The organism is Pararhizobium sp. DWP1-1-3 (genome assembly GCF_049896125.1).
Lineage (GTDB): Bacteria > Pseudomonadota > Alphaproteobacteria > Rhizobiales > Rhizobiaceae > Pararhizobium.
The window spans coordinates 166,522-274,989 of sequence record NZ_JAFCTR010000002.1 but is presented as its reverse complement, the minus strand read 5'-3'; the positions used below and the strand labels follow the sequence as shown (position 1 = coordinate 274,989).

General features: G+C 60.9%; 122 protein-coding genes and 2 tRNA genes (2 of these 124 cut by a window edge). 61 read left to right on the top strand and 63 right to left on the bottom strand.

From position 1 onward, the window contains the following. Positions 1–230, top strand: partial view of a hypothetical protein gene (locus ACP7BS_RS05935; protein ID WP_426236899.1) — the 3' portion only. Its footprint begins 121 nt before the window's first position; only the last 230 of its 351 coding nucleotides appear in the window; its start codon lies beyond the left edge, outside the window; its stop codon occupies positions 228–230. A 12-nt stretch (positions 231–242) separates the two neighbouring features. On the opposite strand, the gene ACP7BS_RS05930 is transcribed toward ACP7BS_RS05935, so the two are convergent. From ACP7BS_RS05930 to ACP7BS_RS05910, 5 genes are all read right to left on the bottom strand, one after another. Beyond that, entirely contained in the window at positions 243–509 is a 267-nt protein-coding gene (locus ACP7BS_RS05930; RefSeq protein ID WP_426236897.1) for an exodeoxyribonuclease VII small subunit, read from the bottom strand. A 2-nt stretch (positions 510–511) separates the two neighbouring features. After that, entirely contained in the window at positions 512–1,438 is a 927-nt protein-coding gene (locus ACP7BS_RS05925) for a histone deacetylase family protein (RefSeq protein ID WP_426236895.1), read from the bottom strand. A 131-nt stretch (positions 1,439–1,569) separates the two neighbouring features. Continuing rightward, positions 1,570–2,133: a biotin transporter BioY gene (locus tag ACP7BS_RS05920; RefSeq protein ID WP_426236893.1), complete on the bottom strand. Its 564-nt coding sequence runs from the start codon at positions 2,131–2,133 to the stop codon at positions 1,570–1,572. 78 nt (positions 2,134–2,211) lie between these two features. Continuing rightward, positions 2,212–2,832, bottom strand: coding sequence for an energy-coupling factor transporter transmembrane component T family protein (locus ACP7BS_RS05915; RefSeq protein WP_426236891.1), 621 nt, complete (start codon positions 2,830–2,832; stop codon positions 2,212–2,214). Further along, positions 2,826–3,512, bottom strand: a complete 687-nt coding sequence (locus tag ACP7BS_RS05910; protein ID WP_426236889.1) for an energy-coupling factor ABC transporter ATP-binding protein — start codon at positions 3,510–3,512, stop codon at positions 2,826–2,828. Before ACP7BS_RS05910 ends, ACP7BS_RS05915 begins: the two co-directional genes overlap by 7 nt. 113 nt (positions 3,513–3,625) lie before the next feature. Between ACP7BS_RS05910 and ACP7BS_RS05905 the strand changes: the two genes are divergently transcribed. Beyond that, entirely contained in the window at positions 3,626–4,819 is a 1,194-nt protein-coding gene (locus ACP7BS_RS05905) for a winged helix-turn-helix domain-containing protein (RefSeq protein WP_426236886.1), read from the top strand. Between the two features lie 152 nt (positions 4,820–4,971). Then, positions 4,972–6,927 (top strand): C1 family peptidase, encoded by a 1,956-nt coding sequence (locus ACP7BS_RS05900; protein WP_426236885.1) that lies wholly within the window; start codon positions 4,972–4,974, stop codon positions 6,925–6,927. 146 nt (positions 6,928–7,073) lie between these two features. On the opposite strand, the gene ribB is transcribed toward ACP7BS_RS05900, so the two are convergent. The 3 genes from ribB to ACP7BS_RS05885 all read right to left on the bottom strand — a co-directional run bounded on the left by ribB (position 7,074) and on the right by ACP7BS_RS05885 (position 12,627). Beyond that, positions 7,074–8,174 (bottom strand): 3,4-dihydroxy-2-butanone-4-phosphate synthase, encoded by a 1,101-nt coding sequence (ribB, locus tag ACP7BS_RS05895; RefSeq protein WP_113315243.1) that lies wholly within the window; start codon positions 8,172–8,174, stop codon positions 7,074–7,076. Positions 8,175–8,192: 18 nt separating this feature from the next. Further along, the gene (gene aroC, locus ACP7BS_RS05890; RefSeq protein WP_426236882.1) at positions 8,193–9,290 is read right to left on the bottom strand and encodes a chorismate synthase; all 1,098 of its coding nucleotides are present in this window, start codon (positions 9,288–9,290) and stop codon (positions 8,193–8,195) included. Positions 9,291–9,447: 157 nt separating this feature from the next. Then, on the bottom strand, positions 9,448–12,627 hold the full coding sequence (locus tag ACP7BS_RS05885; RefSeq protein ID WP_426236880.1) for a bifunctional diguanylate cyclase/phosphodiesterase: 3,180 nt from the start codon (positions 12,625–12,627) through the stop codon (positions 9,448–9,450). Positions 12,628–12,876: 249 nt separating this feature from the next. Between ACP7BS_RS05885 and ACP7BS_RS05880 the strand changes: the two genes are divergently transcribed. After that, positions 12,877–13,137: a DUF1344 domain-containing protein gene (locus ACP7BS_RS05880; RefSeq protein WP_426228852.1), complete on the top strand. Its 261-nt coding sequence runs from the start codon at positions 12,877–12,879 to the stop codon at positions 13,135–13,137. A 94-nt stretch (positions 13,138–13,231) separates the two neighbouring features. On the opposite strand, the gene ACP7BS_RS05875 is transcribed toward ACP7BS_RS05880, so the two are convergent. The 4 genes from ACP7BS_RS05875 to ACP7BS_RS05860 all read right to left on the bottom strand — a co-directional run bounded on the left by ACP7BS_RS05875 (position 13,232) and on the right by ACP7BS_RS05860 (position 16,772). Next, positions 13,232–13,816, bottom strand: coding sequence for a histidine phosphatase family protein (locus tag ACP7BS_RS05875; RefSeq protein ID WP_426236878.1), 585 nt, complete (start codon positions 13,814–13,816; stop codon positions 13,232–13,234). A 91-nt stretch (positions 13,817–13,907) separates the two neighbouring features. Further along, complete coding sequence (gene fabI / locus ACP7BS_RS05870) at positions 13,908–14,726, bottom strand: enoyl-ACP reductase FabI (protein WP_426228850.1); 819 nt, start codon at positions 14,724–14,726, stop codon at positions 13,908–13,910. A 251-nt stretch (positions 14,727–14,977) separates the two neighbouring features. Continuing rightward, complete coding sequence (locus ACP7BS_RS05865) at positions 14,978–16,093, bottom strand: DnaJ C-terminal domain-containing protein (protein ID WP_426236876.1); 1,116 nt, start codon at positions 16,091–16,093, stop codon at positions 14,978–14,980. 229 nt (positions 16,094–16,322) lie between these two features. Further along, on the bottom strand, positions 16,323–16,772 hold the full coding sequence (locus ACP7BS_RS05860; protein ID WP_426125070.1) for an RT0821/Lpp0805 family surface protein: 450 nt from the start codon (positions 16,770–16,772) through the stop codon (positions 16,323–16,325). A 125-nt stretch (positions 16,773–16,897) separates the two neighbouring features. Here ACP7BS_RS05860 and pdxH point away from each other — a divergent pair, with 125 nt between their 5' ends. Beyond that, a complete protein-coding gene (gene pdxH, locus ACP7BS_RS05855; RefSeq protein ID WP_426236874.1) occupies positions 16,898–17,518 on the top strand; it encodes a pyridoxamine 5'-phosphate oxidase in 621 nt (206 codons plus the stop codon). A gap of 13 nt (positions 17,519–17,531) precedes the next feature. Here pdxH and ACP7BS_RS05850 read toward each other — a convergent pair whose 3' ends face one another. Beyond that, on the bottom strand, positions 17,532–18,563 hold the full coding sequence (locus ACP7BS_RS05850; protein WP_426237456.1) for a polysaccharide deacetylase family protein: 1,032 nt from the start codon (positions 18,561–18,563) through the stop codon (positions 17,532–17,534). Between the two features lie 157 nt (positions 18,564–18,720). Then, positions 18,721–19,614, bottom strand: coding sequence for a hypothetical protein (locus ACP7BS_RS05845; protein ID WP_426236872.1), 894 nt, complete (start codon positions 19,612–19,614; stop codon positions 18,721–18,723). Between the two features lie 408 nt (positions 19,615–20,022). Between ACP7BS_RS05845 and ACP7BS_RS05840 the strand changes: the two genes are divergently transcribed. Continuing rightward, positions 20,023–21,285 carry a D-alanyl-D-alanine carboxypeptidase family protein gene (locus ACP7BS_RS05840; protein WP_426236870.1) on the top strand — a complete coding sequence of 421 codons (1,263 nt, stop codon included), beginning with the start codon at positions 20,023–20,025 and terminating at the stop codon, positions 21,283–21,285. A gap of 64 nt (positions 21,286–21,349) precedes the next feature. On the opposite strand, the gene tldD is transcribed toward ACP7BS_RS05840, so the two are convergent. After that, positions 21,350–22,765 (bottom strand): metalloprotease TldD, encoded by a 1,416-nt coding sequence (gene tldD, locus ACP7BS_RS05835; RefSeq protein ID WP_426236868.1) that lies wholly within the window; start codon positions 22,763–22,765, stop codon positions 21,350–21,352. 144 nt (positions 22,766–22,909) lie between these two features. Between tldD and ACP7BS_RS05830 the strand changes: the two genes are divergently transcribed. After that, entirely contained in the window at positions 22,910–23,131 is a 222-nt protein-coding gene (locus tag ACP7BS_RS05830) for an antitoxin MazE family protein (protein WP_426236866.1), read from the top strand. Then, positions 23,128–23,451, top strand: coding sequence for a type II toxin-antitoxin system PemK/MazF family toxin (locus ACP7BS_RS05825; protein ID WP_426228843.1), 324 nt, complete (start codon positions 23,128–23,130; stop codon positions 23,449–23,451). The genes ACP7BS_RS05830 and ACP7BS_RS05825 overlap by 4 nt, the downstream gene beginning before the upstream one ends. Positions 23,452–23,456: 5 nt before the next feature. Here the strand turns inward: ACP7BS_RS05825 and ACP7BS_RS05820 are convergent, their stop codons facing one another. Then, on the bottom strand, positions 23,457–23,996 hold the full coding sequence (locus ACP7BS_RS05820) for an invasion associated locus B family protein (RefSeq protein WP_060636419.1): 540 nt from the start codon (positions 23,994–23,996) through the stop codon (positions 23,457–23,459). Positions 23,997–24,432: 436 nt separating this feature from the next. Here ACP7BS_RS05820 and coxB point away from each other — a divergent pair, with 436 nt between their 5' ends. From coxB to rnhA, 13 genes are all read left to right on the top strand, one after another. Continuing rightward, positions 24,433–25,317: a cytochrome c oxidase subunit II gene (coxB, locus tag ACP7BS_RS05815; RefSeq protein WP_426228842.1), complete on the top strand. Its 885-nt coding sequence runs from the start codon at positions 24,433–24,435 to the stop codon at positions 25,315–25,317. Between the two features lie 35 nt (positions 25,318–25,352). Continuing rightward, complete coding sequence (gene ctaD / locus ACP7BS_RS05810) at positions 25,353–27,044, top strand: cytochrome c oxidase subunit I (RefSeq protein ID WP_426236864.1); 1,692 nt, start codon at positions 25,353–25,355, stop codon at positions 27,042–27,044. 109 nt (positions 27,045–27,153) lie between these two features. Further along, positions 27,154–28,110 (top strand): heme o synthase, encoded by a 957-nt coding sequence (locus ACP7BS_RS05805; RefSeq protein ID WP_426228840.1) that lies wholly within the window; start codon positions 27,154–27,156, stop codon positions 28,108–28,110. Beyond that, complete coding sequence (locus tag ACP7BS_RS05800; protein WP_113243049.1) at positions 28,110–28,250, top strand: hypothetical protein; 141 nt, start codon at positions 28,110–28,112, stop codon at positions 28,248–28,250. Before ACP7BS_RS05805 ends, ACP7BS_RS05800 begins: the two co-directional genes overlap by 1 nt. Positions 28,251–28,260: 10 nt before the next feature. Next, positions 28,261–28,869, top strand: a complete 609-nt coding sequence (locus tag ACP7BS_RS05795) for a cytochrome c oxidase assembly protein (RefSeq protein ID WP_426228839.1) — start codon at positions 28,261–28,263, stop codon at positions 28,867–28,869. A 65-nt stretch (positions 28,870–28,934) separates the two neighbouring features. Continuing rightward, the gene (locus ACP7BS_RS05790) at positions 28,935–29,813 is read left to right on the top strand and encodes a cytochrome c oxidase subunit 3 (protein WP_426236862.1); all 879 of its coding nucleotides are present in this window, start codon (positions 28,935–28,937) and stop codon (positions 29,811–29,813) included. A 351-nt stretch (positions 29,814–30,164) separates the two neighbouring features. Next, complete coding sequence (locus ACP7BS_RS05785; RefSeq protein WP_426236860.1) at positions 30,165–30,458, top strand: addiction module antidote protein; 294 nt, start codon at positions 30,165–30,167, stop codon at positions 30,456–30,458. A 131-nt stretch (positions 30,459–30,589) separates the two neighbouring features. Continuing rightward, the gene (locus ACP7BS_RS05780; protein WP_426236858.1) at positions 30,590–30,973 is read left to right on the top strand and encodes a DUF983 domain-containing protein; all 384 of its coding nucleotides are present in this window, start codon (positions 30,590–30,592) and stop codon (positions 30,971–30,973) included. Further along, positions 30,942–31,712, top strand: a complete 771-nt coding sequence (locus ACP7BS_RS05775; RefSeq protein ID WP_426236856.1) for an SURF1 family protein — start codon at positions 30,942–30,944, stop codon at positions 31,710–31,712. Before ACP7BS_RS05780 ends, ACP7BS_RS05775 begins: the two co-directional genes overlap by 32 nt. A gap of 32 nt (positions 31,713–31,744) precedes the next feature. After that, positions 31,745–32,110: a DUF1304 domain-containing protein gene (locus tag ACP7BS_RS05770; protein ID WP_426236854.1), complete on the top strand. Its 366-nt coding sequence runs from the start codon at positions 31,745–31,747 to the stop codon at positions 32,108–32,110. A 3-nt stretch (positions 32,111–32,113) separates the two neighbouring features. Next, positions 32,114–33,124 (top strand): 4-hydroxy-3-methylbut-2-enyl diphosphate reductase, encoded by a 1,011-nt coding sequence (gene ispH / locus ACP7BS_RS05765; RefSeq protein ID WP_426228832.1) that lies wholly within the window; start codon positions 32,114–32,116, stop codon positions 33,122–33,124. A gap of 229 nt (positions 33,125–33,353) precedes the next feature. Further along, positions 33,354–34,334, top strand: a complete 981-nt coding sequence (locus tag ACP7BS_RS05760; RefSeq protein WP_426236853.1) for a homoserine kinase — start codon at positions 33,354–33,356, stop codon at positions 34,332–34,334. After that, the gene (gene rnhA, locus ACP7BS_RS05755; protein ID WP_426125047.1) at positions 34,331–34,774 is read left to right on the top strand and encodes a ribonuclease HI; all 444 of its coding nucleotides are present in this window, start codon (positions 34,331–34,333) and stop codon (positions 34,772–34,774) included. Before ACP7BS_RS05760 ends, rnhA begins: the two co-directional genes overlap by 4 nt. A 3-nt stretch (positions 34,775–34,777) precedes the next feature. On the opposite strand, the gene ACP7BS_RS05750 is transcribed toward rnhA, so the two are convergent. Further along, a complete protein-coding gene (locus ACP7BS_RS05750; RefSeq protein ID WP_426236851.1) occupies positions 34,778–35,179 on the bottom strand; it encodes a VOC family protein in 402 nt (133 codons plus the stop codon). Between the two features lie 14 nt (positions 35,180–35,193). Continuing rightward, a complete protein-coding gene (locus ACP7BS_RS05745; RefSeq protein ID WP_426236849.1) occupies positions 35,194–35,490 on the bottom strand; it encodes a hypothetical protein in 297 nt (98 codons plus the stop codon). Positions 35,491–35,643: 153 nt separating this feature from the next. On the opposite strand from ACP7BS_RS05745, the gene ACP7BS_RS05740 reads away from it, so the two are divergent. Together ACP7BS_RS05740 and ACP7BS_RS05735 are read left to right on the top strand one after the other, a co-directional pair. After that, the gene (locus tag ACP7BS_RS05740) at positions 35,644–35,982 is read left to right on the top strand and encodes an ArsR/SmtB family transcription factor (RefSeq protein ID WP_426236847.1); all 339 of its coding nucleotides are present in this window, start codon (positions 35,644–35,646) and stop codon (positions 35,980–35,982) included. Between the two features lie 2 nt (positions 35,983–35,984). Then, positions 35,985–36,464 carry an SRPBCC family protein gene (locus ACP7BS_RS05735; RefSeq protein ID WP_426236845.1) on the top strand — a complete coding sequence of 160 codons (480 nt, stop codon included), beginning with the start codon at positions 35,985–35,987 and terminating at the stop codon, positions 36,462–36,464. Positions 36,465–36,768: 304 nt separating this feature from the next. Here ACP7BS_RS05735 and ACP7BS_RS05730 read toward each other — a convergent pair whose 3' ends face one another. Beyond that, positions 36,769–37,254 (bottom strand): peroxiredoxin, encoded by a 486-nt coding sequence (locus ACP7BS_RS05730; protein WP_113243033.1) that lies wholly within the window; start codon positions 37,252–37,254, stop codon positions 36,769–36,771. 78 nt (positions 37,255–37,332) lie between these two features. Next, positions 37,333–38,145 carry a protein-disulfide reductase DsbD domain-containing protein gene (locus tag ACP7BS_RS05725; RefSeq protein WP_426236843.1) on the bottom strand — a complete coding sequence of 271 codons (813 nt, stop codon included), beginning with the start codon at positions 38,143–38,145 and terminating at the stop codon, positions 37,333–37,335. Positions 38,146–38,338: 193 nt separating this feature from the next. Here ACP7BS_RS05725 and ACP7BS_RS05720 point away from each other — a divergent pair, with 193 nt between their 5' ends. The 4 genes from ACP7BS_RS05720 (at position 38,339) to ACP7BS_RS05705 (ending at position 41,130) form a co-directional block, all read left to right on the top strand. Beyond that, positions 38,339–38,941 carry a YqgE/AlgH family protein gene (locus ACP7BS_RS05720; RefSeq protein ID WP_426228825.1) on the top strand — a complete coding sequence of 201 codons (603 nt, stop codon included), beginning with the start codon at positions 38,339–38,341 and terminating at the stop codon, positions 38,939–38,941. A gap of 117 nt (positions 38,942–39,058) precedes the next feature. Further along, positions 39,059–39,250 carry a CsbD family protein gene (locus tag ACP7BS_RS05715; RefSeq protein WP_426228824.1) on the top strand — a complete coding sequence of 64 codons (192 nt, stop codon included), beginning with the start codon at positions 39,059–39,061 and terminating at the stop codon, positions 39,248–39,250. A 209-nt stretch (positions 39,251–39,459) separates the two neighbouring features. Further along, the gene (locus ACP7BS_RS05710; RefSeq protein WP_426237454.1) at positions 39,460–40,536 is read left to right on the top strand and encodes a zinc-binding metallopeptidase family protein; all 1,077 of its coding nucleotides are present in this window, start codon (positions 39,460–39,462) and stop codon (positions 40,534–40,536) included. 225 nt (positions 40,537–40,761) lie between these two features. Next, positions 40,762–41,130: a hypothetical protein gene (locus ACP7BS_RS05705; RefSeq protein ID WP_426228822.1), complete on the top strand. Its 369-nt coding sequence runs from the start codon at positions 40,762–40,764 to the stop codon at positions 41,128–41,130. Positions 41,131–41,242: 112 nt separating this feature from the next. Here ACP7BS_RS05705 and ACP7BS_RS05700 read toward each other — a convergent pair whose 3' ends face one another. The 4 genes from ACP7BS_RS05700 to thrC form a co-directional block, all read right to left on the bottom strand. Further along, positions 41,243–44,155, bottom strand: coding sequence for an EAL domain-containing protein (locus ACP7BS_RS05700; RefSeq protein ID WP_426228821.1), 2,913 nt, complete (start codon positions 44,153–44,155; stop codon positions 41,243–41,245). Next, entirely contained in the window at positions 44,155–44,766 is a 612-nt protein-coding gene (locus ACP7BS_RS05695; protein ID WP_426236841.1) for a GNAT family N-acetyltransferase, read from the bottom strand. Before ACP7BS_RS05695 ends, ACP7BS_RS05700 begins: the two co-directional genes overlap by 1 nt. 87 nt (positions 44,767–44,853) lie before the next feature. Next, a complete protein-coding gene (locus ACP7BS_RS05690) occupies positions 44,854–46,155 on the bottom strand; it encodes a M16 family metallopeptidase (protein WP_426236839.1) in 1,302 nt (433 codons plus the stop codon). Positions 46,156–46,171: 16 nt separating this feature from the next. After that, positions 46,172–47,578 carry a threonine synthase gene (thrC, locus tag ACP7BS_RS05685; RefSeq protein ID WP_426236837.1) on the bottom strand — a complete coding sequence of 469 codons (1,407 nt, stop codon included), beginning with the start codon at positions 47,576–47,578 and terminating at the stop codon, positions 46,172–46,174. A gap of 439 nt (positions 47,579–48,017) precedes the next feature. Between thrC and ACP7BS_RS05680 the strand changes: the two genes are divergently transcribed. Further along, positions 48,018–48,572, top strand: a complete 555-nt coding sequence (locus ACP7BS_RS05680; RefSeq protein ID WP_426228817.1) for a hypothetical protein — start codon at positions 48,018–48,020, stop codon at positions 48,570–48,572. A 105-nt stretch (positions 48,573–48,677) separates the two neighbouring features. Here ACP7BS_RS05680 and ACP7BS_RS05675 read toward each other — a convergent pair whose 3' ends face one another. From ACP7BS_RS05675 to ACP7BS_RS05660, 4 genes are all read right to left on the bottom strand, one after another. Next, complete coding sequence (locus ACP7BS_RS05675) at positions 48,678–48,938, bottom strand: hypothetical protein (protein ID WP_426236835.1); 261 nt, start codon at positions 48,936–48,938, stop codon at positions 48,678–48,680. Positions 48,939–48,940: 2 nt separating this feature from the next. Further along, positions 48,941–49,369, bottom strand: a complete 429-nt coding sequence (locus tag ACP7BS_RS05670; protein ID WP_426236833.1) for a putative toxin-antitoxin system toxin component, PIN family — start codon at positions 49,367–49,369, stop codon at positions 48,941–48,943. A gap of 106 nt (positions 49,370–49,475) precedes the next feature. Then, the gene (locus ACP7BS_RS05665; RefSeq protein ID WP_426228816.1) at positions 49,476–50,171 is read right to left on the bottom strand and encodes an HAD family hydrolase; all 696 of its coding nucleotides are present in this window, start codon (positions 50,169–50,171) and stop codon (positions 49,476–49,478) included. Between the two features lie 147 nt (positions 50,172–50,318). Further along, a complete protein-coding gene (locus ACP7BS_RS05660) occupies positions 50,319–51,230 on the bottom strand; it encodes a LysR family transcriptional regulator (protein ID WP_426236831.1) in 912 nt (303 codons plus the stop codon). 96 nt (positions 51,231–51,326) lie between these two features. Between ACP7BS_RS05660 and ACP7BS_RS05655 the strand changes: the two genes are divergently transcribed. Beyond that, the gene (locus ACP7BS_RS05655; protein ID WP_426236829.1) at positions 51,327–52,202 is read left to right on the top strand and encodes an aldo/keto reductase family oxidoreductase; all 876 of its coding nucleotides are present in this window, start codon (positions 51,327–51,329) and stop codon (positions 52,200–52,202) included. A gap of 154 nt (positions 52,203–52,356) precedes the next feature. Then, the gene (locus ACP7BS_RS05650) at positions 52,357–52,809 is read left to right on the top strand and encodes a DUF1284 domain-containing protein (protein ID WP_426236827.1); all 453 of its coding nucleotides are present in this window, start codon (positions 52,357–52,359) and stop codon (positions 52,807–52,809) included. 70 nt (positions 52,810–52,879) lie between these two features. Here the strand turns inward: ACP7BS_RS05650 and ACP7BS_RS05645 are convergent, their stop codons facing one another. Together ACP7BS_RS05645 and ACP7BS_RS05640 are read right to left on the bottom strand one after the other, a co-directional pair. After that, on the bottom strand, positions 52,880–54,094 hold the full coding sequence (locus ACP7BS_RS05645) for a multidrug effflux MFS transporter (RefSeq protein WP_426236825.1): 1,215 nt from the start codon (positions 54,092–54,094) through the stop codon (positions 52,880–52,882). A gap of 79 nt (positions 54,095–54,173) precedes the next feature. After that, positions 54,174–54,902: an ArsR/SmtB family transcription factor gene (locus ACP7BS_RS05640; protein ID WP_426236823.1), complete on the bottom strand. Its 729-nt coding sequence runs from the start codon at positions 54,900–54,902 to the stop codon at positions 54,174–54,176. A gap of 117 nt (positions 54,903–55,019) precedes the next feature. Here ACP7BS_RS05640 and ACP7BS_RS05635 point away from each other — a divergent pair, with 117 nt between their 5' ends. Beyond that, positions 55,020–55,349: an NIPSNAP family protein gene (locus ACP7BS_RS05635; RefSeq protein ID WP_426236821.1), complete on the top strand. Its 330-nt coding sequence runs from the start codon at positions 55,020–55,022 to the stop codon at positions 55,347–55,349. After that, positions 55,346–55,711 carry an antibiotic biosynthesis monooxygenase family protein gene (locus ACP7BS_RS05630; protein ID WP_426236819.1) on the top strand — a complete coding sequence of 122 codons (366 nt, stop codon included), beginning with the start codon at positions 55,346–55,348 and terminating at the stop codon, positions 55,709–55,711. Before ACP7BS_RS05635 ends, ACP7BS_RS05630 begins: the two co-directional genes overlap by 4 nt. Before the next feature lie 108 nt (positions 55,712–55,819). Here the strand turns inward: ACP7BS_RS05630 and ACP7BS_RS05625 are convergent, their stop codons facing one another. Together ACP7BS_RS05625 and ACP7BS_RS05620 are read right to left on the bottom strand one after the other, a co-directional pair. Next, the gene (locus ACP7BS_RS05625) at positions 55,820–55,960 is read right to left on the bottom strand and encodes a DUF86 domain-containing protein (RefSeq protein ID WP_426237452.1); all 141 of its coding nucleotides are present in this window, start codon (positions 55,958–55,960) and stop codon (positions 55,820–55,822) included. Positions 55,961–56,071: 111 nt separating this feature from the next. Further along, positions 56,072–56,368 carry a nucleotidyltransferase family protein gene (locus ACP7BS_RS05620; protein WP_426237450.1) on the bottom strand — a complete coding sequence of 99 codons (297 nt, stop codon included), beginning with the start codon at positions 56,366–56,368 and terminating at the stop codon, positions 56,072–56,074. A gap of 142 nt (positions 56,369–56,510) precedes the next feature. Here ACP7BS_RS05620 and ACP7BS_RS05615 point away from each other — a divergent pair, with 142 nt between their 5' ends. Continuing rightward, entirely contained in the window at positions 56,511–57,641 is a 1,131-nt protein-coding gene (locus ACP7BS_RS05615) for a site-specific DNA-methyltransferase (RefSeq protein ID WP_426236817.1), read from the top strand. 85 nt (positions 57,642–57,726) lie between these two features. Here the strand turns inward: ACP7BS_RS05615 and ACP7BS_RS05610 are convergent, their stop codons facing one another. From ACP7BS_RS05610 to mutY, 4 genes are all read right to left on the bottom strand, one after another. Further along, complete coding sequence (locus tag ACP7BS_RS05610; RefSeq protein ID WP_426228807.1) at positions 57,727–57,927, bottom strand: hypothetical protein; 201 nt, start codon at positions 57,925–57,927, stop codon at positions 57,727–57,729. A 581-nt stretch (positions 57,928–58,508) separates the two neighbouring features. Further along, entirely contained in the window at positions 58,509–58,865 is a 357-nt protein-coding gene (locus ACP7BS_RS05605; protein WP_426236815.1) for a nuclear transport factor 2 family protein, read from the bottom strand. 14 nt (positions 58,866–58,879) lie between these two features. Then, positions 58,880–59,497 carry an HAD family hydrolase gene (locus tag ACP7BS_RS05600; RefSeq protein WP_426228805.1) on the bottom strand — a complete coding sequence of 206 codons (618 nt, stop codon included), beginning with the start codon at positions 59,495–59,497 and terminating at the stop codon, positions 58,880–58,882. Between the two features lie 10 nt (positions 59,498–59,507). After that, positions 59,508–60,608 (bottom strand): A/G-specific adenine glycosylase, encoded by a 1,101-nt coding sequence (gene mutY, locus ACP7BS_RS05595; protein WP_426236813.1) that lies wholly within the window; start codon positions 60,606–60,608, stop codon positions 59,508–59,510. Between the two features lie 97 nt (positions 60,609–60,705). Here mutY and ACP7BS_RS05590 point away from each other — a divergent pair, with 97 nt between their 5' ends. The 4 genes from ACP7BS_RS05590 (at position 60,706) to smc (ending at position 66,510) form a co-directional block, all read left to right on the top strand. Further along, positions 60,706–61,212 carry a DUF721 domain-containing protein gene (locus ACP7BS_RS05590; protein WP_113318421.1) on the top strand — a complete coding sequence of 169 codons (507 nt, stop codon included), beginning with the start codon at positions 60,706–60,708 and terminating at the stop codon, positions 61,210–61,212. Positions 61,213–61,335: 123 nt separating this feature from the next. Further along, positions 61,336–62,262, top strand: a complete 927-nt coding sequence (locus tag ACP7BS_RS05585; RefSeq protein ID WP_426236811.1) for a DsbA family protein — start codon at positions 61,336–61,338, stop codon at positions 62,260–62,262. A 224-nt stretch (positions 62,263–62,486) separates the two neighbouring features. Continuing rightward, positions 62,487–62,858 (top strand): endonuclease domain-containing protein, encoded by a 372-nt coding sequence (locus ACP7BS_RS05580; protein WP_426236809.1) that lies wholly within the window; start codon positions 62,487–62,489, stop codon positions 62,856–62,858. Positions 62,859–63,045: 187 nt separating this feature from the next. Further along, entirely contained in the window at positions 63,046–66,510 is a 3,465-nt protein-coding gene (smc, locus tag ACP7BS_RS05575) for a chromosome segregation protein SMC (protein ID WP_426236807.1), read from the top strand. A 3-nt stretch (positions 66,511–66,513) separates the two neighbouring features. Here the strand turns inward: smc and ACP7BS_RS05570 are convergent, their stop codons facing one another. Then, a complete protein-coding gene (locus ACP7BS_RS05570; RefSeq protein ID WP_426236805.1) occupies positions 66,514–68,313 on the bottom strand; it encodes a caspase family protein in 1,800 nt (599 codons plus the stop codon). Positions 68,314–68,583: 270 nt separating this feature from the next. Here ACP7BS_RS05570 and ACP7BS_RS05565 point away from each other — a divergent pair, with 270 nt between their 5' ends. From ACP7BS_RS05565 to ACP7BS_RS05550, 4 genes are all read left to right on the top strand, one after another. Then, positions 68,584–70,206, top strand: coding sequence for a diguanylate cyclase domain-containing protein (locus ACP7BS_RS05565; RefSeq protein ID WP_426236802.1), 1,623 nt, complete (start codon positions 68,584–68,586; stop codon positions 70,204–70,206). A 134-nt stretch (positions 70,207–70,340) separates the two neighbouring features. Continuing rightward, positions 70,341–73,007 carry a pyruvate, phosphate dikinase gene (gene ppdK / locus ACP7BS_RS05560; RefSeq protein WP_426236800.1) on the top strand — a complete coding sequence of 889 codons (2,667 nt, stop codon included), beginning with the start codon at positions 70,341–70,343 and terminating at the stop codon, positions 73,005–73,007. Positions 73,008–73,089: 82 nt separating this feature from the next. Continuing rightward, on the top strand, positions 73,090–73,332 hold the full coding sequence (locus ACP7BS_RS05555; protein ID WP_426236798.1) for a DUF1902 domain-containing protein: 243 nt from the start codon (positions 73,090–73,092) through the stop codon (positions 73,330–73,332). 6 nt (positions 73,333–73,338) lie between these two features. Next, entirely contained in the window at positions 73,339–73,533 is a 195-nt protein-coding gene (locus ACP7BS_RS05550) for a type II toxin-antitoxin system HicA family toxin (protein ID WP_426236796.1), read from the top strand. 42 nt (positions 73,534–73,575) lie between these two features. Here ACP7BS_RS05550 and ACP7BS_RS05545 read toward each other — a convergent pair whose 3' ends face one another. The 3 genes from ACP7BS_RS05545 to ACP7BS_RS05535 form a co-directional block, all read right to left on the bottom strand. Then, entirely contained in the window at positions 73,576–74,418 is an 843-nt protein-coding gene (locus ACP7BS_RS05545) for an alpha/beta fold hydrolase (protein WP_426236794.1), read from the bottom strand. Between the two features lie 146 nt (positions 74,419–74,564). Further along, complete coding sequence (locus tag ACP7BS_RS05540) at positions 74,565–74,816, bottom strand: hypothetical protein (RefSeq protein ID WP_426228796.1); 252 nt, start codon at positions 74,814–74,816, stop codon at positions 74,565–74,567. A 39-nt stretch (positions 74,817–74,855) separates the two neighbouring features. Beyond that, positions 74,856–75,239 (bottom strand): hypothetical protein, encoded by a 384-nt coding sequence (locus ACP7BS_RS05535; protein WP_426236792.1) that lies wholly within the window; start codon positions 75,237–75,239, stop codon positions 74,856–74,858. Between the two features lie 125 nt (positions 75,240–75,364). Here ACP7BS_RS05535 and ACP7BS_RS05530 point away from each other — a divergent pair, with 125 nt between their 5' ends. Both ACP7BS_RS05530 and ACP7BS_RS05525 read left to right on the top strand, forming a co-directional pair. Next, positions 75,365–75,517, top strand: coding sequence for a hypothetical protein (locus ACP7BS_RS05530; RefSeq protein ID WP_426236791.1), 153 nt, complete (start codon positions 75,365–75,367; stop codon positions 75,515–75,517). 45 nt (positions 75,518–75,562) lie between these two features. Beyond that, a complete protein-coding gene (locus ACP7BS_RS05525; protein WP_426236789.1) occupies positions 75,563–76,471 on the top strand; it encodes a DUF1499 domain-containing protein in 909 nt (302 codons plus the stop codon). A 10-nt stretch (positions 76,472–76,481) separates the two neighbouring features. Here ACP7BS_RS05525 and ACP7BS_RS05520 read toward each other — a convergent pair whose 3' ends face one another. Beyond that, positions 76,482–77,378, bottom strand: coding sequence for a LysR substrate-binding domain-containing protein (locus ACP7BS_RS05520; protein WP_426236787.1), 897 nt, complete (start codon positions 77,376–77,378; stop codon positions 76,482–76,484). Between the two features lie 103 nt (positions 77,379–77,481). On the opposite strand from ACP7BS_RS05520, the gene ACP7BS_RS05515 reads away from it, so the two are divergent. After that, positions 77,482–77,646: a hypothetical protein gene (locus ACP7BS_RS05515; RefSeq protein WP_426236785.1), complete on the top strand. Its 165-nt coding sequence runs from the start codon at positions 77,482–77,484 to the stop codon at positions 77,644–77,646. A gap of 31 nt (positions 77,647–77,677) precedes the next feature. Here the strand turns inward: ACP7BS_RS05515 and ACP7BS_RS05510 are convergent, their stop codons facing one another. Genes ACP7BS_RS05510 through ACP7BS_RS05500 form a run of 3 tightly spaced genes read right to left on the bottom strand, consistent with a single transcriptional unit; the run spans position 77,678 to position 79,373 of the window. Then, complete coding sequence (locus tag ACP7BS_RS05510; protein ID WP_426236783.1) at positions 77,678–78,133, bottom strand: thiol-disulfide oxidoreductase DCC family protein; 456 nt, start codon at positions 78,131–78,133, stop codon at positions 77,678–77,680. Continuing rightward, a complete protein-coding gene (locus ACP7BS_RS05505; protein WP_426236781.1) occupies positions 78,133–79,065 on the bottom strand; it encodes an MBL fold metallo-hydrolase in 933 nt (310 codons plus the stop codon). Before ACP7BS_RS05505 ends, ACP7BS_RS05510 begins: the two co-directional genes overlap by 1 nt. Positions 79,066–79,076: 11 nt before the next feature. Next, on the bottom strand, positions 79,077–79,373 hold the full coding sequence (locus tag ACP7BS_RS05500) for a cupin domain-containing protein (RefSeq protein WP_426236779.1): 297 nt from the start codon (positions 79,371–79,373) through the stop codon (positions 79,077–79,079). Between the two features lie 370 nt (positions 79,374–79,743). Here ACP7BS_RS05500 and ACP7BS_RS05495 point away from each other — a divergent pair. After that, positions 79,744–79,817 (top strand) — tRNA-Gln (locus ACP7BS_RS05495). A 171-nt stretch (positions 79,818–79,988) separates the two neighbouring features. Beyond that, complete coding sequence (locus ACP7BS_RS05490; protein ID WP_426236777.1) at positions 79,989–80,462, top strand: hypothetical protein; 474 nt, start codon at positions 79,989–79,991, stop codon at positions 80,460–80,462. Between the two features lie 113 nt (positions 80,463–80,575). On the opposite strand, the gene ACP7BS_RS05485 is transcribed toward ACP7BS_RS05490, so the two are convergent. Further along, positions 80,576–81,397, bottom strand: coding sequence for a hypothetical protein (locus ACP7BS_RS05485; protein ID WP_426236775.1), 822 nt, complete (start codon positions 81,395–81,397; stop codon positions 80,576–80,578). Between the two features lie 238 nt (positions 81,398–81,635). After that, positions 81,636–81,821 (bottom strand): hypothetical protein, encoded by a 186-nt coding sequence (locus ACP7BS_RS05480; RefSeq protein ID WP_426236774.1) that lies wholly within the window; start codon positions 81,819–81,821, stop codon positions 81,636–81,638. Positions 81,822–82,080: 259 nt separating this feature from the next. On the opposite strand from ACP7BS_RS05480, the gene ACP7BS_RS05475 reads away from it, so the two are divergent. Continuing rightward, entirely contained in the window at positions 82,081–82,257 is a 177-nt protein-coding gene (locus tag ACP7BS_RS05475) for a YegP family protein (protein WP_113316089.1), read from the top strand. An 83-nt stretch (positions 82,258–82,340) separates the two neighbouring features. Here ACP7BS_RS05475 and ACP7BS_RS05470 read toward each other — a convergent pair whose 3' ends face one another. Continuing rightward, positions 82,341–82,751 (bottom strand): hypothetical protein, encoded by a 411-nt coding sequence (locus ACP7BS_RS05470; protein WP_426236772.1) that lies wholly within the window; start codon positions 82,749–82,751, stop codon positions 82,341–82,343. Positions 82,752–83,128: 377 nt separating this feature from the next. On the opposite strand from ACP7BS_RS05470, the gene ACP7BS_RS05465 reads away from it, so the two are divergent. After that, a tRNA-Pro gene (locus tag ACP7BS_RS05465) sits at positions 83,129–83,205 on the top strand. Positions 83,206–83,444: 239 nt separating this feature from the next. Next, positions 83,445–83,969, top strand: a complete 525-nt coding sequence (locus ACP7BS_RS05460; RefSeq protein ID WP_426236770.1) for a hypothetical protein — start codon at positions 83,445–83,447, stop codon at positions 83,967–83,969. 90 nt (positions 83,970–84,059) lie between these two features. On the opposite strand, the gene ACP7BS_RS05455 is transcribed toward ACP7BS_RS05460, so the two are convergent. After that, a complete protein-coding gene (locus ACP7BS_RS05455) occupies positions 84,060–84,269 on the bottom strand; it encodes a hypothetical protein (RefSeq protein ID WP_426236768.1) in 210 nt (69 codons plus the stop codon). A gap of 375 nt (positions 84,270–84,644) precedes the next feature. Between ACP7BS_RS05455 and ACP7BS_RS05450 the strand changes: the two genes are divergently transcribed. Then, a complete protein-coding gene (locus tag ACP7BS_RS05450) occupies positions 84,645–85,124 on the top strand; it encodes a DUF2938 domain-containing protein (protein WP_426236766.1) in 480 nt (159 codons plus the stop codon). A gap of 70 nt (positions 85,125–85,194) precedes the next feature. Further along, the gene (locus ACP7BS_RS05445; RefSeq protein WP_426236764.1) at positions 85,195–85,437 is read left to right on the top strand and encodes a hypothetical protein; all 243 of its coding nucleotides are present in this window, start codon (positions 85,195–85,197) and stop codon (positions 85,435–85,437) included. A 377-nt stretch (positions 85,438–85,814) separates the two neighbouring features. On the opposite strand, the gene cysN is transcribed toward ACP7BS_RS05445, so the two are convergent. The 8 genes from cysN to betI all read right to left on the bottom strand — a co-directional run bounded on the left by cysN (position 85,815) and on the right by betI (position 97,101). After that, positions 85,815–87,323 carry a sulfate adenylyltransferase subunit CysN gene (cysN, locus tag ACP7BS_RS05440; RefSeq protein WP_426236762.1) on the bottom strand — a complete coding sequence of 503 codons (1,509 nt, stop codon included), beginning with the start codon at positions 87,321–87,323 and terminating at the stop codon, positions 85,815–85,817. Next, positions 87,323–88,276 (bottom strand): sulfate adenylyltransferase subunit CysD, encoded by a 954-nt coding sequence (gene cysD, locus ACP7BS_RS05435; RefSeq protein ID WP_426236760.1) that lies wholly within the window; start codon positions 88,274–88,276, stop codon positions 87,323–87,325. The genes cysN and cysD overlap by 1 nt, the downstream gene beginning before the upstream one ends. Before the next feature lie 41 nt (positions 88,277–88,317). Then, positions 88,318–89,118: a phosphoadenylyl-sulfate reductase gene (locus ACP7BS_RS05430; RefSeq protein ID WP_426236758.1), complete on the bottom strand. Its 801-nt coding sequence runs from the start codon at positions 89,116–89,118 to the stop codon at positions 88,318–88,320. Positions 89,119–89,416: 298 nt separating this feature from the next. Then, the gene (locus ACP7BS_RS05425) at positions 89,417–91,315 is read right to left on the bottom strand and encodes a methyl-accepting chemotaxis protein (RefSeq protein WP_426236756.1); all 1,899 of its coding nucleotides are present in this window, start codon (positions 91,313–91,315) and stop codon (positions 89,417–89,419) included. A 367-nt stretch (positions 91,316–91,682) separates the two neighbouring features. Next, on the bottom strand, positions 91,683–93,335 hold the full coding sequence (gene betA, locus ACP7BS_RS05420) for a choline dehydrogenase (protein WP_426237448.1): 1,653 nt from the start codon (positions 93,333–93,335) through the stop codon (positions 91,683–91,685). 178 nt (positions 93,336–93,513) lie between these two features. Beyond that, complete coding sequence (betB, locus tag ACP7BS_RS05415; protein ID WP_426236754.1) at positions 93,514–94,977, bottom strand: betaine-aldehyde dehydrogenase; 1,464 nt, start codon at positions 94,975–94,977, stop codon at positions 93,514–93,516. 1 nt (position 94,978) lies between these two features. Beyond that, positions 94,979–96,502: a choline-sulfatase gene (gene betC, locus ACP7BS_RS05410; RefSeq protein WP_426236752.1), complete on the bottom strand. Its 1,524-nt coding sequence runs from the start codon at positions 96,500–96,502 to the stop codon at positions 94,979–94,981. Further along, positions 96,499–97,101 carry a transcriptional regulator BetI gene (gene betI, locus ACP7BS_RS05405; protein WP_426236750.1) on the bottom strand — a complete coding sequence of 201 codons (603 nt, stop codon included), beginning with the start codon at positions 97,099–97,101 and terminating at the stop codon, positions 96,499–96,501. Before betI ends, betC begins: the two co-directional genes overlap by 4 nt. A 152-nt stretch (positions 97,102–97,253) precedes the next feature. On the opposite strand from betI, the gene ACP7BS_RS05400 reads away from it, so the two are divergent. From ACP7BS_RS05400 to ACP7BS_RS05390, 3 genes are all read left to right on the top strand, one after another. Further along, positions 97,254–97,691, top strand: a complete 438-nt coding sequence (locus ACP7BS_RS05400) for an EamA family transporter (RefSeq protein WP_426228771.1) — start codon at positions 97,254–97,256, stop codon at positions 97,689–97,691. Positions 97,692–97,785: 94 nt separating this feature from the next. Continuing rightward, a complete protein-coding gene (locus ACP7BS_RS05395; RefSeq protein WP_426236748.1) occupies positions 97,786–98,334 on the top strand; it encodes an HdeD family acid-resistance protein in 549 nt (182 codons plus the stop codon). Between the two features lie 145 nt (positions 98,335–98,479). Further along, positions 98,480–100,285 (top strand): GGDEF domain-containing protein, encoded by a 1,806-nt coding sequence (locus ACP7BS_RS05390; RefSeq protein ID WP_426236746.1) that lies wholly within the window; start codon positions 98,480–98,482, stop codon positions 100,283–100,285. A gap of 119 nt (positions 100,286–100,404) precedes the next feature. Here ACP7BS_RS05390 and ACP7BS_RS05385 read toward each other — a convergent pair whose 3' ends face one another. Beyond that, entirely contained in the window at positions 100,405–100,665 is a 261-nt protein-coding gene (locus ACP7BS_RS05385) for a DUF1344 domain-containing protein (RefSeq protein WP_426236744.1), read from the bottom strand. A 310-nt stretch (positions 100,666–100,975) separates the two neighbouring features. On the opposite strand from ACP7BS_RS05385, the gene ACP7BS_RS05380 reads away from it, so the two are divergent. Next, positions 100,976–101,974: an NAD(P)H-quinone oxidoreductase gene (locus tag ACP7BS_RS05380; RefSeq protein WP_426236742.1), complete on the top strand. Its 999-nt coding sequence runs from the start codon at positions 100,976–100,978 to the stop codon at positions 101,972–101,974. A gap of 292 nt (positions 101,975–102,266) precedes the next feature. Here the strand turns inward: ACP7BS_RS05380 and ACP7BS_RS05375 are convergent, their stop codons facing one another. From ACP7BS_RS05375 to ACP7BS_RS05365, 3 genes are all read right to left on the bottom strand, one after another. Then, positions 102,267–102,533 (bottom strand): type II toxin-antitoxin system RelE family toxin, encoded by a 267-nt coding sequence (locus ACP7BS_RS05375; protein WP_426228762.1) that lies wholly within the window; start codon positions 102,531–102,533, stop codon positions 102,267–102,269. Next, the gene (gene relB, locus ACP7BS_RS05370) at positions 102,517–102,744 is read right to left on the bottom strand and encodes a type II toxin-antitoxin system RelB family antitoxin (protein ID WP_426228760.1); all 228 of its coding nucleotides are present in this window, start codon (positions 102,742–102,744) and stop codon (positions 102,517–102,519) included. Before relB ends, ACP7BS_RS05375 begins: the two co-directional genes overlap by 17 nt. Positions 102,745–102,838: 94 nt before the next feature. Then, entirely contained in the window at positions 102,839–103,576 is a 738-nt protein-coding gene (locus tag ACP7BS_RS05365) for a DUF3750 domain-containing protein (RefSeq protein WP_426228758.1), read from the bottom strand. 75 nt (positions 103,577–103,651) lie between these two features. Between ACP7BS_RS05365 and ACP7BS_RS05360 the strand changes: the two genes are divergently transcribed. From ACP7BS_RS05360 to ACP7BS_RS05350, 3 genes are read left to right on the top strand one after another with little or no spacing between them, the layout of a single operon-like run. Continuing rightward, complete coding sequence (locus ACP7BS_RS05360) at positions 103,652–104,659, top strand: asparaginase (RefSeq protein ID WP_426236740.1); 1,008 nt, start codon at positions 103,652–103,654, stop codon at positions 104,657–104,659. 42 nt (positions 104,660–104,701) lie between these two features. After that, positions 104,702–104,983 (top strand): type II toxin-antitoxin system RelE/ParE family toxin, encoded by a 282-nt coding sequence (locus ACP7BS_RS05355; protein ID WP_426236738.1) that lies wholly within the window; start codon positions 104,702–104,704, stop codon positions 104,981–104,983. Then, entirely contained in the window at positions 104,958–105,275 is a 318-nt protein-coding gene (locus ACP7BS_RS05350) for a HigA family addiction module antitoxin (protein ID WP_426236736.1), read from the top strand. The genes ACP7BS_RS05355 and ACP7BS_RS05350 overlap by 26 nt, the downstream gene beginning before the upstream one ends. Before the next feature lie 3 nt (positions 105,276–105,278). Here the strand turns inward: ACP7BS_RS05350 and ACP7BS_RS05345 are convergent, their stop codons facing one another. Continuing rightward, positions 105,279–106,031 carry a DeoR/GlpR family DNA-binding transcription regulator gene (locus ACP7BS_RS05345; protein WP_426236734.1) on the bottom strand — a complete coding sequence of 251 codons (753 nt, stop codon included), beginning with the start codon at positions 106,029–106,031 and terminating at the stop codon, positions 105,279–105,281. A gap of 102 nt (positions 106,032–106,133) precedes the next feature. On the opposite strand from ACP7BS_RS05345, the gene ACP7BS_RS05340 reads away from it, so the two are divergent. Then, positions 106,134–106,490 (top strand): DUF4406 domain-containing protein, encoded by a 357-nt coding sequence (locus tag ACP7BS_RS05340; protein WP_426228750.1) that lies wholly within the window; start codon positions 106,134–106,136, stop codon positions 106,488–106,490. A gap of 101 nt (positions 106,491–106,591) precedes the next feature. After that, positions 106,592–107,212 carry a glutathione S-transferase family protein gene (locus ACP7BS_RS05335; protein WP_426236732.1) on the top strand — a complete coding sequence of 207 codons (621 nt, stop codon included), beginning with the start codon at positions 106,592–106,594 and terminating at the stop codon, positions 107,210–107,212. A gap of 1 nt (position 107,213) precedes the next feature. Here the strand turns inward: ACP7BS_RS05335 and ACP7BS_RS05330 are convergent, their stop codons facing one another. Then, positions 107,214–107,576, bottom strand: coding sequence for an MmcQ/YjbR family DNA-binding protein (locus ACP7BS_RS05330; RefSeq protein WP_426236730.1), 363 nt, complete (start codon positions 107,574–107,576; stop codon positions 107,214–107,216). A 66-nt stretch (positions 107,577–107,642) separates the two neighbouring features. Next, positions 107,643–107,840: a hypothetical protein gene (locus ACP7BS_RS05325; RefSeq protein ID WP_426228745.1), complete on the bottom strand. Its 198-nt coding sequence runs from the start codon at positions 107,838–107,840 to the stop codon at positions 107,643–107,645. Positions 107,841–107,932: 92 nt separating this feature from the next. On the opposite strand from ACP7BS_RS05325, the gene ACP7BS_RS05320 reads away from it, so the two are divergent. Then, positions 107,933–108,468: the 5' portion of a LysR substrate-binding domain-containing protein gene (locus ACP7BS_RS05320; protein ID WP_426236729.1), read on the top strand. Its footprint extends 367 nt past the window's final position; the window shows 536 of its 903 coding nt (coding positions 1–536); it begins with the start codon at positions 107,933–107,935; its stop codon lies off the right edge, out of view.

Genomic DNA, 108,468 nt, shown 5'->3' with positions numbered 1-108,468 from the left:
TGAATTGGGATGCGCTGTCGCAGACGATGACGACAAAGCGGCTTGAATTGCTGCGCCATCTGCGCCGCCACCCGCAGGCCAGCATCGCCGCGTTGGCGCGCAGCTTGGGTCGCGACTACCGGCGTGTTCACGAGGACGTGGAAATCTTATCCAAGGCCGGATTAATCGAACACGATGCCTCCGGCCTGCATGCAGGCTATGATGAAATCAGAACGACCATAGCCCTGTAGATCGGGGGCCACTCACTCCCCGTCGAGCGGCTCAACGCCCTGCGGCTTTCCGGAGCGGTCGAGCCTGATCTTCTCAATGCGGTTTTCGGCGGCACCCAACAGCGCTTCGCAATGTTTCTTCAGCGCTTCGCCGCGTTCGTAGATCTCGATCGACTTGTCGAGCGCCACATCGCCACGCTCCAGCGCCGAAACGATGGCTTCGAGTTCCTCGACGGCTTTTTCGAAGGAGAGGGCGGATACGTCGATCGGGGCGGCGCCCGTTTGCGCGGTGGTGGTCATGGTCATCCTCTCATCAGGCGGTAGATGTGGGTTCCGGCCGATTCGGCCAGCCCTTGAAGATCGTAGCCGCCTTCGAGCAGGCTGACGATGCGGTTGTTGGCGGTTTTCCCTGCGACGTCGAGCAGTCGCCCGGTCGCCCAATCGAAATCCTCGGCAACCAGATTGATCTGCGCTAAGGGGTCGCGGTGATGGGCGTCGAAGCCGGCCGAGATCAGGATGAAATCCGGGCGAAAATCGTCGAGCGCCGTCAGGATGCGCGATTTGAAGGCTTCGCGAAAATGGTCGCTGCCGGTGTCGGGTGACAGTGGCGCGTTGACGATATTGCCGGCCCCCGTCTCGGTCTTGGCGCCGCTGCCGGGATAAAGCGGCATCTGGTGCGTCGAACAGAACAGCACCGACGGATCGTCCCAGAAGATATCCTGCGTGCCGTTGCCGTGGTGCACGTCCCAGTCGACGATGGCGACCCGTTCGACGCCGTATTTCTGCTGGGCATGGCGGGCGGCAATGGCGATATTGTTGAAGAAGCAGAAGCCCATCGCCTTGTTCTTCTCGGCGTGGTGGCCGGGCGGGCGCGAGGCGACGAAGGCATTGTCGGCCTTGCCGGAAAACACCGCATCGACGGCCGCAACAGCGCCGCCAATGCCGGTCAAGGCGGCCTGCAGACTGGCAGGGCTCGCATAGGTGTCGGCCTCGAGCGCCTCGATGCCCTCTTCGGGAATCGCCGACATCACCGTCCGCAAATGCTGTTCCGGGTGGGCAAGCAGCACCAGATCCTCGTTGCCCTGCGGCGCTTCAAGCCGCGACAGCGGTGAGAACCGCTCATGCTCCAGCGCAAGGTTGAGCGCCTTCAGCCGGTCGGGCCGTTCCGGATGGCCTTCGGGAACCTTGTGTTCCAGGAAGATCGGGTTTTCGAACAGGATCGTGGTCATGGCGGGAACCTATGGCTTCAGGGGTTCGAGGTCCATGCGTTAGGTAGGGCGTTTGCGGTGTTTTCAACAGCGGTGCGCCAATGCAAATAGCCCGGACGTAGCGCCCGGGCTATTTGACGATGATGAGGCGCTCAGGCGCGTGCGTGCAGAAGCGGATAGCCGGCGAGAACGGCACGCGCCGCCAGCGTTGCAATCACGGCCTTGACGAGATCGCCCGGGATGAAGGCGAGCGAGCCCATCGCAACGGCAGACAGCGGCGTACCCGTCACTGCGGCGACCCATGGCATGCCGATGGCATAGAGCACGCCGATGCCGCCGACGACGGAGGCGATGAAGAAACCGGCAAATTGCCTGATCTCACTCTGGCCTTCCTTGACCAGCCGCTCGGCGATCAGGCCGGTGACGAAGGTAGCAACGATCCAGCCGATTACGAAGCCGCCGGTCGGGCCCTGGATGACGGCCAGTCCGCCACGGCCGCCGGACAGAACCGGAAGCCCGATCGCCACCAAGAGCACCAGGAGCACATAGGCGAGCGCGCCGCGCTTGGCGCCGATGATGCAGCCGGCCAGCATCACGCCCATCGACTGGGCGGTGATCGGCACCGGAATGAAGCCGAGCGTTACCGGCGGAATGAGGCCGAGAACGACGATGATCGCGGTGAAGAGGGCAATGAGAACGAGGTCTCTGGTGGTCATGGCAGGTCCTTTGTCGATTGGTGTTTTTTTCACATGCGTCCGGCCAAGCCGGAAAAGAAGTTCAAGGCGCGGCAAACCTCAACTCTGTATCTCCCTCGGCCGCCGGAAGCCGCGTGCGTCGATTGCCATGGCGATGGTGTCGGCATCTTTCAGGGTCAGGATGATCAATGGCGCAAGGATCGTCAACGGCCGCACCTTCAGCCCGCGTGCCCGGTGCGCCTCGCGGATCGACTGGTAATGGTTGAAGATATCCGGCACGAAGCGCAGCACCAGCCCGAAGGCGAGCCCGACATCGGCGGCCCGCACCAGGCCGAGCCGGTCGAGTGGCTGCAGCAGACGGGTGATCTCGTCGATGAATGCGCCGGTCGCCGTCGTCGCGGTCACCGCACCGGCAAACAGCACGATCGCCATCAGCCGGAAAAAGCTTTCGGCCGCCTCGCGCATCGAGGTGAGATAGGCGGTGGCGATCAGAAGGATGAGGATGGTGAAAAGGATCGGTTTCAGCCGCGACACGCCCTCGCGAAAGGAAAGGCCCGTGGTGAAATAAATGCAGGCGGCAGTGACGAAGGCCGGGACGAGAATGAACAGCGAGGAAACGGCATAGAGCGCCAGCCCGCAGACCAGAAGAATGGCGAGTTTTGCCCGTACGGACATCCGGTGCAGCGGCGTCGTGCCCTCGACATTCAGCCCGTTCAGCATCCGGCCACCGCGTGATAGGTGCGAATGCTTTCAGACGCCGGACCATCGGCAATCAGCCGGCCATCATTGAACAGAAGCACCCGGTCGAAACGTTCGATCAGCGGCAGGTCGTGGCTGATGACGATGGTGTGCTCGGTAAGCCCGGCAATGGTATCTTCCACCAGACGCCGGTTTTTCAGGTCGAGCTGGTTGGTCGGCTCGTCGAGAATGAGAATGCCGGGGCCCGTGACCAGCACGCTGGCAATGGCGACCAGCTGCGTCTCGCCGCCGGAAAGCTCGTGGACGCGGCGCCTGGCCAGATGCGTGATGCCGAAGCGCTCAAGAACGGCGGCTGTGCGGCGTTCGATCTCGTCGGCCTTCAATCCCCGGTTCTTCAGCCCGAAGGCGATATCCTCGTGCACGATCGGCATGATGATCTGATGCTGCGGGTTTTGAAAGATGAAGCCGGCCGCAGCCAGCGTAGCACTGGCGTCCTGCACGGTATCGAGGCCGTTGACCGTCACGCTGCCGGTGGTTGGCTTGACCAGTCCGTTGATCAGCCGTGCGAACGTGGTCTTGCCCGAGCCGTTCAGCCCGATAATGCCGATGCGCCGCTCGGTCAGCGACAGCGTCAGCGTCAGCGGCTGAAGAACCGTCCGTCCGCCAAAACTGACGGACACGCCGGAAAAGCGTATGTCCAATCCGCGTCCCCCGCGTTCGAATGTCGAGGCTCTATAGGACGATTTCTGGGCGGATGGAAATAGGCTTCCGGTTTGGGCTTGAACAAAGTGTGAACATTTGCCTAGATTGTTTCATGGCGATTCTCGTTTCCAACCGCGATGCCCGGCGCATCTTCCTGAACAAGCAGGGTCTGGCCGCCTCGCCCAACCGGGCGCTCGGCAAGCAGGGGCTGCTCGATCTCATCCACGAGATCGGCTTCGTCCAGGTGGACAGTATCTCGACCGTCGAGCGCGCCCATCACCAGATCCTGTTTTCCCGCAACCAGACCTACAAGCGCGAGCACCTGACCGAGCTTCTGGAAAAGGACGGAGCCCTGTTCGAACACTGGACGCACGACGCCTCAATCATCCCGAGCCGCTTTTTCGTCTACTGGAAACACCGCTTCCGGCGCGAAGGCGAAACCATCATCGAGCGCTGGCGCAAATGGCGCGAGGAAGGTTTCGAAGAGGCTTTCGACGAAATCTACGCGAAAATTCATGCCGAGGGCGCCGTCATGGCGCGCGATTTCAAGTTCGAGGGCCGGGTGTCCGGCGGCTGGTGGAACTGGCATCCGTCCAAGACGGCGCTCGAATATCTCTGGCGCACCGGCAAAGTGGCGATCGCCCGGCGGGATAATTTCCAAAAAGTCTACGATCTGACCGAGCGGGTCATCCCCGGCCATCATCACGAACCGGATGTCAGTCACGAGGAGTTCGTCGACTGGTGCTGCCGCGCGGCACTGACCCGGCTCGGCTTTGCCACCCACGGCGAACTCTCGGCCTTTTTTGCACTGATCTCGCCGGAGGAAGCCAAGGCCTGGGTCAGCGATCATCGCGATGAACTGTGCGAGGTGATGATCGAACCGGCCGACGGCGACAAGCCGCGCCTCTCCTATGCCTTCACCGGCTTCCCCGACAATCTCGGCGACCTCGCCGATCCTCCGGCACGTCTTCGGGTTCTCAGCCCCTTCGATCCGCTGATCCGCGACCGCAACCGCACCGAACGCCTGTTCGGCTTCTACTACCGCATCGAAATTTTCGTGCCCGAGCCGAAACGGGAATACGGCTATTACGTCTTCCCGCTGCTCGAAGGCGACCGCATCGTCGGCCGCATCGATATGAAGGCGGAGCGCAAGACCGGCTCGCTGAACGTCAAGCGGCTCTGGTGGGAAAAGGGCATCCGCTCATCGTCCGGCCGGATGGAGCGGCTGGAGGCGGAGTTGGCCCGCGTGGCAAAGTTCGCCGGCGTCGAGAAGGTGGTGTTTCTGGAGGGGTGGGAGGGCAACTAGGTTCATCAACTGGTGATGCCCCAATCGCCATATCGAAAACGTGTGGATTGCATAAACTGTGAATACGCGATATACGTGTAGTTCTTGGGTGGCGGTTGAAGAGTTGAGGTAGAAGAACGCGACCCGTCGATTTGAGCTGGCAGGAGAGAGCCATGGTCAAGAAGCCGAGCAAGCCGCGCAATCCCCCTAAAAGAACATTCGATGCGCTCCCCGACACCGTGGATTTTCGGGATGCGACATTCGTGCCGACCCTTATCCGGGTTCCTGCTGTGTCCGATCTCGCCGGTTACCGCGCGCTCGAGATACCGGTCCTCAATCAAGGCAAAGAGGGCGCTTGCACCGGCTTCGGACTGGCGACGGTCGCGAATTATCTGTTGCGGATCCGCGGCCAGAATCCGACCGCCGACGAAGTCAGCGCCTGGATGCTCTATGCCATGGCCAAGCGCTACGATGAGTGGCCGGGCGAAGACTATGATGGATCAAGCGCCCGCGGTGCAATGAAGGGCTGGTTCAAGCATGGCCTGTGTGCACTGGATCTCTGGAAGGATCGCGACCCGGATCCGACGCTGGAGGAGAAACGGTCGGCCGACGCGCTGGGCAGGCCGCTCGGCGCCTATTTCCGGGTCAATCACAAGGACCTTGTGGCGATGCACGCCGCCATCAATGAGGTTGGCATGCTCTACGCCACGGCTGCCGTGCACGAAGGATGGCAACGCGTCGGCCAAGGCGACGAACTGATCGAGTACCGGCAGGATACCGTCATCGGCGGCCACGCTTTTGCGGTAGTCGGTTACGACCGGCGCGGCTTCTGGATTCAGAACAGCTGGGGGCCAAAATGGGGTTCCGGCGGCCTCGCCAACCTGTCCTATGTCGACTGGCTGGCAAACGGGTCGGATATCTGGGTTGCTGCGCTCGGAGCTCCCGTGGATTTGACATCCCCGATGGCTTCGGCGGCGATGCGTGCCGATGCGCCGCGCAGCTATGAAAGCCAGGTCTATGCCGATCTGCGGCCCTATATCATCACCTCGAAGAATGACGGCGTTCTCGATGAGAAGGGAACCTACGGACTGACACCGGCCGCTTTGAAGACCCTCGTCACTGAGCGGATGCCCGCATCGATGGCGAGCTGGGACAAGAAGCGGGTGTTACTCTACGCCCATGGCGGCCTCGTCTCGCAGGATGGCGCGGTGCAGACCGTGTCCAACAATCTTGCCCCACTTTTGAACTCGCAGGTTTATCCATTATCCTTCATCTGGCGCTCCGATGCCTGGAGCACCATCGGCAATATCCTGAAGGATGCCCTGTCACGGCGGCGCGACGAAGGTATCCTCGACAAGGCCAAGGATTTCATGCTGGACCGGCTCGACGATACGCTCGAGGTCGTGGCGCGCAATCTGGGCGGAAAGGCACTCTGGGACGAGATGAAGGAGAATGCCGAGCGGGCAACGAGCAACAGGGCGGGCGCGGCAAGGCTGACGGCGGATCATCTGATCGGTCTTTATACCTCTGGCAAGATCGATGAGATCCATCTCGTCGGCCACAGTGCCGGTTCGATTTTCCTCGCACCTCTGGTCGAACGCCTGGTTGCAGGCAAGGTCAAGATTGCCAGCCTCACCCTATGGGCTCCGGCCTGCACGATGGAGCTTTTCAACAAGGCCTATAAACCTCTAATCGAGAAGGGGACCATCGAGGCGTTCGATCTGTTCGTCATGGACGATGCCACAGAGCGGGACGACGATTGCGCCGGCATCTACCACAAGTCTCTGCCGTATCTGGTCAGCAATGCCTTTGAAAAATGGGCGCACATACCGGTCATCAAAGACGGTGTGCCGCTGCTTGGTCTTGACCGGGACCACAGCGAGGAAAATCTGCCCGCAGCCTTCTGGAAGCCTGCCAGCCGGAAGAAACATCTGTCTCCCGGTGACACCAGCAAGGCGCGGCACCACGGTGATTTCGACAACGACTATACGACGCTCATGTCCACGCTACATCGTATCCTCGGAAAAGCAGTGACCACCAAGACGGAGGACATTGCTTCCGCCGCGCCTGCCCATTCACGCGATGAAAAACGCCAGTTCCGGGAAAAGCTGGACCAAACCTTACGCTGACAGCGAAAAACGTTGCTGCCCCTTCGCCGTTGATGACTCCTATATTGGAAGGAATGCCATCGTCCCGGGTGAGCGGACTGGTAAAACGCAAAAGGCCACCGGTCGTGTGCTGACCGGTGGCCTTTCACATATTGTTCGTCCGCCTCTCAGATGATTTCCGTCGCCGCGATCTCGATGCCGAAACCTTCGAGGCCGACATAATGGCGTTCGCGTGAGGAGAGCAGGCGGATCGAGGTGATGCCGAGGTCTTTGAGGATCTGGGCGCCCAGCCCGATTTCCAGCCATTCGCTTTCGCGGGCCTGCGCCTCACTGTGATCTTCGCGCTCATGCTTGCCGGCGCGTGCCGTTGTCGAGACGCCGACGCCGACCGAGCCTTCGCGCAGGTAAACGATGACGCCGCGGCCCTGTTCGGACATGCGCTTCATGATCGGATCGAGCTGGCAATCGCGGCCGAAGACGTCGGCGGCGACATTTTCCAGATGCAGGCGGACGGGGATATCGACGCCGTCGCGGATATCACCGAAGGTGACGGCGAGATGCTGCATCGGATCCCAGGGCAGGGAATAGGCATGCGCCTTGGCCTTGCCATAGGGGGTGTCGACGTCGAAGGTCGCCTCAAGGTTGATCAGCGTTTCCTTGCGCTGGCGGTAGGCGATGAGATCGGCAACGGAGACCTGCTTCAGACCATGCTTTTCGGCGAAATCAGTCACCTGCGGGCCGCGTGTAACGGTGCCGTCGTCGTTGACCAGCTCGCAGATGACGCCGATCGGCGGCAGGCTGGCAAGGCGGCAGAGATCGACGGCCGCTTCCGTATGGCCGGACCGCATCAGGACGCCGCCTTCGCGGGCAACCAGCGGGAAGATGTGGCCGGGACGGGTGAAATCGGCGGCACCGACATTCGGGTTGGCAAGATTGCGCACCGTCAATGTCCGGTCTTCGGCCGAAATGCCGGTTGTGGTGCCGTGCTTGAAATCGACGGTCACGGTAAAGGCCGTCGTGTGGGCCGAATCGTTTTCCGCCACCATGGCGTTGAGGTTGAGGCGCTTGGCCTCTTCCTTCGGCATCGGCGTGCAGACGATGCCGGATGTGTGGCGCACGATGAAGGCCATCTTTTCCGGCGTGCAGTGGACGGCTGCGACGATCAGGTCGCCTTCGTTCTCGCGGCCGTCGTCATCGGTGACGACAACGATTTCGCCGGCCTCGAAGGCCCGGATGGCATCGGCAACGCGCTTCTGGTCAAAGGGCATGATGTTCTTCCTTGGATGTTACTTCAACCGGCCGGTCTGGCCACGGTCACGCAGGTAATGATCGGCAATGGTGCAGGCAAGCATCGCCTCGCCGATCGGCACGGCGCGGATGCCGACGCAGGGGTCATGGCGGCCCTTGGTACGGATATCGACATTGTTGCCGTCACTGTCGATCGACTGGCGCTCGGTCAGGATCGAGGAGGTCGGCTTGATGGCGAAGCGGGCGATCACCGGCTGGCCGGTCGAGATGCCGCCGAGAATACCGCCGGCATGGTTGGACAGAAAGATCGGCTGGCCGTCATTGCCCATCCGCATTTCGTCGGCATTTTCCTCGCCGGTGATTTCGGCGGCGCCAAAACCGTTGCCGATCTCGACGCCCTTGACGGCGTTGATCGACATCAGGTTGGAGGCGATGTCCTGGTCAAGCTTGGCATAGATCGGCGCGCCGATCCCGGCCGGAACACCTTCGGCAATGACTTCGACGACCGCGCCGACCGAGGAGCCGGATTTGCGGATGCTGTCGAGATATTCTTCCCAGACGGGGACGATGGCCGGGTCCGGCGCAAAGAACGGGTTGTTGCCGACCTCGTTCCAGTCCCAGTTGTTGCGGTTGATCCTGTGCTTGCCGATCTGCACCAGCGCGCCGCGCACCAGAAGTCCCGGAACCACCTTGCGGGCAAGGCCGCCGGCGGCAACACGGGCTGCGGTCTCGCGCGCCGACGAGCGGCCGCCGCCGCGATAGTCGCGGATGCCGTATTTGACGTCATAGGTATAGTCGGCATGGCCCGGCCGGTAGCTCTTGGAAATCTCGGAATAGTCCTTGGAGCGCTGGTCGGTGTTCTCGATCATCATCGAGACCGGCGTGCCAGTGGTGATCATCGTCTCGCCGTCTGCATCCAGCATGACGCCGGAGAGAATCTTGACCAGATCGTCCTCGCGGCGCTGGGTGACGAAACGCGACTGGCCGGGCTTGCGCTTGTCGAGCCAGGCCTGCAGTTCGGGCAGGGTGAAACGGATGCCGGGAGGGCAGCCGTCTATGACGCAGCCGAGCGCGGGCCCGTGGCTTTCGCCCCAGGTGGTGACGCGGAAAAGATGACCGAAAGTATTGTGCGACATGGATCAGGCAACCGGATATGAGGCCAAGCGCATCCGGGCGAGCCGCTGCGCCATTCAGTAGGCGCAGACTCATAGTGGAAAACGCCGGAAAGGGAAAACCTTTCTGGCGAAATATGACGATTGCCGCGTGAACAGTCTGTCTCGCCGCAAAGGCCAATCAGGACGCCAGCTGCAAGGCTTCCTTGCTGGCAAAAGCCACGAACTTGTCGAAGCTCAAAGGCTTGGCAAAGGCATAGCCCTGCAACAGGTCGCAGCCGAGCAGGCCCAGCATTTCCGCATGCGCCATGGTCTCCACGCCTTCGGCCACCGTCTCGATGCCGAGCGACCGGCCGATTTCGATGATCGAGCGGATCAGCGCCTGTTCGTTGCGGGAGTTGAGGATGGGGGCGACCAGCTGGCGGTCGATCTTCAACCGTTTCGGCTTGATCTTCAACAGGCTGACGATCGAGGTATGGCCGGTGCCGAAATCGTCGATCTCGATGTCGATACCGAGCTTCTTGATGCCGTCGATATTGGCGGTGACGATATCGTCGCTCTCGTCGAGGAAGATCGATTCCACCAGTTCGAACGACAGTTGGCCAGGCTTGAACGACAGGCCCTTCAGGGAGTTGAGCAGCGTCTCGTCGCTCAGGCGTTTGGCCGAAACGTTGACGGAAATCTTCGGCACGTCGATACCCATGGCAGCCCAGCGCATTGCATCCATCAATGACCGGTCGAGCACGATGCGGTCGATCGTTGCCACCACATCCAGCTCCTCGGCGATGTGCAGGAACTTGTCCGGTGTCAAAATGCCCTCGCGCGGATGATTCCAGCGTACCAAAGCCTCGACGCCGGACAAACGCAGCGTGCCCGCGTCGAATTGCGGTTGATACCAGGCGACGAACTGGTTCTTCTCGATGCCTTCGAGAATTTCGTCGGCGATGCGCTTCGTCGTGATGATTTCGGCCTGCAGCGCGTCGGTGAAGAATTCGTGGCGGTTGCGGCCGCTTTCCTTGGCCCGGTAGAGCGCGATATCGGCATTGACCAGCAACTGGCGCTCATCGATCGCCATGTCGCCGGCACAGGCGATGCCGATGCTGACGCCGAAACGGCAGGGAAAGCCGTTGTAATCGACAGGCTGGCGCATTTGGACGATGATGCGTTCGGAAAGACCGGACAGGAAGGCCTTGCTCGGCGGATTGGCGACCAGCACGACGAACTCGTCGCCGCCGATGCGCGCCACCATATCGCCGGGCCGGGCGCTGGAGCGCAGGATTTTCGATGCGTGCACCAGCATCGCGTCGCCGGCCGCATGGCCGAGCGTGTCGTTGATCTGCTTGAAGCGGTCGAGATCGATGTGCAGGATGGCGATGTTCTGCAGGCCGTCCTGGCGTTCGTTCGACAGCGTTTCAAGCGCCTTGTCGAGCATGCGCCGGTTGCCAAGGCCTGTCAGCGGATCGTGCAAGGCGTTGTGTTCGATGCGGTCCTTGGCGTCAGCCAGTTCGTCGTTCTTGGCCTCCGCCATCGCCTTTGCGCTGCGCAGCTCATCCGTCAACAGCACGTCTTCGCTGATATCGAAGGCGATGCCGATCAGTTTTCGGCCGCCGCCCGGTGTCTCGTGGATTTTGCCGACGGAGCGGACATGCCGGATCGTGCCGTCCGGCAGGACCACCCGGAAGGCCTGAACATGGGGAACATTTTGCGAAATGGTTCGGCTGACGCTTGAAAGCGCCTCTTCGCGGTCGTCCGTATGCAGTGCGTTGATCCAGGTTTCGTTCGTTGTGACGCCGTCGCTATAGGTCAGCCCATAGAGCTGGTGCATGCGCTCGTCCCAATAGGTGATGCCCGTGACGAGATCGGCTTCCCACATGCCGCACTGGTAGGAACCGAGCGCAAGATCGAGGCGTCTGGTCATGGCCTCCAGCTGCTGCTCCCGTTCCGACAGGCCGGTCAACGCCTCTTCCAGCTCGGCGTTCTTCTGGTCGGCAATGGCTTTGGCCGTTCGCAATTGCTCCGTCATCATCACGTCGTCGGTCACATCCCAGCTGATGCCGGTGATCTTGGCCTTGCCATCGGCGCCAACATGGGTGGATCCGGCATTGCGGACGTGGCGGACGCTGTCGTCCTGCATGACGATGCGATACTGCGAACGGTATTCCAGATCTTCGTCCAGCGCCCTGAACAGGGTCAGCGATGCCGCGCCGATATCGTCGTGATGCACGGTGCTGCGCCATTCCGCGTAGCTTGGCGCTCCGCCGCCCGGTGGCAGACCATGCAGATGGTACATGCGCTCATCCCAGGAGCGTTCCTGCGTGTCGAGGTCGATTTCCCAGATGCCGATCTTGGAGGATTCGAGCGCCAGGTTCAGCCGGTGCGAGACGGTCAGCAGTTCCCGCTCACGCGAGCGAAGCTTGGCGATATTGCGCTGACGTTCGTTGACGAACCCGCCGGTGAGGAAGATCGGAATGATGATGACTGCTGCGGCGACCACGATCGCCATCTCGAGCCATCTGCTGTTGGCGGGCTCCTGCGCCCAGCCGTCTGCCGGGATCGCCGCCAGTTCCCAGGTTCCGCCGGGCAGTTGCAAACGGCGGATGACGGGCGATTTCTCGAAAAGGTCGGTGTCGCCGTAAAAGGCATCCTGGACGCTGGTCTTGATCGAAACGTCGCGGATGGCCAGCTGGATATTGATGTGCCGGTGGCCGCCGTCGGCTTCGTCATTATGCTTGTCTCCGCCGAGCAGGCCGGCACTGGCATAAATGTCGCGCTCATCGACGACGGCTTCCATGAAGCCCCAAAAGGTCAGGCCGTCGTCACTTCGGGTGAAGACAGGAGAAAACAGGTTGAAGCCGGTCCGGCCGCTTGGCAGCCTGACCGGGCCGGCCAGGATAGGTTTGGCCTTCGATTCGGCACGGTCGATGGCGATCCTCGATGAGCGGAATTTCTTGAAGTCGGTACCGATCATCCGCTCGTTCCCCTTCAGCGGGAAGGTCGTGCGAATGACGGCGTCCGGCGCTGCGCTGACGCGCACCATCTGGGGATTCTGAATGAGCAGCTTGGTGGCCAACTGGTCAAATTGCGATTGCGCTATCGTCGGATCGACGGAGAAGTTGTTGGCAAATCCGCGCAGTGCCGTGATGTTGTTGTTGATCTCGCTCTGCAGACGAATGGAGACAAGATTGAGCTCGTTTTGGACGTTGCTCTTCAACTCGTTTCGAAAGTTTTGGCGGTTCTGTTCCTTGAACAGATAGCCGCCGGTAAAGACGACGGCGGCGGCGATGAACGCGGGAATAAGAGACGGTTTCGCCAGTCTGGCAAGCGTCCAGACGCGATGACGGATTGTAGCGCTTTTACTCAACTGCCATGCACCTCATATTCCCAGGCCTCACGCTAGTGAGGGAGTCTTAAGATTGGCTTTAGACGCTGTTCCTGCTATCAAATTCGCACTTCAGCGCGAGGGGCACCGTCGCTGAGAATTTGGTTAACCATACGTGACCGAAATTCGATAAAATTTTAAATGACACGGCAACGGGCGATTTTTGCCACAATCGGAGGTCAAACAGTGAGCACAACAAAATTGAATGAATTACTGAAGAGGGCACGACAGATGCGTTTCATCGTTGCTGCATTGATGGCCGCGGCCGGTTTCTTTTCGCCGCTCGCCGCGTTTGCCGAAAGTGCCGATGTCGAAGCCGTGATCACCGGCGTCGATACCGACAAATTGAGCCTGTCGCTGGACGACGGCAAGAATTATCAGGCGCCCGAGGAATTCAACTTCGACGGCCTGAAGGCCGGGGTCAAGGTCCTGGTCTTCTATACTGAAGTGGATGGCAAGCGCGTCATCAATGATCTGGAAGTCGTGCAATGAAACCGCATGCGCGGCACTGGCCAAGTGTCGGGTCTTTTGGGCGGTGGGGCTGATCTGAAAGTCGGCCGCTTCCCTTCTTGGGCGAAGGCGAAGCTTAGAGCCAGCCGATCGTTCCATTGTCGATCTTCAAAATCCTGTCCTGAGGAATAGCCCCAAGGGCTGCCTCTTCCGCGTCCATGGCGCCGCAGAGCTTGAACAGCGTGCGGATGACGCCGCCATGGCTGACGCAGACGGTTGGCGCCGAAACGCTGGACAGCCATGCGCCGACGCGCCAGGAGAGGATCTCGTAGCTTTCGGCATCCGGACCCGGCGGGATGAAATCCCATTTCGACAGTTCGCGTTCCGCCACCCGCTCGGGCATTTCCCGCTCGAGTTCGGCCATCGTGTAGCCTTCCCAATCGCCGAAAGAAACTTCCTTCAGCCGGTCGTCCATCCGGTAGCCGGCGCGGGCAAGCCCCATCGCCTCGCGCATGAGTTCCATCGTCTCGCGGGTGCGGTGAAGGGGACTTGCGACGAAATCGAATTTTTCCGCCTCATCGCCGAGAACAGCCAGAAGCGCGCGGCCGTTGCCGCTGGCTTGCCGCCGGCCGGTATCGTTGAGCGGAATATCCTTCTGACCCTGCATGCGGATTTGCGCATTCCAGTCGGTCTGGCCGTGGCGGATCATGTAGATGGTCACGGAGACACTCCGGGGCAGGGGGCTGAAAAGCCCGACGCGAGGAGCCGGGGCACCCGTCTGTTAGAGAGCCCCGGAGTTTTTTGCAGGCGGATCAGTCCTTGACGACGGCGATATCCGGCGCGTCGACGGCCTTCATGCCGACGACATGGTAGCCGCTGTCGGCATGATGGATTTCACCGGTGACCGAGCGCGACAGATCCGACAGCATGTAGAGGCCGACATCGCCGACTTCCTCGATGGTGACGGTGCGGCGCAGCGGCGCGTTGTACTCGTTCCACTTGAGGATATAGCGGAAGTCGCCGATGCCGGAGGCTGCCAGCGTTTTGATCGGGCCGGCCGAGATCGCGTTGACGCGGATGTTCTTCGGGCCGAGATCGACGGCCAGATACTTGACGCTGGCTTCGAGTGCAGCCTTTGCGACGCCCATGACGTTGTAGTTCGGCATCACCTTCTCGGCGCCGTAATAGGTCATGGTCAGCATCGAGCCGCCATCGGTCATCAGTTTTTCAGCCCGCCGAGCGACGGCGGTGAAGGAATAGACCGAGATGTTCATCGTCAGGGCGAAGTTTGCCGCCGAGGTATCGACGTAGCGGCCGGTCAGTTCGTCCTTGTCGGAAAAGCCGATGGCGTGCACGAGGAAGTCGATCTTGCCCCAGGTTTTCTCCAGGTGTTCGAACACCGCGTCGATGGTGGATTCATCGCTGACGTCGCAATGGCCGGCCATGATGGCACCCAGTTCCTCGGCCAGCGGTTCGACCCGCTTCTTCAGGGCGTCGCCCTGATAGGTGAATGCCAGTTCGCCGCCCTGCGCGTGAATTGCCTTGGCAATGCCCCATGCGATCGACCGGTTGTTTGCGACCCCCATGATGAGGCCGCGTTTGCCTGTCATCAGACCGGATGTTTGCGACATGATGTTATGCCCCCAATAAAGCCTATGCTTTCATCAGTCAGGCATTGGCCGACTGGAATTCGCATATGTTGAACCTGCCGGAACCTTCGCGCCCATTGCGGTCGCGTCGGCTCTGAATTTTTCGAGCATTGGCTATGACATAGCCGTCCCGGTGGTTCAAGCGCGGGGGAGATCAGGAACTGTTAGTCCCCGTAATATTGGGTCAGCGGTCAATGCGTCCGCAGCCGTCCACGCAGTTTGCCGCAAAACCCTTACAGGAACAAGCCGTTGCGCAGGCTGCGCATCAGGTCGGTAACCTTTTCATCCGGCTTTTCCCACAGCATCAGCCGCAGTTCCACCAGAAGGTCGCCGCGTTTGCCGTCTGCTGCCGGCAGGCCGTGGCCCGCAAGCCGGATCACATGGTCGGAACCGGACCAGGCCGGAATGGTCACGCTGACCGGGCCGGTCAGGGTCTCCACTGTCATGTCGCATCCAAGGATCGCGTCCTGGATATTGACGGGCAGGGTGGTGCGCAGGTCTGTCCCATCGGTGCGGAAGCGGCCGTCCTGGAGGACGCGCACCGCAACGACGACATCGCCGCGTTGCATGCCGTTCAACCGGTACCCCATCTCCTTGAGGCGCACGATGCTGCCGTCGGTGGTGCCGGCGGGCAGGGCGACCTTGAGTGTCTGTCCGTCGGGCAGCGTTGCCGTTGCCTTTTCGCGGCGGAAAATATCCTCGATCGAGACCGTGACGTCGCAGAAGATGTCCGGCACCTTGTCAGCCGCTGGTTTGCCGGCAGCGCCGCGGATCCGCCGGACGATGGCCGAGACCAGTTCTGCGGCTGGGGCTGCGGCGCGCGGAAAGCCGCCGAAGATGGGCATCTTGTCGGCCGGCTCGGACTTCGCTTCCGTGCTGGCTTCGGGCTCGGCCGCCGCCTCTGCCCTTGGCTCGGGTCTTGGCTCGGGTCTTGGTTCGGGCCTGGGTTCCGGCTTCGCTTCCGCCTGCGGTGCCGCCGCTGCCGGTTTCTTCTCTTGCGGGCGGGCGTTCTGTGCCTTTGCCCGGTCGTCTGCACCGAAAATGCGCGAGATCATGTCTTCGGCGGTTTCCGGATCGATGGTTTCTTCATCCGTGCCGCGCGCCTTGCGCTTCATCTCTTCCATGCGGCGCAGTTCGGCCTCGCGGCGGGCATAGTCGTAGCGGTTGCGCAGCTTCGGATCCTTCAGCACCTCGTAGGCGCGGCCGGCCTCGGCAAAACGCTGGGTGGCCAGCGGATCGTCCTGGTTCTGGTCGGGATGCACGGCTTTTGCCACGGACCGCCAGGCGGCCTTGATCTCGTCCGGACCGGCATTGCGTCTGACGCCGAGCACTGAATAGGGATCACGCATCTATCTCACCGCCCTTGAAAGCCGATGCCGCGTCCAGCGGTTCTTTCAGCCTGTTGAAACAATCGGAAAGCCGCGTTCTGACGGTCTTGTCCCTTTGCCGGTGATGATGAGAAGCTGCTGCTTAAATTCCGGTTAGCTGCGGGCCTGCGCCGGTTGTGTAAATGGCCCCGGGCCGCGTCTTTGTTGCAGCGTGGTTAATGCACGGTAGCGAAGGGCACCCACCCCGCCGTCAGCTGCGCGGGCCAAAACTGGTCAGATACCATTCGCCGTTGCCGAGCAGGCAGGTATTGCCGTCGAATTTGGCGATGCCCTGATAGGAATGGCGGGTGGTGGTGAACCGGCGGCAGGTGGTGCCGTTGACCTGCTCCTCGGAAATGCTGCTGATCACCCCCGCGCTGCCGGAGCTCGAATTCGCCCATGGAATGGGGTTTCCGGCAATCCTCGTCACATCGGCGGATGACACGGCGTTCCTGACGGTGAGCGCGTCGGAATTGTCTTCGCCGTTGCGGACGGAGGGCACGGAATTGGTCGCGACGGTTCTGTCGACATCGGGAGTTCCGGAAAAATCAAGACCGCCGAGGCATCCCGAAAGGGTTGTCGTGGCCAGGCACACTGCGGCAATCCCGCTCAATCGGGATAAAACCTTTGTGTCCTCTATCCACTTTGCTATGTCTTGCAATGGCATACCTGTCAGACTGGAAAGAGCGGCTTCAAGGTCCTAAGACGCAACGTGCAAGCTCTGACATTTATTGTTCGGCGGGCGGGACCGCGTCCCCGCCACACGTTACGGCATTGGATGGCAATATGAGTGAGACTGGGTTAACAACTGGTGACTTCACGCAAGAGAATGAGCCTTTTTCTCTTTTTGGCACGTGGCTGAAGGAAGCGCAGGCCGCAGAAATCAACGATCCCAATGCCTTGGCGCTCGCGACCGTGGACGCTGATGGCCTGCCGGATGTACGCATGGTGCTCTTGAAGGACTTCGACCAGCGTGGTTTCGTCTTCTACACCAATTTCGAAAGCCAGAAGGGACAGGAAATTCTCGGCAGCATGAAGGCAGCCATGTGTTTCCACTGGAAAACGCTGCGCCGGCAGGTGCGCGTGCGCGGGCCGGTGGAGATCGTCAGCAATGAAGAGGCCGACGAATATTACAAGACGCGGGCGCGCGGCAGCCGCATCGGTGCCTGGGCGTCAAAACAGTCGCGGCCGCTCGAAAGCCGGTTTGCGCTGGAGAAAGCCGTTGCCGAATACACGCTGAAATATGCCATCGGCGAGATTCCGCGTCCCGCCCACTGGTCGGGTTTCCGCATCAAGCCGACCTCGATCGAGTTCTGGAAGGACGGGGCTTTCCGTCTGCACGACCGGATCGAATTCCGCCGCGACGGAGCGGAAGGCGATTGGAACAAGGTGCGGATGTATCCCTGACCGCAGCGCCCCCTTAGCGCATTCCCATCAGCTTGAAGGCGATGCCCGATGCCAGTGCGCTGACATAGCCCGCCTTCTGAAAATGGCCGTTGAGCGAGATGCGCGGCAGGGCCGCGGTGTTGACTGTATCGGACAGCGTTCCCGGTTGCGTCGTCAGGGCGGTGGTGAAGCCAAGGTTGGCGGCCAGCCGGTGGTCGCGGGCCGAGACCGCGCTGGCAAAGCCATAGGGATAGGCAAGCGATTTTGGCCGGTATCCGGTGATCTGTTCCACCCTCCGGGCCGAAAGATCCATTTCCGCGCGCGCCGTTTCGTCGCTCAGGCGCGTCACCGAACGATGGCTGATCGTATGCGCGCCAAGGCTGGCAAGCGGATTTTCGATCAGCGCCTTGAGGCCGGCCTCGTCCAGCGTCAAGGTGGCGGTTATTTTGATGGCATCGATTCCGAGTGTCTGGGCCGTCTGGTTCAAGCGGGCGATCGCGGTGGCTTCGTCGATCGAATGAACGAAGGCGGCGAACCTGTCGAAGGCTGCCTGTTTCTCATGCAGGCTGCCGAGCGCGACAGTTTCTTTGCCTGCGCCGAAGTCGAAACTCAGCTGCGATTGCCCCTCCAGCAGATCGGCGAGTGTTTCCCACCAGAGCGTATGGGTGCGATCGATAAAGCCGCCGGCGACAAACACGGTAAAGGGCACACCGTGCTTGGAGAAAATCGGGGCGGCATGGTCGAGATTGTTGCGATAGCCGTCATCCAGCGTGAAAATCGCAACCGGCCGGCGGTCGCCGGAAGCGAGATGGTCCGGCAAGGCATCCAGGGCGATGAACCGGTATCCGTCGCGTTTCAACACCGCGATGGTCATATCCAGAAATTCCGGCGTGATCTCCAGATGGGCATTGGGATCAAAGGCACGGGCTTGTTTCGGTCGGACGTGATGGAGCGTGAAGATCGCGCCGCGCCCGCGCGCCTGCCGCATCAATCCAAGGGAATGCAACAGCCCGGCGATCGTCAGGCCGCCGGTAATGGCCGAACGTTTGGCAGCCTGTCGCAGCATGGTTTTCAAGAGTGTTCCCCGGCGTAAATGTCGAGAAGGAACCTTAGCGGCGGCGGCGTTAACACCGGCTGAATGGCAGAGTGGCGGGCCGTTGGAAAAGGAAGAAGGCGGACCGCTTTAACGATCCGCCTTCCATTATTGTTGGAACTGCGTGCTGTTAACGAGCCAGGACGCCATCAACTTCATCACGCTGGCGACCACCAAGGGCTGCGCCAACAGCGGCAACAAAACCGCCGATCAGCAGGGAGAGGGCGCCGAACAGGGCGATGGACGCGCTGGCCTTGCGTGCCGTCTCCGCAGCTTCGGTCGCCGCCGCCTTGGCATCATCGATGTTTTTCAAGACGCCATCGACACGGGCTTTGGCTTCCGCTTCCGGAAGACCGGTCTTGGCTGCGACAAGCTGATCGAGATAGGTCCGGTCACCAGCCGACATTTCACCGTTTGCGGCGCTGGTGAAAAGGATGCGCGAGATCTGGCCTGCCGTGTCGTCGGCAGCGGTACCGGCAGGTGCAGTGGCCGGGGTGACCGGTCGCAACAGGCTGTCGACAAAGTAGGACGTCGCATTGCTGCCCGCATCCGACGAAGCTGCCGCAGCACCTGCGGCCGTAGCACCGGCGGTCACGGTTGCAGTTGCCTGCACGCCGGCACCGACTGTCGCGGAGATGGCTGAACCCAGCGCACCGGCGACGATCAATGTCGCCAAGGCCCAGGCAAGGACGCCGTGCGCAGTGTCGCGAAAGAACACTTCATCGCGGTTGACACCCGTCCATTTCGTCCGCAGACGGCCGGCGATATAGCCACCGAAACCGGCAGACGCCCATTGCACGATGATCAGCCAGATCGCCGTGGTTATGGCAAAGGTCGTCAAGGACGCGCCTTGCGATGAGAAGGGTGAGACCATGCTGAGGCCGATGCCGGAGCCGAGTAGCGTCAGAACGATCGTGATCGCAGCCGCACCCACGGCGCCTGCGATAATTGCACCCCAGCTCACGGCGGAATCCGATGATTCGATGGTGGTGCCGGCTGGTACCGTTGAAACCGGGATTGTCATCGCGCCACCTATCGGAAGAACAGAGCGAGAAGAATGATAATAGGGATCGGAATCCCCAGCAGCCAGAGCAAAATTCCGCGTCCCATGATGTATCTCCACTTGCATTGAACAGGCCGCAATTTCAGACGGTTATGCGGCGTGCCCGGTTAACGCGGACAAGTGAGTTTGGTTCCGCGACCGATGAAAATCGCAAAATGGCGCGGTCGCGGGAGAAAAGGTCCTGTCCGGCAGTTCCTGATCGCTCAAGGCCTGCCGAACGGGCTCAACGTTAAATCTTCGTTTACCACTGCGGTAAAAGTCGTCGCGTAAAACCGCAATCCGCCGCAAAGTTGCAGCAAAGCCACGGCTCTGTCGCAAAACGATACAAGTGCGCGCCCGGGTGCGGGTGCCTTCGAAATGGGGGCCGACATGACGACTTTCCGATGCCTGCTTTTGGCGATCCTGGCGTTTGCATTCGGACCGGCCATGGCGTGGGCGGGCAGCGCCGCGATCATCATCGACGCCCGCACCGGCAAAGTGCTGTCTGCGGAAAATCCCGACACGCTCAACCATCCGGCCTCGCTGACCAAGATGATGTCGCTCTACCTCACCTTCGAGGCCCTGCGCAGTGGAAAGATCAGATGGGATACCCCGATCAAGGTGTCGAAGACGGCGGCGGCCAAGCCGCCGATGCGGCTGGGGCTCAAGGCCGGCACGTCGCTGACCGTTCGCGAGGCGGTGCTCGGCATGATCGTCCGCTCCGGCAACGACGCGGCGGCCGCCATGGCGGAGAAGCTCGGGGGCACGGAAGCCAATTTCGCCAAGGCGATGACGCGGAAGGCGCGCCAGCTGGGCATGAGCCGGACCGTCTTCATCAACGCTTCGGGCCTGCCGGCCGGCGCCCAGGTGACGACGGCACGCGACATGTCGACACTGGCGATCGCGCTAATGCGCGACTTTCCCAAGGAGTACAAGCTGTTTGCCACACAGAGCTTCGTCTTCCGTGGCCGCAAGGTGCGTGGCCACAACAACCTGATGTATCGCTATGACGGCATGGACGGAATCAAGACCGGCTATACCAATGCCTCGGGCTTCAACCTGGTCAGCGCCGTGCGCCACGGCAACCGGCGCGTGGTCGGCGTGGTGCTCGGCGGCCGTACCGCCAAAAGCCGAGACAACAGGATGGCAACCCTTCTGGACCGCCATCTACGCAAGGCTTCGAACACGGGCAATCGCGCGCTGGTGGCTGCGGCCAAGACCCGTGGCACCGTGGAGGTGGCAGCGCTTGGCGCATCCGATGTCCCATTGCCCTTTACCGCGCCCACGCGCCAGGGCGGCGATGCCGTTGCGGCGCTGATCGCCGCGTCGCACGCGACAATCCCGGCCGAGCGTCCAGCGGTCATCGACGAGCTTGAGAATACCGCAGACGTCTTGCCTGCAGGCACCTGGCAAATCCAGATTTCGGCCGCACCGACGCAAGAGGCAGCGCGTGCGCTGCTGGCGCAGGCAAGGTCGGTTGCGGGAAAGACGCTTAAATCAGCCTCGCCCTATACGGAGGCTGTCGGTAACGGCGCCAGCACCATCTACCGCGCCCGGTTCGTCGGGTTCGATAGCCGCGACGAGGCCGATGCTGCCTGCGACTGGTTGAAGCGGCACTCCTACGACTGCATGCTTTTGCCGGCGCGCGGCTGAGGGGAGGGTAATCTGAAGGTCGGCGCCCGGCGCTCATCGCCGCCGGGTTTCGCCAAAAAACCAATCAGGCCTGCGTGCCGCCAACGGTTGTGTCGTTCATGCGCAGATGCGGCTGGCCGACGCCGACCGGCACCCACTGGCCGCCTTTGCCGCAATTGCCCATGCCGGTATCGAGCTTCATGTCGTTGCCGATCATGGTGATCCGCTGCATCGCATCCGGCCCGTTGCCGATCAGCATGGCGCCCTTGACCGGCGCGCCGATCTTGCCATTGTCGATCAGGTAGGCTTCGGTGCAGCCGAAGACGAACTTGCCGGAGGTGATATCCACCTGGCCGCCGCCGAACGAGACGGCATAGATGCCCTTCTTGACCGAAGCGATGATCTCTTCCGGGCTCTTGTCGCCGCCGAGCATATAGGTGTTGGTCATGCGCGGCATCGGCACATGCGCGTAGGATTCGCGCCGTCCGTTGCCGGTCGCCTTCATGCCCATCAGCCGGGCGTTCTGGCGGTCCTGCATGTAGCCCACCAGCTTGCCGTCGTCGATCAGCACGTTATAGGCGGAAGGCGTTCCCTCGTCATCGATGGTCAGCGAGCCCCGGCGGCTCTCGATCGTGCCGTCATCGACGACGGTCACGCCCTTGGCCGCGACCTGTTGACCGAGCAGCCCGGCGAAGGCCGAGGTCTTCTTGCGATTGAAATCGCCTTCCAGCCCGTGCCCGACCGCCTCATGCAGCATGACACCCGGCCAGCCGGAGGACAGCACCACATCCATGGTGCCGGCCGGCGCATCGATGGCTTCAAGATTGACCAAGGCCTGGCGCAGGGCTTCGTCGGCGCCGCGCTGCCAGTTGTCGACAGCGACAAAATCGCCAAAGCCGCGACGGCCGCCGACGCCGTAGGAGCCGGCTTCCTGCCGGTCGCCTTCGCCAACCACGACGGAGATGTTGAGACGCGTCATCGGGCGGATATCGTGCATGCGCTCGCCGTCGGCGCGCAGGATATCGACCACCTGCCAGCTGGCGGCGATCGAGGCGGTGACCTGCCGGACCTTCGGATCCTTGGCGCGCAGATAGGCGTCGATCTCCTGCAACAGCGAAACCTTGGCCTCGAAGCTCGGTTCGCCGATCGGATTCTCGTCGCCATAGAGTTTCTTGTTGGTGCGCTGGGGGGCTGCGGCGTACGTGCCGGAATAACCGCGCGTGACGGCGCCGACCGCATCTGCCGCACGCTTGAGCGCCGAAAGCGACAGATCGCCCGCATGCGCATAGCCGACCGCTTCGCCGGCGACTGCGCGCAGACCAAACCCCTGGTCGGTGTTGAAGCTGCCGCCCTTCAGACGGCCATTGTCGAAGGACAGCGATTCCGACTGGCTATGCTCGATGAACAGTTCCCCATCATCGGCGCCCGCCAATGTCTGCGCCAATACCTCGCGAATGGCAGCCTCGTCGCTGTCGAACAGTTTGATCAGATCGGTGTTCATGGGCGAAGCTCCGCAACGTGTATGATTGTTCCCATGTAGAGACGCGTCACCATGGCCGCAAGTTTTGAGTGCGGGGTCAGCCGTTATTATTGACAGGCCGGTTCGGGAGATTATGTTACATGTAACGAATAGGAGCTGACGCAGATGGCAAAGGCTTTGAGCGAGCGTGTTCAGCAGAGAAGGGACGCCATGCGGGCGGCCGGTCTTCGGCCGCTGCAGATTTGGGTGCCGGATTCCCGAAAGGCGGGTTTTGCAGCCGAGTGCCGGCGCCAATCCATGATCATTGCCCAGGCCGAGGCCGCAGATGATGACCTTGCGGGATTTATGGATGCCGCTTTTGCCGATCTGAGCGAGATCGATGAATGAAGCGGGGCGATCTTGTGACCATCGCTTTGCCAGGGGATTTCGGCAAACCGCGTCCCGCGCTGATCATTCAATCCGATCTCTTCGACCAAGCGCCGACAGTGACCGTATTGCTTATTTCGGGAACACTGCAGGATACGCCGCTTCTGCGCCTTTCCGTCGAGCCCGACGACGAAAACGGTTTGCGCAAGCCGTCGCAGATTATGGTCGACAAGGTGATGACGATGCGCAGGGACAAAGTCGGCGCGCCGTTCGGCAAGCTCAACGCGGAGACGATGGTTTCGGTCAACCGCCTGCTGGCCGTATTCCTCGGATTTGCCTGAATGCCTTACGGCAGCGCGTCGTAGCCTTCGCCAAAACCCTTCAGATCGACGGGGATGCCGATGCCTTCTTCGGGGGACTGGAAGACGATGAAGGTCGCCTGTGCGCCGGACCGGAAGGTTTTCAACAGTTCGTCTTCCAGAACCACTTCGGCATAGCAGCCGTCGGAGAAGCAGCGGACGAAATAGGCGCGGCCGATATCCTTGCCATCGACATTGAGGCCAAGGCCGTTCGGCAGAAGCACGCCGAGCGGGGCCAAAACGCGAAGAATCTTCGCCTTGCGGTCCGCCGTCTTCAGGACGACGACCGAGAGGCCGACTTCGGGCCGGTCCTCGGCAATGACGTTCTGCATCAGCGCGCACTGCTCTGCGGTTGCCCCCGCCGGCTGGTCGCAGACGATCGACCACGCGCCGTGGTTGGATTTCACGGTGCCGGGTGTACCTGGCTGTTGTGCTCCGGGCTGTTGGGCTGCTGCCGTGTAGGAAAAGAGTGTGGCAGCAAGTCCGAACGCCGCGATCGGCAGCCGGGAAAGGAGGGACAGGCCCATGTAAACCTCAAACTTAAGAATCAGTCTGGCTATTCTTGAAGGGCGTAGCCGCAAATGAAAAGCCCTGCGCGGTACATTCCAGCCCGGTGTGGCGGAAATGGGGCTCCTGAACAGGCCTAAAACGGCAAGTCGGCTCCGATACAGGCTGTAAGACGCTGCCGTGAGAGTGCCTGTCGCTCCTTATATATGGTATAGGGACGGGGCGACTGGCGTAAATGCTCAAGCCCAACAGCGCCACTTCTCGCGCTGGCGGTATTCGTAAGGCCCGCAGGGCCTTAACAGTTTGTGTGAAAAGCGTCGTTTGCGCAAAATGCCGCATGGGCTTGAATGGACAGATGTTGCGGCGTTCATCAAACTGTGGTTTGAAGCGCTTCAGTATGGCTAAGGATTCTGCGTTACGGTTTGATCCTGATCAAGCGCCCAGGGAGACACTATAGTGAAAAACAAGGCTTTTGCAGTTTTGGCATCGATTGCCTGTCTGCTCTTTGCTTCGAATGCTTTGGCTGACAAGCCGGTCGCATGGCAGACCAACTTTCAGACCGCAGCAACCGGAATCATGGAAGAAATTACATGGTTCGAGCATTACACGCTCTGGTTCATCATTCCGATCACGCTTTTCGTCCTGGCGCTGCTGATCTGGATCGTGTTCCGGTTTCGCGAAAGCAAGAATCCGGTTCCGTCCAAGACCAGCCATAACACGGCAATCGAAATCGTCTGGACGCTTGGCCCGGTCGTCGTTCTCCTGTTCCTGGCGATCCCGTCCTTCCAGCTTCTGACCGCGCAGCTGACGCCGCCGGAAAATCCGGACATCACGCTGAAGGCGACAGGCAACCAGTGGTACTGGTCCTACGAATACGAGGTCGGCGAAACCCCGCTCTCCTTCGATAGCCTGATGATGAAGGAAGAAGACCGCGCGACGCTCGGCAAGGAAGACAAGCACGAATATCCGCGTCTTCTTGCCGTCGATAACGAAGTCGTCGTTCCCGTCGGCAAGACCGTCCGCGTTCTGGTGACTGCAGCCGACGTCATCCACGCCTTCGCCATGCCGGCCTTCGGCGTGAAGATCGACGCCGTTCCTGGCCGTCTCAACGAAACCTGGTTCAAGGCTGAGCGCGAAGGTCTCTACTACGGCCAGTGTTCCGAGCTCTGCGGCAAGGACCATGCCTATATGCCGATCGCCATCCGTGTGGTCAGCGAAGACAAGTACAACACTTGGCTCGCTGCCGCCGCCACCAATGTTGGTGAGGCGAACAAGGCACTCATGGCTTCCATCGACGGCGCGGCCAAGACCGTAGACGTCGCTGAAAACGCCGCACAGTAATTCGCCCGAAAAGTATTTCGAAGGGGGACAGGCCGATGGCCGGAACTACCACTACCCACGATCACCGTCATGATCACGCGCATGACCATGCGCATGATGACCACGCCCACAAGCCGCTGACCTTCTTTCAGCGCTGGTTCCTCTCGACCAACCACAAGGACATCGGCACGCTGTACCTGATCTTCGCGATTTTCGCGGGCATCATCGGCGGCACGCTGTCGGTCTTCATGCGCGCCGAGCTGCAGGAGCCGGGTATCCAGATCTTCCACGGTCTGGCTTCCATGGTCTACGGCTTCGAGGGCGATGCTGCCATCGACGGCGGCAAGCAGATGTTCAACGTCTTCACCACAGCGCATGCGCTGATCATGATCTTCTTCATGGTCATGCCGGCGCTGATCGGCGGCTTTGCCAACTGGATGGTTCCGATCATGATCGGCGCGCCGGACATGGCGTTCCCGCGCATGAACAACATTTCCTTCTGGCTGATCATCCCGGCCTTCCTGCTCGTGCTTCTGTCGATGTTCGTCGAAGGCCCGGCCGGCGGTTATGGCTCGGGAGGGGGCTGGACGGTCTATCCGCCTTTATCGACGGCGGGAACGCCAGGGCCTTCCATGGACCTCGTGATTCTTGGCCTGCACATTGCCGGTGCCTCGTCGATCCTTGGTGCGATTAACTTCATCACCACGATCCTCAACATGCGCGCTCCCGGCATGACGCTGCACAAGATGCCGCTGTTTGCCTGGTCGGTGCTGATCACCGCTTTCCTTCTGCTTCTCTCGCTGCCGGTTCTGGCAGGCGGCATCACCATGCTGCTCACCGACCGCAACTTCGGCACGTCGTTCTTCGCGCCTGAAGGCGGCGGCGACCCGATCCTGTTCCAGCACCTGTTCTGGTTCTTCGGTCACCCGGAAGTGTACATCCTGATCCTGCCCGGCTTCGGCATTGTCAGCCACATCGTCTCGACCTTCTCGAGGAAGCCGATCTTCGGTTACCTCGGCATGGCCTATGCCATGGTCGCCATCGGCGCCGTCGGCTTCATCGTCTGGGCGCACCACATGTACACCGTCGGCATGTCGCTCGACACGCAGCGCTATTTCGTCTTCGCGACGATGGTCATCGCGGTGCCGACCGGCGTGAAGATCTTCTCCTGGATTGCGACGATGTGGGGCGGTTCGATCCGCTTCACCACGCCGATGGTCTGGGCGATCGGCTTCATCTTCCTGTTCACCGTCGGCGGCGTCACCGGCGTTCAGCTCGCCAATGCCGGCCTCGACCGTTCGCTGCACGACACCTATTACGTGGTTGCCCACTTCCACTACGTTCTGTCGCTCGGCGCCGTGTTCGCGATCTTCGCCGGCTGGTACTACTGGTTCCCGAAGATGACCGGCTACATGTATTCGGAGTTCATCGGCAAGCTGCACTTCTGGGTGATGTTCGTCGGCGTGAACCTGGTGTTCTTCCCGCAGCATTTCCTCGGCCTTGCCGGCATGCCGCGCCGTTACATCGACTATCCGGATGCCTATGCCGGCTGGAACGCCGTGTCGTCCTACGGTTCGTACATCTCGGCCTTCGCCGTGCTGATCTTCCTGTTCGGCGTCTTCGAAGCCTTCTCCAAGAAGCGCGTTGCCGGCGACAACCCATGGGGCGAGGGTGCAAACACGCTCGAATGGCAGCTGACATCGCCGCCGCCGTTCCACCAGTGGGAACAGCTGCCGCGCATCAAGTAAGCGCCGCATGTGATCCGAAGCCGCCGGAAACGGCGGCTTCTCGCAACGCCGGGAATGCCCGGCAACACGGCGCCATGGACGCGCCGGACGATTCCAAGGACTGGACGACATGCAGGTTATCGACAATCACGAGGCGATCGGCACGGAAGGCGGCGTTCGTCTCTCCGAAGCCTCTGCGCGCGATTACTTCGAGCTGCTGAAGCCGCGCGTCATGTCGCTGGTGGTGTTTACGGGGCTGGCCGGCATGGTCATGGCTCCGGGCCACATCAATCCTTTCATCGGTTTCATTGCCATCCTCTGTATCGCCGTGGGTGCTGGAGCTTCCGGTGCCCTCAACATGTGGTACGACGCTGATATCGACGCGATCATGACCCGCACGGCAAAGCGGCCTATTCCGGCTGGTAAGATCACCGCGAATGAGGCGCTGTCCTTCGGCATGACGCTCTCGGCGTTTTCCGTCTGCATTCTCGGCATCGTCGTCAATTGGCTGTCGGCCGGTCTGCTTGCGTTTACGATCTTCTTCTACGTGGTGATCTACACGATGTGGCTGAAGCGCTCGACGCCGCAGAACATCGTCATCGGCGGCGCTGCCGGTGCCTTCCCGCCAATGATCGGCTGGGCCTGCGTTACCAATGGCATCGCCATCGAGAGCATCGTGCTCTTCCTCATCACGTTTCTCTGGACGCCGGCCCATTTCTGGGCGCTGGCTCTGTTCAAGATGCGCGATTACGGCGCCGTCGGCGTGCCGATGCTGCCGAATGTTTCTGGCGAGGCGACCACCAAGACGCAGATCGTCATCTACGCCGTCCTGACCGCAATCATCGGCGTCGTGCCGACCATACTCGGCTTTTCGAGCATTGGTTACGGCGCTTTCGCCGCAGCCCTCGGTCTCGGGTTCATCTGGTACTCGATCGGCGTGCACCGCATGCCGGAGGGCGACGAAAAGATGGTGCCTGCCAAGAAGCTGTTTGCATTTTCGATCGTCTATCTCTTCGCGATCTTCTCCGCGCTGATGGCCGATCATCTGATTGCCACGCTGTGGCTTACCGCCGGAAAGGTTGCCTGATGGAACTCGTGACACTCACGGACGCCCAGAAGAAATCGCGCCGCGGCCGCAATATCGCACTCGGTATCGTGCTCTTCGGCCTCGTTGCCATTTTCTATGTCGTGACGCTGATCAAGTTCAGCAACGGCATGGTTCAGTAGGGAAACGACCATGGCCCCGATCAAAACGCCAGAGCAGAAGAAGGAGCGGGCAAACGGCGTCATCGTCGCCTCCTGTCTCGCCTTCGTCGTCGGCATGACCGGCATGGCCTATGCAGCCGTGCCGCTCTACGACATGTTCTGCCGGGTGACCGGCTATAACGGCACGACCAAGCGCGTCGAGCAGGCCTCCGACGTCATTCTCGACAAGAAGATCAAGGTGACGTTCGATGCCAATATCGCCTCCGACCTGCCGTGGGTGTTCAAGCCGGTGCAGCGCGAGATCGAACTGAAGATCGGCGAAACCGTGCAGATCGAGTTCGAAGCAACCAACATGGCGAAGAAGGCGACGACCGGTCAGGCGGTCTTCAACGTCACGCCGATGGCGGCCGGGGCCTATTTCAACAAGGTGGAGTGCTTCTGCTTTACCGAGACGACGCTGCAGCCGGGTGAAGACATGAAGATGCCCGTGGTATTCTTCGTCGATCCGGAAATCGTCAAGGCGGTTGAGACCAAGGGGATCAACACGCTGACCCTGTCGTACACGTTCTACGCCCGCGAGCCGTCGAAGCCGGTTGCGGCGCTGACGGTAAAGCCGGGCGAAACTGACAACAAACTTTGACAGATCACAGTTTTCGGCTATGCCGGAAATGACGACATGAGAAAGACTTTTCGGGGATAGTCCACATGGCCGATGCGCACCAGAAAAACCACGACTACCACATCATCGATCCAAGCCCTTGGCCGCTGATCGCCTCGATCGGCGCCTTCGTCATGGCCTTCGGCGGCGTCGGCTACATGCGATACCTGTCGGGCGGCACGCTGCACCTGTTCGGCCTGAACTGGGCGCATCCGTGGTTCTTCTTCATCGGTCTCGCCGTCGTGCTCTACACGATGTACGGCTGGTGGGCTGATACGATCAAGGAAGCGCACGAGGGCCACCATACCCGCGTCGTGTCGCTGCACCTGCGTTACGGCATGATCATGTTCATCGCTTCGGAAGTGATGTTCTTCGTTGCCTGGTTCTGGGCCTATTTCGATGCCAGCCTGTTCCCGGGCGAGGCAATCCAGGCAACGCGCTCGGTCTTTACCGGCGGTGTATGGCCGCCGAAGGGCATCGAAGTTCTCGATCCCTGGCACCTGCCGCTCTACAACACCGTCATCCTTTTGCTCTCCGGCACGACGGTCACCTGGGCGCACCATGCGCTGCTGCACGGCGACCGCAAGGGTCTGATCAACGGCCTGACGCTGACGGTTCTGCTCGGCATCCTGTTCTCGGGCGTTCAGGCCTACGAATATGCTCACGCACCGTTCGCCTTCAAGGATTCGATCTACGGCGCGACCTTCTTCATGGCGACCGGTTTCCACGGCTTCCACGTTCTGGTCGGCACGATCTTCCTGGGCATCTGCCTGATCCGCGCGCTGAAGGGCGACTTTACTCCGAAGCAGCATTTCGGCTTCGAAGCCGCCGCCTGGTACTGGCACTTCGTCGACGTGGTCTGGCTGTTCCTGTTCTTCTCGATCTACGTCTGGGGCGGCTGGGGTGCCCCGATCGCTCATATGTGATCGACTGAACGCAAGACTTCCGAACGGCCGCAGCGATGCGGCCGTTTCTGTTTCAGCCCTCATGCTGAGATTGACGAGATGTATCTATTCGGATACAAATGGTCATGCTCGTATTTGAAACAACCGATGTTTTCAGGGATTGGCTGCTTTCACTGCGGGACCAGAGGGCGAAGGCTAGAATTCTTGCACGGGTCCGCTCCGCCGAGTTCGGTAATCTTGGGGACTGCGCACCGATCGGCGTCGGACCGGCGATGTCGTCTATCTGCTGTTGATCGGTGGCGACAAATCCGATCAGAAGCGGGATATCGCGGCGGCCTTGAAGATGGCGAAACATCTTCGGAAGGATCAATCATGACAACCATCGCAAGATTCGACGCATCCGAATTTCTGGACGACGACGAGCTTGTCGCAGAATATTTGACCGCTGCCATGGAGGATGAAAATCCTGATGTCTTCATCGCGGCACTTGGAGATGTCGCCAAAGCGCGGGGAATGGCAGAGATTGCCAAGGCTTCGGGGCTGGGGCGCGAAAGTCTCTACAAATCTCTTCGGGGCGGATCCAAGGCCCGGTTTGAAACGCTTCACAAGATCGTCAATACGCTGGGGTTGAAGATGACGATCGTAGCGGATCGCGCTGCTTCTTGAGGAGGCCGTCATTCCCCCTTCAAAAGGCGTCTTTGTCGCAGGCTTTGCCATTGGACGACGAGCAGAGCGGGCGTTACGTAGTCGGTTGAATATCCCGCGCCATGCCGTGGCGAACAGTTTGGAAGATCCGAATGAACCAAGACAGTGCACATTTCCCGCCGGTCGAGCCGGTCAGGGCCGGGATCAGGGGGCTTTGCCCGCGATGTGGTGAGGGCAAGCTGTTTGACGGCTTCCTGACGATGAAGCCTGCCTGTGCGAGTTGCGGCCTGGATTACTCATTTGCCGATGCCGGCGATGGTCCGGTCGTCTTCGTCATCCTGATCGTCGGCTTCATCGTCGTCGGGGCAGCGCTGTGGATGGAGGTCAATATCAATCCGCCGCTCTGGGTGCATTTCCTGTTGTGGATACCGCTCGCCATCGTCTTCAGCCTGGTTCTCATGCGCATGCTCAAGGGCGTGCTGATCACGCTGCAATTCCGCAACAATGCACACCAGGGCGAAATCGATCGTGGCTGATACCGTGTCGGGCAAGAAAAGCGGCGGGCTGATCGGTCGCGTCGCCGGCATCGTGCTGGTTCTGGTGGCGCTGGCCATCCTCCTGGCGCTCGGCACATGGCAGATGGAGCGGCTTGCCTGGAAAGAGGGGCTGCTGGCGTCGATTGCCGAGCGCCGCGCAGCTCCGCCCGTCGATCTGGCGGAAATCGAGGCTTTGGCCAAGGCCGGCGAGGATGTCGATTATCGCACCGTGCGCATTACCGGAAGCTATCTCAACGACAAGGAACGGCACTTCTTCGCCACCTACGGCGGCCGCACCGGCTATTATGTCTATACGCCGCTGCAGCTGGCCAACAGTCAGATCGTCCTCGTCAATCGCGGCTTCGTCACCTTCGAGGCCAAGGAGCCGGAGATGCGCAAGCAGGGCCAGCTGACCGGCGAGCAGACCGTCACCGGCCTGTCCCGCGCCAAGCTGTGGGAAAAACCGTCCTGGGCCGTGCCGGACAATGATATCGCCAAGAACATTTTTTACTGGAAGGATCTCGATGTCATGGCGTCGAGCGTCGGGCTTGACCCCGCCAAGGTCGTGCCGTTCTTCGTCGATGCAGACGCGACGCCGCATGAAGGCGGCATGCCGATCGGCGGCGTCACCCAGTTCGACCTGCCCAACAGCCATCTGCAATATGCAATGACCTGGTATGGGCTGGCCGGAGCGCTGGTCGTCATCAGCGGGATTTTCATCTTCCGGCGGAAGACATAAGGTCGAGGCAGTACCACTGCGGGGAAAATCGAATGGCCATGGTTGCAAACATCCTGATCGCCCTGACGGCTCTCCTGCATATCGGTTTTCTCGTGCTTGAAATGTTTCTCTGGACGGGACCGCAGGGCCGAAAAGTCTTCCGGATGACGGCTGAACAGGCGCAGGCGACCAAGGTTCTCGCGGCCAATCAGGGGCTCTATAACGGCTTTCTCGCCGCTGGCCTTGTCTGGTCGCTGATCGCGTCGCCGCCGGAATTTGCCGTCCAGCTGAAGCTGTTCTTCCTTGTGTGCGTGATCGTTGCCGCTATATATGGCGCATGGTCGGTCAAGCCGCGCATCCTGCTTGTGCAGGGCGGGCCGGCAATTCTCGGCCTTGTGTTCACCCTACTGGCATTCTGATCAATGACGACGTCCCTTCCAGCAAAGACACCGATCACCTTGCGCCTCTGCGGCCCGCGCGGCTTTTGCGCCGGGGTCGACCGGGCGATCCAGATCGTCGTTCTGGCGCTGAAGGAATATGGCGCGCCGGTCTATGTCCGCCACGAGATCGTCCACAATCGCTACGTCGTCGAAGGCCTTGAAGCCAAGGGTGCGATCTTCGTCGAGGAACTCGACGAAATCCCGCCGGAGCACCGCAAGCAGCCGGTGGTCTTTTCCGCGCATGGCGTGCCGAAGTCGGTGCCGGCCGATGCGACGGAGCGTAATCTCTTCTATCTCGACGCCACATGCCCGCTGGTTTCCAAGGTCCACAAGCAGGCCATGCGCCACCAGAAGCTCGGCCGCCACGTGGTGCTGATCGGCCATGCCGGACATCCGGAAGTCATCGGCACGATGGGGCAGCTGCCGGAGGGTGCCGTGTCGCTGGTCGAGACGGTCGAGGACGCCGAAATCTATATGCCGCCGGATACGGAAAACCTCGGTTTCGTCACCCAGACGACGCTGTCCGTCGATGACACCGCCGGCGTCATCAAGCGGCTGCACGAGCGCTTTCCCAATCTTACGGCACCTGCCGCCGATTCGATCTGCTACGCCACGACCAACCGCCAGGAAGCTGTGAAACAGGCTGCCCCCGGCTGCGATCATTTCATCATCGTCGGCGCACCCAATTCGTCGAACTCCAAGCGCCTGGTCGAAGTGGCGCTGCGGGCCGGTGCGAAAAAATCGGTGCTTGTCCAGCGCGCGTCGGAAATCGACTGGGATGATTTCGCCGATATCACTACAGTCGGCCTGTCGGCAGGCGCGTCGGCACCGGAAGTCATCGTCAACGAGATCATCGAGGCTTTTCGCCAACGCTATGATGCTGCGGTGGAGCTTGCCGATACGGTCGAGGAAACCGAAAACTTCCTCGTCAACCGCGAGCTTCGCCACGTGCCTTTGACGGCGCAGGACATGGCGTTTGTGAATGGGGAATAACGGTTTCGCTGTTGTCGCTCTGCCGAGGGTACCCCCCTCTGTCCCTCCGGGACATCTCCCCCTCAAGGGGGGAGATTGACCGCAAGCTTTTGCCCGCCTTACCGGAAAGCCTGTAAGGAAAAAGAATGATCTCCCCCCTTGTGGGGGAGATGTCACGATAGTGACAGAGGGGGTTAGGCCTCCTCGAACTCAGGACCATCCGCCTCCGCTCAAATCACGAGATCAGACCTTGGCAGTTTACACCGACATCACCGAAGACGATCTCAACGGCTTCCTGCAGCAATACGATGTCGGTACGCTGACATCCTACAAGGGCATCGCCGAAGGCGTCGAGAACACCAATTTCCTGCTGCACACCACCAAGGGCGCCTACATCCTGACGCTTTATGAAAAGCGGGTGGACCAGAACGACCTGCCGTTCTTTTTGGGCCTGATGCATCACCTCGCTGACAAGGGGCTGTCCTGCCCGCTGCCTCTGCCGCGCGCCGATGGCGCACTGCTGGGCCATCTGTCCGGCCGCCCGGCTGCCGTGATTTCGTTTCTCGAAGGCATGTGGCTGCGCAAGCCGGATGCCAGCCATTGCCGCGAAGTCGGCAAGGCGCTCGCCGCCATGCATGTGGCCGGCGAAGGCTTCGAAATCCGCCGCCCCAATGCGCTATCGGTCGGCGGCTGGCGGCCGCTCTGGAACAATGCGCGCGACCGCGCCGACGAGGTTCAACCGGGCCTTGCGGCCGAGATCGCCGCCGAGCTGGATTTCCTCGAAGCCCATTGGCCGAAGGACCTGCCGCATGGCGTCATCCATGCCGACCTCTTTCCAGACAACGTCTTCTTCCTCGGCGACGGCCTGTCCGGCCTGATCGACTTCTACTTCGCCTGCAACGACCTGCTCGCCTATGACGTCTCCGTCTGCCTGAACGCCTGGTGCTTCGAAAAGGACGGCGCCTTCAACATCACCAAGGGCATGGCGCTGCTCTCGGGCTATCAGGGCGTGCGGCCGCTGACGGCAGCCGAGATCGAAGCCCTGCCGTTGCTTGCGCGCGGCTCTGCCCTGCGGTTCTTCCTGACCCGGCTCTACGACTGGCTGATGACGCCGGCCGGTGCGCTGGTGGTCAAGAAAGATCCGCTCGAATATCTGAAGAAGCTGCAATTCCACCGCTCGATCGCAACTGCTGCCGAATACGGCCTGATTAACGAGACAATACCCGCATGAAACATGTCGATATTTTTACCGATGGCGCCTGCTCCGGAAATCCGGGTCCGGGCGGCTGGGGCGCCGTGCTGCGCTATGGCGAGACCGAGAAAGACCTGTGCGGCGGCGAGGCGGAAACCACCAACAACCGCATGGAACTCCTGGCGGCGATCACCGCGCTCACCAGCCTGAAGACCCAGTGCGAGGTCGATCTCTATACCGATTCGAAATACGTCATGGACGGCATCGGCAAGTGGATTCACGGCTGGAAGAAAAACGGCTGGAAGACCGCCGACAAGAAGCCGGTAAAGAACGGCGAACTCTGGCAGGCGCTCGACGTCGCCAACCAGAGCCACAAGGTCACCTGGCACTGGGTCAAGGGCCATGCCGGCCACCCGGAAAACGAACGCGCCGACGAACTGGCCCGCAAGGGCATGGAGCCGTTCAAGAAGAAGCGTTGAGCCCTATCGCCCGTCGGTGAACTGAACCAGATCCCAAAGGTTACCATAGAGGTCCTCGAATACGGCGACGATGCCGTAGGGGGCCTCTTTCGGCTCGCGGGTAAAGCGGATGCCGGTCTCGACCATTTTCGCATGGTCGCGCCAGAAATCATCGGTCTGCAGGAACAGGAAGACCCGGCCGCCAGCCTGGTTGCCGATGAATGTTTCCTGATGCTGCGAGGAAGCGCGGGCCAAAAGCAGCGATGTGCCTCCGTCGCCGGGTGGTTTAACGACGACCCAGCGTTTGTCCTGCTCCGGCTGGTAGCTGTCCTCGATGAGCACGAAACCCAATTTGTTGACGTAGAAATCGATCGCCTCGTCATAGTCGGCAACGACAAGGGCGATCAGGGCAATGCTCTGGTTCATGATACCTCTGTGGATTATTTTACGGTGCAAACGCCGTTTGCGCCGCCCTGGCCGGTATAGCTGACATCGGCCGATCCATCGGGGTTGATGCTGAGCGAAATGGTGACGCCGCTGCCCTTGGCTTCGTAATAGTTCTCGTTGAAGACCTTGAGCTTGCCCTCCTTGCCATTGATGTAGATCGGACCGCCCTGATCGGCGTGAACCTCGATCTTGCCGGGGCAGGTGGCATTGACCAGCGGAATTTTGGCCACTGCCTGCCCAGCAATTGTCATGGCGGCACAAGCGGCAACAATACCCAGAAACGTCTTCATCGTGATCTCCCGAATGCGCGCTCGAAGCAGAAAGGAACCGCAAAGCGCGGTAGTCTCAGCCTGACAGGCTGCCCGCTCAAGTCAAGAACGCCGAGGCGTTTGCGTCTAACACTTAGCTGTTGCGCTAACTGTCTGATGCTGATACTTAGCCTTATGGATCACCATTCAGTGCAGCTCAACGGCATTTTCCAGGCGCTCGCAGACCCCACCCGCCGCGCCGTTCTGGCGCGATTGGGCGAGGGGCCGGCCAGCATCAGCGACCTGGCGCAGCCATTCGACATGGCCCTGCCGTCGTTCATGAAGCACATTCATTTTCTCGAAGGCAGTGGGCTGATCCAGACCCGCAAGCAGGGCCGGGTCCGGACCTGCGTCCTCGAGAAGCAGCAGTTCGCCGCTGTCGAAGCCTGGTTGTCGGCGCAACGCGCGCTTTGGGACGGCCGCACCGGCAGGCTGGAAAAATTCGTTACCAAGGCACAGGCAAAAGGAGATTGAAAATGAGCGCATCACCCAATCCCGAACTCGACCTGACGATTTCCCGCATCATCAAGGCGCCGCGATCGCTGGTCTGGAGCGCCTGGACAGATCCATCGCGCTTCGAGCAATGGTGGGTACCCGAACCGGCCAGATGCAAGGTCGTCGCGATGGATCTGAGCCCCGGTGGCGCCTTCACCACGCAGATCAGCGAAAACGGCGGCGCGTTCCAGCCGCATCTCTCCGCCTGCTTCCTCGCCGTCGAGGATGGCGAAAAGATTGTCTTCACCAATGCCCTGACCGGCGGTTGGCGGCCGGCCGAGCAGCCGTTCATGACGGCCATCATCACCTTGCTAGACCATCCACAGGGCACCGATTATCACGCCCATGTCATGCACAAGAGCAATGCCGACCGGGACAGTCACGAAGAGGCGGGCTTCTACGACGGCTGGGGCACGGTCATCGGGCAGCTTGCAAGGCTGGTTGAGCAGAGGGGGCAATAGGCGGCCGTGGTGACAGACGCGAAAGCCTGCAGGCTCGAACTGCTGAAAACCTTGGATACGGCTTTTCTGGAGAAATCGGCACCCCACCCTCCGTCTTCCTCGCCCTTGTGGCGGGGATCCAGCGACCCGACGTCCGTCGGGTCAAATGACCTTCCAGCCCAAGGACTTGGGCTGGCTGGATCCCTGTGACGAGCACAGGGATGACGGAAGATTGGACAGTCGCAGAATTTCCCAAGTGATCCGACAAAATGCGGAGAAAATGACCTCCTCAGCGACAATCACCTAGTATTCGGACGGATAACCTTCAGATCTGCTCAAGCATTGCGGCCGCGGCCGAAACAGTCGCCTGGCCTGGGCTTTCCTCGACGTTCAGCGTCTTCACCACGCCGTCTTCCACCAGCATCGAATAGCGCTTCGAGCGCAGGCCGAGCGTGCCCGCGGACAGGTCGATATCCATGCCGAGTGCCTTGGTGAAGGCGGCGTTCCAGTCGGACAGGAAGTGGATCTTGCCGATGCCACCCGATGCTGTCGCCCAGGCGCCCATAACATGCAGGTCGTTGACCGCAACGACGGCGATATCGTCGATGCCGCGGGCAAGGATGGCGTCGCGGTTTTCGAGATAGCCCGGCAGGTGGTTGAGCGAACAGGTCGGGGTGAAGGCGCCGGGAACGGCGAACAGAACGACCTTCTTGCCGGCAAACAGTTGCTCGGTGGTGATTTCGACCGGGCCATCGGCGGTCTTTTCCTTGAAGGTGGCGGCGGGCAGCTTGTCTCCGACGGAAATGGTCACGGTCTCACTCCTAAAAGTCTCTGCGGGAAGGCTGGAGCGCGGCGGCTCCGTGGCGTCGGATGGGAATATAGATTTGGTTCAGTCAAAGGCAAGCAGGGTTTCGATGCTCTGATCGCCGGCGCGCGCGACCAGCCTCACCGAGCCGCTTTTCAATGCGCCGCTCTTTGCTGAAACACGCACCGGGATTTCAGCCGTGATCCTGCCGTCGTCCGTCGCGACAGTCTCCGGCGTGCCGAAACTGTAGCCGGGAGGGCCGGACAGGAACAGTTCGGCAGGCGTTGCCGTCGGCGGCGTGACGAGTGACAGGTGCAGGCGTTTTTCAACGGCATCGAAGGAGGCAGCCGTCACTTTGAACGTATCGGACGGCAGTGCCGGCAGCGCCGCGACCGCATCGTCGATCCGCGCCCGGTCGAGCGGGTTTTCCGCAAGCCCCTGCGGCAGGGAAAGATCAAGATCGGCCTGAACCGGGATGCAGATGTCCTTGCAGATGCCAAGGAACACGGAGATCTTCAGGCTGAGATCCCCAGTCTTCTCCCGCTTCAGGGACAGCGGGAACGCCACCGAATGGTCATAGCCGGTATAGCCGGCAATGCCGTCGTGAAAGGCTTTTGGCGCCGGAAAGCGCAGCCCGGAAAAGGAGATGCCGCCGCGCGGATCGATGGTGACCTGGGGCGGGATGCCGCTGGCACCGGGCTCGATCCAATAGGTTTTCCAGCCGGGCTTCAGCCGGATGTCGAGAATGGCCGGGATCGTGCCGTCCGGCTCGGGCCTGTCGGCGACGATCCGCACCTCGCCGCCCTCCGACTGTACCCATCGGCTCTGCGCGGCATCGGCGGCAGGGGTGATAAAAAAATACGCCGGGAGGGTTGCCAGCGCAGCCAAATGAGGCACATTCTCTAACAGGCGATGATGTTTCATGACGCTGAGGCTTATCGGTTTTGGGGCAGGGTTGAAAGATGCCGGCTTTCACCCCGCGATCATTTTCTCTTGATGGCACGCGGCCTCAAGGACCGGCAGGGGTCTTCAAAACAAAAGAGCAGGGTAGAAACGCTTTCATTTGAACCTGAGTTGATAGGCTAAGACCATGATGGCAACGTTTCAGAAAAAACGCGAACGCGGCGTATTGGACGGTCAGTTCCTGATCGCCATGCCCGGCATGTTTGACAGCAATTTTGCCCGTACCGTCATCTTCGTCTGCGCCCATTCGGAGGACGGTGCCATGGGGTTCGTTCTCAACCGGCCGCAGCAGCTGACATTTCCGGACGTTCTTCTGCATCTGCACATCATCGATCAGGATCAGGCAATCCGGCTGCCCGGCGTCACCCGTGACTTCCAGATCCAGACCGGTGGGCCGGTCGAAACCGGGCGCGGCTTCGTTCTGCATTCGGACGATTATCTCAGCGAATCCAGCATTCCCGTCAACGACGACATCTGCCTGACCGCGACGCTCGACATCGTCCGGGCCATTTCGCGCGGCGAGGGGCCCGAAAAGGCGATGATGATGCTCGGCTATGCCGGCTGGGGCGCAGGCCAGCTCGAAAACGAGATCGCCAACAATGGCTGGCTGAATTGCCCGGCGAGCGAGGAACTGATCTTCGACCGCGATCTCGGCGATAAATACGACCGGGCGCTGGCATCGATGGGCGTTGCGGCGGCAATGCTGTCGGTTGATGCAGGCCACGCTTAGCCAATCTATTTTCCGTCTTTTTGATCTAGCGCCGGAACAATTTAGGCCGCTCCCCGTTTTCCAGTCGCAAGGACAGGACGCTCCGTTGTTGTCCTCAACCTCTCAAGGAGACTGATCATGGGTAGCACTTCCGACAAGATTTCCGGCGCCGCCAATCAGGTTGCAGGCAAGGCCAAGCAGGCCGCCGGCAAGGCAACCGGTAGCGACAAGCTGCAGGCCGAAGGCAAGGGCCAGGAAGTCAAGGGCAAGGTCCAGACGGCGACAGGCAAGGCCAAGGATGCTGTCAAGGGCACTGTTGATCGCCTCTAATCCGGCTTGCCGCCGGTGACCTCGAAAAGAGGGCCCGGCGGCTCCAAAGTGCGCGAATCGACTGTCCTGACGGGTTCAACTGGATGGAAGATTTCAGCGCCGATGCCCGCTGTGCCTTGTGCCGGCGGGCATTTCTCTGTGAACGGGACCACATCACGGCCGGCATCAGCTGCGCCGAAATCCACTCCATCAAGCATATCGGGCGGGCCATGAGACTTTACGAATGCGGCAATTGCGGAAATCCCGTTCACTTCGACAATCGCGTCTGCATCAATTGCGGATCGCAGCTCGGTTTCCTGCCCGAGGCGATGGCGGTAGAGGCTCTGACGCCCGCCGGTGAAAACCTGTGGCAGGCGTCTTCGCGCACGCAAGCCGACGTCCGCTTCTGCGCCAATGCGGCGCACGACATCTGCAACTGGCTGATCTCGGCCAATGACGGCCACGTCTATTGCCAGGCCTGCCGCTACAACCGCATCGTACCGGTGACCGACAACGCCGAAGGCTTGTCTCGCTGGCAGAAGATCGGCCAGGCGCAACGTCACCTGTTCTATTCGCTGCTGCGCTGGAAGCTGCCCCGTCCCGGCCGCGACGCCGATCCGCAGGGCGGCCTCGTGTTTGATTTCCTCGCCGACGAAGTCGATGCCAATGGCAATATCGTGCCGGCCATGACCGGCCACGAGGACGGCCTGATCAGCCTGCGGGCGGCAGAGGCCAATGATGCGACGCGCGAAAGCGTGCGGGTATCGATGAACGAGCCTTACAGGACGCTGCTTGGCCATTTTCGCCATGAGATCGGCCATTTCTACTGGGCGCAGCTGGTGCGCGACGAGCAGACGCTCGCCGAGGCGCGGGCCCTGTTCGGCGATGAGCGGGAGGACTATGCCGAGGCGCTGAAGCGCAACTATGAACAGGGGCCGCCGGCGGACTGGCAGGTGAGGTTCATCAGCACCTATGCCAGCGCCCATCCGGCCGAGGATTTCGCCGAATGCTGGGCGCATTTCTTCCACATCGTCGATACGCTGGAAACCGCCCGCTCGTTCGGCCTGTCCACCGAACCGCGCCGCCACGAGGCCATGGCCGCCGAGGTCGATTTCGATCCCTACAGGGCGGTGGGTGCGCAGCCCCTGGTCGATGCCTGGGTTCCTCTCAGCGTCGCGCTGAACAGCATCCAGCGCAGCATGGGCCAGCCCGACAGCTACCCCTTCGTGCTCTCGCCACCGGTGGTGCAGAAACTCGATTTCATCAACAGGCTGATCCGGGAGGCCGGGGCTGTGTATGGGCAGTAGTGCGTGGTCATCGGCTTCGTTGAGCAACGGCCGAAAAAATTCTGATTTACCTTCGCGGATGCGGCCGGCCGCGCTTAAGATATTGCTGCCGGCTGCTTTGCGCCCGTAGCGGCGATTGACTCACACCGTTCCGGGCAACCGCATATGGTGAACGAAAACCAATGTTTAACGAAAGTGTGTCCTTATCCATCGCAGCTAAAATCCCCGTGTCAGGACATCCAAAGCATGCGAAATTATGCCTCTTTTGCACTTTTTGCCTTCGCGGTCAGCGCATTTCCTGTGCACTCGCAAACGAGACTTCCATATGACAAGGCTCCTTACGATGACACTGTAATTCAATGCGGAGCATTGTTTGCGATAATCGCCAAAGCATATGCAGATATGGCGCAGGCCGAAAAGTCCAAACCATACAAAGAAAAATTCGATAGGTTGTCTAAAAGATCTGAGGACGAATTTGTAAGTGTTGGTCGAAGCAAACAGGAGGCCCAAGAGGTTTACAAAGAACGTGTGAACCAGCTTCTCGCATTATTGGAGAGGGATGAAGATTTTACGCTGCGGCACATACGTTTCTGCGACCAAAAATATCCGGCCTGACAATCAGATTTTGCTGCCCGAAAATAACGTAATCGTTGGAAGCGGTCTGATGTCCGCAAAGTTCCCAAAACAGACGCCCGTCGAATTACCCACAAGATAAAAATCGACTCACTCACGCCCGCTTCATCAGCGGAAACCGTTCCTTCAGCAACCGCTGTATCGATTCCGAGCCGATCGGGGGGCCGAAGAGGAAGCTTTGGCCGAAGTCGCAGCCCATCTGGGCGAGCTGGATGGCGTCTTCCTCGGATTCGATGCCCTCGGCAACCACCTGCATTTCGAGTTCGCGGGCCATGGTGATGACCGAACGCAGGAGGATCGAGCGCTTGTCGCTGGGGTCCCTGACCAGCGACTTGTCGATCTTGATCGTGTCGAACGGAAAGCGGGTGAGGTAGGCGAGCGACGAATGGCCGGTGCCGAAATCGTCGAGCGCCAGTTTTAGGCCTGCATCCTTCAGCTTCTCCAGCACAAGCCGCGCCTGTTCCGGATTTTCCATCACGACGGATTCGGTCAGCTCCACCTTCACCTTGCGCGGATCGCAATGGTTCTTGTTCAGCACCGCACGGATGTCGTCATAGAGGTCGTTGTTGAGCAGCTGTGCGCTCGACAGGTTGACGGAAACGAAGATCGGCAGTTCGCCGGTCTGGATCTGCCATTCGATGAGGTCGCTGGTCGCCCTTTCAAAGGCGAACATGCCCAGTTCGTTGATCAGATCGGAGTTTTCCGCGATCGGGATGAATTCCGACGGCGAAATGCTGCCGCGCTTGGGATGCTCCCAGCGCATCAGCGCCTCGAAACCGGCGATCTCGGCATCGACCAGGCGGACGATCGGCTGGTAGACGAGGCTCAGTTCCTTGCGCTCGATGGCGCGGCGCAGGTCGGTTTCCAGCTGCAGGCGGTCGGTGCCCGAAGCGCGGAAGGCCGGGCGGAAAGGTTCGACACGATTGCCGCCGGCCTTCTTGGCGCGGAACATCGCCAGTTCGGCATCGTCGAGCAGGCCTGCGGCATTTTCCTGCTGATCGACCCAGGAGACGAGGCCGATCGAGGCCGTCAGGTTAATTTCGCGATTGCCGAAATTGAGCGGCACCATGATCGCCTTCGACACTGCATCGGCGAAATCGGCGACCTTGGCGGTATCGCGCTCCGACATCAGGATCAGCCCGAATTCGTCGCCGCCGAGACGCGCCAGCGTGTCCTGCGGCTTGACCAGACGCCGCAGACGGCGGGTCAACGCAATCAGGATATTGTCGCCGGCAGCGATGCCCAGCATGTCGTTGACCTGCTTATAGCGGTCGATGTCGATGGTGATGACGGTGGGGCGCACGGCGCTTGATCCGGGCGCCAGCGACAGAAGCGATTGCAGCCGGTCAAGGAAGATCTGCCGGTTCGGCAATCCGGTCAGATTGTCGTTGAGAGCATTGTGCAGCAACCGGTCGATGGAATTCTTCTGCTCGGTAATATCGACGATGGTGCCGACGCAGCGGATAATTTCCCCGTTGGCGCCGAGCACCGGCCGGGCGCGGATCGACAGCCAGTGATAATGGCCGTCTTCGGCGCGAACACGGAACTCGTGGTTCAGGCGGCCCTTGCGATGTTCCAGAAGCACGTCGAGCGTCGCGCGAAACCGGTCGCGGTCGTCGGGATGCAGGCGCGGCAGCCAGTTGCGGGCGGCGCCGTGCATGGTGCCGGGCGACAGGCCAAGCTGGGCGGAAATGTCGGGGATGGTCACGACGCGGTCGCGCGCCACGTCCCAGTCCCAGACGGTATCGCCGGAGCCGGTCAGCGCCAGCGACTGGCGCTCCAGATCGGAAAACAGCCCCTGGCTATAGGCACCGCCGGCAAAGGCGTGCTGCATCACCGTGAAGCCGATCAGAAGCACGATCAGCACGAGACCGCCGCCGAGCGCCGGCTGGACGATGTCATTGGCGAGCTGGCCGGTGACGGTCAGCCATGCCCCAAACAGCCAGACGAGGATCAGCAGCCAGGCCGGTACAAGCAGGATGGCGCGGTCGTAGCGGTTGAAACCGAGATAGGCGATCAGCACGATCCCGGCCGTGCCGGTCAGCGCGAAGGAGAGGCGGGCGATACCGGAGGCGATGGCAGGGTCATAGATCGCCACGCCGAACAAGAGGCCAAGGCCGAGGATCCAGGCGAGCGTCGCGTAGCTCAGGTGCTGGTGCCAGCGATTGAGGTTGAGATAGGTGAACAGAAAGATCACAAGGCCTGCGGCGAGAAACACCTCGCTGCCGGCGCGCCATATGCGCTCATCGCCGGCGGTAATCGAGATCAGTTTCGACAGGAAGCCGAAATCGACGCAGATATAGGCCAGCACCGCCCAGGCGAGCGCTGCCGTCGCCGGCAGCATCGAGGTTCCCTTGACGACGAACAAAATGGTCAGGAACACCGCAAGCAGGCCGGCAATGCCCAGCACGATGCCGCGATAGAGTGTGAAAGCGTTAACCGTGTCCTTGTAGGCGTCCGGCTCCCAGAGGTAGATCTGCGGCAGGTCGGGACCGGCGAGTTCGGCGACGAAGGTGATGACCGAGCCGGGGTTGAGCGTGATGCGGAACACGTCGGCCTCGTCGCTCGGCTGGCGGTCGAGCGCAAAGCCTTCGCTCGGGGTAATCGACAGGATGCGCTGCGATCCGAGATCGGGCCAGAACAGTTTCGAATTTACCAGACGGAAATGCGGTGCGACGATGACGCGCTCCAACTGCTCTTCCGAAACGTTGGCAAGCGCAAACACGGCCCAGTCGCCCTGGTGGTTTTCGGCGCTGGAGCGCACCTCGATGCGCCGCACGATGCCGTCGGTGCCCGGCGCCGTCGAGACCTGGAAGGCTTCGCCACGGCCGGTGTAGATTTCCGTCGTCGCCGTCAGGTCGAGTGCCGTGTCCTCGCGGGAAATCTTGACGGGTTCGGTGGCAAAAGCCGCGCCGTTGCCGATCAGCCAGAACGCGATCATCATGGCGGTGAGAAGCGCCAAGAGCCTTCGTGCTGACGGGGAAAGTGGCAGGCGGGTCAAAAACATCAATCACTCGAATTCTTATGTTGCATGCTGTCCTGCGAGAGCAGCGAGAACATCAGATGATCCCGCCATTGCCCGTTGATTTTCAGGTATTCCCGCAAGTAGCCTTCGCGCTGAAACCCGGCGTTTTCAAGGAGCCGGATGCTTCTGTGGTTCTCGGGAATACAGGCTGCTTCAATACGGTGCAACTGAAGGCTCGAAAAGATGTAGGGAATAGCCAGTTTGACGGCCTGCGCCATATGCCCCATGCCGGCATATCGTTCGCCCATCCAATAGCCGATCATGCAGCATTGGGCGGCACCCCTGCGGATATAACCGATGGTCAAGCCACCGATCAGCTGGTCGCCGCCGCGTGAAATGATGAACAGCGGCACGGCCTGGCCAGAGGAAAATTCCTGTTCGTTGCGGATGACGCGGGAGCGAAAGGCGCTCTCGGTCATCTCGTCGGCCCGCCAGGTCGGCTCCCAGGGCTCGAGAAAGTCGCGGCTTTCGCTGCGCAGCTGATACCATTGGCGGTAATCGGTTGATTTCGGCAGGCGCAGCATATGCGTCGCGTTGCCAATCTCGACCGGGCCCGGCTGCCGTGACAGAAACCGAAAGACCGATCGTGTCATGGAAGCCTCCGCAGCGGATGGGTTGAGACCATATGCGAGAGTGCCGGGCGCTCGACGAACGCCCGGAGGTCGCTCATCAGAAAAAAGCTAGCCGTTGGCAGCCCGGGCGCGGACAGGCTTGTTGGAAAGTGCGCCAAGAATATCGTCCATCGGCGCCAGCTTCTCGACCGGGCCGATCGCCGAGAGCGTCGGAATGGTATCGAAGAACAGCCGGCCGGCAAGATCCGTCAGGCGTTCGACGGTGATGCCGGACAGGCGCTCCATCAATTCTTCGTTCGGGATCGGGCGGCCGTAGAGCATCATCTGGCGGGCGATCTGGCCGGCACGCGCCGCCGGGCTTTCCTGGCCCATCAAAAGCTGGGCACGGATCTGCGCCCGGGCACGGTCGATTTCCTGCTGTTCGATGTTCATCGACGACTTGCGCAGTTCATCGATGATGACCGGCATCAGTTCCGGCAGGTTTTCGCCGCCGGTTGCCGCATGAACGCCGAAGATGCCGGTATCGGAAAAGCCCCAGTGGAAGGCGTAGACCGAATAGCACAGGCCGCGATGTTCGCGGACTTCCTGGAACAGGCGGGACGACATGCCGCCGCCGAGAATATTGGCAAGGATCTGCGAACAGTAGAAATCGCGGGCGTGATAGGCCTTGCCCTCGAAGCCGAGCAGCACCTGCGCGTCCATCAGGTCGCGGCTTTCGCGGACATCGCCGCCGGTATAGTGGGCGACATCGGCGACCGGAGAAGCCACCGGCTTTTGCGGCAGGCTGGAAAAGCGGTCTTCAACCTGTCGCACAAAACTATCATGATCGACAGCACCGGCACCGACGACGAACATCCGGTCGGTGGTGTAGTTGCGGTCGAGATAGGTGCGGATCTGCTGAGGCGTGAAGGACAAGACCGTGTCCGGCGTGCCGAGGATCGGGCGGCCGATCGTCTGGTTGGCAAAGGCGGTTTCGGCGAATTTATCAAAGACGACATCGTCGGGCGTGTCGTTGGCAGCGCCGATTTCCTGCAGGATGACCTGCTTTTCGCGCTGCAGCTCGTCCTCGTCGAAGGAGGATTCCGTCAGGATGTCGGCGAGAATATCGACAGCGAGCGGCACATCGCCCTCTAGAATACGGGCATAGTAGGAGGTGGTTTCCGTGGATGTCGCGGCGTTGACTTCGCCGCCGACATTTTCGATCTGCTCGGCGATATCGCGGGCTGTTCGCCGCGCGGTGCCCTTGAACGCCATATGTTCCAGCAGATGGGCAATGCCGTGCTCGTCCGTGGTTTCATCGCGTGAACCGGATTTGATCCAGACCCCGAGCGCGACGCTTTCAAGATGCGGCATGTTCTCGGTGACGACCGTCAACCCGGATTGCAGCCGGGTGCACTCAACTTTCATCATACGTCTTTCTGCGTCCTTATTTCCGGATGCGGGCCCGCTCGTTGATATAGGTTTCAACAGCTTTTAGCTCGGCGTCAAGAACGTCGAAACGCTCCTCCCTGACCATCAGATTAGCAAGCCACGTTGGAAGCGCCGGGTCAATACCACTGGCCGATTTTACTGCAGCCGGGAATTTCGCCGGATGCGCGGTGGCAAGCGTCACCATCGGCACGCTCGTGGTTTCATGCTTGTTGGCGACGAAGACGCCGATGGCCGTATGCGGGTCGAGAAGATAGCCGGTGGTCTCCAGCGTCTTGGCGATGGTCTTCGCCACATCCTTCTCGGTTGCCCGGCCTGCCCGGAACACCTTGCGCATCGATTTCAGCGCATCGTCCTCGATTTCGAAGGAGCCGGACTGCTTCAGGTTGGCCATGGCGCCGCGCACCTTGGAGGCGTCGCGATCATAGACCTCGAACAGCAGCCGTTCGAAATTGGAAGAGATCTGGATGTCCATCGACGGCGAGGTGGTGGCCTTGACGTCGCGCATCTCGTATCGGCCTGTATCCAGCGTGCGGGCAAGAATGTCGTTCTCGTTGGTGGCAACCACCAGCTTGTCGATCGGCAGGCCCATCTGGCGCGCCACGTAACCGGCAAAGATATCGCCGAAATTGCCGGTCGGGACGGTGAAGGAGACCATCCGGTCCGGGCCGCCGAGGGCCAGCGCGGTGGTGAAATAATAGACGATCTGGGCCATGATGCGGGCCCAGTTGATCGAATTGACGCCGGAGAGCGCGACGCTGTCGCGGAAGGCGATGTCGTTGAACATTTCCTTGACGAGGCTCTGGCAGTCGTCGAAATTGCCGTTGATCGCCACCGCGTGGACATTGCTTTCCGTCGAGGTGGTCATCTGGCGCTGCTGAACCGGCGAGACCTTGCCATGCGGGAAGAGGATGAAGATGTCGGTACGGTCGCGTCCGGCAAAGGCATCGATGGCAGCCCCGCCGGTATCGCCCGAGGTGGCGCCGACGATGGTGGCGCGCTCGTTACGTGTCGTCAGCACATGGTCCATCAGCCGCCCGAGCAGCTGCATCGCCACGTCCTTGAAAGCCAGCGTCGAGCCATGGAAGAGCTCCATGATGAAGGCATTCGGACCCGTCTGGACAATCGGGGCAATCGCCGGATGGCGGAAGGTCGCATAGGCCTCGTCGATCATCGCGCGGAACTTGTCGCCGGGGATTTCTCCGTCGATGAAGGGGCTTAAAACCGTAAACGCGATGTCCTGGTAGGATTTTCCACGCATCGCCCGGATTTCCTTCTTGGTGAAGCTTGGCCATTCCTCAGGCACATAGAGACCACCATCGCGGCCGAGACCGGCCAGAAGCGCATCGCAAAAACCCAGCGAAGGGGCTTCGCCCCGCGTCGAGATATACTTCACCTTGACCATCCTTCGTCGTCTGTTTGCTGCCGCAGACGTTGCGGCGGGAATTGACCGGCACCCTGCAGCGCCGCGCGCCATCTCATGGCGCGCAAAGGTCGCTGCAGCATTTCAAGTCCACTGCATAGTCTTTCCCAAATCGATTCCGATCGAGGGATAGAATATGCAGTAGTCGAACCCGGTGCGAACCGCGGTTCTTTTTGCGTCAACCCTTGGCAAAGCTGACGGAAATATCGGATTTTCGTCTATACCCGGCCGGTTCAGTGAGTCCTGAAAAATTGGCGTTCCGGCATCAGACTCCAATCGATTTTTCAATGCGTCGCTGCTATAGACCATCGCCAAGGGTCTTGAAAGGCTCAAGTTGCAGGGCTGAAAACCGAAAAATACCTTATTTTGCGGTCAGTCACGCCTGCGGCATCAATTTGTGCAAGGCAGGGGGTCAAGTCAGGTGTTTGGTAAAGTTTCCATCCGTCTTCTCGGAATTTCACTTCTCGTGGTCGTCGCGGGCTGCAACAAAACGGACACGGGCGGCGCGATCGACGCAGGCGGCAGCGCCGCTGCACCGACACCGGCGGTCATCCAGGGCGCTTGCCCGCAGGTCTACCTGCTCGACGGCACCGCCAACTACCGGACCTACGCCAAGGGCGCCAAGGATGATCCGACCAAGATCGTCTACCAAGCGTCGCTGGCCGATACGACGCGCCAGTGCGTCCAGAACGAAAGCCAGCTGGTGATGACCGTCGTCGTCCAGGGCCGCGTCGTTTCCGGCCCGGCCGGAGGTGCTGGTACCGTCAACCTGCCGATCCGCGTTGCTGCGACCGACGGCAAGAACACGCTCTATTCGGAATTGACGCAGTATCCGGTCGATGTCCAGACCGGCACCGGCTCTGCCCAGTTCATCTTCACCAAGACCAACATCGCTCTGCCTGGCGGCGCCGGCGATTTCGCCAAGATCTATGTCGGCTTCGACGAAGGTCCGGCTGCAGGCAAGAAGAAGAAATAAGCGGTATTTTCTGCTTGATCTGGAAAGCCGGCGCGAGAAAATCGTGCCGGCGTTTTTGTTCGGTGAAATCGGCAGCGGGGAAAGCTGCCTTTTAGGATGACCTTCCTACGTCTTCGGCCCGGAATCCGCGATGAGTTCATCGCCAGCATCGGGCTTTACATTCGGAGTGCGATCTAGGATGGCCAGAGCAGCGCCCGCGTTTCCGCGATCAGCGCGTTTCTTCAGTTTCATGATCGCGCGGCGATGTCCGATTCCATCGGCGATGAACGCCGATAGCAATTGGTTTAGCGATACATTGTCTTCAGCCGCGACTTGTTTTGCTTCTTCCATCACATGATCTGCAAGCCGCAAAGGGTATGTGCTCATGTTCATCTCCTTCTCGTCAACCCAGCGACGAACTCTCCTGCTTTGATGACCTTCAACCCGAAGGCTTCGACCGCTGGATGCTGAAAATGCCTGTCGCTGCTCACTATGGCATCCGCATTGGCGGCAAGAGCGCATTCTATATATAGGTCGTCTTTTGGGTCGTTCAGAAATGGCCTGAAACGAAACCATGGAGACACCAATTTGGCTTGAGAAAAAACAGCATCGAGAACGACATCAATTTCGCGATGACTGAGCCAGGCCTTATCGCCTAAAATCCCAGGCTGTTTCAAAACATCTTCATATTCAAGCGCAACTGCGGGTGAAATGGAAAATGAAACGCCTCCGCTGATCATCCTGCGAAGAAGAAAATGCGATGCTCCGTTCGATGAGCGGAAAGCCGAAAGCAAGACATTAGCATCAACGACGATCATGCCTATCCTGATATCACATGCGATATCGTGTCAAGTGACACTCGGCGGTGGATGGGCGACCGCCGCGCGAGGCAATTGCCCATCCTATGCAAGCGATGTGGGATAGTTACGCCGTCAGCGTTTCCGACCATTCCGACAGCGCCGCAATGACGCCCGGAAGTGCGCTCATGCGTGAAATCACCGTTTCGGCGCCGGCTTCGGTCAGCTTGTCGGCATGCGAGGGATAGGTATGCGAAGCGCCGGTGAAGCCGACGACGCGCATGCCGGCGGCGATGGCGCCATGGATGCCGTGGACGGAATCCTCGATCACCAGAACGCGCGACGGATCAACGCCGAACTGCTTTGCGCCGTGCAGGAAGATGTCAGGCTTCGGCTTGACCTTGTCTTCGCCGAGATCGCGGGCCGAATAGATATGCTTGCCGAAATGATCCTTGATACCGACCTTGGCCAGCATCGAGGAGAGCCGCGCCGAAGTCGAGTTCGAGCAGATGCAATGCGGCAGCTTGATCTGCGCCAGCATCGGCTTGACGCCGTCAATGATGTTGAGATCGTTTGCCAGGCGCTTGTCGAGAATGGCTTCGGACTTGCCCAGTATCGACGCCGAAAACGGGATGTCCGCTTCCTTCTCGATGGCAAGCAGCGTGTTGTGCCAGGTCATGCCGGCAAAGCGCTCGGCCATTTCCTCGGTGCTGATCGGGTAGCCCGATTCCGTCAGAAGCTCGGCCTCGACTTCGCTTGCGATGATTTCCGAATCGACGAGAACGCCGTCGCAGTCGAAGATGATGAGATCAATGCTGGTCATGCCGAAATAATCCTTTGGGAGATGCTGGCCGTTTACACGATGCGCCCGGAAAGCTCAACCGCGCGGAACGGAAACCTGCCATGCGCCAAGGGCGGAGCGGCCCAAGTTTCATCGGACATGGAACTGCGGATCTGTCGCAGCCAAGCGTCAGGTCCGGTTGGGCAGCGCCTTGACGAAGTCGATGAAAGCCCTGAGCGGTGCGGGCACCAGGCGCCGTCCGGGATAGTAAAGGAACGGCCCCGAAAAGGATTGCCACCAGGGTTCCAGAACCGGCTCCAGCGCGCCTGTGTCCAGATGCGGGCGCAGCCAGTCTTCGAACAGGGAAATGATCCCTGTTCCGGCAATGGCGGCATCGACGGCGAGATCGATCGATCCGCCGACACTGACGATCAGCGGCCCCGCGGGATCGACCCGCACCACCTCGCCATCAAGCTCGAACTCCCACGGTGCCGTCGTCCTGCCGCTTGCAAAGCGGCCGAGCAGACAGGCATGGCCGAGCAGTTCGCGCGGATGCCGGGGCCGGCCGCAGCGGTCGAGATAGGCGGGGGAGGCTGCCGTGGCAAAACGCTGGACACGCGGCCCGATCGGCACTGCGATCATGTCCTGCTCCAGCTTTTCGTCATAGCGGATGCCGGCGTCGCAGCCGGCCGCAAGCATATCGACAAAGCTGTCGTCGGCCATGATCTCCAGCCGGATATCGGGATAGGCGGCCAGGAACGGCGGTATGATCGCCGGCAGCACCAGCCGCGCCGCGCTGACCGGCACATTGAGGCGCAGCGTGCCTGCCGGCCGGTCGCGAAAGCCGTTGACCACGTCGAGCGCCGCCTCCACCTCGGTCAATGCCGGGCCCAGCCGTTCCAGCAGACCCTTGCCGGCTTCGGTCGGCACCACGCTTCGCGTCGTCCGGTTGAGCAGCCTGACGCCCAGTTGAGCCTCAAGGCGGCGCACTGCTTCGCTGAGAAAGGAGGCGCTGCTGCCAATCGTACGCGCGCCTTCGCGAAAACCACCGGCACGCGCCACTGCCACAAACGCGTTCAGATCACCCAGATCGGTCTTCATTGTTCGCCACCCCGCACACACTGTGCGGATTATGCCCCGTTTTCATGCGTGCCGCCACCGCCTATCTTGAGATCGTCTCTTGAAAGGAACCAGATCATGTCAACTGTCGATCAGTCCGGAACGTTCACCCTCGGCGACCGCAGGGTAAAAAGGCTTGGCTACGGTGCCATGCAACTTGCTGGCCCCGGTGTGTTCGGCCCGCCGAAGGATCATGATGCAGCACTCGCCGTGCTGCGCGAGGCTGTTGAAAGCGGCGTGGATCATATCGATACCAGCGATTTCTACGGCCCGCACGTCACCAACCAGCTTATCCGCGAAGCATTGCATCCCTATCGTGACGATCTGGTCATCGTCACCAAGGTCGGTGCCCGGCGTGGGGCGGATAAGTCGTGGGCCCCGGCTTTTTCCCGCGAAGAACTGACCAGTGCCATTCACGACAATCTGCGCAATCTCGGCCTGGACGTCATCGATGTCGTCAATCTTCGCCTGATGTTCGGCGTGCACGGTCCGGCCGAAGGATCGCTGGAGGCACCGCTCACCGTGCTCGCGGACCTGCAGCGGCAGGGCTTGATCCGTCATATCGGGCTGAGCAATGCCACCGCGACGCAGATCGCCGAAGGGCGTGGCATCGCCAAAATCGTCTGCGTCCAGAACCAGTATAATCTGGCCCATCGGGACGACGATGCCCTGATCGGCGATCTTGCCCGCGACGGCATCGCCTATGTGCCGTTCTTCCCGCTCGGCGGCTTCAGCCCGCTGCAGTCGTCGACGCTGTCGGACGTCGCAACACGGCTGGACGCCACGCCGATGCAGGTGGCGCTCGCCTGGCTGCTGCGCCGTTCGCCGAACATCCTGCTCATCCCCGGCACCTCGTCCGTCGGCCATCTCCGCGAAAACCTTGCCGCAGCAGACCTTGTTCTGGCTGAGGACGTCGTCAAGGAACTGGATCAGGTGGGCAATACCGCCGCCTGACGGGACCCGGTCATCGTCCGTCATCCGCTCCGCCACTTTTACCCGTGGCGGAGCAAAGTGCTGCGTGTCGAAGGCCGAAGGTCTACATTGGCCACCGGTTGCCGCTGGTGGAATTGCCGGGTAAAACCCGATTTTGACCCCGCCAAGGCCCACCATGACCGTCCGCCTGCGCCCGCATCATCTGCTCTGCATGCTGACCTTCGTCGGCAAGGGCTACACTGAGGCTTTCACCGAAAATTACATCCGCATCGCCGCCCGTCTTTCTGCGGGCGAGGATATTGTGGTGGTCGAGGGGCCGGACGATGTCTGTGGGCCGATGCTTGGCGAACCGGGCATGCACTGTCTGAGCGAGAGTGTGACCGATCGCGATTTGAAGGCGAGCGATGCGGTTGAGGCTTTGCTCGGGGTATCCGCTGGTCCCGGTTCGTCGATCCGGCCCAGCATCGATTTCCTGCAGCGGATGCGTGCGGCCTTTGCTCAAGGCTCGATCCGCGACGCCTGTGAGCGCTGCGAATGGTCGCCGCTCTGCACCGGCATTGCCATTTCCGGTTTCGATGATGTGCTGGTCGTGGCAACGGCTGGCCCACCACCGTGTGACCCAGGCTGACGCGGTTGCAGGGGTGCCGCCATGTCCACCGCCACCAGTTACGAAGACGGCCCGAATTACTGCTGGCTGTCTACCGTAGGGCTTCCACGGGTGCGGCATCTCCCCGCGCTGCAAGCTCGGCCAGCACCAGCGCGCTGACGCCGGCGATGAGGAAGCCGGCCGACAGCGCAAACGTCGTGCCGTCATAAAGGGTGCCCAATCCGATGGCGAACAGCGTTGCGACCAGGCTTGAGCCGGAAGCGATCAACGATGCGCCGAGCCCCGCAACCTGTCCCAGCGAGCGCATGGCCATGGCGTTGAGGTTGCCGAACAGCACGCCGATGGCAAAGAATGCCGAAAAGGCGAGCACCATCAGCACGGGCAGGGGCGGCCTTCCGCCCCAGAACGCGGAGACTGCCAGCATCGCCAGGCCTGCCATTGCGAGGCCGGTGAAGCCGCAGCGCGCCATCGTGTCCGAACCGAAACGTTGCACCAGCTTGGCGTTGAGGAACGAGGCGAGCCCGATCCCGGTGGCCAGCGCCGCGAAATAGAACGGAAAAGTCTCAGCGATTCCATAGGCATCGAAAAACAGCTCGGCGGCGGTGCTGAGATAGAGCAGCTGGGCGCCGAAAACGAGCCCAGTCGCGATGATCAGCAGCGTCACGCGCCGGTTCGACAGGATGCGCCATCCGTTCGACACCAGAAGCCGGGGACGAAAGGCAATGCGCTTGGCAGGCGGCAGTGTTTCGGGTTGCCGCATCACCAGCCAGAGGCCGAGCAGGCCAGCCAGCCCGAGATAAACAGCAAAGACGCTGCGCCAGCCGCCAACAGCGATGATGCCCTGCGCTAAGGCCGGCGCCAGCATCGGCACGAGAATGAACAGCGTGAACATCAACGACATGACGCGGGCCATTGCATCGCCCTCGAACTGGTCGCGGATCATCGCCCGCGTGGCGATCTTCGGGCCGGAGACGCCGATGCCTTGAACAAACCGGCCAAGGATGACCATTTCCAGCGATCCCGCTGTCATGGCGACCACTGTTCCCAGCGCATAGACGCAAAGGCCGAGAACAAGCGCCTTCTTTCGTCCGAGCGCGTCGGACAGCGGCCCGAGCAGCAATTCTCCGCACGCCATGCCGAGGATGAATAGGGAGATGACGTGTTGGGTGGAGAGTGGAGGTGCGGCGCCGACATCGGCCCCGATCTGGCGCAGCCCCGGCAAAAGCGCATCGATGCTGATGGAGGTCAGCGAGGTCAGGCAGGCATAGAGCGCGATGCGCTCGCGAAAACTGGTCGAGGATGTCATTGGCCGTATCGCGTTGAAGGGGTGATCCGACCTATAAACAGTCTTCCGGCAAAACCCCAGCCCGGCAACGGGCTTTTGGTCACGCTTCGAGGGTGTGCTGGTGACGGGGATCGGCCGTCGATGGCGCGGGCAGGGGGAAGAGTGTTGCAAATTCCGTTTCGCCGGTGCCGGTGAAGCGGATGGCGCGGCTGTCGGGCTCGCGCCTGGCCCAGCCCTTGTCGAGAAACAGCGTCAAAAGCGCCTGGCCAAGCGAGCCGGAAAGATGCGAGCGGCGTTCGCTCCAGTCGAGGCAGGCCCGGCAGAGCGGCCGGCGCAGTCGCGTCAAAGCCGCAAGATCGATGCCGAGCGAGGTCATTTTGTCTTTGCCGGATGGCGTCAGATGCAGCGTGTCGCCGGCTCCGGCGATCACCTCTTCCGCCACCAGGCTGTCCAGCATGCGCACGCCGTAATCGCCCGCCAGGTGATTGTAGCAGACGCGGGCCTTGCGCAAGGCCGGGTCCTTGGGGCCGGTGCGATGGCGGGTGAAACCGCGATAGGCGGCAAAGCCCATCAGCCCCTCGATCATCAGTCCGACATCGTCGTCGGCAAGGGTGAAATAGCGGTGCCGCCCCTGTTTGCGTTGCGAGATCAGGCCGCCCACTTCCAGCTTCGACAGGTGCGAACTGGCGGTCTGCAGGGTGATCCCCGCCGTCCCGGCAAGCTCCGTGGCCGTCAGTGCCTTGCCGCTGGTCAGCGCTGTCAGCATGTTGGCGCGGGCGGGATCGCCGATCAGCGACCCGATGAGGGCGATATCTGGACCTTCTTTCATGCGCGGATGTTAACCGCAGCCCGCAACCCCGGCAAGGCCCGACACTTCGATCGTCATCGAAGCATCCGGTCGCTGTAAAATGGCACAACGGGGCATCCGCAAACCAAGGAGAGACCCATGATCACCTGTTTCATCCGCTACGAAATCGATCCGTTCAAGCGCGAGGAATTCGCCGCCTACGCCCGCAACTGGGGACAGGCAATTCCGCGCAACGGCGCCGACCTGATCGGTTATTTCGCCCCGCACGAAGGTTCGGCCACCACGGCCTATGCCGCCTATCACATCGAGAGCCTGGCCGCCTACGAAGCCTATCGCACGCGGCTGGCTGCCGATCCGCTCGGCATCGAAAACTATCAGTTTGCCAGGAAAGAACGGTTCATCCATAGGGAAGACCGGATTTTCCTACAGAACGTCTCCGGCCCGCATGCAAAGGCAGTGTCGTTTTGATCGCCGTCATCTTCGAGGTGACGCCGGCCGATGACCGGCGCAGCGCCTATCTCGATCTGGCCGCGCAACTTCACACCCGGCTCAACGAGATCGACGGCTTCCTGTCGATCGAGCGGTTCGAGAGCATGAAGATACCCGGCAAGATCCTGTCTCTGTCGTTCTGGCGCGACGAGGCGGCGATCGCCACCTGGCGCAACGGTCCCGAGCATCGGGCGGCCCAGCATGCCGGCCGCAACAGCACCTTCGCCGACTACCGCCTGCGCATCGCCGGCGTCATCCGCGACTATGGCATGACAGAGAGGGACGAGGCACCGGCCGATAGCCGGGTGTTTCATGACGTGCCGAAAACCCAGGTGCGATAGACATGCCAGCTGGGAATTTTCGGAAGAGGCAGCCTTGAAAGTTGCCTCTTCTGGCAAGATGGCACTGCTAGCTCAATAGTGGGCACAAGGGTGCGTCGAATTGCTCGTTCAGCGCCAGGAGTGCCGTTTCAGAGCAGGCAGTTCGTCTGTCACGACGCCCCAGATAATCCTGTCCGACAGTCCGTGATACTCATGCCGTAGAACATTGCCGATCGTTCGAACCTGCGGCCAGGGTACTTCTGGCCGGATTGCCTTAACGTCGTCGGGAACGGCGCGGCTAGCTTCGGAGACGATTTCGATAGCCCGCTGCCTGCGATCGCTTCCAGCATATCGCCAAGTGCATGACGAACTCCCGCGCCATCAAAAAACCTGTACGGCGGATTGTTCGATCCCTGATTTCAGCACCGGATGCAGCCCGTCCCGGGTGGTGATGTCAACCGGCATAGATAGCTGCGTTTCCAGGAAAAGTTTAATGCCGATCAGGTCGAAGGCGTTAAATCGGCTGGCCTGATCGTAGTCGATGAACAGGTCGAGATCACTGGCAGTCGATGCGGCGTCTCGAGCCGTCGAGCCGAACAGAAAAAGCGCCGTGGCACCCATGCCGCGAACGGTATCGGCCTGCTCCTGCAGTCTGGCTATGGCGTGGCTTCTGTCCATAAAAATAGGATACCGCATCGGCACCGGAGTTTCCATCCTGCTGTATCATTTCGCAAATTTTCCGCCCCCTTCAGCATTTGGTAACCAAGTTCGGTAACCATAAGGGCCAATCAGTTCCGAGTAAGCGTAGGTGCGAGTGTCCATGTCATCAGTTGTTTCGTTGGCCGAAATCTCCCGCGGCGTCAGCCCTGCAGGCTGGCTCGATTCCATCATCAAAGGCGATTGCGTCGCCGCTCTTGAGGCGCTTCCCGACAACTCCGTCGATGTCGTCTTCGCCGACCCGCCATACAACCTCCAGCTTGGCGGTTCGCTACACCGGCCCGACCAGTCGCTGGTCGATGCCGTCGATGACGAATGGGACCAGTTCGTGTCCTTCGAGGCCTACGATGCCTTTACCCGCGCCTGGCTGCTCGCCTGCCGCCGCGTCCTCAAACCGACCGGAACGCTCTGGGTCATCGGCTCCTATCACAATATCTTTCGCGTCGGCGCGACCCTGCAGGACCTGAATTTCTGGATCCTCAACGACATCATCTGGCGCAAGACCAACCCGATGCCGAATTTCAAGGGCCGCCGGTTCCAGAACGCGCATGAGACGTTGATCTGGGCAAGCCCGAGCGCGAAGGGCAAGGGCTACACGTTCAATTACGATGCCCTCAAGGCCTCGAACGACGACGTGCAGATGCGCTCCGACTGGCTGTTTCCGATCTGCTCGGGCGGCGAGCGCCTGAAGGGCGACGACGGCAAGAAGGCGCATCCGACCCAGAAGCCGGAAGCCCTGCTGGCCCGGATCCTGATGGCCTCGACCAAGCCGGGCGACATCGTGCTCGACCCGTTCTTCGGCTCCGGCACCACCGGTGCCGTTGCCAAGCGCCTCGGCCGCCATTTCGTCGGTATCGAACGCGAGCAGGCCTATATCGATGCGGCATCCGAGCGGATTGCGGCCGTCGAGCCGCTCGGCAAGGCGACCCTGTCGGTGATGACCGGCAAGAAGGCCGAACCGCGCGTTGCCTTCAACACGCTGATCGAAAGCGGCATGATCAAGCCCGGCACGGTGCTGACCGACGCCAAGCGCCGTTACAGCGCCATCGTGCGTGCGGACGGAACAGTGGCCAGCGGCAGCGACGCCGGCTCGATCCACCGCCTCGGCGCCAAGGTGCAAGGGTTGGACGCCTGCAACGGCTGGACCTTCTGGCATTATGAAGACGGCACGGCGCTCAGGCCGATCGACGACCTGCGCGCCGTCATCCGCAGCGGCATGGCCAAGGTCAACTGATCAACCGCGCCCACTGAAAACCAAACGCCGCGCACCTTGAGGTCGCGCGGCGTTTGCATGTTAATTCAGCCCATAAAGCTGCGCCTCAGGATTTCCCCGCCGGTTCCATCAGGACATCGAAACAGTGGGCGCAATAGCCGAATTGATAGCCGCTGGTCTGCCACGGCTCGACCGGCTCTTCGCAGCAGATACAGTGAATCACCCATCGGGCAGGGCTTTCGGAATTGTTCTCCGGGCCGTGTTGCCTGTCTTTGGGTCTGTTCGAAATCTCGGTAGTCTCGTTCATATGGCCTGCCTTTCCCGTCTGCGGACGGGAACGAGTTCCTGAAAAGACGAGTTTCACCACAGTGGCGGAAGTGGCGGATTTTTCGCGCTGTGAGTCGGCGTGATGGTGCCGACCGTGCCTGTTGCCGTCAAAAAAATCCAGACAATCCGGACCTGATTTCCGCGAAGACGAAGCCGTCTTTTAGAACAATTTAACCATCTCACGGATAGTTTGACCACGAGCAAGGACGACCGCGTGATCAACCACGCGAGGCGCGCGGGCAGGCCCGTAAATTGCTTGGCGGCGCGGCATCGAAGCCATTCCGTTCACAGATAGTTTTCGACCGGTTTAGTACCTTCAGTCCCGGAAGAAGACTTAAACGCCCAGGATCCGCGATGGTCCTGGGCGTTTCTGTTTCCGGCACCGGAAAGTTCCGATGCTCTCTTCCGCCAGGCTTATCTCCCGTGCTGTTGGCACGATGCCCGAGAGACGAAGCCTCCGCTGGCCGTGCCGTCATTGCTGCTTTTTGGCATGCGAGCCTCGTTCCATGCTGGATTCCGAGGGCTCATCCTGCGCCGGCAACGGGCATCGGGAAACGAGCCTTAGAAATCAGTGACATCGACATTGGTGACCTTGCCCTGATCATTGAAAGTGATGGTTTCCTCACCCTGGCGGACAAGAGGACATCCGGTGGTCGCGCTAGTGGCCCTGAGGCTCCAGACGGCCCGGGCCGCGCGCGCGGAGACCTGTTCGATCAGGCTGTCTTCGGCCACCTGGTCCGGATATTCGGCAAAATAGCGCCGGAACGCTGCCATGATATCGGCGCGGCCCTTGAGGCCCCCGACCTTGCCGGAGGAATAGGTTGCATCATCGGCGAAGAAATCGTCGATGGCTTCAAAATCGAGATCGCCGATCACGGCATGAAAGCGCGCGGCGGCAGCCACGGGATCGAAGGGCATGCTGGTTTCCATCGTCATACTGCAAGCCCATAAGCCGAGAGGTCGGATTGCAGCGTCTGCGGATCGGTGAAGTGAACGGCATGCCATCCGGCCGCGCGAGCACCTTCGACATTGGGCATGCTGTCATCGATGAACAGCGTTGCCGCAGGATCAAGACCGAACGCCTTCGTATGCGTCTGATAGATCGCCACGTCCGGCTTGATCAGACGGATGTCGCCCGACACCGTCACGCCGCGCGGCAGGGTGAGAAACGGGAACAGTTTCTGCGCTTCCTTGAATGTGTCGGAGGCGAAATTGGTCAGCATGGTGACGTCATAGCCCTTGGCGATCAGGCTTTCCATGATCGAGACGCATTCGACATAGGCATGCGGCACCATCTCGTGCCAGTATTTGCGAAAGGCCCGGATGCTGTCGGCATGATCAGGATGCTGCGCGATCAAAAGCTCTTCCGCCTCGCGCCAATCGCGGCCGCGATCCTGCTCGATGTTCCAGTCATGGGTGCAGACATTGGCGAAGAACCACTTGCGCTCCGCATCGTCGGGAATAATTCGTGAGAACGGGATATGCGGATCGTAATGGATCAGCACCCTGCCGATGTCGAAGACGATGTGGCGGATTTCGACGCTGCTCATCGGGTATTCCTCAGTTTCCAAGGCTGTCCGGACCGTCTTTGAAAGCGTCCGGTATAGCCTGGGCGATTGCTTTTTTCATGACGGTCGGCAGCGCCTGGGCCCGAAGTGAGGCAAGCGGTTCCCACCAGCCGTTTCCTGTTTTGTTCTGGGTGCCGACCTTGGCCCGATAGATCGACAAGCGCAACTCAAAATGCGTGAAAACATGAGAGATTGTCCCGCAGGGTTCCCATGGCGCGGCGAAAGGCTGGGCGGAAATCGTATTGTCGCCGTCGACGCGCGAGGTCCAGGGCGTGCCCGGAACCTCCGTCATGCCGCCGAGCAGCCCGGTGTCGCCGCGCTTTTGCAGATAGACCGCCCCATCGATGCCGCTGGCGACGAAGGCGGCGCCAACCCGCAGCGGTTTTTCCTTTTTCGGCGCTTTGCGCGGAAAGGTCTCGGGATCGGCCCTTTTCAAGGCCAGACAGTTTTCGTTCAGCGGACAGAGCGCACAGGCCGGCCGTTTCGGCGTGCAGATCGTCGCGCCGAGATCCATCATCCCTTGCGCGAAATCGCCGGGCCGGTCCGCCGGCGTCATCTCGGCCACCAGCGCCCGCATTTGCGGCTTTGCTGATGGAAGCGGCGTCTCGATCGCGTGCAACCGCGAAATCACCCGCTCGACATTGCCGTCCAAGACGGCGCTTTGCCGGTTGAAGGCGATGGCGGAGACGGCTGCGGCTGTATAGTCGCCGATCCCCGGCAGCGCCTTCAATCCGTCCTCGGTGTCGGGAAAGATACCGGAATGCTCGCGCGCCACCGCCTCGGCGCATTTCTTCAGGTTTCTCGCGCGGGCATAGTAGCCAAGGCCCGCCCACGCCTTCATCACTTCCTCGGTATCGGCAGACGCAAGGTCGGTCACCTTCGGCCAGAGCGCCAGGAATTTGTGGAAATAGGGTTTGACCGCCTGCACGGTGGTCTGCTGCAGCATCACTTCCGACAGCCAGACGTGATAGGGGTCTGCGACCACGCCATCGCGTGCCATCGGCGGCGACACCCGCCAGGGCAGGTCGCGATGGTGCCGGTCGTACCAGGAGAGAAGCCGTTTGGCCGTATTGGCCGCATCGGCCGATTTCATTGTCTGCTGCATCATTTGCCGGAAGGTTGATTGGCTCCTATACTTGGCGGAGTGTTCGCCATCCTTCAAGGCGGATTCGCAACCCGAAAGATATCTGTTGAAACAACCTTATACCCGCAAGGGCGGCCGTCAGATCAGCGAGATCGCCAATGGCATGATCGATCCGGTGCTTGCCAAGCGGGCCGGTATCAACACGCTGTTGCTCGGTTCCTGGGATGAGATCGCCGGCGAGGACTTTGCCGATTGCACCCGGCCGGAAAAGATCGCCTGGCCGCGCCGCGCCTCGGAAATGACCGGCGAGGGCGGCTACCAGCCGGGTGTGCTGACCATTGCCTGCGAAGGCGCGCGCGCCCTGTTCCTCACCCATGCGCAGGGCGAACTGATCCAGCGGATTAACGGTTTCTTCGGTTTTCCGGCGATCAACCAGATGCGCATCGTGCAGAAACCGGTCTCTGCCCCGCCAAAACCCTATCGCAAACCCAGACCGCTGACCGGCGAGCGGGCGCGGCATCTTGAGACGCTGGTCGATGGCATCGAAAACGATGCCCTGAAGGCGGCGCTGACGCGGCTTGGCACGGCGGTGCTTGCGCCGCGAAAAAAATGAATGCGACCATCAGCCGGTCACAATTGTTTGAACGTTGGTGAGCAACAGCCCCTTGTCGCCTTGAACAAGGCAAGTTATCGAATTTTCGACCGTTTTCGTTTATCCCCTTACACAGGTGAAACCATGTCCCTTTCTGAACTGAGCCCTTTCAAGCGCCTCCTGAGCGGCGTTGCCGTGGCTGCCATCGCTGTGACGCTCGCCGCCTGCAGCGACGAGAAGAAGGATGCGGCTGCAAACGCGCCTGCGACGGAAAGCACCGGCACGGCCGCCAAGACCGAAGTCAAGCCGGTTGATGGCGGCTCGATGATGTCGTCAACGTCTGCGATGAAGCCGGCCGAGGGTGGCTCGATGATGGCTGCCAACACAGCCAAGCCGGTGGATGGCACGACGACATCCTCCACCATGTCTTCGGCTGCAACGCCGGCAACGGCGCAGGCCGGCCAGACGCAGGTGGCGCAGGCCGCAGCGCCCGCAGCCAAGGTCGAGGTTCCGCAGTCGGAAGGCGAAGTCGATATTGCCAAGCTGATGGCGCCAGGCCCGCTGCCGGAAATGTCGGTCGGCAAGGCCGACGCCAAGGTGACGATCGTCGAATACATGTCGATGACCTGCCCGCATTGCGCCCGTTTCCACAACGAAACCTATGATGCCATCAAGACCAAGTATGTCGATAGCGGCCAGGTCCGCTTCGTCTTGCGCGAATTCCCGTTCGATCCGCGTGCGGCCGCCGCCTTCATGCTGGCGCGCTGCGCCCCGGAAGGCCAGTATTTCCCGATGATCTCGATGCTGTTCAAGCAGCAGGAAACCTGGGCTGCGGCGCCGAACGGCCGCGATGCGCTGCTGCAGATGTCGAAACTCGCCGGTTTTACACAGGAGAGCTTCGAGGCCTGCTTGACGAACCAGAAACTTCTGGATGATGTGCAGGCAACGATGCAGAAGGGCGACAAGGATTTCGGCGTCAAGGCCACCCCCACCTTCTTCGTCAATGGCAAGAAGTATTCCGGAGAAATGTCGGTTGACACCATGTCGGCCCTTATCGACTCGATGCTCTGATCCCCAGCGTTTGGACAAAACGGCCAGCGGGCGCCTCAGTGCGCCCGTTTTTTATGGTCCGGATGTGCGGAGAATTACCCGCCTCTGTCACTTCGTGACATCTCCCGCTCAAGGGGGGAGATCATTCTTTTCCCTTGTTGCCTCTTTCGTAAGTCGAGCAAAATGCCCGCGGCCGATCTCCCCCCTTGAGGGGGAGATGTCACGGAGTGACAGAGGGGGGTATCTTGCCCCATTCTGAAGTTAAACCCGTTCTGCGAAAAAATGCCCGAACGATGCGCAGGTCCATGACCGACGCAGAGTTGAAGCTCTGGAATGAGCTTCGTGCGCATCGTCTGATGGGGCTGGGTTTCCGGCGCCAGTTACCGATCGGCGGCTATATCGTCGATTTCGCTTGCCCTGAACACAAGATCGTTGTGGAGCTCGACGGGTCGCAGCACGCAAATGGCGACGCTGTGGATTACGACAAGCAACGGAGTGCTCGTCTCGAGCAGAATGGTTGGACTGTTCTGCGGTTCTGGAACGACGATGTCCTTCGCGACATCGACAATGTTTGCCAGCATATTGTTCGTATTGTCGGAGTGGGGGCGTTCAAGTGACGAGGATGCCGCATACCCCCCTCTGTCACTCCGTGACATCTCCCCCTCAAGGGGGGAGATCATTCTTTTCCCTTGATGCCTCTTTCGTAAGTCGTGAAAAATGCTTGTGGCTGATCTCCCCCCTTGAGGGGGAGATGTCACGGAGTGACAGAGGGGGGGCTCTTGCCTCAAATGCGAGGCAAGCCGCATGAAATTCACCAAACTGCGCCTTCTCGGCTTCAAGTCCTTCGTCGAGCCCTCCGAATTCGTCATCGAGCGCGGGCTGACCGGTGTTGTCGGGCCGAATGGCTGTGGCAAGTCCAATCTGGTCGAAGCGCTGCGCTGGGTGATGGGGGAGAATTCCTACAAGAACATGCGGGCGTCCGGCATGGACGACGTGATCTTTTCCGGCTCCGGCAATCGTCCAGCCCGCAACACGGCGGAAGTCGGCCTCTATCTCGACAATTCCGATCGCACCGCGCCCGCCGCCTTCAACGATAGCGACGAGATCCAGGTGACGCGGCGGATCGAGCGGGAGAACGGCTCGGTCTACCGGATCAACGGCAAGGAAGCCCGCGCCAAGGATGTGCAGCTTCTGTTCGCCGATGCCTCGACCGGCGCGCGTTCGCCCTCGATGGTGGGCCAAGGCCGGATCGGCGAGCTGATTGCCGCCAAGCCGCAGGCACGGCGCCAGCTGCTCGAAGAGGCCGCCGGCATTTCCGGGCTGCATTCGCGCCGCCATGAGGCCGAGCTGCGGCTGAAAGGGGCGGAAACCAATCTTGAGCGGCTGGAGGATGTGACCTCGCAGCTCGAAAGCCAGATCGAAAGCCTGAAACGCCAGTCGCGCCAGGCCAATCGCTTCAAGATGCTGTCGGCCGATATCCGCCGCCACGAGGCGATGCTTCTGCATATCCGCTGGGTCCAGGCCAAGCAAGCCGAGGGCGAAGCCGACAGCCAGCTGAACCAGGCGACCTCGCTGGTGGCCGAAAAGGCGCAGGCGCAGATGGAGGCGGCCAAAGCGCAGGCGGTTGCCAGCCTGAAACTGCCGGAATTGCGCGAAGGCGAAGCCAGGGCGGCAGCCGCCTTGCAGCGCCTGCAGATCGCCAAGTCGCAGCTGGAGGAAGACGCCGGCCGCATTCTGCGCCGCCGCGACGAGTTGCAGCGCCGCCTGTCGCAGCTGCGCGAGGATATTGTTCGCGAGGAGCGGATGGTGGCCGACAATGCCGGTATTCTGTCCCGTCTGGACGAAGAAGAGAGCGAGCTTGCCGATATGCTGGCCGAAGCCGGCGAGCGGGCCGAGGAAGCCCGCGAGCGGCTTGCCGATGCAAGCGAGAGATTGTCCGAAAGCGAACGCCAGCTTGGCCTGCTGACGGCTGAAAAGGCCGAGGCCCAGGCGTCGCGCAACCAGCTTGACAAGACCATCCGCGATCTGAGCGAGCGGCAGGCGCGTCTTGCCCGTCAGCTGTCCGACCAGAACCGCGATCTCGACGAACTCGACCGGCAGATTAAAACGCTGCCGGATCCGGCCGAAAAGCAGGAAGAGGTCGAGGCTGCCGAATCCGCGCTTGAGCAGGCGGAAAATGCCGTTGCCGATATCGAAGAGGCGCTGGCTGTTGCCCGGCAAGCCGAAGTCGCGGCCCGCCCTTCCGTCGATGCCGCCCGCTCAAGGGTCAACGGCATCGAGACCGAAGCCCGCACCATCCGGCGCATGCTGGATGCGTCGGCCGTGCAGGGGGCAGCGCCGCCCGTCGTTGATGACATGAAGGTCGATCGCGGTTTCGAGACGGCGCTTGGCGCCGCACTTGGCGAAGATCTGGAATCGCCGCTCGACCCCGGTGCGCCCGCCCATTGGCGTGCGCCCGGCAATGCCTCGGATGATCCGCAATTGCCGGGTGATGCCATTCCTCTGACGCAACACGTGCGTGCGCCAAAAACGCTGGATCGCGGCCTGCGCCAGATCGGCATCGTTGAAAACGACGCCACGGCAGAGCGCCTGCTGCCGCTGTTGAAGGCGGGACAAAGGCTGGTGACGCGCGACGGGGCCGTCTGGCGCTGGGACGGTCATGTCACCGGTGCGGATGCGCCAAGTGCCGCAGCGCTGCGTCTGGCCCAGAAGAACCGCCTTGCCGAACTCGAAGGCGAACTCACGGATGCCCGCGATCAGCTGGCCGCGCGCGAAGCCGAGCTTGCCGCCGCTGCGGCTCGCATCCGCACTGAAGACGAACGCCTGCGGCTGTCGCGCGAGACCCAGCGCATGGTGGCGCGCAAGCTCGCCGAAGCCCGCGATGCGCTGGCGCAAGCCGAGCGTGCATCCGGCGATCTCGTCCGCCGCCGCGCCGTTCTTTCCGAAACCTCGAGCCAGCTGGCGCTGCAGGTCGAGGAAATCGGCGAGCAGATGGAAGCCGGCCGCGAGGCGCTGGAAAATGCCCCAGACGTTGCCGGGCTGGAGCAGAAACTCAACAGCCAGATGACCACGGTTGCCACAGACCGGGCGCTGGTCGCCGAAGCCCGTGCCATCAATGATGGCCTTGCCCGCGAAAACGAAGCCCGCGAACGCCGCATTCGCGCCATCGCGGCGGAGCGGCAGACCTGGAACTCCAGGGCGGCGAGCGCGCAGGAACATATCGAGACCCTGCGCGAGCGCGAAAGCGAAGCCCGCGAGGAAGTCGAGGAACTGCTTGAAGCCCCCGACGAATTCGACGAGAAGCGCCGGGCGCTGATGAGCGAACTGTCGAAGGCCGAGGAGGCGCGCCGCCAGGCAGCGGACGTGCTGACCGTCGCCGAGACGCGCCAGCGCGATGCCGACCGGATCGCCGTCACCGCCTTGTCGGAACTGGCAGAGACCCGCGAAAAGCGCGGCCGCGCCGAGGAACGGCTTGTTTCCGCCCGCGAAAAGCGGATCGAGAGCGAAGCCCGTATCCGCGAGGTGCTCAACTGCGCCCCGCACGAGGTGATGCGGCTGACCGGCCTTGCCGTCGATGCCGAGCTTCCGGATGTCCGCCAGATCGAGCGCGAACTCGACCGCCTGAAGATCGAGCGCGAGCGGCTGGGCGCCGTCAACCTGCGGGCCGAGGAAGAGCAGAAGGAACTGTCCGACAAGCTCGACGCTATGCTGAAGGAGCGCGAGGACATCATCGACGCGATCCGCAAGCTGCGCTCGGCGATCCAGAACCTCAACCGCGAAGGCCGCGAACGGCTCTTGGCCGCATTCGATGTCGTCAACGTCCAGTTCCAGCGGCTGTTTACCCACCTGTTCGGCGGCGGCACGGCCGAGCTGCAGCTGATCGAGAGCGACGATCCGCTCGACGCCGGCCTTGAAATCCTCGCCCGTCCGCCGGGTAAGAAGCCGCAGACGATGACGCTTTTGTCCGGTGGCGAACAGGCGCTGACGGCGATGGCGCTGATCTTTGCGGTCTTCCTCACCAATCCGGCGCCGATCTGCGTGCTCGACGAAGTCGATGCGCCGCTCGACGACCACAATGTCGAGCGTTACTGCAACCTGATGGACGAAATGGCCGCCTCGACCGAGACGCGCTTCGTCATCATCACCCACAACCCGATCACCATGGCCCGCATGAACCGCCTGTTCGGCGTCACCATGGCCGAACAGGGCGTCTCCCAGCTCGTCTCCGTCGATCTGCAGACGGCCGAGCAGTTGCGTGAAGCGGTGTAGTTCTCACTGCAATTCCATGACAAAGGAATAGCCCCCGTCGCTTTCCCCCATATCATCCCAGGTATCGACATATTGTGTCTTGGTATCCGCTTTTCCCTGCTTGTGGGCATAGTACATGGCATAATCATCGCCGGGTTTATTTTCGTTCGGCATGTTCGTGTACCACTTCGAATATGTCATCGGTTCGCCATTCTCCCATTTCCAGCCGCCGCGTGGTTCCTTGCCCGACGGATCCTGGATGAGGCCAATCCAAGCGCCCATCTTGTAGGACACAGGCCCTTTCGGGTCGTAGCCCATCAGGAACAGTCGCGGGTCCTTGTTGAGAAGGGATGCGATGAAGCTGTTTTCCGCTTCCGAGGTGATTGTCGCGAGATAGCCGCCGCAGCGTTTCGAAATCGATGCTGCAGATTTCCGTGTGATGAGGCCGGCGCGCATGAGGACGTAGAGATGTCCGTCGAAGGAGCCGTAGATCCTTTCATAATAGGGACTGCAGGCAACCGCTTTCAGAACGCGCGGATCGGTTTCGAGGCCTTCGAAATCCTTTGGATTATAGACACGTGCCAGCGGCGAGGAATAAAGGCCGTTTCCATAGGCTTGCACCGCCATTCCGAGGCTTTTGGCTGTCTGCTCGTCGAAATAGCCGGAATTGCCGATGCCTATAAACTTTTGATAGTCGGCGAGCGCCCGCCGGGTCTGCTGGCCGAAAGCGCCGTCCGGCTGGCCGGCCGCAAAACCCCGGCCGATCAACGCCACCTGGATATCGTGCCGCTGGGTCTTGCTCAGTCCCAGCCCGGTTTCCCGCGTTTCAGCGTTTGCGCCGCTGCCCAGTGCCGGGTTTGGTTGCAGCTGGTTCAAGATCTGCCGCGCCAGTATCGCCTGCTCGCCCGTCTGGTGTTGCCCGAGGAAAAGCGTACAGATGCGCGGTGTATTGATCCGCAATGCCTTGCGAAAATCCGCCTCCACCACGATCGTCTTCTGATCGATCGCCGGCGTATCGACCCGCGATTGCTCCACCTCCGGCAAAGAAGGATCGAAATAGAATTCCAAGGCCAGCGACGACAGGATCTGCGGCGATTGTTTGCCATCCGTCGCCTTTCGAACGTCGCGGATGACCCGCTTGAAGGCGGTGCCGATTTCAAGGCCGGGGCCTGCGAGATGGCTGATCAGGGCCGTGGTGAAGGGCGAATTCTTGCCGCTGCCGTCTGATGCGACCTGCCCGGGTGCCGCAGCGAACGCAACCATGGTGCCGGCGCTGTCTGTTTCGACCGGCGCCAGTCCGCGGGTCGCGATGCTTCTGGTGGCGCCTTCGATCTCCTGGTTGAGACGGTTGGCGAGCGGATTGTTGCGGCATGCATCCACGAAGACGAGAGCGATCTTCGCTTTTTTCTCAATGGCTTCGATGACGTCCGCAAGCGCCAGCGTCTCGGCTGCGACATCGAATTCGCTGGCCAGCCGCGCATCCGTGGCGACCAGATAGTTTTCGCCGCGAAGCTGCATGCCGTGACCGGCGAAATAAAACAGCGCCGTGTCGTCCTTGCCTACCTTGCGGACAAAGCGCGACATCGCTTCGGCCAGGTGACTGCGATCCGCATCGGTCACCACATCGGCCTCAAACCCCCGGGCTGACAGAAACGCTCCGAAATCGCGCGCATCGCTGACTGCGTTGGGCAAAGTGCCGGCGGCCTCGTATTGGCCGTTGCCGATGACGAGTGCGAGCCGTTTTCCCGTCTCCGCTGCGGTTGCGCCGAGCGGCGCGGCAAAAGCAAAAACCAGCAAATACAGCCACAGCAGGCACAGTCTCATCGTGATCACTCCCCGGCTGTCACAGATTGGCACGCGTGGTGTGGAGGAAGAATTCGACGCACTCAGCGGGGAGGCGGTTGTCAGCCTCGATATATCCCCGCTTGGTCATAAATATTAGCATTGGTTAAGTGATGCGCAAAGATGGTAGAGAGGCTGCTCGGCCACAATCCATTGGCGTGCCAGGCCGGTAAGGATATCTTTCATATCTGGGCGCACACTTTCGCCTATAGCCTTTAAAGTGCGGCGCCGGGCCGCCGGAGGGTATGAAGCTTGACGGATTTCACGGGCGCAGATGCATTGCTGCTGTTGGGAGCCGCTCCCGTGGCGTCGCTGTGCGTCAATGCGGGCGGTATCATCGTCTTCGCCAATGAGGCCGTGACGGCGATGTCCGGTGGCGGCTCGGCTCTGGTGAGAACCCCGGTGTCGCGGCTCCTGCCGGAATGGCACGGTGTCTCGAACGCGTCCGCCAACTCTTTCCGCCGCGAAACGCTGCTTCTGCGCGGCGATGGCAGTGTCATTCCCGTAGAACTCTCCGTCGTGCGGTTCGGCGATGGTTTGACGGGTGTCGTCATCCGCGATCTCATCGATGAACGTTCGATGGAATCGATGCGGCTTGAGCTTGAGCGGCAGAATGATGAGGCACTGTTGGAGGCGAGGGCAGCCCACCGGCGCCTCGGTTTTTTCATCGACATGCTGCCGCAGGCAGCCTGCGTGTTCGATGCCGAGGATCGCTACATCCTCTGGAACGAGAAATATGCAGCGCTTTATCCTGAGATCGCGGACCATCTGCGCCCCGGAATGCCGTTCCGCGAGATTCTCGAGATCAGCCTGGCCAGTGGCGAAATGCCCGAACTGGTCACGGATCCGCAACACTGGATCGAGGAACGGATGAAGAAGCATCGGCTCCCCGTCTCGCAGGAAGAGCAGATGCTGCGGGACGGGCGCTGGCTGCGCCACGACGATCGCCGGACGCCCGACGGCGGCGCCATCGGCATGCGCATCGATATAACCGATCTCAAGCGCCGCGAGGAATCGTTCCGGCTGCTGTTCGATGCCAATCCGATGCCGATGATGGTCTGCGATGCCGTGACGCTGGACATCCTGGCGGTCAACAACGCGGCGGTGCGGCTCTACGGCTTTCCTGCCGAAGCGATGCGGCAAAAGAGCGTTACCGATTTTCATGCGGGCGGCGAAGGCGAGCGGCTGGGCACCATGCTGCGGGGGCTGGAAGGGGATTGCGAGGCGCGCACCGTCTGGCACCAGAAGGCGGCAGACGGAGCGGAACATCATGTGCTGATCTATGTGCGGATCATCCACGAGGGACCGTCGCGGCGGTTGCTTCTGACGATCGCCGATGTCAGCGACCGCATCCGCGCCGAGGCCCACGCCACCCATCTGGCCCATCACGATCCGCTGACAGGGCTGCCGAACCGCATGCAGTTTCGCCAGAAGCTTGAATCCGCGCTGGAAAAGGCGGCGCGCGACGGACAGGAACTGGCGGTACACTACCTCGATCTCGACGGCTTCAAGCCGGTCAACGACACGTTTGGCCATGCCGCCGGCGACATGCTGTTGAAGCAGGTTGCCGAACGGCTGAAATCGGTCCTGGTGAACGGCGATCTGGTGGCACGGCTCGGCGGCGATGAATTTGCCATTCTTCAGCATGCCTCCGCGTCGGCGGTGGCCGATATCGCCGACCGCTGCATTCTGGCGCTTGGAAAACCGTTTGGGATCGCCAATAGTCAGATCGGCATCAGCGTCAGCATCGGCATTGCAGTGTCTCCCGAAAATGGTTTCGACCCCGATGAGTTGATGAGTGCCGCCGACACGGCCCTCTATCAGGCAAAGGCCTCCGGCAAGAGCACCTGGCGCCGCAGCCGCACGGCTGATTGACCCTCAATTTCCTTTTTTGTGACAGGTTTGGCTGTGATTTTGCTGCAACGCAGCATAATTCCGCCCCCGGTGCATTTTAAAGCCGAAAAGGATACTGTAACCTCCGGCGGGAGCCGTATGGGTGGAGAAATGGCATGACGAAGTGGGTTTATACCTTCGGTGGGGGAGAAGCCGAGGGAAATGCGGGCGATCGTGATCTCCTGGGCGGCAAGGGCGCCAATCTGGCGGAGATGTGCAATCTCGGCCTGCCGGTGCCGCCCGGCCTGACGATCATCACCGAAGCCTGCGGCAAATATTATGCCGATGGCCGCCGCATTCCCGATGAATTGAAGGCGCAGGTCTCGGCCGGTCTTGAGAAGATGCAGGCGATCACCGGCCGCGTGTTCGGCGATACCGAGCGTCCTCTGCTGCTGTCGGTGCGCTCCGGTGCCCGGGCCTCGATGCCGGGGATGATGGATACCGTGCTCAACCTCGGTCTCAATGACGCAACCGTGCAGGCGCTCGGCCATGATGCCGGCGACGCCCGGTTCGCCTGGGACAGCTACCGCCGATTCATCCAGATGTATGCCGATGTGGTCATGGGGCTCGACCACGAGGTTTTCGAGGAAATTCTCGAAGATGAAAAGGGCCGTCTCGGCCATGAGCAGGATACCGAGCTTTCCGCCGTCGAATGGCAGCATATCATTTCGCTCTACAAGCGGGTGATCGAGGAGGAACTCGGCAACGCCTTTCCGCAGGACCCGGAAGTGCAGCTCTGGGGGGCGATCGGCGCCGTCTTTTCCAGCTGGATGAACCCGCGCGCCATCACCTACCGCCATCTGCACAATATCCCCGCCGCCTGGGGCACCGCCGTCAACGTCCAGGCCATGGTGTTCGGCAATCTCGGTAATACGTCCGCCACCGGCGTTGCCTTCACCCGCAATCCTTCGACCGGCGAGAACGAGCTTTACGGCGAATTCCTCGTCAATGCGCAGGGCGAGGATGTCGTTGCCGGGATCCGCACGCCGCAGAATATCACCGAGGCCGCCCGCATCGCGTCGGGTTCCGACAAGCCGTCGCTGGAAAAGCTGATGCCGGAGGCGTTTGAGGAATTCCAGGCGATCTGCAACCGGCTGGAAGGCCATTACCGCGACATGCAGGACCTCGAATTCACCATCGAACGCGGAACGCTCTGGATGCTGCAGACCCGGTCCGGCAAGCGCACCGCCAAGGCAGCGCTGCGGATTGCGGTCGACATGGCCGAAGGCGGCACGATCACCAAAGATCAGGCCGTCACCCGTATCGATCCGGCCTCCCTCGACCAGCTGCTGCACCCGACGATCGACCCGCGCGCCCGCCGCGATATCATCGGCTCGGGCCTGCCGGCCTCGCCGGGCGCTGCGACCGGCGAGATCGTCTTCACCTCCGAAGAGGCGGTACTGGCCGAAAAGGAAGGCCGCAAGGTCATTCTGGTCCGGGTCGAGACCAGCCCGGAAGATATTCACGGCATGCACGCGGCCGAAGGCATTCTCACCTGTCGCGGCGGCATGACCAGCCATGCGGCCGTGGTCGCGCGCGGCATGGGCATCCCTTGCGTCTCCGGTGCCGGCAACCTGCGCGTCGATGCCCGCAACGAACTGCTGATCTGCGCCGGCATGACGCTGAACAAAGGCGACGTGATCACCATCGACGGTTCGTCCGGCCAGGTGCTGAAGGGCGAAATCCCGATGCTGCAGCCGGAACTGTCGGGTGATTTTGGCAAGATCATGGCCTGGGCCGATGCCAGCCGCCGCATGACCGTGCGCACCAATGCCGAGACCCCGGCCGATGCGCGGGCGGCCCGTTCCTTCGGTGCCGAGGGTATCGGTCTCTGCCGCACCGAGCACATGTTCTTCGAGGGCGAGCGCATCAATGTCATGCGCGAAATGATCCTGGCGGCAGACGAGGCCGGACGGCGGCTCTCGCTTGCCAAGCTCCTGCCGATGCAGCGTTCCGATTTTACCGAACTGTTCTCGATCATGCACGGCCTGCCGGTGACGATCCGCCTGCTCGATCCGCCGCTGCACGAATTCCTGCCGAAGACCGACGAGGAGATCGCCGATGTCGCGGCCGTGCTCGGCATGAATCCGGCCGACCTGCGCCAGCGCGTCGATGCGCTGCACGAGTTCAACCCGATGCTCGGCCATCGCGGCTGCCGGCTGGCGATTTCCTATCCGGAAATCTGCGAGATGCAGGCCCGCGCCATCTTCGAGGCCGCGGTCGAGGCCGCCCGCGAAACCGGCGCTCCCGTCGTCCCCGAAATCATGGTGCCGCTGGTCGGGCTGAAATCCGAGCTCGACTATGTCAAGGCCTGCATCGACGCGGTGGCGAAGGAAGTCATCGGCGAGGCCGGCATCGAGATCGAGTATCTGGTCGGCACGATGATCGAGCTGCCGCGCGCCGCTCTTCGCGCCCATGTGATTGCCGAGAGCGCCGATTTCTTCTCCTTCGGCACCAACGACCTGACGCAGACCACCTTCGGCATCTCGCGCGATGATGCGGCCCAGTTCCTCAATACCTATATCCAGAAAGGCATCGTCGAGAAGGACCCGTTCGTCTCGCTCGATTTCGATGGGGTCGGCGAACTCATCCAGATCGCCGCCGAACGCGGCCGCCGCACCAAGAACGGCCTGAAACTCGGCATCTGCGGCGAACACGGCGGCGATCCCGCATCCATCCGCTTCTGCGAGGAAACCGGCCTCGACTACGTTTCCTGCTCGCCCTTCCGCGTGCCGATCGCACGGTTGGCTGCCGCCCAGGCAGCGATTAATGGCAAGGGGTGAGGGGACTGAAAATTGACACGGGAAACGCTATATCTTACCTGTCGATGCTGATATCGGCGTTCAACTTTTCAGGGAGACTTTCGTGAAGCATGTCTCAATCATCGTTCGCGCCCTGTGGGACGACGAGGCTGGCGTATGGGTGGCGACCAGCACGGACATTGACGGTCTCGCCGTTGAAGCGGATACGATGGAACTTCTGGAGCCGAAGATTTTGGCGGCGATTTCCGATCTTCTCGAACTCAACGACATATCTTCGGACTTGCGTGAAATTCCCGTTCACATCATGTCCGAGCACCTGACCAGAGTTGCGAACCCACATTTCTGATCAACGATGTCCAGCTATCTGCGTGATCTCAAGGAGCTGTTGGCCAAGGCCGGGTGTCATTATGTGAGGCCGGGCAAGGGGGATCATGAAATCTGGTTCAGTCCTGTTTCACAGCGGCATTTTACCGTCGATCACGGTGTGAAATCACGTCATACCGCCAACGAGACGCTGAAGCAGGCCGGCTTGCCGAAGGCTTTCTAAGCTCCGGACAATCGACGCCGGCCTGATAGCTGTTATGGGTCCCTACTTGTCGATGAAATCCCGTACCGCCTTGTTGTACCCTTGCGGGTCCTGCAGCATGGCGAAATGGCTGGCGTCCTTGAGGATGATCAGTTCAGCCCCCGGGATGGTCTTGGCCAGATAGTCGGTATGGTCGCGGCTGATCGCTTCGTCATGGTCGCCGAGAACGATGGCGGTCGGCGTGGTGATTTTCTTCAGATCGCCGTCGCTCCAGTTCGGCTGGCTTGCCCACATGCCGCTGATCTGGGTGACGAAGGCATTGTATTCGGTGGGGGTCGGCGAAATCTTCTTGTAAACCTCGCCGGCCTTCTCGATGTAGCTGGCGAAAGTGTTGTTTTCCATCACCGTCGGGATCACGCCATCGACCTTGGAATTGGCGGCCTGGGCAAACAGTCTGGTCAACCGTTCCGGGTGATGGATGGCGATGTCGAGGCCGATAATGCCACCGTCGCTCCAGCCGACGATCGCCGTCTTGTCGATCTTCAGATAGTCGAGCAGAGCCAGATAGTCCGACGACATCAGGTCGTAGCTATAGGGCTCGGCATTGCGGGTCGAGCGGCCATGGCCACGGCTTTCGGCGACGATGACGGTGTGATCCCTGGAAAGATCGGTCACCTGGGCGCCCCAGACATCGGCATAGCCAAGGCCGCCATGGATCAGGAGAACCGGCGGGCCGGAGCCGTAGACGGCATAATACATGTTGATGCCGTTGACCGGGGCGGTGCCGGTCTTGTCCGCTTTCGGCAGGGGCACGGGGTCGGGCAGTTGCTGCCATCGCTCGATGGCCAGGGCCGGCATGGCGGAAAGAAGGAAGAGGGCGCAGAGTATTTTCAGCACGGCTTTCATGGAAAAATCTCCCGATCGGTTACACGCACATCATAGGTGCCAATCGGCTTTGCCAAAGCAAAAGCCTGCGCCATTTGGCACCGGATAGGGAATTTTCTTGCAAGCAGCCTTGCCGTTACCGGCGATATCGGCGTTACGTGAGAGTATTACCGGACGATGACCGGCCGGTTCCAGCCCCACAGCATTGGGTCGTTGTCATATCGGAGCGAACGCGACTCGGCACGGCGGTCGAGATCGATGCGCTGCAGGCAGGTGGCAAGCGCATCGGTGCCACGGCGAAAACCGTAGGACAGGCAAGTTTTCTCGTCTGCGGCACGGCGTTCCTGCGGCGTCAACGTGGTGCAACCGCCAAGGATTGCGCCAAGGGCGATAAGCGGCAGGACCGTCCGGATATGCATGCTGAGACCTTGAATCGATTGCAGATTTGCATCTGTCTATCAGATACGTTGCAACACATCCACAAAGGCTTCGGCAAAATTCTTCAGATCCGCCGTCGTCTCGTCGGGGGTCTCGATGCGGATCGTATTGCCGCCGGTTTCCAGGCAGGCAAAGATCGTTGCCATCACGGCACCGCCATCCTTGGGAATGCGCAGCACTGCGATGCGGTCGCAATCGGCGACCAGGCCGGAGGCGGGCAATTCGAACAGGAGGGCGCCGTCGATCGCGGCGGCGGCCGCACGGACATGGGCGGCGAAGCCGTCAGGCCCGGTCGTGAAGCCGTCCAGCGACAGTTCGAGTTCGAGCAGTTCCATGGTCAGTCCGGTGTCGGACGCCGGTATCACTGTTTGGGTGGCCGGTGCGGCCATGTTGGATGATAGCATGCTCACTCTCCTTTCAAGCCGCAGGAAGAGAGGTCTTCCTGCGCACCTGGAAATTCCGATGTGTGTGCAAACCGGTCCAACGCCGCATGAACCGGGAAAACACGGCTGATCCCCATCGTTAAGACATGATCAAGGAGAATGGCGAATTTGCGGCATGGCCGGAATTGCTGCTGTTTGCCGTCCTGCCCGGCGCGGATCCGCGCCTCCCCGGCGATCTCGGCGCCCCTCCCGGCGATCGCGGCGAAAACCACTTCACAGCTTTCGTCATGATGCTCTAAACAGGAGATGGTTGCCGTGTCCGGCCAAGGGATTGATTCTGCCAGATGATGATCAAGTATGAGCGCCCGACATCTGTTGCCGCCCGCTGGGCGCGGCGGATCGCCCGCTTGGCCTTCGGTCTGTTTATCGGCGCCTTGCTGGCGCATCGGTTCGGCCCGCTGGTTACGCCGCATTTCGTGGCGCTTGTTGTGCTGTCGGCGGGGCTGGCGGTTCTTGCGGTGATACTGGCGATCGCCGGCTTCGTCCGGTTCTGGCAGGTCGCTGCCGTCGGCGGCATTGCCGCGTTCGCGGCGCTTGTCTACGCAACTGTTCCGATCGCTGCCGCCGTCTTTGTGGTCGGAGAATATTTCTCCAAGCCGGCAATCTATGATGTCAGCACCGACACTGTCACGCCGCCACCCTGGATCAAGCCGCCGGATGCGGCACAGGGCTGGCTGAAGCGGTCACCCGAAGTGACGCCGGCCGACCGGGAAGCACAGATCATCGCCTATCCGGGGTTGACCGGCCGCCGCTACGATGGCGCGCTCGACCGGGTATTTCAGGGCGTGAAGATCGTGGCGGAGCAGAATGGCATCACCATCGTCGCGCAGGAAGGCGTCGAAAATGCCGAGGCCGACCTTGAAGACATGGCGGTCAAGCCTGCGGACGCGGCCCCGGCCGACAGCGACCCCGATGATGTGCCGATCCCGCTGTCGCGTCCGGAGGTGGTCACGGGCGAAATGCCGCCGGGCCGGCGGTCCTCCGATATCCTGCTTCAGGGCGAATGGCGCACGCTGATCGTCGGCTTGCGTTTTGATGTGCTGATCCGGCTGCGCGAAGAGGCTGAAACCACCTTCGTCGACATGCGCGTCGCCTCGCGTTACGGCGCCCACGATCTCGGCCTGGGTGCCGGCTTCGCCGACCAGTTTTTGCATGCGCTCGATGCGGAATTGCTCGGGATCGCCGGGGATTGATCCCGTGCCGTCAGCCGGACGCCTGGGCAAAGCAATCGGTAATCCACGCGACAAAAGCCAGAGCTTCCGGCGAAAGCTGGGCGAAGTCGCGCGCCACCAGAAAATAGGCTCCGTGCGGAATCGATAGATCGAACGGCTGCACGGCGCGCCCGGCGTCAAGGTCGTCCTGCGCCAGAATGGTATCGACCAGTGCAATCCCATGGCCGCGCATCGCTGCCTGCAGGGCAAGCGCACAATCGGCAAAGATCGGGCCGCGCATCGCCTCTGTGCCGGGTGTCAGCCCGGCTGCCGCAAACCAGCGGGTCCAGACATCACGGTTTTCCTCGTGTAGCAGGGCGTAGGATAAAAGGTCCTGCGGTGTCAGAAGCGGCTGCCCGGTCAGGATTGCTGGCGACAGGACCGGTATCATCGCGACCTCACACAGCTTGCGGGCCTCGGAACGTGGCCAGGCGGTTGCCTTGGCGCTGTGGCGGATAGCGAGTTCCGTCGCACTGCCCCGAAACTCGACGAGCCGGGCCTCGGATTCCACCGAAACATCGATTTGCGGATGCAGCGCCCGAAAACCGGCGAGATGTGGCACCAGCCAGCAACTGGCAAATGCCGGTTCGGCATCGATGGTCAAAAGCGCAGGAGCCTTCGACGCCCGGATTTCCTCCAGCCGCGCATCGATGCCGTCAAAGGCGGAAGCCAGCGTTTCGAGCAGCCTGGCACCCTCAGTGCTCAGGCGCACTTGGCGATGATGCCGCGTGAACAAGGCAGTACCAAGCAGCGCCTCCAGTTCGCGCACTTGGCGGCTGATGGCCGCTTGCGAGACGAACAGTTCGTCCGCCGCCAGCGTAAAACTCTCCAGCCTTCCCGCCGCTTCGAAACTGCGCAGGGCGGTCAGGGGTAAACGTCCGCGCTTCATCGCATAACCTCAAGTCATTCGAAGGCGACATTAAGCTCGTTTGTCGCCGGCCGGCAAGCGGGATCATACTCAGCCATCGTTGGATTTGAAAAGGACGATGACAATGACGACGCTCCTCAGATTCTGGTTGGACGTCATTCTGCTCGTAACCTTCCAGTACGGCGCCCGGCCCCGGACATTTCTGGACGGCAGCGCCGAGCGGTTCAGCCGGAGCCCGGACGAAGCCAGCCGCTATGGCAAACGATCCGGCCAGCCGGTGGACTGGTGATCTCGATGCGAAAGCCGAAGACGCCGGCAACTCATGCGATGAACCGGGCGCGGTGCTCCGGCTTCGGCACGAAGCAGGTGTTGCGGCGGCCGGCGATCCGGTAGCGGTTGCGCGCCACCAGTTCGTAGAGCGGATCGCGGATGCTTTTCGGAATGATGCGCAGGGCGCTTGCAAGCCTCCACGGAAAGCCGAGCCCGGCCGCCATGCGCAACGACCCCTCGGATTTCAGATAGGCGATGCCGCCCTCGATCAGGATATTGGTTTCGTAGTCGCGGCTGTCGAGGCCATAGTGCCGGTAGAGCGCCGCGCCGAGCGCCGATTGCGCGGTGATGAAACGGTAACGGCCCTGCCGGTCATGGCGCAGAACGAAATTCACCCAGCCCGAGCAGAAGATACATTCGCCATCGAAGACGATGATCGGATGATCGTCGGCAAAATCGCGCACGGACGGATCGCTGCGGTAACTATAGGCCGGTCTCGGCTGCATCAGCTTGCCCCGCCGGGTGCAAGGCGAAAAGCGCCGGTGAGCGAAGGCGCTCCATCGGTCTCGACCTGGCCACGCTCGATCAGGTCTTCCAGATGGGCAAACACCGACAAAGCGGCAGCGCCATGCAGTCTTGGATCGGTGGTTGCGTAGATCACCTTGACCATCTCCGCAATATGGCTGTCGCCGGCCCGCACCCGCTCCAGAACGGCGCGCTCGCGCATCCGCCGGTGGGCGCGCAGGCCGCGCAGAAATGCCGCGGGTTGCTGTACCGGGCCGCCATGGCCGGGCAGGTAGAGCCGGTCGTCGCGGCCAAGCAGCTTTTCCAGCGAGGCCATGTAATCGGTCATCGATCCATCCGGCGGCGCGACGATCGAGGTCGCCCAGGCCATGACATGATCGGCGGAAAAGACGATGCCGGTCTCTTGAGGGCCACTGAGCGCGAAAGCCGCATGGTTTGCGGTATGGCCGGGCGTCAGAAGCGCGGTCAGCGACCAGCCGTCGCCTTCGACTCTGTCGCCATCGGCAAGCGCGATGTCGGGCATGAAATCCATGTCCGAGCTTTCGGCGAACGGATTGATCTCGCCTGAATGCAGCAGCCGCGCCGCCCGGTGCGGCCCTTCGGCGACGATCAGCGCGCCGGTTTCCGCCTTCAGCCGCCGGGCGAGCGGCGAGTGGTCGCGGTGGGTGTGGCTGACGGCAATATGGGTGACCTTGCGGCCCTTCAGCGCCGTCAGCAGCGCCTGGAAATGCGCTTCGTCCTCCGGCCCCGGATCAATCACCGCAACCGATGGGCCGCCGACGATGTAGCTGTTGGTGCCGTGGAAGGTGAAGGGGCCGGGATTGTTGACGGTGATGCGTTGAACGCCGTCTGCCACCGTCACCGCATCGCCATGGGCGGGCTTGAAGTCGAGGTCGAAATCCGGACCGTCCATGCGCCGTCTCTTCACTTGTACTCGACTTCGATGAACGACATGAAGTCCTTGCCGGCATTGACGACATTGTGCTCGACGCCGGCCTCGCGCCGGTAGGCCTGCCCCTTGACGATATCCACCCGCCTCTCGCCGCCCGGCTCCTCCAGGAGAAACCGGCAATCGGTCATCGGGATGACCACATAGCCCATGCCATGCACATGATGCCCGGTATCCGCCCCCGGCTCGAAATCCCAGCGGGTAATCCTGACAACATCGTCATCGAGAAGAACGGTCGGCTTGGCAGGCGGTCGGGCACGAAAAATGCTCATGGGGGTCTCCGGGTTTGCATGGAGACTAGAGGGCGGGAAGGGGGATGTGAAGGGCCTTGGCTTATCACCTTGCCCAGTGTTTGCCGCTTTCACCCCCCTCTGTCACTGCGTGACATCTCCCCCACAAGGGGGGAGATCATCCGTTTCTCTCGTCGCACCAATGCCAATGGAACGGGGAGCTGGGGGATCACGGCCAATCTCCCCCCTTGTGGGGGAGATGTCCCGAAGGGACAGAGGGGGTATGCCAGCCTCAGCCTCCACAATTACGCAAAAAAATCCACGCAAAACTCAAACTTAAACATTGTCGCAGACGTGCGGCTTTGCTAAACCGGCTCTCGATTTGGCAGGGCAATGTGTTCGCGCCAAGCGTTGGGGCGTAGCCAAGTGGTAAGGCACTGGTTTTTGGTACCGGCACCCCTGGTTCGAATCCAGGCGCCCCAGCCACATCTGATTTATCCTTGTTTATCATATACTTATCTTATATCAGAAGATTCTAAGTGTTACATGTTGGTGGATGATACGCATGGGCTTCTCATCGGTTACTCGGCTCACGACGATCCGAGAACGCCAGTGTTTGTTCGGTGATTCATGTATCGACTAAAAAGAAATGCGGCTTTGTCCGCGTCACTCGAGGCTGATTTTGAGAAGGAAGGCCAAAAGGCTGTTCTCTTTTCAATCATCGCATCTGTGCTAAGCATCATTGATAGCGCCGAAAGAAAAATTTCGGTTGCTGGAATCAGCATCGATTTAAAAGAGCAATTCCTAATCAACGGCGCGTTTTGCGCCCTTGCAATATACTTTGGCGTGGCGGTTTTTCTAACCGGGTTACGACTCTACGGCGCAGGATGGCCGAGAGGTTTCCAACTTTTTTACAAGCGCTATATTTTCCGTCGTAGAAATAAAAGTGAAGCTGGAAAATACAAACCTCGTCGAGTGAAGTTCGAAGTTAGATGTATTTGTTTCATGTTCAACACCTCTCTACTATTCGCCGGGGGCTGGGTTTTTGTCATCTACGTGTATGGAATCTTTTCCACTTTCCCTGATCTTGTGAAGATAATCTCGCTATTACTCGAAAAGCTTTTTCCGTGACCAATAGGTATTACAAGAACCCGACAAAGTAGTTACAGGCTCACTCCCGGATGCCTCCTAGCAACTACTGGTCGTAATTGATTGCAGGTCGGGTTTATGCATAGGTTATTTCTTCACCATTGTCGCTCTAACCGATTTTCGGTTATGTGATGAAGCAGAATGGCATCTAAGTTGGGATACATGCCCGTAACCACACCTGCCGATGCAAGGGCGCCTTGCACTGAATCCGGGGAGAGCCTAGGCGGAATAGACGCTTCAGTTCCTCTAGCGTATGAAAATGCTTCACCAACGAGCCCATAGACAACCGCCCAACCAATAGCATCGAATATTGCGTCATGGGTTGTCGCCGTGAACCCAGTCACATACGGATGTATCGTGCCTACACCCACATTCGATTGACGGGCCTGCTGCACCTGAAAGTGCTTGAGGATATTGGCGAGTCGCTCTTGAGAGACCCCATCGGCATGTTCAATGCACTCCTTGAGCCCAGGTATAATGGAGTCAGGCAATGGCTGGAATGCAGTAGGTGCCGGGGTGTGAAAGCCTATGGGAGTATGGCCGGGATGAAATCGGAGCATTAAGTTGTTGCGGGCAACATTCGATAGCTCGGAAAGGATCGCTGGCAATACTGCACGGGCGGCGACCAGCTTATTGTATCGACGTTCGTTCTCAATGTCGTTTGATTGAATGATCTGGAGCCTGTTGCCGCGCAGCGCGAGGAACGCAGCTGCGATAGAAAAAAGTGCGACGACAAAACTTCCAAGCATTCCGATCCATGCGGAATTTTCCATAGGGAAATCTAGCATTGCAAAAAGGATCAAGAATCCAAGCGTTGCAATGAACATTCCAAGCGCAACGCCGTCGAAATACGTGATCTGCTTCAATCTGTAGTGCCGCATGAATCCCCCAGGTTCGATAACTTCCTTGGAATCCATATCGCAATGTAGCCAAATGGGAAGCTCGCCGATTTTACCGACCCGTCTGTTTTCGGTTCTTGAACAAAGCGTTGCGCTGTCGTAATCTTCGGCATGGTGATTGGAGCTGGATACTTCACCCGCCGCTTTGCTGCTAAGCTAGGAATTGGAACCGGACAGAGGCTTGCCAGCCTGTCCGGACACAACAAAAGCCCGCCGAGATGATCGGCGGGCTTTATCATTTAATCATACTGCGTGTTCAATCGTCCGCGTCCGGCACGCGAAGCCCGTTTACAGTCACCTCGCTTGAAAAGCTGAAGCTGATCTTCGTGCCGGGAACATCGACAAGAGCCTTGGCGGTCTGTGTCGCCGTATAAAGCTGATCGAGCACGTCGTCAGGCACCTGGGCGAAGGCGTGAGGATCCAGCTTGCGTGCTGTCGCCAAGCGCTGTTGAGCGTCCTCGATGATATTGCGCGCAACGGCGCGAAGCGCTTTGTGGATCCTCTAGATGAACATTGAGCGGGCTATGCCTGCCCCTTAGAAACGTTGCAGAAGATAGCGCGTTGGTCTGGCGGCCCAAAAAGAGAAACTCGCCGATTTTCGCCGGCGCGCCGTTCGCTTTACATCAGGTTCAAACTTGCCAACGCCGGTCGCGGCTGCCACGTTAAGCTGGCTTGATTCACGCTGATAAGAGGGGGAGCACATGGCTCACAAGTTTGAAATCTACAAAGACAAGGCTGGCGAATTTCGTGTTCGCTTCAAATACAACAACGAAGTGATGTTTGCGACCGAAGGTTATTCCAGCAAGGCGAGTGCTCAGAATGCCATCGATTCGATCAAGAAAAATGGCCCCGTTGCGCCCGTTGAGGATAATAGCTGAATCTCATTAAATGCCTCAAAACAAAGCCCGCCGGTGAAGATCGGCGGGCTTTGTTGTATCAGCACAGTCCGTGGCCAAAAACCTTACTTCGCCTGGTCGCCCGCCAAAAACTCCTCGCACCAGCTCGGGCCGGAGGATTTCTTGACGTCGCCGAGTACCGTGATCGAGCGGATGACGTAGTCGGAGGAGACGTTGAGCTGGACGGAGCAGGAGAGGAATTCGGTGCGGGCTGAGGCGGTCTTCTTGCCCTTCTTGCCGTTTTCGCCTTCGGCATATTGCGCCGCGATCGTCCGCTTCTTGTAGCCGCCCTTCCAGGAATAGACCGTCATGTCGCCGCTGGAGACGTCCGACTGCGGCGGGCCGAAGGCGGCGAAGAAGACGCCGGCGGGCTGTCCCTTCCAGCGGGCTTCGACGGCATTGCGGGCCGGGCCCACGGTGGTGCAGCCGGCAAGCGCCAGCGCAAGGCCAGCCACAGTCATCAAGCGGAAATTCATCTGGTCACGTCCTTTGGCTTTGGTTCTGAAACATCGGTCGCCCCGGCGGCGCAAAGCGCTGGCAGCCAAGGCTTGTCGCCTCAGCCTCTAGCGCTAAACCGATTGAAAGAAAATCGGCGCAACGACTTATATGCGCGGTCATGCGCATAAATTTGCAAGCGTTGCCGAAAGGCCCCAGCAGCGGCGGCGGATGGCTGCGGAAATCCGGTGAAAGCGGCGACGGGGCGGTCGTATTACGGGCTGGCGGAAGATGCCGGACGGTGCCGGTTCCGGTGTTGTCGCGCGACTTATCCTGTTGTTTTCAGGCCGCTTGCCGATTTTTCACAATTGCGCCTTGTGGAAAGGAAAATGCTGTTCTATAGAGGCGCCGCTGGTCACGGAGTGTAGCGCAGCCTGGTAGCGCACGTCGTTCGGGACGACGGGGTCGGAGGTTCGAATCCTCTCACTCCGACCAGCTTGAACCCCCGACAATCATGGGTTCTGAAAGAATTTCCCGATCTTAACATTAGAATAATCTCAAGTACCCGACAGAAATCCCGACAGATATTTTTTTCGGCTGTAGGGATAGTACTTTTCTTGATCTTAGATTGTGAAGTTTCAACTCAACCCTAGGGCGCGAAGTGGCGTCGAGACGGATTATGTTGACGGCGACGCGTCGTCATGGAACATCCCATAGATAACTTAAGGGTTCGTATGGTCGACGCGATTTGGACGACAAGAGAGATCGTGACGGCGGTGGTAGGGACAGGAGTGATTTCCGCGTTCGCATCTTCGGCGCTTACTTGGATCGGTGACATCGTCCGATTTAACTCGCGTTCAAAACGCGACAAGACCTATCTCTGCATGAGGGTGACATCCGCGCTGGAAGCTTACGCGATCAGGTGCGCTGAGATAATTGAAGCGGCAGATGCTCATTATGGCCAAACGAAATCTCCGCTTATCATCAGCCTGCCAGAGCCTCCGGTTTACCCGCACGACATCGAGTGGAATTCAATTGATTCGAAGATCGCTTATCGGTTGATGAGCTTTCTTAATGAGTATGAGGCGAGAGCAGCTGATGCTCGGCACGTCAGCCACTTCGAAGGAAATCCTTTCGATGTGCAGGAAGCCGCGAGATCAACAGGAAAAAAGGCATACGAGCTTGCTAACGTCCTGAGAGGGGTCGCCAGTCTTTCGCCTCCTGACCTTGGAAGGGTGCTTACACCCTTATTCAAGTAACGAATGGAATCCGAACCCCTAAGCGGGCGCGAAGCATCCCCACCGCAGATAAGTCCTCCCCCCAGCCTGTGACCGAGGGGAGGGGCTGGTTCAGCCCCAATGGGGCGACTTGCCGCTCCCGGGCCCGCCGTCTTTGCCCTTGGAGGTGCCGAATGCGTTCTGCCGAGCGGCGCCGTAAGCGACTTCAAACCCCGCCTGATTCGTCACAACGGATAGCTTCTTCATGGGCGAGGGCGCGGTGGCGGCAAATGCCGTACCGGCCAGGGTGCACGATACCGCAACGGCAAAAATGAACTTCATGATCTGTCTCCTTTAGTGCTGACAGGCTCCAAACGGAGCGTGTCTTCGCTGCATGCGCAGGAAGAATCCGTGCCTAGGCCGGTCAGCGTCCAAGGGACATACGGCATCCGCCGTATTTCGACCGCCGTCAGGGCGGGAAATGAAAGAGATGGTTACCGGCTGATGACCTGCGCACCTGCGTTTGCACCGGCAAGGCGGCTGGATCCGGCCTCTCGTCCCCGGACCGGCGCTCTCTCCTGTATCGGACCGCAGTCTTGCTTGACCGAAAAACGAAATGTGAATTACAACGGCTGATCTCTGCAGTGTTGCAGCCCCCGTCATCTCCCGCGCCCGCTGTCCTGGCGGTCACCCGGCTTCTCAGCAGGAATTTCCGCGATGTTCGATATTTTATGGCGCAGCGTGGCAATCGGCGTTGGCGGCACCGTGCTGATGGATGTCTGGGCTTTGCTACTGTTTCTGGTGGCTGGCCAGAGCAAGCCGAACTGGGCGCCGGTCGGGCGCTGGTTCTGGCATTTGCGCACCGGAAAAGTCTTTCACGACGATATCGGCACGGCCGAGCCCTATGCCCACGAGCAGGCGCTCGGCTGGATCAGCCATTATGCCGTCGGCATCGCCTATGGCATCCTGCTGGTCGCCTTCACCGGGCCTTTATGGCTGGCAGCACCGACCTTCCTGCCGGCCTGGATCGTCGGCATCGTCACCATCGGCGCCGGCTGGTTCCTGCTGCAGCCGGGCCTCGGTATCGGCTGGGCCGCCTCGAAACTGCCGAATGCCAACAAGGTGCGTTTGCTGAATTTTCTCTCGCACACGGTGTTTGCCGCCGGCATGTACGGCACGGCACTGCTCCTGGCGTGAGCAAGATGTTTCTGGCCACAGCCACCGGCATGTTATGGCTGTCGCGCACAACGCCGTTTGAGGACATGACTTGAAAAAGATAGACGACCTGATCGCTTCCGTGACCAGCATCCACGACCGCTACAAGGCAGGCCGCATGGAGCGCGAAACCGTGCGCGAATGGGTGCTTGGCCTCGGCGGATACCCGGCACCCTATGCCGAACCGCTGAGCGAAGCCGCCGCTTGGTTCAAGCCGCTGCGCGATCTGGAGGACGATGCGCTGAAGGCAGCCGATCTGGAGCGGCTGAAGGCGATCGTCGAGGCGGGGCGCTGATCGCGTCAGATATTGAACGGTTCAACGGCCGCTGAGGTTACGCGGCCATCGATCCTTCCAACGCTTTTCCAGGCTGCTGATAAAGTCATTCTCTCGGCATTTGGTAGATCATTTTGGAAATTATGCGATTGCCAAATCCTCCGTCATTCCTGTGCCCGTCACAGGAATCCAGCCAGCTCAAGTCCTTGAGCTGAAAGAGTTTTTTGACCCGACAGACGTCGGGTCGCTGGATCCCCGCCACAAGGGCGAGGAGGACGGAGAGTGGGGTGCGGCTTTCGTCAAATCATCATCTTCAGGGTTTTTCATTAGCCTGTTAGAGAATGGCCGCAAGCGCCGCCATCGACCTTTTGTCGGCGGCGCGTGCGAGACAAACCATGTCAGATGCCGCCGGCGGCATCCTCGAAGATCTGCGACGCTTCACTGGCAGTCATACGCAGCAGGTCGGTTTCGTCGCGGCGGCGCGAGAACAGCTCGGTTGCCATCAGCTGGTCGGCCAGGTCGGCTGGCAGCGACAGGACCACGCGGGTCTCGTCCGAACGAAGGCCGGTCACCGAGGAGCGCTTGGCGGTGATCATGCCACCGGCCACCGTGTTGTTGGTGTCCGGGTCGATCAGGATGAAGGCGCCGGTGGTGCGGTTCTGTTCATAGGCGTCGAAAACCGCATTCTCATCGAAGGAAAGATGGACTTTGCCGATGCCGTTCATCGCCAGGACGCCCGTCCGCTGGTGCCAATTGCCGGTCTTCAGGTCAAGCTGGCTGAACGGGTTGGCGGTGACGCGCTGGCGGCGCGAGCCGCTTTTCAGCCAGTAGCGCCGGCCCGGCTGAATGCCTTCCGACTGCAGGGCAACGAGGTGAGCATCGAAATCGAGACCGACCTGCGGCTGGCTTTCGAGCGAAACGATCATGTCGCCGCGCGACACGTCGACCTGGCGGTCGAGCACGAGGGTGATCGCATCGCCGGCAACGGCGGCGTTGCGCACCAGATCGAAGGTGACGATCTTGGTGACGTTGGCAACCATGCCCGACGGCAGGATGACGACACTGTCGCCGGGCTTGACGGAACCGCCGGCAACCGTGCCCTGATAGCCGCGAAAGCTTTCGCCGGGGCGCGAGACGCGCTGCACCGGCAGGCGGAAGCCGACCGTTTGGGCGGAGCGGACGGTTGCCAGTTCCAGCGCCTCGACCAAGGTCTGGCCCTCGTACCAGGGCATCGAAGCCTTGCCGTCATAGACGACGTTTTCGCCCTTCAGCGCCGACATCGGGATGGCGGTGATCTGGCGCACGCCGAGCGATACGGCGAGTTCGCGAAATTCGTGGGTGATCTGCTCGAAACGGGCGCGGTCATAACCGACGAGATCGAACTTGTTGACGGCCAGAACGAACTGCTTGATGCCCATCAGCGAGGCGATGGTCGCATGGCGGCGGGTCTGTTCCAAAAGGCCGGTGCGGGCATCGACCAATAGCACGGCGAGGTCGGCGGTCGAGGCGCCGGTTGCCATGTTGCGGGTATACTGCTCGTGGCCGGGCGTGTCGGCGACGATGAAGGAGCGCTTGTCGGTGGCGAAATAGCGATAGGCGACATCGATGGTGATGCCCTGTTCGCGCTCTGCCTGCAGGCCGTCGAGCAGAAGCGCGAAATCGGGCAGGCCGAGATCGTTCTGCTTGCCACTGTCACGGCGCAGCGTTGCTGCCTGGTCTTCCTTGACCGCCTTGGTATCCCAGAGCAGACGGCCGATCAGGGTGGACTTGCCGTCATCGACGCTGCCGCAGGTGATGAGGCGCAGCGGGCGGGTGTCGCGCGGCAGGCGCGTGGGCTCGACCGCCGGGAAAGCGGTGATCGTGCCGGTGGAAACCTCGGTCGTTTGAGCGATTGCGGAAACGGTCATCAGAAATATCCTTCGCGCTTCTTCTTTTCCATCGAGCCGGACTGATCGCGGTCGATGGCGCGGCCCTGCCGTTCGGAAACCGTGGCGATTTCCAGTTCGGCAATGACCTCTTCGAGATTGGTGGCCTGGGATGGGATGGCGCCCGTCAGCGGAAAGTCGCCCAGGGTGCGGAAACGGATCGAACCGTGCTGGACGGTTTCGCCGGGCTGCAATTCCAGCCGCGGATCTTCGGCGAGAATCATCATGCCGTCGCGCTCGATATAGGGGCGTTCCTTGGCATAGTAGAGCGGCACCAGCGGGATGTCTTCCACCTGGATGTAGCGCCAGATATCGACTTCGGTCCAGTTCGACAGCGGGAAGGCGCGCACGCTTTCGCCCTTGCGGATCATGCCGTTATAGACGTTCCAGAGTTCGGGACGCTGGGCGCGCGGATCCCAGCGATGCTCCGGCGTGCGGAACGAATAGATGCGTTCCTTGGCGCGGCTGGCTTCCTCGTCGCGGCGGGCGCCGCCGAAAGCGGCGTCGAAGCCGCCGGCGTCCAGCGCCTGGCGCAGGCCCTCGGTCTTCATGATGTCGGTAAACAGCGCCGAACCGTGGGTGAACGGCGTGATGTTTTCGGCCTTGCCGCGCGGATTGATGTGCTCGATGAAGTCGAGATCGTATGTCTTGACGATGTCGTTGCGGAACGCGATCATCTCGGCAAATTTCCAGCCGGTGTTCACATGCAGGAGCGGAAACGGCACGCGGCCCGGATAAAAGGCTTTTCGCGCCAGATGCAGCAGCACGGAACTATCCTTGCCGACGGAATAGAGCATCACCGGCTTTTCGAACTCGGCGGCCACCTCGCGAAAGATATGGATCGCTTCGTTTTCGAGCGCCTTCAGATGCGGATCGAGCGGTGCCTTTGCCGTCTGCGGATTGTGCAGTTCCGTTTCCGGAAGAGTAGTGGGCATTTCAAGTCTCCGGGAGTGTCTGTGATGCGAGCCGGCGCGGATTATCGCGCGTTGCTGCTGGAAAGAGGGTTGCTGGAAAGCGGCACGCTTGAGATCGAGGATGCTTGCGGGATCGCCGAGGCTGCGGTTTCTGCGACATGCAGGCCGCATTCGCGCGTCTCGTCGTTTTCCCACCACCAGCGGCCGGCACGCTCGGGCTCGCCCGGCTTGATGGCGCGGGTGCAGGGCTCGCAGCCGATCGACGGGTAACCACGGGCATGCAGCGGATTGACCGGGATCGCTTCATCAGCGACATGGGCACGGATCGTTTCGATGTCCCAGTCGGCCAGCACGTTGATCTTGATCAGGCCACGGTCGAGATCGGCTTCGGCAAACGGCGTGTCGGCACGGTTGCCGGACTGGCCACGGCGCAGGCCGGTGATCCAGAAGGATGCCCCTTCAAGTGCACGCGCAAGAGGCTTCACCTTGCGCGCGCCGCAACAGGCATGCCGGGCTTCGATGCTGTCGTAAAAGCCGTTCAAGCCGTACTTGGCGGCATAGGCGTCGATATCGTCCTGCTCGGGATAGAATCGCTTGATCAGGATGCCATAGGTTTCTTCCGTCTTGTCGATCAGCGCCACGGTCTCGTTGAAGAGGCGGCCGGTCTGAAGCGTCGAAACCTCGATACCATGTTTGCCGGTACCGATCGCAGCCGTAATGACCTGATCCTCGATGCCGAGGCTGGTGGTGAAGACCGATTTGCCCTCGATCGACGCGATCAGCGCCAGCCGGCCGGAAAGATCGAGATTTTCCAGTTGGCTGTTGAGCGCTGTGGCGCGGTTTTCAAGCGATGCGGATGTCATGGGAGGATATCCTGTTCTGTTGTCCCGGAATATCGCAGCCATGTGTGACAAAAGACAGAAAAACGGATTTCTAATGTTGGCGGATCAGAGCAAATATCTCTCCGATCGGCAAAAAACGCAGAAAAGCGCCAGAATTCGCGATTTTAAGCATAAAATCTATGATTTTTATAGTTTATTACACGGGTTTTGTCCATGCCACGATCGCGTTCGCTGCGTGATCAGTATCGCTGTGCCTGAACAAAGCCGGACACGAGACCCGGCTCTTTGAAGGCAGGTGACCTGAAGGCTGACCGATGGCCTAGAACTCCACCCAGTCGCCGCCCGGCGCTCTGCCGCCAACGGCATAAACCTTGGCCGTATGAGCCACATGCACCGGTGCTGCGCGGTTTGTGGTCTGCGTGCTGGCTCGTGCCACGGTTGCGCTCCCGCTGCCGGTCTTGAAACGGGTCAGGAGTTGCGTCAGCGCGCCGGCCTCGTTGGCAAGGCTGTGGCTTGCTGCGGTCGATTGCTCGACCATGGCGGCGTTCTGTTGCGTGCCCTGGTCGATGGTGTTGACGGCGGTGTTGATCTGCTTGATGCCGGAGGACTGTTCGCGGGCACTTTCGACGATCGCGGTCACATGAGTGCTGATTTCCTGGACCTCGGCGATGATGCCTTCCAGTGCCGTACCGGTTTCGCGCACCAGCGAGACCCCTGACCTGACCTGTCCGCTGGAAGCGGCAATCAGCGTCTTGATCTCCCGGGCAGCCTGGGCCGAGCGCTGGGCCAGTTCGCGCACCTCCTGGGCAACGACGGCAAAGCCCTTTCCGGCATCGCCGGCCCGCGCGGCCTCGACACCGGCGTTCAGTGCCAGAAGGTTGGTCTGGAAGGCGATATCGTCGATGACGCCGATGATGCTGGAGATTTCCCGCGAGGAGGCTTCGATGCCGCTCATCGCATCGATGGCATTGCCGACGATCTGGCCGGACCGTTCGGCAGCGCTGCGGGTCCGCACCACCAACAAGCCTGCTTCCTCGGCCCGCTTGCTGGCATCCGAGACAGTGACCGAGATCTGGTCGAGCGCTGCGGCGGTCTCCTCGACCGAGGCTGCCTGCTGTTCGGTACGCTTGGAGAGGTCGGCGGCGGCGACACGGATTTCGGACGCACCGGCGCTGATGCCGCGGGCGGTTTCGCCGACCGATCGCAGCGCATCCTCAAGATTGCCGACCGAGCTGTTGAAATTGCTGCGCAGCGCATCGAGATGGGCGGCAAGGGCCGTATCGATCCTATAGGTCAGGTCGCCTTCCGCCAGCTTGTCGAGGCCGAAGGCGAGCGCGGAGACTGCCGACTGCACCTCTGCCGCCTCGGCAGCCTTCTGGGCTTCGCGCTCTTGCCGGTCGCGCTCGGAAAGCGAACGGTTGCTCTCTGCCTCCTTCTCAAGACGCAGGCGATCATGGGCATTGTCGCGGAAAACCGCGATGGCGCCGGCCATCTGGCCGATTTCGTCACGGCGGCCTTCGCCGAAGATCGCGACATCGAGATTGCCGCCCGCCAGCTGCCGCATGGCTTCGCGCAGCCGCGTCAGCGGCCGGAACAGACCGGCGATGACGAACCAGACGGTCGCCGCGAGCGCCGCCATTGCAAACGCCGCGATCACCGCCTTCGACAGGATGAGGCTGTCTTTCTCGGCCCTGGCAGCCACCAGTTCGCGGTTGGCCTCGTTCAGTTGCAGCTCGATCAGCGCGCCGATCCGCAGGCTGAGCGGGTCGATGATGGTGTACAGTTCCGTGTCGATGAAATGTTCGAGGGCGGGGCGATCGCGCTGCTGCATGATATCCTGCAGGTTCCGGATCGCTGCAGCGCTGGCTGCCCTTGCAGCATCAAACGCATCGGCCAGCATTGTTTCGGCTTCCGTCAGCTTGGTTGCCTCATAGGCAAACCATTTCGCCTCGATGGTCAAAAGGGCATCCGCGACGGCCCTGGCGCCGGCGGCCCAGTCGAGTGCGCCGCTGCTTACCTTGTGGGCGGTATCGACGATATTGACCGCATACATGTCGGCGACGGTCTTCAGTTGCGCCACCGGCCCCAGCCGGTCGGCGACGATCGATTCGGTGCGCTTGGAAATGGAGGTCATCGCGTTGAAGGCGGTCGCGATCATCACAACCATGGAAAGAGCGATCAGAAACAGGCAGATGAGCAAGCGTGATTTGATTGTCATGGTCTACTTCTCGGTTGCCGGCAAGGCACGCGTCCGCAGGCGATGACGGCGCCAATGAGGGCGCGGGCATTCGACATGATGGGCCTTGGCAAGGTGGTTATGACGATCGGGCAGGACACCGGAAACAGAGGGCGATGTCCCATCATGGGCCGCCGCCAAGTGTCCGCTCTGTCTACAGAATTAACAATCGAAGATTAAAATTTATTAAATTATAAGTTGCATTCGCGGTTAATGCACGTTTTCTAGGCAGAAAGCCGCAATTCGTGCAAATCCAGTCGCTGGCGCAGGATATTGCGCAGGTTCAACAGCGCCTTACCCCTGCGCATTTGCCGTTTGAAAGTCTGCCCTCATGACCACCGTCAGGCCGTCACCGGTCGCTGGTCTGCCAGCGCGGGTTGATCCACGGTTCCTGATTGCTGCGGGGCAGGGGCTGCTTGCCGAGAATGTGATCGGCGGCCTTTTCGCCGGTCATGATCGAGGGACCGTTGAGATTGCCATAGGTGACATGCGGGAAGATCGATGAGTCGGCCACGCGCAGCCCATCGACACCGATGACGCGGGTTTCCGGGTCGACCACCGCCATCGGATCGTTCTTGTCGCCCATCCGGCAGGTGCCGCAGGGGTGATAGGCGCTTTCCAGATGCTCGCGCAGGAAGGCGTCGATCTGGTCGTCGGTCGTCACGCTCTCGCCCGGCTGGATTTCCGGGCCGCGATACTGGTCGAATGCCTGCTGGCCGAAGATCTCGCGGGTGAGGCGGACGCAGTGGCGGAATTTTTCCCAGTCTTCCGGATGGCTCATATAGTTGAACTGGATGACCGGATCGGCCTTGACGTCGGGCGAGCGCAGCGTCACCGAGCCACGCGATTTCGAATGGTTGTAGCCGACATGCACCTGGAAGCCGTGGCTCTTTGCCGCCGCCTTGCCGTCATAGGAAATTGCCACCGGCAGGAAGTGATACTGGATATCCGGCTGCTTGATGCCGGGGGCGGAACGCAGGAAGGCGCAGGCCTCGAACTGGTTGGAAATGCCGAGCCCCGACTTGGTGAACAGCCATTGTGCACCCGCAACCCCCTGCCAGAACCAGGGCAGCCAAGAATAGAGCGACACCGGTTTGGTCGAAACCTGCTGGAAATAGAATTCCATATGGTCCTGAAGGTTGGCGCCGACACCCGGCCGGTCGGCCTTCACCGCGATGCCCATCTCCTTCAGGTGCGCGCCCGGACCGATGCCCGACAGCATCAGCAGTTTTGGCGAGTTGAACGAGGAGGCCGAGACGATCACCTCGCGATTGGCCTTCACCACCTCGATCTTGCCGCCGCGCTCGATTTCGACCCCGACAGCCCGGCCGTTCTCGATGACGATTTTTCGCGCATAGCAGCGGATGAGTTCGACATTGGGGCGCTTCAAGGCCGGCTTGAGGTAAGCCGATGCCGCCGACCAGCGCCGGCCGTTATGAACGGTCTGCTCCATCAGGCCGAAACCTTCCTGCTTGGAGCCGTTATAGTCGTCGGTCAGCTCGAACCCGGCCTGCTGTCCGGCATCGACGAAGGCCTTGAACAGCGGGTTCTTGTAGGAGCCGCGCCGCACGTGCAGCGGCCCGTCGGTGCCGCGCCAGCCGTCCTCGCCGCCATGCGAATTTTCCATCCGCTTGAAATAGGGCAGCACGTCGGCATAGCCCCAGCCACGGGCGCCAAGCGCTTCCCATTCATTGTAGTCTTCCATCGAGCCGCGCACATAGACCATGCCGTTGATCGACGACGACCCGCCGATCACTTTTCCACGCGGTGCGGTGATCCTGCGGTTGTTGAGGTTCGGCTCGGGCTCGGACAGATAACCCCAGTTGTAGCGGCTCATGCTCATCGGCCAGGCCAGCGCTGCCGGCATCTGGATAAACGGCCCGAAATCGCTGCCGCCGAACTCCAATACCAGCACCGTGTTCTTGCCGTCCTCGGACAGGCGGTATGCGAGTGCGGAGCCTGCGGAGCCCGAACCGATGATGACGAAATCTGCGCTGTGCATGGAATAGGCCTCTTTTGGTTCGGCATGCGGTGGTTCGGTCATCTCCCCCCTTGAGGGGGAGATGTCGGCGTTGCCGACAGAGGGGGGGTGGGCCAGCGCGGAGTTCGAGGAGAGCCACCCCCCTCTGTCCCTCCGGGACATCTCCCCCTCAAGGGGGGAGATCAGCCGCAGGATTCCGTCAATAAGGCGCCTGCACCGGGCTCATCGCGACGTAGACGCTCTTCAGCTCCGTGTAGTGATTGAGCGCCGCCAGCGAATTTTCGCGCCCGAAACCGGACTGCTTGGATCCGCCGAACGGCACTTCGACGGGGGCGAGGTTATAGGTGTTGATCCACAGCGTGCCCGCTTCGAGCCGGTCGACGACGCGGTGGGCGCGGGTGAGGTCGGACGTGAAGACACCGGCCGAAAGCCCGAACTCGGTGCCGTTGGCACGTGCGATCACCTCGTCCTCGTTGTCGAAATCGAGCACGCACATCACCGGCCCGAAAATCTCTTCCCGGGCGATGGTCATATCGTCGGTGACATCGGCAAACACGGTCGGCTGGATGTAGGTGCCTTCGGCGGACACATCGTTCGGAATGCCGCCGCCGGTCAGAAGCGTCGCGCCCTCGGCCTTGCCCTTCTCGATATAGGCAAACACCTTGTCGAGCTGGGCGCGCGACACCATCGGGCCGAGCTGGGTTTCCTCAACCATCGGGTCGCCGATGATGATCTTTTCGGTGCGCTCCTTCAGCCGCGACAGGAATTTCTGCTTGATGCCCTTCTGGACGAAGACGCGGGTGCCGTTCGAGCAGACCTGGCCGGTCGAATAGAAATTGCCGAGCATGGCGCCGCCGATGGCGCTTTCGAGATCGGCGTCGTCAAAAACGATCAGCGGCGACTTGCCGCCAAGCTCCATCGTCACATGCTTCAGCTGGGAAGCGGCGGCGCCCGCCACCTTGCGGCCGGTCTCGACCGAGCCGGTCAGCGACACCTTGGCGACATCCTTGTGGTTGACCAGCAGCGGTCCGGTGGTGCGGTCGCCCTGGATGACATTGTAGAGGCCCTTCGGCAGGCCGGCCTCGAACAGGATTTCGGCGATCTTCAAGGCGCCAAGCGGCGTGTTTTCCGACGGCTTGAACACCATGGCATTGCCGGATATCAGCGCCGGTGCACCCTTCCAGCAGGCGATCTGCTGCGGATAGTTCCAGGCGCCGATGCCGACGCAGACACCGAGCGGCACCCGCTTGGTAAAGGCGAAATCGCCGCCGAGCGGGATATAGTCGCCGTTGAGGGCCGCTGCCGCGACGCCGCCGAAGAATTCGAACGCATCGGCGCCCGAGGTCGGATCGGCGACGATGGTTTCCTGGATCGGCTTGCCGGTATCGAGCGTTTCCAGCTCCGACAGTTCGCGGTTGCGCGCGCGCATGATGTCGGCGGCGCGTTTCAAAATGCGGCCGCGCGCCGTCGGGCTCATCGCCGCCCATTCGCCCTGCGCGCGTTTGGCGCTGGCGATCGCCTTGTCGACGATGGCAGGGGTTGCCGCATGCAGCCGGGCGATCACTTCGCCGGTGGCCGGATAGATGCTGTCGAAGGCGGCGCCGTTGATATCCTCGACATATTCGCCGTCGATGAAATGGGAGGCTGGTGGCTGGGCTTTCATCTTATTCCCCTCGCGGAAAGCGTTTGGACTCTTCGAGATTGTCGAGATTCATGTGGTTGCGCATGTAGCGCTCGGATGCTTTTTGCAGCGGCTGGTGATCCCAGGGATAATAGGCGCCGTTCCTCAGCGCCTCGTAGACCACCCAGCGCCGCGCCTGGCTTTCGCGCACGGCGGAATCGAACGCTTCCATGTCCCAGCGGCTGTCGCGCATCGCCTGGAAGGCACGCAGCGTCGGCGCATTTGCGGGCACGGTGGCAAGGTTGGTCAATTCCAGCGGATCGGCCTCGAGATCGTAGAGCTGGTCCGGATCGAGCGCGCAGTGAATGTACTTCCACTTGCCCTCGCGGATGCCGACCAGCGGCGCATAGGAGCCCTCTGCGGCATATTCCATCAGCACCGGCGCAATACGCTCCGCGCCGTTGATCACCGGCACCAAGCTTTCGCCGTCGGTCCAGGGCATGATCTCGTCCATCGAAATCCCGGCGAGATCGCAGAGCGTCGGCGTCAGATCGAGGTTGGAGGTCGGTGCCAGATGCAGACCGGGGGGGATGCCGGGACCGGCGACCATCAGCGGCACGCGGGCCGAACCCTCGAAGAAGTTCATCTTGAACCACAATCCGCGCTCGCCGAGCATGTCGCCATGATCCGAGCAGAACAGGATCAGCGTGTCATCCAGCATGCGGGTGCGGGTCAGCGTATCGACGAGTTCGCCGACCTTTTCGTCGAGATAGGAAATATTGGCGAAATAGGCCTGCCGCGAACGACGGACATTGTCTTCGGTGACCGAAAAATTCCGGTAGTCGCAGGCAAGGATCAGCCGTTGCGAATGCGGGTCCTGCTCGGCAAGCGGCATGTCGCCGACCTCGGGAAGCAGCTGGTCGCAGTCGTTGTAGAGGTCCCAGAATTTGCGGCGCGCCACATAGGGGTCGTGCGGATGGGTGAACGAGACGGTGAGCGCCCAGGGGCGGCGCGCCTCGTCATCCTGTTCGCGGCTGAGCTGGTAGAGCTTCTGGTTGGCCAGAAACGCCACCTCGTCGTCATATTCCATCTGGTTGGTGATCTCGGCAATACCGGCGCCGGTGACGGAGCCGAGATTGTGATACCACCAGTCGATCCGCTCACCCGGCTTGCGGTAATCCGGCGTCCAGCCGAAATCGGCGGGATAAATATCCGTCGTCAGCCGCTCCTCAAAGCCGTGCAACTGGTCCGGGCCGACGAAATGCATCTTGCCTGACAGCGCTGTGTAGTAACCAGCGCGGCGCAGGTGATGGGCATAGGTCGGGATCGACGAGACATATTCGGCGGCATTGTCATAGACCTGCGTCCGGCTCGGCAATTGCCCGGCCATCAGCGAGGCGCGGGCAGGGGCGCAGAGCGGCGAGGACGTATAGTTGTTGCGGAAGCGTGCCGAGCGCTTGGCCAGCGCCTTCATATGCGGCGCGTGCAGGAAGTCCGCCGGACCGTCCGGAAAGAACTTTCCGTTCAGCTGGTCGACCATGATGATCAGAATGTTCGGCCGGGTCATGCGGCATTGTCCTGTGGCTGGCGGGCATTGAGATTGAGCGTGATATAGTCGTCGGTGAGCGCGATCGAAGCGTCCGCCGTCACCGGCGAGGAGCCGAGCGCCCGGCGAATATAAAGCCCGTCGATCATCGCCGCCGTGCCCTCTGCGATGCGCTGCGCATCATCTGCGACACAGAGCTGCTTGAGGTTGGAAACCAGATTGGAATGCAGCCGCCGCGCATAGATCACCAGGAACCGGCGCGTCTCTTCCGAACGTTGCGCTTCGGAGTAGAAGGCGAGCCAGGCGGCAATGGTCTCCGGCGAAAACTGGTCGGCCTGGAAGCTCACCCGCACGATCGCCGACAGCCGCTCGCGCGGCGTTGAGGCGGCGCTCAGAGCCTTCACCGTGTCGTCGCGCAACTGCTTCAGAAGGGAGCGCACCGTCTCGACCAGCAGCTGCTCCTTGCTGCCGAAATAATGATGGGCGAGCGCCGCCGAAACGCCGGCTTGCCGGGCGATGTCGGACATGGTGACCGACAGCGTACCCTGATCGCCGATCACATGCAGCGCCGCATCGACAAGCGCCTTGCGGCGCACCGGTTCCATTCCGACTTTTGGCATAAATGCTCCCTTATTACAGACAGTGTATTTTTGATTGATCCATCAATCAATAAAAAATCGAGGCTGTGACAAGGATTTTCTTGCCACTGAAACAATCCCGGGTTCAACTGGCAATGGCTGTCGCGAGCGGCCGAGCAAGAGGATGCGCGCCCATGAAATCCTTGTTTTCCTCCTGGCAGGCATGGGCGCTTCTATCGGCGGCCTTTGCGGCTTTGACGGCGATCTTCGCCAAGATCGGCATTGAAAACGTCAATTCCGATTTCGCCACCTTCATCCGCACCATCGTCATCCTGTTTGCCATCGCCCTGATGCTGTTCCTGACCGGCAACTGGCAGGAGCCCTCGACGGTATCTGGCAAAAGCTGGCTGTTTCTGGTCCTGTCGGGGCTGGCGACGGGGGCGTCGTGGCTCTGCTATTTCCGGGCGCTGAAAATGGGCAATGCGGCGCAGGTCGCGCCGGTCGATAAGCTCAGCGTCGTGCTGGTCGCCATGTTCGCGGTGCTGTTCCTCGGCGAGCGGCTCTCTGCCGCCCATTGGCTCGGTGTCTGCATGGTTGGCTGCGGCGCCGTGCTCTTGGCGCTGAAGATTTGAATGCGAAATTCTGAAGCCGGGCAGCGCATGTTAAAATGTTGTTATTCTATCCAGGATTACATATGAAAATGATGAAATATCTGGAGGTTGCATCATGGTTGAAGCTGTCAATATTGCTCTCAGGCCGTCGCTGAAGGAAAAGTGGGGATGGTTCGTCGCCCTCGGCGTGGCGCTGATCATGGGCGGCGGCATCGCCTTCGGCAATGTCATGGCCGCGACGGTCGCCTCCGTCTATTATGTCGGCATGATCATGCTGATCGGCGGCGTGCTGCACCTGATGCAGGCCTTCCGCGTCAAGAAATGGGAAAGCGTGTTCTACTGGATACTCAGCGGCGCCTGTTACACCGTCGCCGGCGTCTTTGCGTTCCTCAACCCGTTGCTCGCCTCCGCCGCTCTGACATTGCTGATGGCCGCTGCCCTGATCATCGCCGGAGGCTTCCGGATCTGGACGGCGTTCAAATTGCGTGCGCTTGCCGGCTGGGGATGGATCGCGCTCGGCGGTCTCGTCACGCTTCTCGCGGGCCTGATCATTGCCGCCGGTTGGCCGGTCAACAGCCTGTGGATCCTCGGCCTGTTCCTGGCGATCGATCTGGTCATGCAGGGCCTTGCCCTCATTGCCTTCGGGGTTCTCGTCAAAGGATAGGACGGTTTGGAAGATGGTGATTGCGCCCTGCCGCTAACTCCCGGCAGTCATTGAACTTTCATCAAACTGTCATGTTGGCGAAACGGAAAATTCAGGCCTGTGGAACGATTCTTCGCGCGATCCTACATCGCCTCCGGAGCTCCCCATGTCCGCCGTCCCCGCCGAAATGCTGTCTTTGCGCCGTTTTGGCAACGACCAGATCGTCACGCTGGCCAAGCTCGCGATCGAAAATGCCTTCCAGCCGATCGCCGAAATCGCCACGGGTTCCGTGTTCGGCTACGAAACGCTGATGCGAGGCTTCGAGCGGTTGGGCTTCAAGTCGCCGATCGAACTGCTCGACAAGGCCGAGGAGGCAGGCCAGCTTCTGGCGCTGGAGCATATGATCAACACCCGCGCCTTTGCCGGATTTGCCAGCCTGCCGGATTTTTCCGCGCGCACCCTGTTCGTCAATTTCGACAGCCGGTTGATCGGCCACGAAGGCGATCTGGTCGAGCGGCTCGGCAAGCACCTCAAACGATCGAATATTCCGCCGTCGTCGATCTGCTTCGAACTGTCGGAACGCTTCGACAGCGGCAAGATGCCGGATTTTTCCGGCCTGGTAAAACGTCTGCGGCTGGCGGGTTTCAAGCTGGCGATCGATGATTTCGGTGTCGGCTTCAACGGTTTGAAACTGCTCTGCGACCAGCCGGTGGACTATCTGAAGATCGACCGGCATTTCATCTCCGGCATCGAATCCAGCCCGCGCAAACGCCATATGGTGCGCCATACGGTCAACACCGCCCATGTTCTCGGTACAAGAGTGATCGCCGAAGGGGTCGAGACCGAAGCCGAATTTGCCATCTGCCGCGATCTCGGCTGCGATCTCGTGCAGGGCTATTTCGTCGCCCGTCCGACCGTGCATCTCGCCGATCTGCAGCCGGCCTATCCGCATCTGGAACAGACCGCCGGCGCGCGGCGCCAATCGACCTCGCTGGACAGCATCCTGATCCGCAAGCAGATCGAACAGGTGCCGGCGCTGCGCGAGAACGACGATCTGGATTCGGTGTTCGAACTGTTCCGCCGCTCGCCGCAGCGCAGCTTCTTCCCGGTTTTGAACGCCAATGGCGAACCGCGCGGCGTGCTGCATGAATATCACGTCAAGGAAATGATCTATCACCCCTTCGGCCGCGATCTCCTGAAGAACCATCTCTATCAGCGCCATATCTCGCATTTCGTCAGCCCGGCGCCGATTGCCGATCTGGAGACGCCGGCCGATGAGATGCTGAAGATCTTTGCCGGTATGGATGGCAGCGATTGCGTGATTCTGACCGAAAACATGCGCTATGCCGGCATCCTGTCGGCGTCGTCGCTCCTGAAGATCATCAGCGAAAAGCAGCTGAAGACGGCGCAGGAGCAGAACCCTTTGACCGGCCTGCCGGGAAACCGCGCCATTCGCGATTATGTCCAGGGCGCCGTGCTCGATGCCGACGAGGCCCGCTATTTCTGCTATTGCGATTTCGACAGCTTCAAGCCGTTCAACGATCACTACGGCTTCCAGAAGGGCGACCTGGCGATCTCGCTGTTTGCCGCCCTGATGCGCCGCCACTTCATCGGCGAGGAAAAGTTTTTGGGCCATGTCGGCGGCGATGATTTCTTCATCGGCGTCGGCGGCTGGACGCGCGAGGAAGTGACGACCGTTCTCACCCGCGTTCTCTGCGAATTCCGCAGCGACGTGCGCCAGCTCTATTCGCCGGAGCACCGCGAGGCCGGCTACATGACCGGCCATGGCCGCAGCGGCGAGACCACCGTCTTTCCGCTGATGCGCTGCTCGATTGCGGTGCTGATCCTGCCGGAAGGCTTTGTCTTCTCGGACGCCCAGGCCGTCAGCGCCCGCATCGCCGAGATCAAGAGCCTGGCCAAGGACAGCGACGACGGCCTGGTCTTCGAGACGTTTGGCGCCGCACAAGGGTGAGCGCACATAGCACTGGTCTTGCTCAACGAAAACGGGCTGGAACCCATCATGGGTTCCAGCCCGCTTCTGCATGATCCCGAAGCGTCTGGCCGCGGTCGGGGACGCTCATGCGAACGGGATCAGTGCATGACCGGCGTGATTGCCGTTGCCCGATGCTTCTTGCCCATCGTCTCATAGGCGATCGTCACTTTTTCACCGACCTTGAGGCCCGGATTGTCGAAGGACGCCGGCAGCATGAATTTGGTGCCGTTCTTCAAGGTCACGGTCATGGCCTTCATGTCATAGGCACGGATGATCCCGGTCGTGGTGCTGGCCGCAAAGGCGGCCGACGACAGGGAGATGGCGGAAAGGATCGTCAATGAGGTCAGAAGAGCACGCATGGTGTCGTCCTTGTTTGTCCCGCACACGGGACCGTCTCGAAACCGTCCGAAGCCCGTCGCGTCGCGGCTTGCGAGCCGCCGGCGGCTCCCGGTTCGACTGCAACGCTAGGCCGGGTTTTCAGCGGTTTCAAATTAAAGAAACTTAATCTTTTCAGCACCGCGTACGGCCCATTTTCGCCATGATGCGGCGGAGCGTTTGCCGCTCGGCGGCCCGAGTTGAAACGGTGCGGGGAAGCGGAGGAAAAACAACAGCTTTGCCGTTTTCATCTGGCGCGCTAGATAACCGGCAGCACCGATCAAGGAGAACACCGTGACCCTGCCGAGCGAAATGACCTATGTCGACCTGCCGTCCCCCGGCGGTCCGGAAAAGATGGTTCTGGCACGCGGGCCATTGCCGGATCTGAAGCCCGGCGACATTCTGATCCGTGTCGAAGCCGCAGGCGTCAACCGCCCCGATGTGCTGCAGCGGCTGGGCAATTATCCGCCGCCGCCGGGCGCAAGCCCGATCCTGGGCCTGGAAGTCGCCGGTGAAGTGGTGGCCATGGGCGAGGGGGCCGAAGGGTTTATCGTCGGCGACAAGGTCTGCGGCCTTGCCAATGGCGGCGGTTATGCCGAATTTTGCGCGCTACCCGCGACGCAGGCGATGCCCTGGCCGAAAGGCTATGATGCGGCGCGTGCGGCGGCGCTTCCGGAAACCTTCTTCACCGTCTGGGCCAATGTCTTCCAGATGGCCGATCTGGTCGAAGGCGAAAAGATCCTTATCCATGGCGGCTCCAGCGGCATCGGCACCACCGCCATCCAGCTGGCCCGCGCCTTTGGCGCCGAAGTCTTCGTCACCGCTGGAAGCAAGGACAAATGCGACGCCTGCAGTGCGTTGGGTGCCAAGCGGGCGATCAATTATCGCGAGGAGGATTTCAAGTCGGTGATCCTCGAGGAAACCGGCGGACGCGGCGTCGATGTCATCCTCGACATGGTCGGCGCGCCCTATTTCGACCGCAACATCGGCTGCCTCGCCAAGGACGGCCGCCTGTCGATCATCGCCTTCCTCAGCGGCGCCGTGGTCGAAAAAGCCAACATCGCAGCCGTCCTCGGCAAGCGCCTGCACATCATGGGCTCCGCCATGCGGCCGCGCACGGCCGTCGAGAAGGAATCGATCCGCGACGATCTGGAGGACAATGTCTGGCCGTTGCTGGAGGACGGCGACATCGCCCCGGTGATGCACGCGATCGTGCCGTTCACCGAGGTCGCCGAAGCGCACCGCCTGATGGAAGCCGGCGATCACATCGGCAAGATCGTCATGACGTTCTAAAGTCTAAAGCAGGGGCTCTTGCAATCGGCAAGAATCGGATTACCTTTATCTCATCATCAATTAAACGAAAGGAAGGTGATCCAGTGTCTAATGAGATTATAAACCTCGTAACGGGCATGGGAGTTGTAGTGATCGGAACGAGGCAGCCCTCGATCTGAACCCACCTTCCTGCGGGTCGTGTCTTCAAGAAGATACGGTCCGGGCCTTTTACCTGGCCAAAACTCATGGAGGGCCGCTGCAAAGCGGCCCTTTTTGTTTGTCTGCTGCAATGTCTCCGGGATTGTGTTTCGCCTTACCGGTATATTTCCCGGCGATTTCCAACGTCGAGAACCAGCACGATCAATTTCTCATCCTTGATTTCGCATAACAGACGATAGTCACCGACGCGGTAGCTCCAATAATGCTTGAGCGGGCCGGTCAACTGTTTGCCGAGTTGACGCGGATTGTCAGTTGCAGCAAGCCTGTCTGAAAGAAAGGAAAGGACGCGAATTGCGGCTTGTCTGTCCAGATTGTTGATGCTTTTTCGCGCTCTTGCCGTGATTTCAATCGTCCAGGCCAAGGTCTTTCCTCACCTCGGCCAGAGAGTAGACAGCTTCCTCTCCGTTTTGGACGCGCGCGGCAATTTCTGCGGCGAGATTGTAGTCTTCGATTTCCTCAAGGCCCTGCTTTATGAATTGATGGACATGGAATTCCTTGCTTTGCCCGGTTTCGCGGGCAAGCTGTTCCAGTTGCTTTTCAGCGGCATCGGAAAGACGAATGGAAAGCGTCATTGGATTGCTCCGAAATATCTTGTCTTCTCTTTAGCATAAATCGAGGCCTCGTTCGAGAGTTGTCTCCCGCTTGAGGATTGCGCTTGCTTCCTTTTCAGACCCCGAAACGCCCCAGCGCCGGGATCTTCACCGCCGGGTGCATCACGTCGATCCCTGCGACCAGCCCCATGAAATGCACCTCGAAACCGCTGCGCACACCGGCCGAAATGCCCAGCAGCCCGTAGAGCGTGGCGTGCATATCCATTCCGTCGGCATCGACCGAAAACAGCTTGCCCTCCGGCAGATAATCGCGGCCGACGGCGTCTGGCGGCAGAACCGCGCCAAGCTCCGGCACCGAGCGCAGCACATGGGCGACGAAGGTGTTGGAATTCGGCCCCGGCCAGATCCGGTAGCCACCGGGCTTCGAATAGGGGTAGGACTGGATCGCCTGCTCGATCTTCGGGATGAGGCGTGTGGCTTCTTCGCCCTTGACGCTGACGACCAGCTTCGGCGTGTTCGAATACCAGCGCGCATCGGCCGGATAGCCGTTGCGGCGGATCGGCGAGCCCCAGCCGACCTTGTCATAGCGGTTATAGGTCGTGTCGCCCTGTCCCTTGGTGACGATCCAGGAATGGCTGGCGACCGCACCTTTCATGCCGCCTGTCGTGGCCGAAAAGATGTAGATCGCCGCGTCCTGGTCATCGCCCGGTTTGGGCAGGATATGGGCCGACGTCCAGTCCGCTTCCCGCCAATTGACGGGCCTTTCCTTGACATACCACCAGCCGGCGGAAGCGAGCGCCGGCACGAGATAGACGAACAGGATGGCAAGAAACAATCGTCGAACAAATTTCATTGGCAGGCCCGGGTTTTGCGTTGCTTTGTCTTGGTCTAAAGACAGGGGAGAAGTTGGATTTTTGAGGGCACAACCATGTCGAACCCGGTTCTTGTTGAAGTCACGCGCGGTAATCTGGTCGAAAGCCGCCATCGCGGCATGGTGATCGTCGTCGATGGCGACGGCAAGACGGTGTTTTCCCTTGGGGAGACCGATGCCGGCGTCTTTCCGCGCTCGGCCTGCAAGGCCATGCAGGCGCTGCCGCTGATGGAAACCGGTGCCGCCGATGCCTACGGTTTCGACAAGCGGGCCCTAGCGCTGTCCTGCTCCTCGCACAATGGCGAACCGGAACATGTGGCGCTGGCCGCCGAGATGCTGGCGGCAGCGGGCAGGGACGTTTCGACGCTCGAATGCGGCGCCCATTGGTCGTTCAATCAGGACACCATCATCAGCCAGGCCCGCGCGCTGGAGCATCCTTCGGCGCTGCATAACAATTGCTCTGGCAAACATGCTGGTTTCATCTGCGCCTGCTGCCATAGCGGCGAGGAACCTGCAGGCTACGTCGCCTATGATCATCCGCTGCAGCGCGAAATCCGCGGTGTGATGGAAAGCCTGACAGGCGCGGTCCTTGCCCATGACAATTGCGGCACCGACGGCTGCTCGATCCCGACTTACGCGGTACCCTTGAAGGGCCTTGCCCACGGCTTTGCCAGGATGGCGACCGGCAACGGCCTGGAGCCGCTGCGCGCCAAGGCGTCGAAACGCCTGATCGAAGCCTGCATGGCCGAGCCCTTCTACGTCGCCGGCAGCAAGCGCGCCTGCACCAGGCTGATGCAGACGGCCCCCGGCCGCATCTTTGCCAAGACCGGTGCCGAAGGCGTGTTCTGCGCCGCTATTCCGGAAAAGGGCATCGCCATTGCGCTGAAATGCGAGGACGGCACCACCCGCGCCGCCGAAGCCATGATCGCCGCCACGCTCGCCCGCTTCTTCACCGATGAGCCGGAACTACACCAAAGCCTGATGGCCCAGGCCAACCATGCGATGAAAAACTGGAACGGCATCCATGTCGGCGATGTCCGGGTGACCAACGCTTTTGCGGCGTGATCGCACGCTTGAAGGCTATGACGTGATGCGTTATGGTTGCCCATGATCAAGAGTTTTGCCGACCGTGAAACTGAAAGTATCTGGAGCGGTCGGCGCAGTCGCAGGCTGCCTGCCGAAATTCAGGCAATTGCCCTGCGAAAATTGCGATTGATCAATGCCGCCAATAGTGTGAATGACTTGCGAATTCCTCCGGGAAACCGGCTTGAAATGCTGAAGGGCAATCGCTCCGGGCAGTATTCCATTCGCATCAATGATCAGTGGCGCATCTGTTTTACATGGCAGGAAGGTGAGGCAAACGATGTCGAAATCGCAGACTATCATTGACGGCGATCTGCTCGCCAATCCACATCCGGGTGAAATCCTGTTGCAGGACTTTCTGGCGCCGATGGCATTAAGCCAGAATGGTCTGGCCCGGGCCATTCACGTGCCGCCACGCCGCATCAATGAAATCGTTCTCGGAAAGCGGATCGTGACGGCCGATACCGACCTGCGGCTCGCCCGCTATTTTGGATTGTCGGAAGGGTTTTTCCTTCGGCTGCAGACGGATCATGACCTCATGGAGACGCGGCGGGAGTTGGGCAGCGCGCTGGATCGCATCACGCCAAGAGCCGCCTGATCCTCACGCCTCGATGATCCGCGCCGCTTTCTGCCGGTAGGGTGCGCTGGTCTCCGGGGCCATTCCGGCTGATATGATCAGGGCTGCCATGTCCTTGATGCCGGTGATGTGATGCGGTGAAACGGCGCCGAATTTCTCCTCGGTGAGAAGGGCCACGGTTTCGGCCGATTGCGCTGCAATGGCCCGCTTGATGGCGGCTTCTTCATAGTCTCCGGTGGAAAGGCCGTGGGCCGGATGAATGGCGGTGGCGCCGAGGAAGAAGATGTCGGGCCGCAGCCCGCCGATCGCAGCAAGGGCCGCAGCGCCTGTCGAAACCATCGAGTGCTTGTAAAGCCTGCCGCCGATCAGGATCACCTCGGCCCGGTGTTTTTCCAGCAGCGCCGCGACCGCCGGGCTGTGGGTCGCAATCGTCAGCTCCATCTCGCGCGGCAGGGCGCGCACCAGTTCGGCATTGGTGGTGCCGCCGTCGATGAAGATCAACTGTCCTGCACGCACAAGGTCTGCTGCCTTGCGCCCCAGCCGTTTCTTGACATCGGTGGACATCGTCTGGCGGGTTTCGAGGTCCGGCAGAGGCGGCGCCACCGGCAGCGCGCCGCCATGCACCCGTTTCAACAGGCCGGCTGCCGCCATGTCGCGCAGATCCCGCCGGATCGTGTCTTCCGACAAATCAAGTTCCTGCGCCAGCTCACCGGCCACGATCTGCCCGTCACTTGCCAGTCGTGCCGCAATCAGCGCCCGCCGTTGTGAAGTCAGCATTTTGGTCTCCAAAGCATATCTTGACTCTGCACGATATTGCATGGTTTATCGTGAAATATCCAGAATAATCTCAAATTATCGTGCAGCTTAATGGAGAAAACCATGCTGATTTTGATTGCCGGCCCCTACCGATCGGGCACAAGCGACGACCCGGAAAAGATGGCTGCAAACCTCAAGCGGTTGGAAGCACCCTCGCATGCGCTGTTTCAGGCAGGGCATGTGCCGATGATCGGCGAATGGGTGGCGCTGCCGATCTGGCACGCGGCGGGCGGGCGTGAGGTGGGTGACGACCTCTACGAGCAGATTTTCCATCCCGTCGCCGGGCGGCTTCTGCAGCTGTGCGAGGCTGTCCTGCGTCTGCCGGGCGAAAGCAAGGGCGCCGACAATGATGTGCGCATTGCCCGCGAGCGTGGCATTCCGGTCTATTTCCGGCTGGACGACGTGCCAGGTTGCGCCTGATCAAAACGGCCTGATCGCCGGCTGGCAAACAGCCGGCGCGGTTGCTATGCTCCGCACCGGAAGATGCCTGCCCACCGCCGGCAGATGGAGAGAGCGCCTGCATGTTGAAGCTCTATTTTTCGCCGGGAAGCTGCTCGCAGGCCTCTCATATCGCCCTTGAGGAAGCCGGCGCGGCCTATGAGGCCGAAAGGATCGACTTTGGCACGCAACAACAACGGTCAGCCGATTTTCTGCGCCTCAATCCGAAAGGACGCGTTCCGGCGCTGCTCACCGATCGCGGGGTGATCACCGAATCCCCTGCGATCCTTGCCTATATCGGCCAGAAATTTGCGGAAACGCCGGTCGGCATCCCGCGGGATCCTTTCGAGTTTGCGCGCATCCAGTCCTTTAACGCCTATCTGTGCTCGACCGTGCATGTGGCGCATGCACACAAGCGCCGCGGCGGCCGCTGGGCCGATGACCCGGCGGTGATCGAGGCCATGACGTTGAAGGTGGCCAGCAATATGAGCGAGTGTTTCGAGCTGATCGAAACCACCATGTTTTCCGGTCCCTGGGTCATGGGAGAGACCTATTCGATCGCCGACCCATACCTCTTTACCCTTGCCAGCTGGCTGGAAGGCGACGGGGTCGATTCCAGGCGCTTTCCGAAAGTCTACGAACACAGCCAGCGCATGGCCGAGCGTCGGGCGGTGAAAAAGGTTCTGTCCGTCGCTGCCGGTTAGGCTAAGGCGTTGCAGATGCAACAAAACCGGCGGCAAGGCGCTTCGGCGCTTTCTGCCGCCAGGCGGCGATCAGCCGCTCTGTCAAATCCCGGTCGCCGATGACGTCGAGGCGAACCAGCATGGCCGGCCAGCCCTTGTAGTGATCGGTCTCGAAATAGAACTCGGTCGCCAGCTCGATCAGCATGGCCTTTTCTTCCAGCGCGCACTGGACGAGAATGCCCGCTTCCTTGATGCGCACGAACATCTTGCCGCGCACCTGCAGCGCCGGCGTTCCGTAGGAGGTGCCCGGCGCAATCCCGGGCAGGCCCGCCGCTGTGGCGAGCCGCATTACCCGTTCGAAATCCGTTTCCTGATGGCCGGTCATCGTCTTGCCCGCTGAGACGGATCACTGTCCGCCCAAAACGCACCCGCTTCAAGTCCTTCGGCAAGCTCAGGCCTGGCATGCCTCACAGGGCAGTTTCGGCGACAGGCGCACGGTATTGCCCGGAAACGGCAGGTCGCCCAGTTCGCGCGTATCCATCCGGGCAATGTCCGGGTGGCGCAACGGGTCGCGGCTCCAGTTTGCCGGTGCGTCATCGTCAGCGGGAGCGGGAAGCAGTTGGTCGAGTATCGAGAAAATCTTCAACATGGCATCACCATCCTTCTTCGATGGTCACATGATCCTCCTCGTTCGCAGCAATTTCAATTGAGATTGTGGCGTGAAGCATATAGAAAAACTATATGAAGGATCTGAACAGCATTCACCTCAATGGATTGCGGGCGGTCGAGGTTGCCGGACGTCTCGGTTCGCTGCAGGCGGCGGCGGGCGAGCTTGGCGTCACCGTCGGGGCCGTCAGCCAGCAGATCATCAAGACCGAGAAACAGCTTGGCCGCATCCTGTTCGAGCGCAGCCCGCGCGGCCTGGTGGCAACACCTTTCGGCGAGAGTTTTCTGCCCCGCCTGACCGGCGGTTTCGAAACGCTGGATCAGGCGGTCGCCTCGGCAAAGCGGCGCGACGAAACGATCCTGACGATCTCGGTCGCCCCGGTTTTCGCAGCGCGGTGGCTGGTTCACCGCCTGGATCGTTTTACCGAAAAACACCCCGATATCCGCCTGCGCATCGATGCGACGACGGCGCTGGTCAATCTGGAAAGTGCCGGCGTCGATATCGGCATCCGCGTCGGCGCTGGCGATTGGCCGGGCGTCAAGGCCGAGCTTCTGTTGGCGCAGGAGGTCTTTCCCGTCTGTTCACCCGCTATTGCAGAAAAACTGAAGCA

Bases quoted from the DNA above. Each gene is read 5' to 3' on its own strand.
- betI (WP_426236750.1), bottom strand. From the start codon at position 97,101: ATGCCAAAAGTCGGAATGGAACCGGTGCGCCGCAAGGCGCTTGTCGAT.
- ACP7BS_RS05460 (WP_426236770.1), top strand. From the start codon at position 83,445: ATGGTCGACGCGATTTGGACGACAAGAGAGATCGTGACGGCGGTGGTA.
- ACP7BS_RS05360 (WP_426236740.1), top strand. From the start codon at position 103,652: ATGTCGAACCCGGTTCTTGTTGAAGTCACGCGCGGTAATCTGGTCGAA.
- ACP7BS_RS05430 (WP_426236758.1), bottom strand. From the start codon at position 89,118: ATGACATCCGCATCGCTTGAAAACCGCGCCACAGCGCTCAACAGCCAA.
- ACP7BS_RS05745 (WP_426236849.1), bottom strand. From the start codon at position 35,490: ATGAAGACGTTTCTGGGTATTGTTGCCGCTTGTGCCGCCATGACAATT.
- relB (WP_426228760.1), bottom strand. From the start codon at position 102,744: ATGACGCTTTCCATTCGTCTTTCCGATGCCGCTGAAAAGCAACTGGAA.
- ACP7BS_RS05645 (WP_426236825.1), bottom strand. From the start codon at position 54,094: ATGACATCCTCGACCAGTTTTCGCGAGCGCATCGCGCTCTATGCCTGC.
- cysD (WP_426236760.1), bottom strand. From the start codon at position 88,276: ATGCCCACTACTCTTCCGGAAACGGAACTGCACAATCCGCAGACGGCA.
- ppdK (WP_426236800.1), top strand. From the start codon at position 70,341: ATGACGAAGTGGGTTTATACCTTCGGTGGGGGAGAAGCCGAGGGAAAT.
- ACP7BS_RS05515 (WP_426236785.1), top strand. From the start codon at position 77,482: ATGACGACGCTCCTCAGATTCTGGTTGGACGTCATTCTGCTCGTAACC.
- cysN (WP_426236762.1), bottom strand. From the start codon at position 87,323: ATGACCGTTTCCGCAATCGCTCAAACGACCGAGGTTTCCACCGGCACG.
- thrC (WP_426236837.1), bottom strand. From the start codon at position 47,578: ATGGTCAAGGTGAAGTATATCTCGACGCGGGGCGAAGCCCCTTCGCTG.
- ACP7BS_RS05670 (WP_426236833.1), bottom strand. From the start codon at position 49,369: ATGATCGTCGTTGATGCTAATGTCTTGCTTTCGGCTTTCCGCTCATCG.
- ACP7BS_RS05925 (WP_426236895.1), bottom strand. From the start codon at position 1,438: ATGACCACGATCCTGTTCGAAAACCCGATCTTCCTGGAACACAAGGTT.
- ACP7BS_RS05505 (WP_426236781.1), bottom strand. From the start codon at position 79,065: ATGGACGGTCCGGATTTCGACCTCGACTTCAAGCCCGCCCATGGCGAT.
- ACP7BS_RS05395 (WP_426236748.1), top strand. From the start codon at position 97,786: ATGGTTGAAGCTGTCAATATTGCTCTCAGGCCGTCGCTGAAGGAAAAG.
- ACP7BS_RS05715 (WP_426228824.1), top strand. From the start codon at position 39,059: ATGGGTAGCACTTCCGACAAGATTTCCGGCGCCGCCAATCAGGTTGCA.
- ACP7BS_RS05710 (WP_426237454.1), top strand. From the start codon at position 39,460: ATGAGACTTTACGAATGCGGCAATTGCGGAAATCCCGTTCACTTCGAC.
- ACP7BS_RS05470 (WP_426236772.1), bottom strand. From the start codon at position 82,751: ATGAATTTCCGCTTGATGACTGTGGCTGGCCTTGCGCTGGCGCTTGCC.
- tldD (WP_426236868.1), bottom strand. From the start codon at position 22,765: ATGAACACCGATCTGATCAAACTGTTCGACAGCGACGAGGCTGCCATT.
- ACP7BS_RS05880 (WP_426228852.1), top strand. From the start codon at position 12,877: ATGCGTTTCATCGTTGCTGCATTGATGGCCGCGGCCGGTTTCTTTTCG.
- ACP7BS_RS05400 (WP_426228771.1), top strand. From the start codon at position 97,254: ATGAAATCCTTGTTTTCCTCCTGGCAGGCATGGGCGCTTCTATCGGCG.
- ACP7BS_RS05775 (WP_426236856.1), top strand. From the start codon at position 30,942: ATGCACACCAGGGCGAAATCGATCGTGGCTGATACCGTGTCGGGCAAG.
- ACP7BS_RS05720 (WP_426228825.1), top strand. From the start codon at position 38,339: ATGATGGCAACGTTTCAGAAAAAACGCGAACGCGGCGTATTGGACGGT.
- betB (WP_426236754.1), bottom strand. From the start codon at position 94,977: ATGAAAGCCCAGCCACCAGCCTCCCATTTCATCGACGGCGAATATGTC.
- ACP7BS_RS05805 (WP_426228840.1), top strand. From the start codon at position 27,154: ATGCAGGTTATCGACAATCACGAGGCGATCGGCACGGAAGGCGGCGTT.
- ACP7BS_RS05850 (WP_426237456.1), bottom strand. From the start codon at position 18,563: ATGCTGCGACAGGCTGCCAAACGTTCGGCCATTACCGGCGGCCTGACG.
- ACP7BS_RS05830 (WP_426236866.1), top strand. From the start codon at position 22,910: ATGGCAAAGGCTTTGAGCGAGCGTGTTCAGCAGAGAAGGGACGCCATG.
- ACP7BS_RS05905 (WP_426236886.1), top strand. From the start codon at position 3,626: ATGGCGATTCTCGTTTCCAACCGCGATGCCCGGCGCATCTTCCTGAAC.
- ispH (WP_426228832.1), top strand. From the start codon at position 32,114: ATGACGACGTCCCTTCCAGCAAAGACACCGATCACCTTGCGCCTCTGC.
- ACP7BS_RS05675 (WP_426236835.1), bottom strand. From the start codon at position 48,938: ATGAGCACATACCCTTTGCGGCTTGCAGATCATGTGATGGAAGAAGCA.
- betC (WP_426236752.1), bottom strand. From the start codon at position 96,502: ATGACCCGGCCGAACATTCTGATCATCATGGTCGACCAGCTGAACGGA.
- rnhA (WP_426125047.1), top strand. From the start codon at position 34,331: ATGAAACATGTCGATATTTTTACCGATGGCGCCTGCTCCGGAAATCCG.
- ACP7BS_RS05840 (WP_426236870.1), top strand. From the start codon at position 20,023: ATGACGACTTTCCGATGCCTGCTTTTGGCGATCCTGGCGTTTGCATTC.
- ribB (WP_113315243.1), bottom strand. From the start codon at position 8,174: ATGCCCTTTGACCAGAAGCGCGTTGCCGATGCCATCCGGGCCTTCGAG.
- ACP7BS_RS05920 (WP_426236893.1), bottom strand. From the start codon at position 2,133: ATGACCACCAGAGACCTCGTTCTCATTGCCCTCTTCACCGCGATCATC.
- ACP7BS_RS05795 (WP_426228839.1), top strand. From the start codon at position 28,261: ATGGCCCCGATCAAAACGCCAGAGCAGAAGAAGGAGCGGGCAAACGGC.
- ACP7BS_RS05620 (WP_426237450.1), bottom strand. From the start codon at position 56,368: ATGGACAGAAGCCACGCCATAGCCAGACTGCAGGAGCAGGCCGATACC.
- ACP7BS_RS05690 (WP_426236839.1), bottom strand. From the start codon at position 46,155: ATGATGAAAGTTGAGTGCACCCGGCTGCAATCCGGGTTGACGGTCGTC.
- ACP7BS_RS05570 (WP_426236805.1), bottom strand. From the start codon at position 68,313: ATGAGACTGTGCCTGCTGTGGCTGTATTTGCTGGTTTTTGCTTTTGCC.
- ACP7BS_RS05635 (WP_426236821.1), top strand. From the start codon at position 55,020: ATGATCACCTGTTTCATCCGCTACGAAATCGATCCGTTCAAGCGCGAG.
- pdxH (WP_426236874.1), top strand. From the start codon at position 16,898: ATGAGTGAGACTGGGTTAACAACTGGTGACTTCACGCAAGAGAATGAG.
- ACP7BS_RS05425 (WP_426236756.1), bottom strand. From the start codon at position 91,315: ATGACAATCAAATCACGCTTGCTCATCTGCCTGTTTCTGATCGCTCTT.
- ACP7BS_RS05770 (WP_426236854.1), top strand. From the start codon at position 31,745: ATGGCCATGGTTGCAAACATCCTGATCGCCCTGACGGCTCTCCTGCAT.
- ACP7BS_RS05600 (WP_426228805.1), bottom strand. From the start codon at position 59,497: ATGAGCAGCGTCGAAATCCGCCACATCGTCTTCGACATCGGCAGGGTG.
- ACP7BS_RS05525 (WP_426236789.1), top strand. From the start codon at position 75,563: ATGATGATCAAGTATGAGCGCCCGACATCTGTTGCCGCCCGCTGGGCG.
- ACP7BS_RS05550 (WP_426236796.1), top strand. From the start codon at position 73,339: ATGTCCAGCTATCTGCGTGATCTCAAGGAGCTGTTGGCCAAGGCCGGG.
- ACP7BS_RS05485 (WP_426236775.1), bottom strand. From the start codon at position 81,397: ATGGATTCCAAGGAAGTTATCGAACCTGGGGGATTCATGCGGCACTAC.
- ACP7BS_RS05655 (WP_426236829.1), top strand. From the start codon at position 51,327: ATGTCAACTGTCGATCAGTCCGGAACGTTCACCCTCGGCGACCGCAGG.
- ACP7BS_RS05325 (WP_426228745.1), bottom strand. From the start codon at position 107,840: ATGTTGAAGATTTTCTCGATACTCGACCAACTGCTTCCCGCTCCCGCT.
- ACP7BS_RS05540 (WP_426228796.1), bottom strand. From the start codon at position 74,816: ATGCATATCCGGACGGTCCTGCCGCTTATCGCCCTTGGCGCAATCCTT.
- ACP7BS_RS05535 (WP_426236792.1), bottom strand. From the start codon at position 75,239: ATGCTATCATCCAACATGGCCGCACCGGCCACCCAAACAGTGATACCG.
- ACP7BS_RS05780 (WP_426236858.1), top strand. From the start codon at position 30,590: ATGAACCAAGACAGTGCACATTTCCCGCCGGTCGAGCCGGTCAGGGCC.
- ACP7BS_RS05660 (WP_426236831.1), bottom strand. From the start codon at position 51,230: ATGAAGACCGATCTGGGTGATCTGAACGCGTTTGTGGCAGTGGCGCGT.
- ACP7BS_RS05610 (WP_426228807.1), bottom strand. From the start codon at position 57,927: ATGAACGAGACTACCGAGATTTCGAACAGACCCAAAGACAGGCAACAC.
- mutY (WP_426236813.1), bottom strand. From the start codon at position 60,608: ATGAAATCGGCCGATGCGGCCAATACGGCCAAACGGCTTCTCTCCTGG.
- ACP7BS_RS05785 (WP_426236860.1), top strand. From the start codon at position 30,165: ATGACAACCATCGCAAGATTCGACGCATCCGAATTTCTGGACGACGAC.
- ACP7BS_RS05585 (WP_426236811.1), top strand. From the start codon at position 61,336: ATGTCCCTTTCTGAACTGAGCCCTTTCAAGCGCCTCCTGAGCGGCGTT.
- ACP7BS_RS05530 (WP_426236791.1), top strand. From the start codon at position 75,365: ATGATCAAGGAGAATGGCGAATTTGCGGCATGGCCGGAATTGCTGCTG.
- ACP7BS_RS05520 (WP_426236787.1), bottom strand. From the start codon at position 77,378: ATGAAGCGCGGACGTTTACCCCTGACCGCCCTGCGCAGTTTCGAAGCG.
- ACP7BS_RS05900 (WP_426236885.1), top strand. From the start codon at position 4,972: ATGGTCAAGAAGCCGAGCAAGCCGCGCAATCCCCCTAAAAGAACATTC.
- ACP7BS_RS05865 (WP_426236876.1), bottom strand. From the start codon at position 16,093: ATGCGTGATCCCTATTCAGTGCTCGGCGTCAGACGCAATGCCGGTCCG.
- ACP7BS_RS05385 (WP_426236744.1), bottom strand. From the start codon at position 100,665: ATGCGTGCTCTTCTGACCTCATTGACGATCCTTTCCGCCATCTCCCTG.
- ACP7BS_RS05740 (WP_426236847.1), top strand. From the start codon at position 35,644: ATGGATCACCATTCAGTGCAGCTCAACGGCATTTTCCAGGCGCTCGCA.
- ACP7BS_RS05640 (WP_426236823.1), bottom strand. From the start codon at position 54,902: ATGAAAGAAGGTCCAGATATCGCCCTCATCGGGTCGCTGATCGGCGAT.
- ACP7BS_RS05820 (WP_060636419.1), bottom strand. From the start codon at position 23,996: ATGGGCCTGTCCCTCCTTTCCCGGCTGCCGATCGCGGCGTTCGGACTT.
- ACP7BS_RS05915 (WP_426236891.1), bottom strand. From the start codon at position 2,832: ATGCTGAACGGGCTGAATGTCGAGGGCACGACGCCGCTGCACCGGATG.
- ACP7BS_RS05825 (WP_426228843.1), top strand. From the start codon at position 23,128: ATGAAGCGGGGCGATCTTGTGACCATCGCTTTGCCAGGGGATTTCGGC.
- ACP7BS_RS05350 (WP_426236736.1), top strand. From the start codon at position 104,958: ATGTCGAAATCGCAGACTATCATTGACGGCGATCTGCTCGCCAATCCA.
- ACP7BS_RS05330 (WP_426236730.1), bottom strand. From the start codon at position 107,576: ATGACCGGCCATCAGGAAACGGATTTCGAACGGGTAATGCGGCTCGCC.
- smc (WP_426236807.1), top strand. From the start codon at position 63,046: ATGAAATTCACCAAACTGCGCCTTCTCGGCTTCAAGTCCTTCGTCGAG.
- ACP7BS_RS05790 (WP_426236862.1), top strand. From the start codon at position 28,935: ATGGCCGATGCGCACCAGAAAAACCACGACTACCACATCATCGATCCA.
- ACP7BS_RS05705 (WP_426228822.1), top strand. From the start codon at position 40,762: ATGCGAAATTATGCCTCTTTTGCACTTTTTGCCTTCGCGGTCAGCGCA.
- ACP7BS_RS05510 (WP_426236783.1), bottom strand. From the start codon at position 78,133: ATGCAGCCGAGACCGGCCTATAGTTACCGCAGCGATCCGTCCGTGCGC.
- ACP7BS_RS05605 (WP_426236815.1), bottom strand. From the start codon at position 58,865: ATGCCCTTCGATCCCGTGGCTGCCGCCGCGCGCTTTCATGCCGTGATC.
- ACP7BS_RS05615 (WP_426236817.1), top strand. From the start codon at position 56,511: ATGTCATCAGTTGTTTCGTTGGCCGAAATCTCCCGCGGCGTCAGCCCT.
- fabI (WP_426228850.1), bottom strand. From the start codon at position 14,726: ATGTCGCAAACATCCGGTCTGATGACAGGCAAACGCGGCCTCATCATG.
- betA (WP_426237448.1), bottom strand. From the start codon at position 93,335: ATGCACAGCGCAGATTTCGTCATCATCGGTTCGGGCTCCGCAGGCTCC.
- ACP7BS_RS05845 (WP_426236872.1), bottom strand. From the start codon at position 19,614: ATGACAATCCCGGTTTCAACGGTACCAGCCGGCACCACCATCGAATCA.
- ACP7BS_RS05345 (WP_426236734.1), bottom strand. From the start codon at position 106,031: ATGCTGACTTCACAACGGCGGGCGCTGATTGCGGCACGACTGGCAAGT.
- ACP7BS_RS05545 (WP_426236794.1), bottom strand. From the start codon at position 74,418: ATGAAAGCCGTGCTGAAAATACTCTGCGCCCTCTTCCTTCTTTCCGCC.
- ACP7BS_RS05475 (WP_113316089.1), top strand. From the start codon at position 82,081: ATGGCTCACAAGTTTGAAATCTACAAAGACAAGGCTGGCGAATTTCGT.
- ACP7BS_RS05665 (WP_426228816.1), bottom strand. From the start codon at position 50,171: ATGACCAGCATTGATCTCATCATCTTCGACTGCGACGGCGTTCTCGTC.
- ACP7BS_RS05335 (WP_426236732.1), top strand. From the start codon at position 106,592: ATGTTGAAGCTCTATTTTTCGCCGGGAAGCTGCTCGCAGGCCTCTCAT.
- ctaD (WP_426236864.1), top strand. From the start codon at position 25,353: ATGGCCGGAACTACCACTACCCACGATCACCGTCATGATCACGCGCAT.
- ACP7BS_RS05695 (WP_426236841.1), bottom strand. From the start codon at position 44,766: ATGACACGATCGGTCTTTCGGTTTCTGTCACGGCAGCCGGGCCCGGTC.
- ACP7BS_RS05750 (WP_426236851.1), bottom strand. From the start codon at position 35,179: ATGAACCAGAGCATTGCCCTGATCGCCCTTGTCGTTGCCGACTATGAC.
- ACP7BS_RS05455 (WP_426236768.1), bottom strand. From the start codon at position 84,269: ATGAAGTTCATTTTTGCCGTTGCGGTATCGTGCACCCTGGCCGGTACG.
- ACP7BS_RS05365 (WP_426228758.1), bottom strand. From the start codon at position 103,576: ATGAAATTTGTTCGACGATTGTTTCTTGCCATCCTGTTCGTCTATCTC.
- ACP7BS_RS05450 (WP_426236766.1), top strand. From the start codon at position 84,645: ATGTTCGATATTTTATGGCGCAGCGTGGCAATCGGCGTTGGCGGCACC.
- ACP7BS_RS05355 (WP_426236738.1), top strand. From the start codon at position 104,702: ATGATCAAGAGTTTTGCCGACCGTGAAACTGAAAGTATCTGGAGCGGT.
- aroC (WP_426236882.1), bottom strand. From the start codon at position 9,290: ATGTCGCACAATACTTTCGGTCATCTTTTCCGCGTCACCACCTGGGGC.
- ACP7BS_RS05800 (WP_113243049.1), top strand. From the start codon at position 28,110: ATGGAACTCGTGACACTCACGGACGCCCAGAAGAAATCGCGCCGCGGC.
- ACP7BS_RS05390 (WP_426236746.1), top strand. From the start codon at position 98,480: ATGTCCGCCGTCCCCGCCGAAATGCTGTCTTTGCGCCGTTTTGGCAAC.
- ACP7BS_RS05650 (WP_426236827.1), top strand. From the start codon at position 52,357: ATGACCGTCCGCCTGCGCCCGCATCATCTGCTCTGCATGCTGACCTTC.
- ACP7BS_RS05500 (WP_426236779.1), bottom strand. From the start codon at position 79,373: ATGAGCATTTTTCGTGCCCGACCGCCTGCCAAGCCGACCGTTCTTCTC.
- ACP7BS_RS05700 (WP_426228821.1), bottom strand. From the start codon at position 44,155: ATGTTTTTGACCCGCCTGCCACTTTCCCCGTCAGCACGAAGGCTCTTG.
- ACP7BS_RS05930 (WP_426236897.1), bottom strand. From the start codon at position 509: ATGACCACCACCGCGCAAACGGGCGCCGCCCCGATCGACGTATCCGCC.
- ACP7BS_RS05735 (WP_426236845.1), top strand. From the start codon at position 35,985: ATGAGCGCATCACCCAATCCCGAACTCGACCTGACGATTTCCCGCATC.
- ACP7BS_RS05340 (WP_426228750.1), top strand. From the start codon at position 106,134: ATGCTGATTTTGATTGCCGGCCCCTACCGATCGGGCACAAGCGACGAC.